Raw genomic sequence first — 105391 nt, forward strand, 5'->3', positions numbered from 1 at the left:
TGCAGTTGCGCCACGGTAGTAGCATTTCCACCACCGCAGGTAGCGATAAGGCAGGTGGAAACGGCGGCAATATGGACATCAATGCCAAATTTATCGTTGCCGTCCCTGAGGAAAATAGCGATATTACTGCGAATGCCTTTGAGGGTCGAGGAGGGAATATCAATATCACCACCTCTGGCATCTTTGGCACCCAGTTTCGTCCTCGCCTCACGCCAGAAAGTGACATCACCGCGAGTTCGGAATTTGGTGTAAATGGCGCAGTCAATATCAATACTTTGGATGTCGATCCCAGTCGCGGGTTAGCGACTTTACCCGCAGAGTTGGTTGATGCGTCTGGATTGGTGGCACAAACTTGTCCGACTGGTGGGGGGCTTGCACAAAGTGAATTAATCTTGACTGGGCGCGGTGGATTGCCGGACAATCCCAGCGAAACCCGAAGCAGCAGCGCCGTTTGGACAGATTGGCGCATTTCTCAAACAAGTCGTCCAAATCGGATCTCGCACGCTGCAAAAGCTTCCCCTCGTTCAACTGCGGTTGCTAAATCTCAGACTCATTCCCCGGCGATACCTTTCGTGGAAGCGACTGGATGGGGGAGAAATCATCAAGGTGAAGTCGTGCTGATGGCTGCTGTTTCTTCTTCCCCTAAGAGTTTAGCGTTAGCGTCCCAGTGTCCTCGCTAATTGCGATCGCGTCTTGATGATTCAGTGTCAGCAAGTTAGTTCAACTTTTATGGAAAAAGGTTAAACGTGAGCATCTAAATGGGTAGGCTGTGTTAGGCTATTGCGTGAATATACGGAAACCTTACCGTCAAGGTAATGCTAGCCAAGCGTGTTAATTCGCAGAGTGCTTCGATCGCTGCATTGCCACCCTTGTTGGATAAGAAGCGCGATCGCGCTGGGTACGATCGCCGCTGGGAGCGATCGCGCGATCGCCCAAAATATCACCCTTGATGGCAGCCTCGGCTCCGCAAAAACCTTAACGGGTCCCAATTACGTTATTCCTCAATCAGCGGGTCAAACCGTCGGCAGTAATCTGTTCCACAGCTTTGGAAAATTTAGCCTCAACGCAGGCGAGGTAGCGGGTTTTAGCAGCGCCGCCAATATCCAGAATATTCTGTCCCGTGTTACAGGGGGTTCTCCCTCCTTGATTAACGGCTCAATTTTTACCGATCAGCCGGTCAACTTCTTCTTGATCAATCCCAGTGGCATTCACTTCGGGCCAAAGGCTCAACTCAATGTCGGTAGTGCCACCAGAGGCTCTTTTGTTGCCACCACGCTGGATGCTTTGGTATGGGCGGATGGTAGTCAGTTTAGCGCCACCAATCCAGGGGGATCGAGTAGCTTACTGACGATGGTTGGCGACCCTAGCGGGTTTATCTCTTCACAACTGCCTAAACCAATCGTGGGTTCTGCTAGCACCCTGAAAGTCTCGGAAAATCAGACTTTGTTGTTATTAGGCGGTGATGTGAGTTGGAAGGGCGGGCTTTTACAAGCGCGGAGTGGTCGAGTCGAGTTGGCAGGAGTCGCAGAACCAGGAACCGTAAAGCTGAATGTCGAAGGCAATCGTTGGCGCTTGAAATTTCTAGATAGCGTCGTCCAAGCAGATATATCCCTCACGAATCAAGCAGCGATTGATGTCAGCAGTCAAGGTAGCGGGGCGATCCAGCTTTCCGGCAGACAGGTGACATTTAGCGATGAGTCAAAAGTTTCTGCAAATACGTTGGGGAATCGAAATGGGCAAGGAATCTTTATCCAAGCTGTGCGGCTAACCATTCAAGGGGGTTCTCAGGTCTCTGCAACAACCACCGGCAAGGGGAAAGGAGGGATTATCGACATCAATGTCTCTGATTCGGTAGAACTGATCGGCACCTCAGCGGATGGTCAAAAACCCAGCAAACTCGCCAGTGATGTTAAAGATGCAGGGGGAGATGCGGGAAACGTGACAATTACGACCCGGCAATTGCTAGTTCGGGATGGGGCGCGGATATCAGCGAGTGGTTCCGGAACGGGGCAGGGAGGAAGTATCAACGTCTATGCCACCGATCGGGTGGAACTGAGTGGCACCGCACCGAGCGATCGCCGTCCCAGTGGATTGTCGGTTCAAACTTCTAGAGGCAATGGGAAAGCTGGAAACTTAACGATTACCACTCGGAAATTGACGATCCGAAATGGGGCAGAAGTCTCTGCGGCCACTTTTGGGGCAGGTTTCGGGGGAAATGTGGAGGTGAATGCCTCTGAGTTGGTAGAACTGATGGGGACTTCAGGAAATGGAAAGCTTCGCAGCAGATTGTTTGCTGGAACCGGCAACCCTGCCGATGTCATCCGAGACGGAGATGGTTCCCCCTCCGATAGCAGTAATCTTCCGGCATTTTCGACCGGAGATGGGGGAACTCTGACCGTTAAAACTCAGTTGTTAACGGTTTGGGATCGGGGACAAATCTCTGTGGGCAGTCAAGGGTTAGGAAAAGCTGGGGAACTCGAAATTGACTCTGGCTCTATCCTGCTAGACAATGGGGCAACCCTCAACGCCCAAACTGTATCCGGTGACGGCGGGAATATTCGATTGCGAGTGCAAGACTTATTGTTGCTGCGCCGCAATAGTAACCTTTCCACTACCGCAGGCACTGCACAAGCAGGTGGAGATGGCGGGAATCTGGACATCAATGCTAAATTCATCGTCGCTGTCCCGGCTGAAAATAGCGATATTACCGCCAATGCCTTCCAAGGTCGAGGAGGGACTATCAACATCACCACTTCTAGTATCTTTGGTAGCCAGTTGCGATCGCGCCCAACCTCCCAAAGTGACATCACGGCAAGTTCGGAATTTGGGATCGATGGCACGGTACAAATTAATACCCTGGATGTCGATCCCAGTCGCGGGTTAGCAACTTTACCAGCAGAGTTAGTTGATGCTTCTGGATTGGTGGCGCAAACTTGTCCGGCGAGTGGCAGCAACGTCGCGAGTTCTTTCACCGTGACGGGAAGTGGAGGGTTGCCAGACAATCCCAGCGAAACCCGAAGCAGCAGCGCCGTTTGGACAGATTGGCGTCAGGTTGCACCAGCTTCCACTCACTCCCGAAAAGATGTTGCCATACAGTCAAACTTGACAAAAGAGCCAGTAGAAGCAAGAGGTTGGGTGAAAAACGATCGAGGCGAAGTCGTTCTCACCGCTGCTGTTCCGTACTCCTCTCTTCATTCCGGGCTAACAACCGCTAAGTGCTATGTGCCGTAATTTTTCTGGGGGCGATCGCTTATTGTTGCTTCGGCTAAGTTTAGCCATACTGAGTATCTGCTTGACGGCGCAAGCAGCGCAATCGCTTCCGGAAACGATTGACTCGGCTCAAGTTCCTCAACTCCCTCCGCCACAAGACATCATTCAACCGCTACCTCCCTCCCCTTCGCCGCTTCCGTCCCCGGAAACGCCTGCGCCACTACCGCCGCCAGAAGACTTACTCCAGTCCCCCACCCAGCCTTCCCCAGACGAGGAGACACCGGGGGAGACGGTTCCTGGCAACATTACGGTGGAAAAGTTTGAATTCATCGGCAATACAGCTTTCAGTTCCGAAAAGCTAGCGGAAATTACCAAGCCGTTTACCAATCGACCAATTTCTTTTGCCGAACTGCTGCAAGCTCGAACTGCTGTCACCGAGTTTTACGTCAACCAAGGGTATATTACGTCAGGTGCCCTGATTCCCGCCAACCAAACGATTCAGGGAGGCGTCGTCACCATTCAGGTCGTCGAAGGCGGCTTAGAAGACATTAAAATTAGCGGCACGCGACGGTTAAATTCCAACTACGTGCGATCGCGTTTGGCTGTCGCCACCTCAAAGCCGCTCAATCGAGAGCGTCTCTTAGAAGCATTACAACTGCTGCAACTCAATCCGCTGATTGCCAATTTATCCGCGGAACTCTCTGCTGGAACCCGTCCGGGATTCAGTTTGCTGGAGGTTCGGATAACAGAGGCGAAGACCTTTAGCACCCAAATCGGCATCGATAACGGTCGTTCTCCTAGCGTGGGCAGCTTCCGACGCCGCTTGCAAGTGAATGAAGCGAATTTATTCGGTTTGGGAGATGGTTTAAGCCTTGCCTACAGCAATACAGATGGTAGCGATAGCTTCGATACTTCCTACACACTGCCGATTAATCCTTACAATGGCACGCTCAGCGTCAGCTACGGCACTACATCCAGCGATGTCATCGAGCCACCCTTCGACCGCCTCGATATTTATGCCGCCTCGCGCTACTATGAATTGACGCTGCGCCAGCCAATTGTTCAAACCCCTACCCAACAATTCACCGTCGGTTTAACAGCATCTCGACGGGAAAGCGAAACTTCTTTGCTAGAGATTCCGTTTCCCCTGTCGGCGGGCGCTGATGACGAGGGACGCACCCGGATATCCGCCTTGCGATTGTTTCAGGAATGGACGCAAACCGGGACTCGCCAAGTCATTGCCTTGCGATCGCAATTTAATATCGGACTCGGTGCCTTTGATGCCACTCTCAACGAATCTGGTCCCGATAGTCGCTTTTATTCATGGCAAGGGCAAGCCCAGTGGGTACGTCTCCTCGCGCCAGAAACGTTGCTATTGGTGCGTGGCAACGTGCAACTAGCAGATAGAACGCTAGTCCCTTTAGAACAATTTGGTTTAGGCGGCTTAGAAAGCATTCGGGGTTATCGTCAGGATGCTCTGCTGACGGATAACGGCGTCTTGCTAAGTGCAGAACTTCAGTACCCGGTGCTGCGCGTCCCCCAAGTGCAGGGTGTTCTCCAAATCATTCCGTTCGTCGATTTTGGCACCGCCTGGAACAGTTCGGGCAGAGAAGATCCTGAACCCAATAGACTTTTATCGGTTGGGTTAGGATTGCAGTGGCGGCAATCACCACGCTTCAGCGCCCGCTTGGACTGGGGAATTCCTTTAGTGAATCTCTCTTCGAGGGAAAGAACATGGCAAGAAAACGGTCTGTACTTTTCCGTGCAGTACAATCTTTTCTAAAATACGGGCTTTTCGGATTAACGTTGACCCTTTTGCTTTTCTGGGGTCAAAAGGTACACTCTCATTCGCTGCTGTTGGATACCTCTCCCCCAACCCCTCTCCTAGTAGGAGAGGGACAAAGAGCGATTCCCCCATCCCTTGTAGGGAAGGGGGTTAGGGGATTAGGTTTCCCCGATTCGAGAAGCATTGCATTAGACGTTACCGAACGAACCAATCCAACTCAAGTACAACAGGGACGAGAATTTTATGAAACTGGGCAGTTTGTTGAGGCGGTAAGGATTTGGCAACAAGCGGCAAAAACTTTTCAAACGCAAGGAGATATCCTCAATCAAGCTTCTACGTTGAGCTTCCTGTCGTTAGCTTACCAACAACTCGGACAGTGGACAGAGGCAACGGAAGCGATCGCAAACAGTCTGAAACTATTAGAAGCGAGAAATCCCAACAAAGACCACTTGCCCGTTCTCGCCCAAGCTTTCAACATCCAAGGGCAGCTGCAATTGGCACTCGGACAAGCGGAACAAGCTTTAACGACTTGGGAACAAGCGGCGGCTATTTATACGCAAGCAGGCGATAAGGCGGGAATTACAGGTAGCTTAATTAACCAAAGCTTAGCGCTGCAATCTTTAGGGCGTTATCGTCAAGCGGCGAAGGCGTTAACTCAGGTAGAGGAGACGCTGGCGAATCAACCCAATCCGATGAAAGCGATCGCTCTGAGTTCTTTCGGTAACACCCTCCGCGTCGTTGGCGATTTAGAGAAGTCCCGGCAGGTTTTGCAGCAAAGTTTGGATGTCGCCCAGCAACTCAAGTCTCCCCCAGATATCAGTGCAGCGTTCCTGGGTTTAGGAAATACCGCGCGATCGCAACAGGATACGGAAGCGGCTTTAAAGTTTTATCAACAAGCTGAATCAACCGCCCCTTCCCCAATGACCCGCAACCAAGCCAAACTCAATCAGTTGAGTTTGTTGGTGGAAACGAAGCAATTGAGCGCTGCCAAGGCTTTAGGTTCCCAAATGCAAGCGGAAATTGCGAGTTTCCCCCCCAGTCGAACAGCAGTTTATGCCAAGATTAATTTTGCCCAAAGTTTGACGCGACTCAAACAAGCTGACACGGCAAATACTTCCTCCTGGACAGAAATCGGTCAGGTGTTGGCAAATGCGGTTCAACAAGCTAAAAGTATCCAAGATATCCGGGCAGAAGCTTATGCCCTAGGACATCTGGGTGGACTATACGAACAAACTCAGCAATTGCAGAATGCCCAAGACTTGACTCGGCAAGCGTTACTTCTTGCCCAATCAATTAACGCCTCAGATATTTCCTATCGCTGGCAATGGCAATTAGGACGCTTATTGAAAGCGCAGGGAAAAACCAAAGATGCGATCGCTGCTTACACGGAAGCGGTGAATATTCTCCAATCTCTCCGCAGCGATTTAGTTACCATTAATCCTGACGTTCAGTTTTCTTTTCGAGAAGAAGTTGAGCCTATCTATCGGCAACTTGTCGAATTGCTATTGCAAACAGAGGAAACTTCAAAGCCGAGTCAAGACAATCTCAAACTAGCCCGTAACACGATTGAATCGCTGCAACTTGCTGAACTCGATAATTTCTTTCGCACCGCTTGTTTGCAAGGCAAAACAGTCCAAATCGACCAAGTCATCGATAAAGACGATCCGACCGCCGCAGTCATCTATCCGATTATTTTGGCAGACCGATTAGAAGTCATTCTCAAGTTACCTCAACAACCGCTACGCCACTACAAAACTGATATCAACCAGAGTGAAGTAGAAAGAATTGTCGGAGACTTGCGAAAGCAACTGACTAAACCTTACACGCTGAAAGAAACTCAAGCTTTATCCAAGCAAGTCTATGATTGGCTGATTTTACCTGCATCCCAGGATCTCGCGAGCAACATTAAAACTTTGGTATTTGTCCTCGATGGTTCCTTGCGAAATATCCCGATGGCTGCACTCTACGACGGTCAACAATACCTGGTCCAAAAGTATGGCGTTGCATTAACTCCAGGCTTGCAGTTACTGGGTTCCAAATCTTTAGAACGGGGAAAAATCAAAGCTTTAACTGCCGGAATCACTGAATCTCGCCAAGGCTTTGCTGCGCTCAACAATGTAACCCTGGAATTAAATCAGATTAAATCTGTAGTGCCCACTACGGTACTGCTCAATCAGGAATTTACCAGTACCGCTTTCCAAAAAGAAATGAATGCGGTTTCCTTTCCAGTCGTACATCTTGCCACTCACGGTCAATTCAGTTCTAAAGCTGAGGAGACATTTATTCTAACTTGGGATAATCGGATTAATGTCACTCAGTTGGATAATTTACTCCGAATTAGAGATACGAACCGACCAACTGCGATCGAATTACTCGTCCTCAGTGCTTGCCAAACCGCTACCGGGGACAAACGGGCGGCTTTAGGACTGGCTGGGGTTGCGGTACGCGCTGGGGCGCGGAGTACCCTCGCGTCTCTATGGTCGCTGGACGATGAGAGTAGCGCCCTTCTGATGAGTCAGTTTTATCAAGAGTTAACCAATACCAAGGAGACGAAAGCGGAAGCACTCCGGTTTGCCCAGATGTCTCTGTTGCAGAATCCGCGATACCAGCATCCCCGTTACTGGGCACCCTACGTGCTAGTGGGGAATTGGCTATAGTGGTGGGAAGATTTCAAATCTATAGCAATATCTCGTTTGAATGCAGTGGGGAACTATCGGTAATTCACCGAAAAGTATTAAATTTCAAACAAGAACGCGCTTTTTAACCGGCGCATCTTCAAGCTGGCAGTAAGGGCGACTGTAGCAGAGGGGCGACTCTAGAGAGTGCTGAACTAAGAAGTCAGGATCGCTCATCACCTGCTCAGTTGCACCATCGTAGACGACCTGACCCTGACTCAAGACTACCGTGCGATCGCATAACTCCAAGGCTAAATCTAAGTCGTGGGTGGCAATCAGTTGCGTCAGCGGCAAGCTTTTTAACAACTCGATCAACTGGCGACGAGAACGGGGATCTAGCTGAGCCGAGGGTTCGTCAAATACCAACACTTGGGGGTTCATTGCCAGCACGCCTGCGATCGCAATCCGCTTCTTTTCGCCTCCAGATAAATTATCTGTATTCCGCTGTCCATAGCGTTCTGGATCGATATCCACCGCTGCCATCGCCTGAAGCACTCGTGCGGTAAGTTCCTTGTCTCGCAAGCCTTGATTCATCGGACCAAAGGCAACATCTTCCCAAACTGTGGGCATAAATAACTGATTATCTGGATTCTGAAATACCAGCCCCACAAAATTCCGAATTTTTTGCAAATTCTCCTTTCTGACAGGCCATTCTCCAATGATGATTTCTCCCGCTTCGGGTAAGAGAATTCCATTCAGATGTAATTGCAAAGTAGATTTCCCCGAACCATTGGCTCCGATTAATGCCACCCGTTCAGTTGCTTTAATCGATAAATTAATTCCCCTGAGTGCATGAGTTCCATCAGGGTAGATATAGCTAAGATTTTCGATAAATATTGGATTATGGTGCATAGCAAAAATTAAAAATTAAAAATTTTTAGAATAAATAAACCACTTGTCCCAGCAGGGCCAAAATTACGGTTAAGGTTAAAGCCACAATGTCGCGGCGTCCGCCCGACGGCACCTTCTCGACAGGCGGTAGTCCTTGATAACCCCGCGACAGCATTGCCTGATAAACCCGCTCCCCCCGCTCATAGGTACGGATAAATAGCGTTCCCATCATGTTGCCAATCACCTGGCGTTGCCAGTGGTTACTGCCCATCAAGTTGCGAGAGGCTGCTGCCCGACGCATGGCGTTAACTTCCCCAATCAGGACGCTAATGTAGCGATACATGGATGCCAGAATCGCCACCAACAGCGGTGGGGTTCGCAAGGCGACTAATCCATTCAGTAGCGCTGCAACTGAAGTAGTTAAAGTCAGCACATTTAGCATCATCAGTGAGAGTAACGCCTTGAGGGTCACGCTACCCAAAACCATCAGCCCGACGGTGGTAATCCGTAGCACTCCCCAAGACCACAGCACCTCGCCGCCATCCCGAAACAAAGTGCCCAGCAGTACAACGCCAATAAAAGCAAACTCAACGGCGATTCGCTTCAGCAGGATGCTCCAAGTGACTCGACTCAGGAGAACAACGCCTAGCACGCCTAACCCATAGATTGCCCAAGTCCACCAGCGTCCGTTTGGCGTCAGGGCGATCGCAAATACAAGCAGTAGCGTACACAGGATTCGAGTCCGGGGTGCTAATGAGTGCCAGGGAGTTTTGCGATCGCTATCGGCATCTAGTTGAACGGCAATAATGTGCAGCAGCATTCGCTTTACGCTTTAGTTCTTATCTATCCAGGGGGCCATCTGGATTATCTGAGGACGAGGGGACTTCATAGTCTGAGGAAGATGAAACAGAATTGCGAACCACCAACTTCCCAATCCCCCAAGCCAAACCAAATGTTGTTAAGGTTCCAATCAAACCGGCTAAGGGTGTGGCGAGTCCTTCTGGTACGCCTCTGAGGGCATATTCTTCAAAAACAGCGTAAAAGGGTAATTTTTGGGCGGGTGCTTCTTCGGCTGCTTTATCCTCAAACTTTAGATCCTGAGAAACTCGGTCTAATCCGTCTGGATCTGAGCTAGCGAATGGAGACAAAAAAATTGCAATCAGCAGGGCAACACCCAATCCAGTGATGACAAAAGCCCGGTTGCGTTCCCGCGAGAGGTTGCTACTCATAAACGTTTAATCCCTTCCCTATATAACTAGATGCACGCAGTGCTTAACGCTGTGACAACGAACGAGATGCAGTGGAAACAGCTCGGCGGGGTGGATCGAACAACAGATCGGGACGCGATCGCCATACATAACTCACTGCTACGACGGTGATCAGTGATTCTCCAATGCCGATTAGGACGTGCCAAAATGCCATTGCCCCTACGGCTACCCCAAAGGGCACTGTTCCGGACAAAGCTAGTTGTACTGCTGTCAAAATTGAGGCAATAAACACGCTTGCCCAAGCTGCAATTGCCGTACCCACTAACATTCCCCGCCAGTTATCCCGTCCTAAGGCAAACCGAATTGTTTTGTAGAGGTAGTAACCCGCAAAGGTGCCAATGAGACCCATATTGGTGATGTTGGCTCCTAGCACAGTCAGTCCACCATCTTGAAACAAGACTGCCTGGACGATGAAGACTGCCACCATGACGAGCGATCCTGCCCACGGGCCAAGTAAAACTCCCGCGAGCGTCCCACCCAGCAGGTGCCCGGAGGTGCCCCCTGGAATCGGGAAATTAATCATTTGGGCGGCAAAAATAAAGGCTCCACACACACCCATCAGCGGGACTGCCCGTTCCTGGTAGTCAGCCTGCACTCGATTGAGGGCGAGTGCAATCAGTCCGATGGCGAGTACCCATGTCACGAGGCTAACGGGCAAGCTCAAGAAGCCATCTGGAATGTGCAAGGCTAACTGCGGCTGTATTATCCAGTGCAGTAAGCCAGAGGAGACAATACTAGGGAGCGGGGCTGTAATTATCATTAAAAATTGTCCTTTACTGCCAGATTATTTAATAAATCCAACCCTCTAATAAAACATAAATTTTTCAAAAAAAGCAATGCGATAGGGGGGCATTGAGGATTTTTAAGTTAATCATTGTATGGTGAAGAAATCTGTTACTTTTGGCATAATTTGAAGGAATACTCCTCCTCTCTAAGACTGAGATTCAGAAAATCTGCGATTGCAAGGTGTATAAGCGATCGCATCTGCGCGTCAGGACATTGCGAAATCAAAAAATGATGTTGCAGGGGCTACCCTACAACATCATTTCCCCAATTAATAACACTTAATTTGCCGAGCCGCTGCTGCTCAAAACGCGAATAAATTCCAGGGGTAAGCCGTCGGTATCGGCAATGAAAGCGACTTCGTAGACGCTTGAGCCGATCATTTGCTGCGTTGGCTCTAAAAGTACCTTCAGGGAAAAAAACTGCTCTGGAGAAGTCTGTGCTGCCTCATCAAAGCGTTCTTTTAAAGAATTTAACCAACTCGGCAAATCAGATGCGGTATCGGTGATATCAAAAGACAAATGGTAGTACCCGACGTAATGCTCATCTCCAAAAGCGTCAGGGGCGGGTTTCGGTTGCGGAATCTGGATTAATTCAATGCGTCCGAGACTACCCTCCATCCAGCAGGCAAGCGTGATCCCGGCGGTGAAGCGTTCGCAGACAGTAAATCCCAGATGTTCGTAGAAAGCGATCGCACGATGAATATTTGCGGTGCGGATCGAAACATGATGCATGATTTTTGTCCTTTGCGATCAGTCTTTAGCCCTTAGTGTTTAGTCCTTCGCGATCGTCTGCCAGTCTTTACCCAATTGACAATAACTAATCACAAATGACCAATGACTAATCACAAATGACTAATCACGAACGAAATTATTCAAACAACCGAAAATAAGGATATCTCACAGGGATACCCGGTTCTTTTTCCAAATCGAAATTAATCACTTCCCAGCAGGGTTCTTCTTCCGGTTCCGGGCTAAATTCTACCGGCAATCCGTACAGCCTGGGTTTCGGCGGATCTGACTGCCCCCGCCACGGGGTGCTGCGTTCCAGATAAGCACTAATTAACTCCCGATAACGACTGGCAATAATGACTCGCGTCGCTCGGTAGCCTTGAGTATACAGCCGGTCTAGGGCTTCGTGAATCTCAAACCGAATCCCATCCGGATGGGTGTGCTGCCGGTACCATTCATCACTCCACCGACGCCAGTGACGCCCAGACTGTAAATGAATCAGTTCACCAGTCTTCGGATCTGCCTCAAAGGCACCATGACGCGGACACAGATAAGTATCCGTCAGCGTCAAGGCCGGAATCGTTTGGCGGCAATGGGGGCAGTGAATCTCCGGCCCAAAGATCGGGTACTGTAAGCCTGGATTCATCATGGAGTGTGTATCGGCATTCTATGTATCTGTCCAACGGTGCCAGTGGCTTTATTATATCTGTGTAGGTGAAGCTTCGCCCTCAGCATAAAGAGTGTGGTTATTTTGTAGAGTCACTGAGCGCATCGTGTGAGTAATTTAAACCCGTCCTTCGGTGCCGATAATTCCTATTGGCCTAGCCCCGATCTCTCCTTAGCTGCCTTTGTCGCTCCGAATGCCGTTGTCATGGGTTGGGTAAAGATTGGTGCGGGGGTCAGCATCTGGTTCGGGGCTGTGGTGCGAGGAGATGTAGAACGCATTGAAATTGGAGAACGGACGAATATTCAGGATGGGGCGATTTTGCACGGCGATCCCGGCAAGCCAACCATTGTGGAAGATCATGTAACCATCGGGCATCGCGCTGTGATTCATTCGGCTCATATTGAACGCGGTTGCCTGATTGGCATTGGCGCAGTGGTGCTAGATGGGGTGCGCGTAGGTGCTGGGAGTCTTATCGGTGCTGGTTGTGTGGTGACGAAGGACGTGCCCCCTTTGTCGCTGATGGTGGGGATGCCTGCCAAGCGGGTGCGCGAACTTTCTGAGGTTGAGACGGCAGAACTGATCGAACACGCAAGGCGCTACGAGAAGCTAGCTTTGGTTCATGCAGGCAAGGGGACGGATCTGGGATTTACGACGCCCCATTGATGTCTGGGAAAGTTAGGGAGTCCGGATAAGTCAAGGGATGTATCAAACTGTCCCCCTATGCCTAAAAATAAAATATGAGAATTGTTCAAAAATCTTTAAGCAATAAGAGAGGAAACTTCAATGGAGTTTGACTGGCGCGTGTTAATCGTTTTGCTGCCAATTATCGCAGCAGCAGGCTGGGCAGGGTTTAATATTCTTCCGTATGCTCTGAAACAAATTCAGGGTTTTCTCAACAGATCCTGAACGAGACGATACAAGTAATTAGCAGTAACCCCCTTGTTCCCCTTAGTCTGAGAGGATCGAGGGGGTTCTTGGTGGAGAAGACTGGACAAGGAGTACGACCTAACCCTACCCCTGCCCCTCCCCGCTCTTCGTGGATGGGTTCAATATTCTATTCTTCCCTCTCCGTGGAGGTCGAGGGGCTGGGGGTTGAGGTTCCGAGGGATTTTAGCTCCGAATGCTCGCGCTGACGCGCCGCTTCGCGAACGGGAGATTGGCAAGCCGAATCGTTGAACGAAGAATATCCGCCCTATCAGTGCGGAGAATGTTATTTCAGAGACAAATCTTCTTGAGCGATCGCGGCACCAGCTGTCCACGGTTTTTTATTGTATTCAAAAGCGCCAATGTCTGGTTGCTTACCGACAAACCCATTGGTGTAAGGAGAAGCGAGCGCACCTTTATCTACAGCCGGAGAAGTAGCAGTGAGTTGATAGTCGTGGTTGCTTCTATTGACAAACTGTACATCGGGAACAGTGATTTGACCCGCCGCATCTTTTTCCATGACAATATTGTTTTCCACTGTCATCCCCCCTGCGGACTGGGTATCTTTAAATTCTTTAGCAATATTATTTTTGAGGATAGTGCCTTTCATATTAGATCGAGACGGTTCCCACCAAATCTCTCCATCTACAGTGTTGTTATACACTTGCCTATTTGTATTTAGACAGGGAGTGCCGTGACTGTTAATCGCAATCCCATGCTTGGGAATATTCCACAGAACATTGTGATGCACTACATAGTTAGAACTGTTGCCGTCTAAATAAATTCCCATGCTGCCAAAATAATGCAAACTGGGGTTGTATTCTGCTTGACTATCGTGAATTTTATTATAGGCAATCTCAGTCCCTTTGCCATCATGTCCCCATGCCTGCACCGTACCTCCGTCGCTATTTTGCCGCCCCATATTAAATGCTTCGTTGTACATCACCTTGCCCTGCGTCAATTCATTGATATTGATCGCGCCCGGAGTTCCTAAATCAAATAAGGTGTTGTACATAATTGCATTGACTGCGCCTTTAATATGGATGGCGCTGCTAGTGCCGGAGTAATTTGTATCGTGGATAATAGAATTAGTAATTTTACTCGAATTGCCTTCAATTCTAATTCCCGCTCCTGCCGCATACCTAATTTCGCTATTTTTTACTTCGTTATTATTTCCTCCCAATAAAATAGCTGGTGCTCCTTGGTCATACCAAAGATGGGGAATCACTGCGAAATTAGAACCATACAAAAGCTTGACTTTATTAATTAAAATATTTGAACTATTATTTGAGTGGATGCCTGCCGCGAAAATATTGATATTTTCTATGCTTATATTAGATTTATTATTAATCTCAAATGCCCATTGCCTTTTTTTGACTTCTACACGGTTGCTTGCAGGATTGCTTCCGTCTATCGTCCATAGATATAAATTTCCCGAAGCATCTCTAAACCATTCTTTTGGTGCATCCAAAGCTTCATATTTACCCCAAATATAGTAGTAATTACCCGCTTTTGGAGCATAGCCTAGAGAGTTTGCATAATATTGATAGTCGCTAAAATTAATAGTTTTAGGGGTGTGACTGGTAATCGTGCTGGTATGGGGTGCCCAATTTGGACCAGGAACGTGATTGACTTTGGCGTTATTCCAAAAACTAGTAGGAAAGTCACTTAAAGCTTCATCTAAAATTGTGCCGCTGACTCGTGAATTGTCAGCAGCATTTGGGTTGCTAATTGAACCACCATCAGCGATCGCTTTGTCTTTACTGGTAATTTGTGCTGGGTTTTTGTTAATATTAGGCCATCTAGCCTCGACCATCATTTCATCATTTACAAAAACCTGGTTATTCCCTTCACCTAAATCCCCGTTCATTGTTGCTTTGTAGACTTTTCCGCTGGGGTGATTGTGCAGAGTCCAATTAGAGATCGGATCTGCACCGCTAATTGTTACTTGTTCGTTTTGATAAGCTTTAAAAATAATGGGTTTTCCCGCAGTTCCAGAATTAGCGGGGATAACAGTTTCTCGATAAATCCCGCCTTGAATCAAACAGGTATATCCAGCCGTCGCTACACTGGCACACTTTTGAATATTTTGAAAGGGTTTAGACAAAGTTCCTGAATTAGAATCTGCGCCAGAGGGCGATACATAGTAAACTTTTGAGTCTTGTGCAGAGACTGAACCAGGTAAGTTTACTTTGCTACTTATCAAAACTAGGCAGAATACTGTAACAAAAATTGAAAATAACTTCCCAGCAATACGAAAGTTTTTATTTAAATAATTCATTGTGGAAATACCATATATGGTTTAATAATTTAAGGTATTTTTAGCCGAAAATTGTATTAATTTTCGGCTAAAAACTTAGGTCAAAAGCCAGAAAAAAGCAAGCTGAACCAATCTCCTTTCTCCCGATAATCGGCTACTAAAAGTGCTTAAATAAACGATTCAGAATAGAGCCTAGTATGCGGTACATCATAGCCCTCTGGAGCTTTACTGAAATCCGTAAAAATTCGGACGATCAAAAAACTTCAGCGTCTCCGGAACGAGAATTTACTGAAGGGTTTTTCTCGCTCATTGAAAGTTGGTGGACGCGGTAGCGAAGCGGTGTTGCTCTTAGAAAACCGCTCTATTGCAATCATTAGCGAATTGTTAGCGTTGAGGGTAAGGGCGGGTGATAACTGCCTGTACAGCACGTCATCTGTCAACAGGGACATTTTCAACCCGCCCACGGAAGTCGGCTCTCCCTAAGCTAAAACCTTACTTAGAGGTTCGTCTCCCTACAAGGTTGCAGCTACCCGTTGAGTTTACTTAAAGGGTTCTAGCTGATCGGCACGTAACCAGACATTTGGTGCTGGCACCTGACCAAATTTGACGAGTGCGTAGTCACCCCGCAATTGTACAACTTCACCCTTGGTTTCAAATATGTAGGAAGGGAAGCGCGAGTCGCTAGCTTGCGCTTCCACACTGTTTTCTAATTTTTCTCGCACAGCACGAACCAAATCGCCACTTTTGACTGCCATATTTTTGTTCTGCCCTTGTGTCTAGTTCATCACTATTTTAGTTTCTATGAGGGCGGGAAAATCATCTGAAAGCAAATTTACTTAGAGGATGCCTGAAAAAGTCCTAATTGAGACACTTAGATGGTGGAGATCCCCCTTGAAAAGAAGGAATTTGAGCTGAATTATCCCCTTTCCAAGGCGAGATAAACAGATAATATCAACTTTTGATACTTTTCAAACATCGTCTAAACGCTCGCTCTTTCAAAGCCAGTTCACGAACGCGGACGTCTATTTGCTCTTTGCGGCTTATGGTTCAATAACACCCCGAAGCTAGTTTCGTAAATCATTGAAAATTTTTGCACTAATCGAAATAAAATGAGCTAACTTAATAAATATACTAATACTAAATATAGAAGTACATGTAGTTTACAAGATTAAAAGTTTTTACAACTAATTATTTTATTTTAAACTGAACCAAGTTATCTTGGATTATCTCAGTAATCAATAACACTCAAACAGGCAATTAGCAGCCAGTCGCCAGGAAAGGAGTAACTCGGTGAATAAGCCATTAAAACTGAAGTCCCGCATTTTGCTAGGATATTCTGTTCCAATTTTATTGGCAATGGGCGTGGCTGGAGTGGTGCATTACAACATTCACAAAGTCGCAAAAGTTGCGGAAGCGGTCAAATCCATACAAAACAATATTATACAAATAGATGAAATGATTCTTGGAATATCCGTAATGGTACGGAATACCAGAGGTCATGTGGTTTTCCCCAAGGAGAAAAGCTATGAGAAAACCTACGAAGAAGGAATTAAGTTATTTCGAGAAGCATCTAGATTTTTAGAGGGAGAGATTCAAGACCCTCAGCAACGAGAAAATTTGACTAAAATTATTGAGGCGGGTCAGGAAATTGATGAGGCGTCTAGAAAGATATTCAACTTGCTCGATAGCGGTAAGATTGCCGAGGCTGTTGAGTTAACGAAGTCTATACGAATGCTGGGAATTAATGACTGGCGTGAGGATATGCTTAAACAAGCAAATTATCAGTTAGCGGCACAAGCTAAACAACAAGATACTGCGATGTACTGGCTCACGATTGTAGTTTGGCTCGGTGCCGGATTATCCGCAATATTTGCTTTGGGAATTGGTTCGTTAATCGCTTCGCGCATCAGCCAGCAGATTAATGAGATCGTCGATGCGATCGCGCACTCTTCCAGAGCGATCGCTAGCACCGTTGAACAGCAAGAACGCATCGCTGTCTCTCAAGCCAGTTCGGTGAATCAAACCACGACAACGATGGATGAGTTGGGGACTTCTTCTCAGCAATCAGCGCAACAAGCCGCAGCAGCCTCTGCGGGGGCGCGTCAGGCTCTGATGTTAGCAGAAGGGGGAACCGAAGCCGTGCAGCAAACTCTGGGAGGGATGGCGACGCTCAGCGAGAAGGTAGAAGCGATCGCAGCTCAAATTCTGCAATTGAACGAACAAACTCATCAAATTAGCAACATTACAAACTTGGTAAGCGATCTCGCGAACCAGACAAATATGCTAGCGCTGAATGCTGCTGTAGAGGCGGTTCGGGCTGGAGAACATGGCAAGGGATTTGCGGTGGTGGCGGGGGAAATTCGGAAACTCGCCGATCAAAGCAAGAAGTCAGCGCAAGAAATCAACACCCTCGTCGTTGACATCCAACGCGCGATTAATTCAACCGTAAAAGTGACAGCGGAGGGCACGAAGACGGTGGAAGCCGGGGTACAGTTCTCTCATCAAACTGCGGATGCCTTCACGGGGATGACGAACGCCATCAACCATGTAGTTACAAACAGCCAACAAATTGCCTTGAGTGCCCAACAACAAGCGATCGCGATTCAACAAGTCGTTGATGCCATGAACGTCCTCAACCAGGGAGCAAAAGAAACAGCGAATGGAATCGGGCAAACCAAAGCGGGCACCCAAAACCTCAACGAAGCAGCCCTAAACCTGAAGTCAATTGTCTAATCGCCAATCGCGAATTGATAACTCCCTCCCCTCGGCACCCCTGCCCATCTGCATTTTATAGGGCTGACATTCTAGCGTTGACACTGGGGGCAAAAATGCGCGGAGCGTCCGGCTAATCTAATGCGCTCAATCGGTGTGCTACAAACTCGACAGGGGACACCCGTGCGGTTATAAACCCAGGCGACCCCGCCATAGTTGCCGTTAACGCCCTGCACGTTGAGAAAGTTACTAAAAGTCGTTCCCCCAGCCTCAATACTGGCTTGCAACACTTGAATAATTGCCCCTCTCAAACGCTCAATTTGCGCTAATTTTAGATCGGCACAAAGGGTTTTGGGTGGTACACCACTGAGAAACAACGCTTCATCAGCATAGATATTGCCGACTCCAGCCACCAGAGATTGATCTAGCAGAGCGGTTTTGATGGGACGGCGGCGATTTTGCAGTGCCAGCGCCAGGTACTCCACGGAAAACGCTGTGGAAAAGGGATCGGGGCCTAAAACCTGTAAACCAGTGATGATGCTTTCTGGCGGTGTTCCTGGCGGTACCCACCACATCTTGCCAAAGGTTCGCTGGTCAACAAAGCGCAACTCCTTCTCACTGGTCTTCTCACTGGTAAAGAACAGCCGCACTCGCGTATGTTTCTGGAGTGATTCCTGCGAGTCAAGCCATAGCAGCTGACCCGTCATTCGCAGGTGAACGCCCAACCAGGCAGATGAGGAGAGTTCTGCCAGCAGGTATTTACCACGCCGGTGCCACTGAGTAATAACTGAACCGGCAAGCCCAGCCAAAAAATCTACAGAGGAAAGGGGGTGGGCAATTGTGCGTTCAAGCAACACATCGCCACCCCATATTTCCTGATTCAGGGTCAATTTATTTAGACCCCGGCGAACTGTTTCAACTTCAGGCAGTTCTGGCACAACTTAACGTGAGTCAGTTCCCTGATTGGGAGAGCCTTGTACAACTGAGCTACCTTCTCCAGACTCTGGTGCAGCGCTGGCCTTCCCATCAAGAACTCGGTTGCCCTGACCTGTTCTGCGAGTCCGCTCGTCGATGGTGGTTTGTTTGCCACCGGAAGCGGCAGTAGTGGGTTTCTTCCCTGCTGCCTTGGGTGCTTCAACCTCTACCACTTCGTTCATGGCAAAGTTGTTGGTATTAACGCCAGCGTAGTTGACATTATTGAAACGGACAATCACTGGGTATTTGATGCCGCTCTGGTCTATGGAAGCAACAGTCCCAGTATCCTGAAACCAGAAAGATTCTTTGCGGAGAATCTGAACTTTTGAACCACGTTGAACCATAAGTGTTTTTTCCCTTACGTCATTAAGGTACAGCGTACTACTCGATCGGGAGCTGCTGAGCCTCCCAGTCTTTAAGTTTTATTACTGTTCGATCCAACGCAGTCGGACGAAGTGAGCGGGACGACCCCAGATGTCAGGCGTTGCCGAAATGTCTTCTATCGCCAAATTAAAGGGAATGGAGGTTGTAATGTATTGTTGGGCAAGACCGCCCAGATCGGGCGTTAATTGGGCAGCAGCGGTGGTAGCGATGCCTAAACCCAAAAGTTGCTCGATGGGGCCACGAGGCAGGACGAGATGGATACCCAAGGCGAGTCCGGCGGTGACAAGCATCCCGACTGACAAATTCGTGCCGCAACGCGGATGCACGGCGAGGTTCCATTCTCCACGGGTAATGCGCCGGAGGGCAGTGCGAACAGCACGATGCAAATCAGCGCTGTTGACTTGACCGTAGAGGTAAAATCCTTGGTCGGTGGAAAGACCTCCTAGAGTGTTGTTATCTAGTTGCCTGGAGGTTGATGCACCCCTGGCGTTCGGGGAGTTACAGGTGTCGCTCAAGACCCAAACCGTGGCGTGTTCTAAGGCATGAACCTGACGCAGCATCAGGATTTCCTTTAGCCCAGGAACAAAGTTCAGGGTTCTGAGGAGATCGGCATCTTGTGTCGGTTGAGGAGCTGGGGAGTCAAAGCTCCAGTCAAAGCTCCAGAAGTTGCCAGTCTGAGAAGAAGCAGAAGCAGTAGTCATAGAGTAGAACTACTCCAAAAGCAGATAGATTAACTGGGATGTTTTTCAACTTTAGCGTTTACGCCTTTGAGCCGTTGCAAATTTTTGTGAGATTGCCACTCGTGCTACTCGCGCTCAAAAGCCGGTCACGTTGGGGTTTCGTCGGTTGAGTTGTTGAAAGGCTACTCCAGCAAGGTAGATTGATGAGCAGGCTGCTGAATGGGAATTTGGATTGCGAATTCTGTTCCTTTTCCTGGCTCTGAGAAGCATTGCAAGCTGCCACCGTGCTTCTCAACGACAATTTGATAGCTGATGGCTAATCCCAGCCCTGTTTCTCTTTCCACATTTTTAGTGGTGAAAAAAGAATTAAAAATGCGTGACTTTACTTCGGAACCGATACCCGGCCCATTATCGATAATCCGAATCGCTACTTTATCAGCAACTAGGGGCACCGTTGTGCCGTGTGCGTCCTGTTGATTATTTTTTTGATTGTCAGTTGTGTGTTCGCTGACCGCCGAACCCTGAGTGCTGACAATTGAGGTTTGGATGACGATCCGGCTGGGATGGTTTCGGATTTCATCAGGCGATCGCTCTTTGTCATAATCATTCAAGGCATCAATCGCATTGCTGAGAATGTTCAAAAACACCTGATTGAGTTGTCCGGCATAACACTCTACCGGGGGTAAATTTCCATACTCTTTGAGGATCTGAATTCCCGAATGTTCTGTCTTGGCTTTCAGTCGATGCTGCAATATTAATAAAGTACTCTCAATTCCTTCATGAATATTGACCGGCTTCATCGCTGATTCATCTAAGCGCGAGAAGTTACGCAAACTCGAAACAATCTGACAAATTCTGTCAGCGCCTACTTTCATGGAAGACAACATTCTGGGCAAGTCTTCAATTAGAAAATTTAGATCGATTTCTTCTGCCTGTTCCTGAATCCTTAAAGACGGCTGAGGATATTCTTGCTGATAAACTACCAACAAATCCAATAAAGCTTGAGTATATTCATCTAAGTAAGTGAGGTTGCCGTAGATGAAATTAACTGGGTTGTTGATGGCGTGAACAACACCGGCAACCAGTTGACCTAAACTCGCCATTTTTTCAGATTGAATGAGCCGAGCTTGAGTATTTTGCAGTTGTGTTAAGGCTTCAGTCAGTTGTCGAGATTTCTCGCTGAGCATTTCGACTTGTGCTTCTACTTGGGCGTGCAACCGAGCCTGTTTGATAAAGTTAATATAAGCTTTGGAGTGATAGCGGATACGAGCGATTAGCTCAATTTTGTCTGGCAGCTTTATCAAGTAGTCATTCACATCCAGAGCAAAGGCTTCCGCTTTGACTGCTGGGTCTTCTTTCGCTGAAAGCACAATAATCGGGACATCTCGCGTTGCGGCATTAGCCCGAAAAAAACGCACCAACAGCAACCCATTAATTTCGGGCATTACTAAATCTTGTAAAATGACTGTTGGAGCAACTTCTGTCGCCATTTGAATTGCTTGAGTCGGCTCACTACAATAGTGAAAAATGATATCTTCTTCAGTGGCAAGCATCCGACGTATTGCTACACCGACCAGAGCTTGATCGTCAACGAGTAAGACGGTTAATGGCTGTTCCAAAGAAGAAGCTGATTCTGTTTCCTTAAGCATTGCGAGCATTCATCAACAAGAACATTTCACTTTTTTAGGAAAAATTTCCCTAGTTACGTTGAAGTTTGGTTTGCGATAATTTATTTAATTAGATTGGTTAAATAAAATTATTTTTATGATAAGTGATTTTTAATCAATATTCCGATTGTAAAAAATCGTCCGCGATCGCGATTGTTTTTTCGGACTTATGCCTAAAGCAATCGTCAGTGTTAAGTTGGAATGTAATCGCCGATACAAGAACTTCTAGAGCATCGGTTTATTTATGACAAACAAAGCGTAAAGTCACCGGGTCAGCCAAATTTAGAAGGGTTGCAGAAGACTCGCGGTTATTCATGTCTCTACAGCAGGTTAACCCCTGCTATTTAACTTTAATTTGGATGCGTCCATCAATTGGGAGCCGCTGGTGTGGGTGAGGCGGGGACTTCAGGGCTGTTTAGAGGTGCCGAACGGCTGGTGGGTAAGGATAATTCGACACCGGGGCCACGATCGTAAATTTCAATGTCCCACTGCCCGGAACGATTGGATTCAAAGGCAATAAATCGACCGTTCCCGCTAATGGTGGGACGGCGGACTTCACCGAGAATATTGTCGGTAATGACCTCAGATTGCAGGCTTTGGCGGTCATAAACGAAAACATCTGGTTTGCCCCGTTCCTCGGAGATGTAGACGATGTAACGACCATCAGCACTGATATCTGGCTGTTCGTGGATGACACCCGCTTGGTTGAGTCCGGGGAGAGGGATAAGGCGACGGCGCTGAACGTCGTAAAGATAGACGCCGCGACGGGCTTGGCGATTTGAGGTAAAGACGAGGTAGCGACCATCGTAAGAAAACCGGGGTTCTTGTTCGGCGGCTAAGCTGTTGAGGGAGGCTCCCAGCAGTTGCGGAGGTGGAGTGAGCAAACCGCGATCGCGACATCCACTCAAGGCGGCAAATAAACCAACTGCTAAAACTGGCAGATAACGTTTGTGTTTAGTCATTTGTCATTAGTTTTTCGGAATAGATATTAAATAACTTCAGTCTGGTCGGGGAAGTACGTCAAAAGGGCGGAGATTCCCCCCGCCCTTTCGATGTGGCGTTTGATGTTACGACCACCCAACCAAAGTACTGAATGTAGCGTTGGGTAACGCGATCGCTTAACCCAATCTACGAGGTGAAGGGATGTAGGTTATTGAATCCGCGACCCTGATTGATTCGTTTGCTAGCGAATTAGCCATTGACAAATTGAAAAGCAATTGACAATTCGCCATGAATTCGCTAATCTCACAATTCACAATAATTGACTGACCAACAACCCATAACCAACAACCCATGACCAATGACTAATGACGATTGTCTTTTTTCGCAGGGTTTCCCGGTTGCTCGCTTAGGAAATCACTTCATCCGCCGGTGTTGGCAAGGTACAGCAGTTGACTTCATTGATACAAACTTTGCCCCATTGCAAAGCCCAGCGTAGCAGCGCCACCCGATTGTCAGTCTTGGTTTTGGTCAATACATTGCTGATGTGGTTATCCACGGTTCGTTTGCTGATTTCCAGCTTTTGGGCGATGTCATGATTCGTTAAGCCAGCAGCAACTAGCTCAATGATTTGCAGTTCTCGCTCGGAGAGTGTCGCGGGGGTATAAGTCTCGCTACCAGCCATAAGTATTTTTTCCTTAGTTATATCTACTTACTATCTCTTTAATTTTAGAAGATCCTTTGGGGGTAAGCCCGTTCGTGACTGGGATTGAGACAATATCTCCCACCTCAAAAAGGCTGGGATCATCTTGAGCTTCTGTGAATATCCGGATCTAGGGGGTAGAGGCTCTGGTAGGCTGAGTTCATGTTGACAAGGAGTGCAGTTGTGACCCATCCCCGCGTTCTCTGCCTCGGAGAGATTTTGTTTGATTGTCTAGCCGATCAACTGGGGCGATCGCTTGAAGATGTCGAATCTTGGACGCCTTATCCGGGCGGCGCACCCGCAAATGTGGCGTGTGCTTTGGTCAAGTTGGGAACCCCTTCTGGATTTATCGGCTGTGTAGGTAAGGATCAGCCGGGAGACCAGTTGGTGCAGTTGTTGCAGGAAGTGGGTGTGGATAGTACGGGCGTGCAGCGCCATGACACCGCACCGACGCGGCAAGTTTATGTAGTGCGATCGCTATCGGGCGAACGGGAATTTGCCGCATTTGGCGTTAGCTCCACTTCCGCAAAAGAAACTCGTGACACGACAGAATTTTCCGATACGCACCTACAAGCGTCTGCATTGCCAGAAGCTTTGTTTGAAAACGCTGATTTTCTCGTCCTGGGAAGTCTGGAGTTAGCTTATCCTGATGCGCGAGCGGCAATTACGAAAGCCCTGGAACTGGCAGATCGGTACAATGTCAAAATTGTGCTAGATGTGAATCGGCGCGATATGTTCTGGCCCGATCCCAGCGATTCCAAGCCGATGATTCAGGAACTGATCAAGCACGTCGATTTCCTCAAAATCACTGACGAAGAAGCTGAATGGTTATTTGAAACCACTGATGCTGGCGCGATCGCTTACCGTCTGGATTCAGTAGAGGGCGTTTTAGTGACCGGCGGTGAAAAAGGCTGTGCTTACTGCTTGGGTGGGAATGAAGACAAGGTGCCAGCTTTTTCCGTCAAGGTGGTAGATACCACAGGCGCGGGGGATGGGTTCCTTGCCGGGTTCATCGATCAGTTGTGCAAGCATGGTATTCAACATCTCGCTGATGCTGAAATGGCAAAGCAGGTGGTAACTTATGCAAATGCAGTGGGTGGGATCACCGCAATGAAGCCGGGAGCGATCGCTGCACAGCCAACGGCGGCTGAAGTGGAAGACTTCCTCAAAACGGTAAAGGTTGAAGGTTGAAAGAATCGTTGATGCACGAGTCTGAATCGCTCTTGAGCTTGATTGGTGAGCGCATTGCCAACAGTCCCAACCAGCGGATTACCTTTGCTCAGTATATGGAGTGGGTGCTGTACGAGCCGGACTACGGCTACTATGCCACAAACGCCGTCAACATTGGGCCGGAAGGTGATTTTTTTACCGCTCCCAATCTGGGTGCCGACTTTGGCGAACTGCTGGCTGAGCAATTTGTCCAAATGTGGGACATTTTGGGACGTCCGGCGCAATTTACGCTTGTGGAAATGGGGGCGGGACAAGGACTCCTAGCAGCAGATATTCTGCTGCATTTACACCAGCATCATCCAGCATTCTTTCATGCCTTAGAGTACCTGATCGTTGAAAAGGCAGCGGGGCTAATTTCCCAACAGCAGCAGGTGTTGCAGAAATTAGCCCCAATATTCGCCCAAATGCAAGGCGCTACACCCGTTAGGTGGTGTTCTCTGGAGGAGATACCTAGCGCTTCGATAACTGGCTGCTTTTTTTCTAATGAGTTGGTGGATGCATTGCCAGTGCATCAGTTTGCGATCGCGCAAGGGAAGCTCAAAGAAATTTATGTCACTACGCCAGATGGAACCCATTTTGAGGAAGTAACTGGCGAACTTTCCACGCCTCAACTGGCTGAGTATTTTGATTTAGTAGGGATTGAGTTGCCCTCTGCTGCCTATGCAGATGGCTATCGCAGCGAGATTAATCTAGCTGCTCAGGATTGGCTGAGTACAGTTGCTGACAAGCTGAAGCGCGGATATTTGTTGACGATTGACTACGGCTACCCAGCAGCTCGATATTACAATCCCCAGCGGAGTCAAGGGACGCTTCAGTGTTATTACCAGCATCGGCACCATAACGATCCTTACGTGCAGATTGGGCAACAGGATATCACCGCTCATGTGGATTTTACCGCTTTGGAGCGTTGGGGCGATCGATGCGGCTTGGCATTGGTGGGTTTTACGAAACAGGCGTTGTTTCTGATGGCGCTGGGATTGGGCGATCGCATTGCGGCTCTTTCCAATAGCGATCGCCCGATTGCCGAGCAGCAAAGCATTATGGATGTACTGCGCCGTCGTGACGCCCTACACCAGCTCATCGATCCAACCGGATTGGGGGGTTTTGGCGTACTGGTGCAGTGCAAAGGGCTAAGCGAGGAAGAGAGAAAGCTAAAGCTCAAAGGTTTGACGATGCCATAAAACAATTAAAAATTTGCTTTTTCATTTTTAATTGTTTCAGCAACTTCAATTAAATTTTCAATTTTCTTGATATTCGGATCGCCTGCTAAATAACCAATCCCGCGATGCAAATGCAGGCGAAATTGAGTCGCCAAAGTCTCTCGATCGGTTCCTAATCTATCGTTGTGGCAGCGCTGTTTTAAGGCAATTAACAGAATATCAGACAATTCTCCTCCAAAGACGCGCCAAGTCATTTCGACATTACTATCTGCTGGAATTGGCACCGGGGAAGGGATTGTTGGCTCTGCCAGAGAGCGACAAAATGCCCAGCGGCAAAGAATATTCCACTGATCGATTTTGGTGTTGCGCTTGAGCTTACTTAGCTGATCTTTGGCTGTTTGAGACAGGCGAATTCGGTCAATCGGTGGTTCCATCAGTCTTTAAATAAAGCCTTAAACGATAAAACGTGAGGCTTACTCACCCGAAAGCGATCGCTTCCAAGGAGTGCTAAGCACGGAGCCTCCTCTAATTCTTTACATTAAACCGCAATTCAGTAAAAATTCTCTAACAAAATATCTTTTAAAGTTAACCTTTGCATACCTTTGGTTTTGGAAATAAAATAGAATTTATTTGCAGGGTGATAAGCCAAATGACGAAAGAACCCTATTTAAATGATGTGCAGGAGCCAATTACAACAGCTCCACCAGAAGTTTATCAAATCATTGAGCGGGTCTTACAGGCTGAAAAAGATAAGCTCTACATGAAACAACCGCGCAATATCAATGATGATATTTTGACAATTGTGAAGGAAGTCGTGCGATGAAGCTAACTTCCATTAAATTATGCAATTTTCGGCAATTTTATGGAAAAACTCCAGAAATTTTGCTTTCCTGTGGAGAGGAAGAAAATACTACGATTATCCACGGCAATAATGGTGCGGGAAAAACAACGCTGTTAAATGCATTTACGTGGGTATTGTACGAGAAATTTAGTGCCGCTTTTGCTTCACAAGAGCAGTTAGTAAATAAGCGATCGCTTGCAGAAGCCAAACCAGGCTTTTCAGTAGAATGCTGGGTGGAAGTTACTTGGGAGCATAACGATAAACGCTACCGAGCAAAACGCGAGTGTCGCGCTTATAAGGGTGCAACCATCGAGAAAGGCGAAAGCAAGCTGTATATGCAAATCGCCGGGGATGATGGAATTTGGAGATTGCCTACCCAGCATCCGGAAGATATTATTGGGCGAATATTACCCGAAAGTTTGCATCAGTATTTCTTTTTTGATGGAGAGCGAATCGAGCAAATTGTCCGCTCCGAAAAAAAAGAGGAAATCGCCGAAGCGACGAAAAAACTTTTGGGAGTCGAAGTTTTAACTCGTGCTATCAATCATCTGGGAAACGCAAGAAAAGCGCTAGAAGCTGAGTTAAAAGCGATTGGCGACTCTCAAACTCAGCAGTTATTAAAGAAGAAAGAGCAGAGAGAAAAAGAAAGCGATCGCTTATCTAATCGTCAAACTGAAATAGGGGAAGAGTTAGCAGCTCAACAGACGTTCAAAAAAGAAATTAGCAACCAGTTGCGGGAACTCGATGCGGCTAAAAGGTTAGAAGAAGAACGAAAATCTCTGGAAGAACAAAAAGCCGTAAATCAACAAAATCTCAAAAGAAGCCAAGAAGCCTTAAAACGGGCTATTTCAACCCAAGGCTACACAGTTTTATTATCCGAGACAACAGCAGCATTCCGAGCAATTATTGATAATTTGCGGCAGCGAGGCGAGTTACCATCGGGCATCGATCGGCAATTTGTCACAAATTTATTATCTCAACAACGCTGTATTTGCGGTACGGAATTGCCTGAGGGAACTGCTGCTTATGGAAGTGTTGAAAGCTGGTTGGATAAAGCGGGAATTGCGGCTGTTGAGGAAACCGCGATTCGCATGAGTGCCCAAGTAGATGAAATTGATAAGCAAGCACCAGCATTTTGGGAAGAGGTGGATACAGAGCAAGGAAATATCAATCAGTTTAGACAAACAATCTCTCAAATAGAGACGCAGCTAGATGAAATTAGAGAGAAGTTAAGGAAAGATCCCAGTGAGGAAATTCGCAACTTCCAAAAGCGATTAGATGAAATTGAAGCAAAAATTCGAGATTTAACCCTAGAAGAAGGGGAAAATCGACAGAAGATTGCTGATATTCAAATTGAAGTTGAAGGCTTAGGGAAGCAAATTGCCAAACATGAGATGAATGAGGCAAAGCAAGCGCTAGCCCAGCGACGAATTGCTGCAACCCAGGATGCAATTGAGCGATTAACCGAAGTGCGATCGCGTCTTGATCAACAGTTTCGCGTGCAGCTAGAAAAGCGAGTACAAGAAATATTTAGCGAAATTTCCTTTACTCCCTATATCCCAAAGCTTAGTGAAAAATACGAGCTAACATTAGTAGAAAATACCGCCGGTTCAGAGTCACCCGTCGCCGCTTCTACGGGAGAAAATCAAATTCTCAGCTTATCGTTTATCGGTAGCATTATCGATAGGGTTCGCGAGTGGAGTCATAAGGAAATGCTGATGGTACCAGATAGCAGCACGTTTCCAATTGTGATGGATTCTCCCTTCGGAAGTTTGGATGAAATTTATCGGCGGCAAATTGCGAAGACGATTCCCAGATTAGCAAATCAGTTAGTGGTTTTAGTCACTAAAACTCAATGGCGCGGTGAAGTAGCCGCAGAAATCGCTACTCGGATTGGTAGGCAATATGTATTGACTTATTACTCTTCTAAGCCGGAATGCGAAAAAGATTCGATTGAATTAAACGGAAACGATTACGATTTAGTTAGGCAAAGTCCTAACGAGTTTGAATATACCGAGATTGTAGAGGTGGATTATGATTTCTAGTTCATCAGCGGCTGTACAACAGAATTTAGTGACAGATACGTGGATAAAAGCACCTTGGGAAGAATTTATTGTACTAGCTGATAATCCTGCTTATGAAAATGGTAGGTTTTATTACGATCGGGGCTACATGAGGATTGAAACAATGCCAATTGTTTCCAGTCACGGGCAGGATAATTCTATCATGTCTAAGGTAGTGAGTCTTTATGCAGCAGCCAGGAATATTCGGATTAAGGAACTAGTTAATACCAGTTTCCGGAAATCAGGGGCAGGCGAATGTCAACCTGATTCTGCTTTCTACGTTGGCTCAAAATTTGTATTTCCACCGCGTTCAAATTCTCCAATTGACTTGAATGAGTTTGAACCCCCAACATTGGTAGTGGAAATTGCGGCAACAACACTTAATGATGATTTAGGGCGAAAACGTTTACTCTACGAACGATTAAGAATATCTGAATATTGGGTTGTTGATGTAGAAACTGGGGATGCGATCGCATTCTCAATTTCCGATGGGCGGAGTGGCGAAATCCAAGAGTCGTTGGTATTACCGGGATTGACACTTTCCCTCGTTGAAGAAGCACTGCAACGCAGCCAATCTGAGGATGATGGGGCAATTACTCGCTGGCTGCTACAATCATTTAGCTAATCAGCTAAAAAGGCTTCTCATACAGAAGAGGCTAAAAATAGCGATCGCTATTTTTAAAATTTATCCGCCAAAGGAGTAGGAATGGAAGTTTCTCCCAACACAGCCCGGATAATTGATTATTGGCTTGGCGGTTCTCATTACTTCCCAATTGATGTGGAAGCAGCCAAAGTTTGTGCCGGAGTATATCCTGATTTCCCAACCGTTTTTCGCAAGTTACGAGACTACATTGGTCAGGTATCCCGCTATATCGAATCTCAGGGAATTAACCAAGTTATTGTTTTTGGTTCCGGATTACCAACTTGTGGGAATGTGCATGAAGTTGTACCGCAAGCAAAGGTTCTTTATACCGATATCGATCGAGCAAATATCAAACTGGGTCAAGAGATTTTAGCCGAGAACTCGAACGCTGGCTACACCTTCTGCGATGCGACAAACCTGGATACCCTGGAGCAATCGGTTGTTGCACAAGTGCTAGGGTCAATTCGGCGTTTAGGTATGGTTTTTGTCGGTGTTGCAGCCTTTATCCCTGATGAAATTATGACCCAGATGCTCGATCAACTTTATGATTGGGCACCGGCGGGTAGTTTCTTGGCGCTGGATTTTGATGGTGAAGCGGGGATCGTGTATCCGGAAATGCTAGAACTATTGGACTCGATGGGGGCGCATGTTTATATGCGTAATCCCGAAACGATCCGAGCGCTGCTGGGACGCTGGCAATTAACTGAGCATGGTATCCTGCCAGTTGAGGCGTGGCAGGCTGACTTATCGGCAAAACCAATTGAGGCTAGCGAGCCAGTTTTTATGTATGGCTGCGTAGTTTATAAATAAATAAAATTGGTCGGTGGAGCACTCCGGCAATGTTACTACAACATTGATTTAGCAATCAAAAACCTAACCCCCCAGTCCTCTTCCCTGCAAGGAAAAGGGGAAAATTACTGCCTTCCTATAGCAGGAAAGAGATTCTCCCTAGGATTACTGAATCAGCCTTGTAGATACAGGGCGATCGCGCATCGCTTCCCACTGGCAACAAATTTGTCTAAAAATACTTCAAAGACTTTCGTTGACATTCAAGCCTTTTAATGGTTAAAACTCTCAAATTTTTGACAAATCCTGCCGTTACTTCCGTTCTTTTTGTGTCTCTGTTGGGTTTATCAACGCCCAGTACTGCCGCTTTTTCTGACATTCAAAGCCATTGGGCGAAAGATTGCATTACTCAGTTAGCCCAAAGAAAGTTAGTGACGGGCTACCCGGATGGCAGCTTTCGCCCAGAAGCAACGGTGACACGCGCTGAGGCGGCGGTGCTGATGTTGAATGCCTTCCCGAATGCGCCAGTAAAGCGCAGCAGCACAGCTTTTAAAGATGTGCCTGCTAGCCACTGGGCGAATAAAGCGATCGCAACCGCTTATCAAAAAGGCTTTTTTTCGGGTTATCCTGGCGGGATTTTTCAACCGAGTCAAGCCATTCCCAGAGTGCAAGCAATCGGCGTTATAGCAGGTGCGGCAAATTATCCCATCCCGGAAAATGTCAGTCAGACGCTGGGGCAGTATTTTAACGATGCGGCACAGATTCCCAGTTATGCCCAAAATGCGATCGCTTCCGCCGCCGTGGGCACCCTTGTCGTCAATTATCCCAACGTCAAACAACTCAACCCCAATCGCAGCGCCACCAGAGGCGAAGTGGCAGCGTCCATGTGTCGGGCGTTAAACATTTATACGATTCCGCCGCAGTATATAGCCGGGGTGGAAGTGCAACCGATGGAGGTGCGGGCTTTACCGGGAAAACTGGATGCAGTTCCCACCTTTAACAGCAACAGTCCCGAACTCGTGACAACTGAAGGCATTCTGCTGTCCACCTTCCCCCCAGCAGGCAAACAGGTGCCGGAAGCGCATTTAAATTTCCCCTTCCAGGGACGATTTGATTTATTTTCTCACCACATCGCCAGGGCAGAAAATTCCTCGCAAACGCGCACCCTTTACCAAGGCGTGATTTTGCACAATCCCGGCGATCAACCTGCCACTGTCGAAGTGCTGCAAGCAGCAAGTTACCTTTCCACTCCCGATGCGCCGTTTATTTCCTTGCCAGATATTCAGGATAATCCTAACGGCACCGTCTACGCTGGCCCTGGCAGCCGGACAATGAATGATGTGCTGCGAGGGATTCGGCAGGAAAAATTCTCCCAAAAGGTGACAATTCCACCGGGGCAAAGCCAAATGCTGATGAATCAGCCAATTCCGGTGAAGGCTCCCTCATCGAATGGTCGCACCACGATGATGCGGTTGTCGAGCGATCGCCCAATTTATGTTGCCAATTTAGCCATGAATGCCCCCCGCAATGGCAATGGCAGTGAGAGGACACCCACCTTGGCTGAATGGCAAAAGCTGCTGAATACAGGCGGTTTGGCGGGGAAGCGCGATCCAATTCCCACACCGTTAGATCCTCCCAGAGAACCTACAGTTTTTAGCCGCGTGGCGGGTGTGTCCCAAGGGGCACAATGGCAAGCACAAATGACCGATGGTTCTAATTCCTCAGATTTAACGATTCCTCAGCCGGGGAAAGCGTTTTCTTATGTATTAGGCACTCTGCATCTCATTACCCTCGGCACAAAGCAAATTCAAAGCGCCCCGATGCTAGTTCGCTATCCCGATACGGCGTATTTTGCCCACAGCAACTATGGGGTGGAATACAATCTCACTTTGCCGCTAAAAAACTCTACTAATCAAACCCAAACTGTTACTGTATCCGTGCAAACACCCCTGAAAGATGAGGGAGGAACCGATAGACTTTTGTTCTTAAATCCTCTCACTAAGCAAGTGTTTTTTCGAGGCACAGTCAGGTTGCGTTACAACGATGATAATGGAGTGGAAAAGACGCGCTACATGCATCTGGTACAGCGACGCGGACAAGCGGGAGAACCATTGGTAACGCTAAAGATGCCGCCAGGTGACAAAAGACTTGTACAGGTAGATTTTCTCTATCCTCCAGATTCCACACCGCCGCAGGTTCTCACCATCAGCACAAATGGGTAACTCACAATGAATTTAAAAACAGAAACAACAATTGAAGCTTTATACCGCATACCGGAGAATGGCAAAGCGGAAATTGTAAATGGAGAATTGGTACTGATGGCGGCGACAGGGTTTCTGCCAGGACGTGCAGGAGGTGAAATATATGTTAGCCTGCGCGATTACGAACGCAGCACCAAAAGTGGTTATGCTTTGCCTGATAATGTTGGCTTTATTGTCAATCTTCCAAACCGCCGCTCTTTCAGCCCTGATGCTGCATTCTACATCGGCAACCCTAGCGGCGGAAAGTTCTTAGAAGGGGCACCCGTTTTTGCTGCTGAAGTGAGAAGCGAGAATGATTACGGTGAGGCAGCAGAAGCGGAAATGGCAGCCAAGCGTCGGGATTACTTTGCGGTGGGTACGCTGGTGGTATGGGATGTAGATGTACTCAAGGCGGAAGTTGTCAAGGTGTATCGTGCTAGCAATCCCTCAAAGCCGCAAGTTTACCGTCGTGGTGAGGTGGCTGAAGCTGAACCCGCGGTGCCGGGATGGTTGATGGCAGTAGACGATTTGTTTGTTTAGACGCCCACTTTTAATAACACTCAATCAAGCTATTTTTACAGCTAAAAATCTATGACTACAACAGGTGTAGGCTTGTGGTCTGTAGATGAGTACCACCGTATGATCGAGGCAGAAATTCTGACAACTGACGAGCAAGTGGAACTCCTAGAAGGACAGATTCTAGAAATGAGTCCTCAACAACCTCCCCATGCTGCTGCAACGCAACGGGCGTTCAACTATCTCAACAGTCTACTGACAAATCAAGCGTTCCTGCGGATGCAGTTACCGATTACGCTGCGCCCCAACTCAGAACCCGAACCCAATATTGCTGTTGTTCGTATCGATCCCCGCATCTTGAGCGTCACCCTACACCCGATGATATCTTCCTGTTAGTTGAAGTGGCAGACTCTACTCTAAATAGAGATTGCCAGATGAAAGCACGCACTTATGCCAAAGCTGGGATTGCTGATTACTGGGTTCTGGATGTGAACACGCGACGAGTTTACGTTTTCCGCGAACCGGGAAAAGCAAATTATCAACAAGAAACTATTTTAGATGGAGATGCCATCTTTTCCCCTCTTGCCTTTCCAGAGATTGAAGTTCCAGTGAATCAACTGTTTCCCTAATCTGAGGATCGCTCTGTATCTGCATCGGTTCGGCAGATAATATAAAGAAAGTTCATTGTGCAAAGTCTTATTTTCTAATCAGACTATGACTCAAAAGCCTAAAGGATTTGACCCAGCGCCTCGTCAGCCCAAGAAAAAGGAAAAAGTGGATTTGCCTCAAGAAACCGAATTCAAAAAGCCGAAAGGTGTTCTTGAGCTTGGGGGAACAATTTTTAGGCTTGGCAAGGAGTTGGTTAGCTTGGGAAAAATATATCTGGAGCAAAGATTGAAACGTTCCCAAGGCAAAAAATGAATATTTTAGCTTAGAAGATGAACAGAGCGATCGCTATTTCAATTCGTTATGAGTATTTAAGCAAAAAATATTAACACAATGGGTGCAAATAGAATCAGAATTGCGAAAGATAAAGCTGATTTGGTGCAAGCCTTAGTCGCATCTGATAGCACAACTGGCCCTTTCCAAACCTACGCTGATGCGATCGCGTTTGCAGCAGCCTTGGGGGCGAAGCGGAAAAAGCGATCGCCTTTAGGGGAAATCTCCAAAAGGGAACCGGGTGCGATCGCGCTAGAGGTTTTTGTATCTAGAGGAACCGACCGGGTAATCCAGTTATTAGCGATCGCTGAAACTAAAGACATAAAAATTCTCTCCCCGACTGATGAAAATTCTGAAGAGCAACGTATCCGGATTTTTGAAGAATATGCCAACGGAGGGTTAGAGATTATACAAGATGAGTTGCGGGGAACAGTAGACTATACAGCCACCCTTTTATTAATCCTTAGTTCTGAACGTAATAAGGAAGAACCAGTAGAAGGGGAATTCGATCTCAGCAGGTTTCTCACTTAAGTTAGCTTTTATTATTACGTCCGACAAGTTTATCTAGCTAATTTACATGAATCATTAAATTTTTTCTCTCCCTCGTGTACTTAGCGAGCATTAACGCGCATAGCTAAGCGCATCCGTGCCGCTACGCAAACGCTAACGTGGTTCGTCGGGAAAATCTTTTACACATCCAACGATACACAAAATAATTTAATCAAGCCAGGAAATGATTGCGATTAAATTTTGCCGAATTTTGAGGTTAGTCACTCAAATTTTGGCTTACGCCTACTCAGGATTTATCGTCTTGTATTTCCTGCTGAGACTAATATTTTGGGATAGTTTCTGGCTTGTTGGCTTTGTTAGCACCTTTATCCCTTTTATTTTTTTACCGATATTAATTTTACCACTATTGGCATTTTCAACTATAAAAAAACGATGGTTCTCAATTATTTCATCGATTGCTTGCATCTTTCTGGTCAGTTGGTTGCATCTGAAATACTTTTCTCCTCACGCTTTACGATCAAACAGTTCCCAGCCTAATATCAGAATTTTATCCTTAAACAGCAGTTGGCATAAAACCAGTTCCCAAAATTTAGTTAAATTAATTCAACAACAACAACCCGATATCATTTGTTTACAAGAAATTGTTCGCAGACATACTGAAAAAGCCTTTCCTCGCTTACAGACATCCTACCCCTACCAAATTTATGCCCAAAGCGTGGCAATCCTCAGCAAATATCCAATTTTATTCTCCGAAAATTTACACTTAGCGGGTCATCGAGAAATTCAGCAACGAGCGATTATCCAAATTAATCAGCAGGAGGTAGTTGTTTACAATATTCAAGTTATATCCCCCTGGATTCGTCCCCAGAAAATTTTGCCTTTCCTCACTATTCCGATTTATGATTACACAAAACGCTCGGCAGAAATTCAGGATTTAGTGCAGCGGCTCCAGAAAGAAACCAAGCCATTTATTGTTGCTGGTGATTTTAATATGACAGACCAGTCGCAAGACTATCATTATTTAAGAACAGTTATGCAAGATTCCTTCCAAACATCAGGGTTAGGTTTTGGCTTGACTTGGCCTCATGGCTGGGAACTAAGCTTCTTGATTAAAAACTCAACTTCAAAATTAAATTATCCCCTCTTCAGAATTGACTATATTGGGTATTCAAAACATTGGGTTTCTCACTCTAGCAAAGTTTTACCGACAACAGGTTCAGATCACTTACCCGTAGAAGCAGAACTCATTTATCTCAAATCTGGTTGAGTCATAAAATCACTATTAGTCTGTCAAGACAATTTTGATAGTTTGTTCCAGGCGCAATTAATCGCGTCTGGAACTTAGGAACTCATTCAGTTACACGAAAGCCGTATCTAGAAGGCAAAGCTCAAGATAAAATTGGCGGTAATCCTACCTGCCTTGGCTCTACAAACTTGCCATTAAATCCCATTGCTTTATCTTCTATTGTTCTTCCTTCAGCTACCGCGCGGCGAATTTCTGCACGTTCCATGTCATCATCAACCCCACCCAGCAAGTAGACAATTAATCTGGCGGCTAAGTCCTTTCCGGCAACTGAAACCCGCTTTTTATTTGGGTCATACAAAACGCCATACCAAAGAGAATCAGGAGACTCCATGCCGCTGAAGCCATCATCCGCATCGTATTTCTGAAGCTTTTCAAAAATAGTTTTTAGCGAAAATCCCTTTTTGAAAACCAAAATTCCTAAAGCTTGAGCTAAGGCAACTTGCCCAACCGGGCGGAAAAGTATATTTCCTTCCCCGCCACCTTTTTCAAAATTGAAGCGGCGCATTTCCGGGGTTTCTGCGCCACTTTCTAGCCTTTTAAAGCTGAGCAGAGTTGTCAAATAGTCGAAAAGTTGATTAAATTCCTCAATTCCCTCCTCCAGTTCTCCATCATCAGGGCGCATGGGAATTAAACCCTTTTTACCAACAGGTTTCCACTTGGGAAATTTGTATTCTAAGTAGCGTTCAGACATTTCTTTGAGCGCTTGCAGGGTAGTTAAAACGGTTGACTTCGCGGCAACTGTTGCGCTATCCCAATTAACGCGAGGATTGCGCCCGTCAATATCTTTTAGTAGAGGATGGGTGACAGCAACTTTTCGGGCAACAATTGAAAATGCATCATCTTCATCTAGCTGTGCCATCTGACCTTTACTTAAAGGTACTGCCATGAGATTTACATGGACAAAGATGGATCTCACTCGTCGTCGTGCCTGTTCCCGCGTCTCTCCAGTCACGACTGCTGAAATAAATTCAATGCCTATCTTTTCTTTGGCTAAGTTTTGCAAATAAGCAGGGTCTATCTGATAGTTCTGTCTGAGATCGTCAATTGTAATAACAGCACCTGAAGGCTTTTTATCTTTTTTATATCGTGGAAGTTTACCTGTTTGAAGTAACTCCATTAAACCCTGCACGCCCATCAGTCGATGTTGACCATCCAAGGCAAAAATCGTGACATCTGGGGAAACGTTCAACAACCCTACTTTGCCGTCTTTATCTAGTGCCATAAAATCAGCAGCAGATTTAATCGCACGTCCGCTTGCATCCCACTCGGCAGCATTAGGATTGTCTACCCAAGGTTGATTGACCACTACTAATACTGGCGGGAATTTGTGAGTCTTTCGAGCTGCTAAATACTGCGTCAAGGGCGCTTGACGCGACCAATCTAGGGGTCGTTGCTGAATTTCTTCAATACTCTCGGCGTCGATTTCCACATTGTCTTTCTCTGGGTCGAATTTTTGCCGGAAAAGCGGTAGGCGAGACGCGAATCGAACGCGACTGGCGAACCATTCTAGAGTTGCCGAACCGATATACGCCTCCGTGCCGCCCATTTCTATCTTCTGAACCAGGAATTGGTCGTTCCGCGCCAGATATCTATCTAAAAGGAGCGCGATCGCTTGTTTTTCTTGGTTTTCCCGTTCCAAAATCTGGCTGGCAAGGTCAGTTGTGGGGTTGGTGGGGCTGTTCATAGGCAGATTTAGTGGGGAATTTAATTAATTTTTAAAAACTATCAGTCAAAAGTTGTTATGTCAAACTAAGTTTTTAAAAACTTTATGTATACTGAGATTGTGTCCAAAACTAAATAAGGCTGGGTATTTATGCTTACCCCCTCCTTTGAGTACGTTTTGCCTGTGATTCGGGGAATTCAGGCAGGGCGAGAATACTACGTTTCGATGTGTCCGGTGCGATTTATCCCGAAGCTGTTCCCGTTGGACGATGGGGAAATGCCGCCGGAAATGAGGACAACGCGATCGCTCAACCGCACCCGCGTGCCAGAAATTGCCCGATATATTTTGAACAATCCGACTAACTACATTTTCTCGGCAATTACGGCATCGATTGACGCGGATATCACTTTTGAACCGATTGGAACAGAGGCAGAAGCGCGGAAGATTGGACGATTGAAAGTGCCTATGGATGCGCGTTTTGCCATCCATGACGGGCAACATCGACGGGCAGCGTTGGAAATGGCGCTGAAAGAAAATCCCGAACTGGGGTATGAAACGATCGCGGTTATCTTCTTTTTAGATATAGGTCTAAAGCGATCGCAGCAGATGTTTATTGATTTAAACCGCTATGCAGTCGATGCCGATCCATCGCTAAACATTCTTTACGATCATCGGGACGCGAAAACAAACTGGGTGCGGTCAGTTGTCAAGCAAGTCCAGGTTTTTAGAAACCTGACGGATACGGAACGCAGTACGCTGCCTACTCGCTCCGGCAAGCTATTTACTCTCAACAGCATCTATAATGCTACTCTTGCCCTGCTAACGGATCGCCAGGAGACTGAACAGCAGATTGAACGAGCAGTCCATTACTGGAATGCAGTTACTCGCTATATCCCAGCATGGGAGCAAGTTCTACACGGGAAGGTCAGCGCAGGCGAAATCCGGCGGGATTACGTGCATAGTCACGCGATCGCGATCGCTAGTTTAGGCGCTGTTGGAGCAAGTTTGCTGTCGCTTTACCCGGAAAACTGGGACTCACATTTAGAAGGTTTGCAACAAATCGACTGGTCGCGCTCTAACCCTGATTGGAAAGGGATAATTATGTCTAGTGGTGGGATTTCTAAATCCCGCACCAGTGTCACTCAGATGAGTGCTTATATTAAAAAGCACCTGAATTTGCCGCTGACACCGGAAGAGGAACGGTTAGAGAATGCCCGTCTTATAAGGAGGGAGAAATGAAAAGACGATAAGAGCGAGCGCTTACATCCATCCCAGATTAGCTTTTGCCATACTAATTGCCATTCTTACAGCGCTGGCACTGGCTGTTATTCTGTAGGATTTACCTGGATTTTTGGGGTCTGGGCTAGATAAAACAATATTCCCTTCCCAAATATGGCTGTCTTTTGACCAATTAAGCTGAGCAATTTTTGAAATCTTCTCAGCTTCAAAATAATCCCTGTTTTTATCATAGGTGCAGTATAGCAAGTGTCCTAAAATTTCTAGACCAACACTTCTGCCTAAAATACATTCTTCCTTAAATGCACCAACTTCCTCAATCGTTAATTCTCCGGCAGTTGTCTCAAATATATGCTTTGTCTGACTGCATTCTGAAAAAAGCTGATTTAGGCAACTGATCAGAGCCTCAGATGATGACTCAACATCATAATCTTTCAGCTCGTTATTGGGATCGTCAGCAAAAGCGCAGCTTACTAGCTTGGCTATGTAATTAGTTGTGTAAATCAATCTCTTTTTAGTTTCGGGACTGCCTTTAATTTTCTCGGTTTTCCCCTCAAACATTGGCACTCTTTCAAGTACAGTTTTAGTAATACCAACTCTACCTTCAAATTCACCAAATGATAAAAGTAAAGATTTGTCCAATTGCCTTGTTTGCGCCATATCTTTGAAATCTATCTGGCACTGGTTAAAATTTTCTTCTAAAACCAGAGTAATAGGGAAGTTATTATCACCAATCAGCTCTCCTTGTGTACTTTCAATTAATTCATGAATAGCCCGCTTACGATGCTGCCCATCAGTAATATCTAACTTAACGCCACGAGGAATGACTACTAGACAAATTCCCCTCCCTAATTCGATAATATTAATCTTGCCCGGAGTTACATTTGCCGTCAGTGTACCTAAAACCCAAGGTTTCCCCTTTTCAACACGTTTTAGAATATATTCTTTTATTTCCTCAGCATGACCCTTCACCTCCGGACGATTTTTTCCAGAATCAGGATCATTACCAATAGATGGTTTTGTTTGGAGAAGAGTTGGCAAGTCGTCAGCAGGGACATTAATTTGTATCATTGTTCGCTTTCCTTGCTGAAAGCTCAGTCCTAAATAGCACTTCTCTCGATAATATTTCTCAAAGTATGGCGCAAGTAAACCCATTAAAGGCTGGTTTACTTCAGGCTGAAGAGGGTTGTTTTCAGGCATATTAATCAATACAATTAATTCTGTCAGGTCAATCTTCTATTTACTGATTATACAAGGTAAGCAATCGAGTCAGAACACGATTTAATATTAAAATTAAAATTCACGTAAATACAAATAATTTCAAAAAAGTAAAATATGAGGTTTAACTAATGACAGATACACAACAAATTCCCCTCTTCCCACCTCGCAATATTGCTGAATTAATAGAGGATATAGAAAAGTTAACTAAAGAAATTCAAGAATTATATTGTCTAGATGAAATACCTTGGGTAATTGGATATAGTGGAGGAAAGGATTCTACCACCGTATTGCAGCTAATCTGGAATGCGATCGCAGCACTTCCATTAGAAAAAAGAACTAAAGAAATTCATGCAATTACAACGGACACACTGGTAGAAAATCCGATAGTTTCTGCTTGGGTTCGTCAATCTGTAGAGCGGATGAAGGTGGCTGCAAAAGAACAAAAAATGCCAATAGAACCTCATTTGCTTAATCCCGCAGTAAAAGACACATTTTGGGTGAACTTAATAGGTAAAGGTTATCCAGCACCTCGAAATGGATTTCGTTGGTGTACTGATCGCATGAAAATTCAGCCTGTTAACCAATTTATTCGCGATATGGTTAGAGTCAGCGGTGAAACTATTGTTATTCTAGGTACTCGAAAGGCTGAAAGCCTCAAACGTGCAGCAACAATGACTAAGCATGAAGCAGGTAGAGTACGCGATCGCCTTAGCCCTAATGCACGCTTACCTAATTCCTTGATTTATAGCCCTATTGAAGACTGGCGTAATGATGAGGTATGGATTTACCTCAATCAGTGGGAAAATCCTTGGGGAAATAGTAATAAGGATCTATTTACAATGTACCGGGGTGCAACAGCAGATAATGAATGTCCATTAGTTGTTGACACCTCCACCCCTAGTTGTGGCGATTCTCGCTTTGGGTGTTGGGTTTGCACAATGGTAAGTAAAGATAAATCAATGGAGGCGATGATCCAGAATGATGAAGAGAAAGAATGGATGCAGCCTTTACTAAGTATCCGTAATGAATTAGATATTGAGAATGATCGCCCCAAAAGAGACTTTCGCCGAATCTATGGTAAGGTCGAACTTTTTGAACGCAATGTAGACGGTGAAACCTCAGTTGAACCAATTCCTGGCCCCTATACAAAATACTGGCGAGAACATTGGTTGAGACGAGTCTTAGAAGCACAAACCCAAACTCGCCGCACTGCACCTCTAGAAATGCGCGACATCACCTTAATTACCCAGGATGAATTAAGCGAAATTCGCCGCATTTGGTTAGAAGAAAAGCACGAATTTGATGACAGCTTGCCGCGTATTTACGAAGAAGTCACAGGCGAATCGTTCCAAGACATTCGTCCTGGTGCTGAGAGGAAACTCCTAGGTACTGACGAGTGGGAAGTGCTACAAGAAATCTGCAATGATGAAATGCACCTAGAACTGATGGCGAAACTGCTAGATACAGAACGCCAGCATCACACAAAATCTCGGCGTGGCGTTTACGAAAAATTGGATAAATGCTTTGAAAGCAGTTCTCGCTCGAAAGAGGATGCAATTCAAAATGCCCATGATAAGCGCGACTTGAAAAATGCTGTTGTCGAAGAAGATATTGACAAAGTGAAACAGCTAACTTGGGCAAGCATGAAATTTCCATCGCCAAAAGTAGATGACGCTAATGAATAAGTGCTGTTTATTCCCGATTACCCATTAGCCGTTACTGATTACCTATTCTCAATAAGCTGTGATATTTCTCGAACTCGTCCTGCAAAATTTCGGCCCTTATCTAGGGCGACAAGTCATCAACCTCCGCCCCGAAACTGATGAAAATACTCGCCCGATTATCTTAATTGGCGGCATGAATGGCGGCGGTAAAACGACCCTGATGGACGCCATTCGCCTTGCCCTATACGGTTCTCGCGCCCAATGTTCTACACGCGGCAACTTAAGCTATAACGACTTTCTTACCCAGTCAGTCAACCGCAATACCCCACCCACAGAAAAAGCCCGAATTGAATTAGCTTTCGAGGTCATTCAAGACGACAAACCAACTATTTTAAGAGTTGTCCGATATTGGGAAAAGGAACCCAAAGACGGAAAAGATACTCTCGGTATTCTAGTAGATGAAGAATGGCCCGATAAAGCCCTTGCCAACACCTGGGATGAATATATCGAGAACCTGCTACCGCTGGGAATTTCTAATCTATTTTTGTTTGACGGCGAACAAGTAAAAGAACTTGCCGAATTGGATACTCCACCCCCTTTAGTTGTTGGAGCAATTCAATCGCTATTAGGCTTAGAACTATCAGAACGTCTATCCGCCGATTTAGATGTCCTCGTTAGCCGTAAGCGCAAAGAAATTGCTAGCGCTAAAGAACTCGCTACGTTAGAAGAAATTGAACAAAAACTTAATGTACAAAAAGATGAATTAGAAGCTGCAACCCAAGAAGTAGGTTCTCTGCAAAATAAGTTAGAGATGGCTGAAAAAAAGCAGCGCGAAGCCTCTGAAAAATTCCTGTACGAAGGTGGAAAACTTGCAAGCGATCGCAACCGTCTAGAAAAACAAAAAGACCATTTCACAACCCAAGCAGAAAAGGCGCGGGAGGCGCTGCGAGAATTAGCTGCTGGTGCCTTTCCTCTCACCTTAATTTCTCCCCTGCTTGAACAAGCTAAATGTCAAGCGGAAAAGGAAAGCCGTCAACAACAGATAAAAATCGCACGGGATGTTTTAGTAGAACGAGACTATCGCCTCTTAAATTATATTTCCGAATTGTCATTAGTTTCCGAGCAACTTGACAAAATCAAATTTTTCCTACAACAAGAAAATCAACAACTTGATCAAGAAATTACCGCTACTGAAAGTCCCTGGTTATTAGCAGAATTAGAAGAAATCAAGGAACTGGATAACTTCTTGAATTTTGGCATCAACACTGCTAAATTTAGAGCCAAAGAAAAACTAGAAGAACTAGAAAACTTAGAAATTGAGATAGATGCTCTTGATAGACAGATAGCCGCCGCAGCTTCCCCAGAAGCGTATCAACAACTACAAGACGCTGTTAGAGAAGCGAATAATGCAGTCGCGAAAGCTCAAGTTGCTCATGAAATGGCTAGCCGCCGTTGCGAAGAATTAAATAGAGCGATCGCTAAAACCAAAAAAGAATTAGCAGATTATAGCGAAGACAATATCAAGCTAAAAAATAATCAGCACATTATCGCCTCCGTCGCCAAAGTCCAAGCGACTCTAAAGCTATTTCGGGAAAAATTAACCCTGAAAAAACTCAATAAATTAGAAATAGAAGTAACCGAGTGTTTCCGCTATCTGCTGCACAAATCTGACTTAGTGCATCGCGTAGCCATTGACACTCAAACCTTCAGCCTTTCTATCTACGATCCACAGGGACAACCCGTACCAAAGCATCGCCTCTCAGCTGGAGAAAAGCAATTACTAGCGATCGCCTTTTTATGGGGATTAGCACGGGTTGCCGGACACCACTTACCTGTAGCAATCGATACACCGCTTGGGCGACTAGATTCTTCCCACCGACAGAATTTAGTTGAGCGATATTTCCCCTCTGCGAGTCATCAGGTGATTCTATTATCCACCGATACTGAGGTAGGCAAAACTGAAGTCGAAAGGTTGCGAGAACTGGATGCGATCGCTCACGAGTATCTGCTAAAGTATGACACAAGCGATCGCCAGACAACCGTAGTAACCGGTTATTTCTGGTGATATATTTCTGGTGATATAGAAAGTTAGGAATACTATAGCGGTTCTCACTTTTAAGCACTACAATTTTGACCTCTCTCCAAACCTCTCTCCTGGGAGGAGAGAGGCTTTGAATTATTTCCCCTCCTCGCTTGCGGAGAGGGGCAGGGGTGGGGTTAAACTGTACTGCATCTAAACGAGAAGCGCTATATATATATTGAGCCGAAGCCTCACATATCCATTAACTCGTAGTTTCTCTGTAAATCCAGTAATTTGACTCTAGCTTCGCCCGCATTATCCGCTAAGTCAGCAAACTCAACAAATCGCCGCAATTCCTTTCTTAACAAATTGCGTTCTATTTCCAAAGTTTCCCGATCTAACTCTGGCGGCACTACAATCATGTCAAATAAAGTAGCGCGTTGCTTGCCTGGGTGAGGGCGCAAAATTCGTCCTCGACGCTGAATAAATTGGCGCGGATTGCTGCTACTAGCTAAAATTACAGCATTCTGAATTGCTGGAATATCGACACCCTCATCTAGACACCGAATCGCCACCAAACCTTGTAAATCTCCCGACTCAAATTGACACCGCAAATTTTCTCTTTCTGATAATGGAGTTTGGGCAGTGTAGGTGTTTATTCTGTATCCCAATTCATCTCCCAAAATTTTAGCAACGGCTTTCAATTGGCGCGTGCTTTCTACAGAACCATCTCCGCAATAAAATAAAGTGTGCGTCGTGTCCAAGCGTTTACTCATTAACTGGCGCAAAGCAGTTAACTTGTTGGTAGCAGCGCCAATTAATCTCGCCCGTTGCATCAACAATGGCTTGAGTTCTTCACGGTCTTCCCAATTGCTTTTGCTAGCACCGTTCTCGCGTTCCTGGAACAACAGCGCCCTGCCAATCCTAGCGGTTAATTTTACATAAGCACGGGCTTCTGCCTCTGTTAGTTCTACCAGGATAGGGTAGTACAAATAATGCACCAACGCCCCCTGTTGAATTGCATCTTTCAGCGTAAATTCCGGCTCTAAAACTCTGCCAAAATAATCAAATAAAGATTGCGTTCCTTCATCATCAAAATACCGTTCCGGTGTTGCCGACAGCGCCAGTCTTAACCCCACCTTAGAAGGCAGACTCTTCTCCAACTGCCTTGCACCGAGATTATGCGCTTCATCTCCTACAATTAGCGTTTTGTCTGGAAAATATTTAAGTTGAGATTGCAATCCTTCACTCATCAAGGTGGCATTTGTTGTAATGAGTGTGAGAAACCGTTGATTGCCAGAACGCAGATTGTAGAGTTGCGTTGATAGCTGACTCTGCCAGTTGCGTACATTCTCAAAAGCTAAAACTGGCTGTAGTCCAAATTTCTCGCATTCTCGCGCCCACTGTGTCACCAGATGTCGATAGGGACACACGACTACCAATACTTGCAAGGCAATTTGTTGATAAAGTGAGGTAGCGATCGCTAGCGCCGTAATCGTCTTTCCACTCCCCGTCGCCATCTTCAGCGTTCCTCTGCCTTGATTGGCAAACCAGCTAGCAACGGCTTCCTGTTGATACTGCCGCACTTGTAAAGACGCTGGCATTCTGGGGCATCCTAGGGGTGTTTGATGCCCTTCTGAGGGATGCAGATGGTAAGTACCCTTAGAAGCAGCAACCGCTAAAAGTCTGTTAATCGGTTGCAGGTCGTACTGTACCGGCGAAGCTACGGGATCAGATTGCTCTTTTGCCTGACTTTCGACTTTATAAACACCCTTTGACGACAACTTCACGCGCCACTACCCCTGCCATTCAAGCTGTTGATTTATTTTATGGGTTTAGGGGAGTAATCGGGTGCGATCGCTATTTATCTAACCAGCTAATTTAAGTATTCACTACACTCAAATAGCTGCAAACTTAACTTAAAAATCAATTTACCTAGGCGCACAGATTCCCATTCTTCAAGTATATGTCAATACGCAGGAAAAATCAAGTGATATTTGATACAGTCTACACTTAATTCCTACGCCAAAAATAAGCACCCACTTCAAACAAAAAGTGAGTGCTTTCCACAAGTCAACCCGGAAAAAGTCTTTCTTTGACTAATTGCCTTTTGCCTGAATCAATAAGCATCCTGCAACTCGTAGAAATCAGGCGAGACATAATCCTTCCGCAACGGATAGCCTACCCAATCTTCCGGCATCAAAAGCCGCTTCAGGTTCGGGTGTCCTTCATAGACGATGCCATACATATCAAAAGCTTCCCGCTCTTGCCAGTCTGCCGTCTTCCAAATCCAATACACCGAAGGAACTCTAGCGTCATCTCGCGGCAAAAACACCTTCAGCCGCAGTTCCTCCGGTCTGTCAGCATTGTCGCTCACTTGGATTAGATGATAGAAGCTAACCAATTCCTCTCCCGGCCCCGCATCATATCCACCTTGACACTGGAGGTAGTTAAATCCGTAAGCGTAGAGAGCTGTAGCAATCGGAATCAAGAAGTCCCGGTCAACTTTGATGATCTCAACATCACTGCGATCGCGTTCTAGTTCCTGATGCTCAAAACCATTTTCCTTCAGCCAAAGGGAAACCTTACCCGCTTCCACAATTTGGGATTCTGCTTGGGGTTCCCCTGAAGATTCTGCTGGAGATTCTGCTTCAGCCACGACGTTCCTCCTGTTTTTCTGCCGTCAACAGAGCTGGTGCTACAGGCATACCCATCGCCGCCGCCAACTCCTGCGGCGGAGTTTGGCGAGTTGCTAACTGTAAATACTTGCCATCGTGGATGGTTTCTACAGCTTGCATCTTGTGAGTGGTGCTGTAATAGCGATGGATTTGCTGAAACTGATCCCGCTCTTGGATAGAATCGTTCCCGATTTTCTTCCGCAGTTTAATGATCGCATCCATGATCGCTTCCGGACGTGGGGGACATCCAGGCAAATAGACATCGACAGGAATCAACTTATCCACACCCCGCACCGCAGTCGGGGAATCAGCGCTGAACATCCCGCCAGTAATCGTGCAGGCTCCCATTGCAATCACGTACTTGGGATCTGGCATCTGCTCATAAAGGCGCACCAGAGCCGGTGCCATCTTCATGTTAATCGTGCCAGCAGTAATAATTAAATCTGCTTGCCGAGGGCTAGAACGGGGAACTAGACCAAATCTGTCAAAGTCAAATCGGGAGCCAATCATCGCCGCCACTTCAATGAAGCAGCAGGCGGTTCCAAACAACAGAGGCCACAGGCTGGAAAGCCGCGACCAGTTGTAAAGGTCGTCAACCGTTGTCAGGATGACATTTTCAGAAAGTTCTTGAGTAACAGAAGGTCGCTCAATCGGGTTAAGGATCTTCTCTTTCTGCTGCGCCTCAAAGGCAGCAATATCACTGTTACCGTTAGATTTCATGACCATTCCAAGGCTCCTTTGCGCCACGCATAAACAAGAGCAACTACAAGAATTGCAATAAAGACCAAAGCTTCAATAAACGCCAGTACACCTAGACGATTGAAGGCAACGGCCCACGGATACAGGAAAACAGTTTCAACATCAAAAATGACGAAAACCAGCGCAAACATGTAATAGCGGATGTTGAACTGAATCCAGGCTCCCCCAATCGGTTCCATGCCAGATTCGTAAGTGGTGCGCCGCTCTGGACTACTACCACTGGGCCGCAGGAGCTTGGAGGCAGTCAGCGCCAAAATCGGCACCAGACTGGAAGCTAGCAAGAAGCCTAAAAAATACTCATACCCACTGAGGACAAACACGATCTTGTACTACCACTCAGATGAAAGGACGGCTGTTATTACTTCTTCACATTTATACATTATAAAGCGCCTGCCTCTGCCAAAGTTGCTAGTGGCGGGGCAGCGAACGTCGATCATCGATACTGTTTTCTGATTGACCCGTTCAGCTTTTCTAGTCAAGGCTCCTACTGAAGCGGACAACGTTACTGCCAGCGAGGGATGACAGCGAAGTCCTCTCCTCAAGGCAGAGGCAAGCTAAACAATATTAAGAAAATCCCCTACTTATGGCATAATTTTTAACATACATTTTAAGATTGGCTTCTCAATTTCATCTTGAGCCATGAGCAATCAAGCCGTCGATGCCCAACCACTAGATCGCTATGAATGTCGCGCCTGTGGCTACATTTATGAGCCGACTAAAGGTGATAGTAAGAGCAACGTTCCCTCAGGGACATCTTTTGAAGAATTGTCAATAGACTGGCGCTGTCCAATTTGTGGGGTGCGAAAAACACAGTTTCAAAACATTGGCGTTGTAGGCTCCCCCTCTGGATTCAAGGAAAATCTGAGCTATGGTCTAGGCGTTAACCGTTTAACCCCAGGACAGAAGAATCTTCTCATTTTTGGGGCATTAGCCTTGGGCTTCTTGTTCTTTATCAGTCTCTATGGTTTGCAATAAAACCAACCTCAGCTTGCAACAGCTGAAGCGAATCCCCGCCGCATTCGCTGGATTAACACTCGTATAGTAGAAGATTTGCACGCACCAGTTCTGGATAGTATGAATTTATTTGTGAGAAAGCTGAAACAAATTGCAATATTGTTGGCAGTTGTCCTCTTTTGCGCCAGTTGCAGTCAAGTTCCTTCCGTGAGCAACAGCCCCTGGCACGCCATTTCTCTACCAACACAGGCAAACTTACAGGATCTCGCTTTTACGGGCGACCCCAATCATGGCTGGGTTGTGGGGAGTGACTCCACACTTTTGGAGACAACCGATGGCGGCAAGACTTGGGAGCCAAGAAACCTAGAACTGGGAGATCGGCAATACCGCTTTACTGGCGTAAGTTTTGCCGATCAAGAAGGCTGGATTACAGGCGAACCCTCTATCTTGCTCCACACCACAGATGGGGGAAAATCTTGGACTCGCATCGCGCTGAGTAACAAGTTACCGGGGGCACCCAATAAAATTGTGGCACTCGGTCCGAACTCCGCTGAGATGAGCACCAACGTTGGAGCAATTTATCGCACTCAAGACGCAGGACAGACTTGGAAAGCAATGGTGCAGGAAGCGGTGGGCGTTGTCCGCAATATGTCTCGCTCTCCCGATGGCAAATATGTTGCGGTGTCTGCCAAAGGTAACTTCTACTCCACTTGGGAGCCTGGTCTAGATGCCTGGGTTCCCCATAATCGGAATAGCTCCCGAAGAGTGGAGAATATGGGGTTTGCACAAGATGGTCGGCTGTGGATGCTGGCGCGGGGCGGTCAGCTACAATTTAGCAGTCCTGAAAAGCCAGACGAGTGGGAAGAAGCACAATATCCAGAGGTATCCACCAGTTGGGGTTTACTCGATTTGGCATACCGGACACCTGAGGAAGTTTGGGTATCAGGAGGCAGTGGAAATTTGCTGCGGAGTCTGGATGGCGGCAAAACTTGGGAAAAAGCTCGCGAGATAGAGGATATCCCTTCCAATCTTTACAGGATTATGTTTCTAACACCCCAGCAAGGATTTATCATAGGTCAGCGAGGTGTTTTGTTGAAATACGAAGGTTCGTCGCAAGCGGCTTGAAGAGGAAAGCAAGATTATTGTCATACAACTAATGCTTTGCTTGTGACTCTCTACCGAGTTTCGTATCATAATTAAGTTAGCTTTTAATTGTTGTCAGAGGAGGAATCTGAATGGCTGGTACAACTGGAGAGCGTCCATTTTCGGACATTATTACAAGCGTTCGTTACTGGGTAATTCACAGCATCACCATCCCTGCATTATTTATTGCAGGCTGGCTATTTGTTAGCACAGGTCTTGCATACGATGCCTTTGGGACACCCCGCCCCAACGAGTATTACACCCAAACTCGGCAGGAAGTGCCGATTGTTCAAGATCGCTTTGAATCCAAGCAACAAATCGAGGATTTTATAAAATAAGCGGGCAGTCTCTAGACATCGCTGGGTGTGAAAATAAAAGCACCTATTTGTGTTAGGCTTGCCGGGGCAATTTTGGCTGGATTTGATGCAAAAAAGGGATTAAAAGTACCGCATCAATTCGGCTCTAAAGAGCGAACGGGAATCCAGTTTGATACATCGGTAGTGAAGTACCGTAGGTATACGGAAGTGTTTGGAAAAAGAATCACCTCTAGCTGGTTGGAGGAGACTTCAAAGGGTCAGTAGGCTCAATATAGGTTTACGAAGCCCTTTTTGCAGGAAAAGCCTTCCCGTTACGGTACGAAAAGTCCCATTTCTATCAAAAGAATTGGGAGTGTCAACAAGTAAGTCGTTTAAAAGAGGTGGCAAAACATGACTACTAATACGCCCAATCAGCCAGTTTCATATCCCATTTTTACCGTTAGATGGCTAGCGGTTCATACGCTGGCTGTCCCAACAATCTTTTTCTTGGGCGCGATCGCTTCTATGCAATTTATTCAACGATAGGAGAAACCTAATTATGCCAGAACGGAGTCCAAATCCCAATAATCAACCAGTTGAGTTAAACCGTACTTCTCTTTACTTGGGCTTGCTACTGGTTTTTGTCCTTGGTATCCTGTTTTCCAGTTATTTCTTTAACTAACTGGGCTTGACTGCATCATTTTTAAGTTTAATTAGGAGGGAAAAGCTGTGTCTGGAAGTGGAAGAATCCCGTTGTGGATTGTAGCTACCGTCGCTGGTCTGGGCGCGATCGCTGTGCTAGGTGTTTTCTTCTATGGTGCCTACGCTGGTCTAGGCTCCTCTTTGTAGAGAAAAGCTGGGTAATCAACTAGATTTGAGAGAACTCTCATCAAATCATCAAAAAAAACCGCCTCTCTGACTAGAACAGGCGGTTTTTTCCATTGCCCAACTAATGCCCAGCTAAAGTTAAATTCCCGTTGGATCTTCGTGTTCAATGTAAAGAAACAAGAAGGCCATCGCGACAGCCGGGAAGATCAAGCCAGTTAGCGGCACTAGGATTGAGGGTAAGAATGAAGCTCCCATCTTTAAATTTCCTATTTTAATGAAACAGCTTTCGTAATTGAATTTACAGTGAATTGGTAGCCAAAAACCGAATCATAAAAATTTTTAACAAGCGCCTAATCCGCAAACTCATCTAGCGACCAGTTGGGCAAATCGGGGGGAATAACTATACGGTCAACAGTTACTTTATGGCTCTCTCGTTGGGTATAAGTATCAACCGCGACAGCTTCAAAACGGATTTCTACGCTCCCAAATGGCACAGTTAGTTGAGTCGTTGCCTCTAGGGATTCTAAACCAGTAGGGATAAAATCGACTAGCCACCGGGGGCCATCCAGCAGCGATCGCGTTTGGCGGTCATGCACCCACAGCTTGACATAGAGCCGGGGGGACTCAGATCGCAACGTCAGGCGGACAGCCAACGGTTGTCCGGCAATCAGTTCGCCTTCGGGTAAAACTAGCTCAGGCTCTGGCACGGGTTCCTCGTCCAGCGACGATGGCTGCGGTTCTGGGGGAACCCCCCGCCCCGCATTGGCAAAACGCGATCGCCCTGGTTGTACCCCCCTTGAGGAAGCTTCTCGCGAGCCATACCCGCCTCGCCCACTGGTGCTGGGAGGGAGTTCAGAAGGATCATCGTCTACCACAATTTCTCGCTCTGTCCAGTTAACCGCAGACTCTGCCATCGATAAAACGTTCTTAGCCATCTCAACTGGGTTCTGCGGAGTTGCTGGCAGTTGACCAGAGGCGGCTCCCACCTCTTGGGAATTGTTCGTTGCATCGCTGGCAATACCGCCATCTTCACCCAATTCTTCCTCCAACTCTGGGAGGGGAGGTTGTTGGTCAAGCAATAGTGCTACAAGTTCCCAGTCTGTCGGCATTTGTGGCAAACGGTCATCCGTTTCCCCCTGCGGCTCGGCGGCAGTTGCTTCGGTGCCATCCGCAACGTCACCATCCGCAACGTCACCATCCGCAACGTCAGTGTCTTCGCTGCCCTCGGTCAGGTCTGCTGAAGGCTCTGCTTCCTCGGTAGATTCCTCCTCCGTTGCAAATACCTCTTCCGGTTGCAGCCATGCTGAAGATTCCTCATCCGTTGCCAGGTCGTTCAACCGGGACAAAAAACGATCTTGCAGCTTCAGGGTCGCAAAAGCCGTATCTAAGGGCGATGCTTGAGAGTCAGCGGAGGGATGCGCTTCTCTTTGTTCGGCGGAGTGTTCAGCGGAGTGTTCTGCTCCCTCGATATCAGAAGCATCTTCAACACCTACGTCCTGCTGACTATGCAAATCTGTATCGGCATCAGCGCTGGCATCTGTTCCATCGGGTTCCTCCGAACGCTGCCAAGTCTGAGCTAAGTGATTCAATAAATTATCAAATAACTGCTCTACATCAGGCGCAGCCCCTTCAGGAGGGGCGGTATCAAGAGGTTGGGAAGGATTTAGGGAAGAAGATTTATCTTCTTCTTTCGCAGCGGATGTGTCGCCATTCTCGATGCGCTCGGTTGCAGGCATCGCATCAGAAATCACCGGAAGTTTAAGCGATCGATTAACTGGATTGGCAGGATCGGGTCGATAAAGTTGCGGGGGAAGGGATACCACCGGCGGAGGTTCAGAAGTCACTGATGTATTGCGATCGCCCAAAGCGAGAATGTCCTCAGGCTCATCGCTATCGGGTGCCTCCCTGTTCCCTATTGCCTCAGTATCGGAAGCAATTGCTGGAAGTTCCGGGGGTTTAAGCGCTGCAATGGCAGGATCGGCTTTAGCAATCTGCTCCGGTAGGGGTTTATTAGGTAAAGGTTCTAAGTGCAGCGGCGGAGTATCTTTTGCCGTTTCCACCAGATCGAGGAAAGATGAATCGATCGGGGGTGTCTCTCCCAAAAGAGAATCTAATGGCGGGTTCAATAAATTTGCGTGCTGTTTATCGTGAGCGATCGCATCGAGCAAGTCTTCCAAATCGGCGGTCACGGTAAATGAGTGAGTCACCAAGACTGTCTCAGCCGCATCGATTAACGTGACTTCTCCTAAAATCAAACGGGTTTGGCAATTTTCGGGCAGCTCTAAATTACAGCTAAAAGAAAAACTCGGCACCTGTTCGGGTATCAGCTGCTGGACATCTACCAAGATTTGTGAGTTTTGCGGATCGCGCATTTCAATTCGCAGTACGTCTGGCGGCAAAAGATGCAAATCCCTAAAACTGTCTAGGATCTCTACTTGTCCGCTGAAGGCAATCAGCTCTCCTCGACGCACGACCAGCGTCTCCCGATCGAGGGTCAGTCGGATCGGTGCTTCATCAATTTCAGGTGGCTCAGTTTCTGCTGAGTAACTTCTTCCGGCGGCAGCAAAGGAAAGCTCCGACGAGTTACTGACAGGGGGAGACGTTAAGGAATCGCGGGAAAACTCACTCTGCGGGATAGCTCCACGAGCCGTAGATGTCGGCTCAAACGCTTGCCAGACGGGATCGACGACTTCCTGTAAGATTTCGTCCACCATTTGTAGCGAGTGTTCTACGAGGCGGCTGACGGGCACTGCCGCCTTTGGAGGGGTGCGGTTGAGTGCCGTCTCCCATCTTTGTGACTCCGATGCCCCGAAAGAGAGGAATAATTCATTGACTGCTTCATCATCGTCTTCTTCCCACCCAGCATTAGTCATCGCCTCTGTCACTGATTCGTCCTCTGGGGAAGGAGGCACTGGATTCGGAAGGTCAACGTCGGCGGTGAGCGTTTCAGTGGTTGTCGGGGCAGGGTTAACGGGGCGGTCAGCGGCAGAACCTGCGGATGATTCTTGGACGGTTTCGGTGGCGACACCTACCTGGGCACTCCAAACGGGTCGCATGTGTCCAACTAAATCGACATCTGCATCTGCCGGGGTGGTTGGAAAAACCTGGAATTGAATTGCCTGCTGCCAAGTGTTGCCGAGGAAATCTGACATAATATCGCCAGAGCAGCGCAACTCCCAGCGCCCCGACTTGAGATAGGTGAAGGGAATGACCACCATCAAGCCTTCGGCGTTGGTGCGGCGCGATCGCTTCTGAAACCGCCGCTTGGGGGGAACTTCCTCAGTGCTGTCATAGGTGATGCGAATTTCCACCTCGATGTTGGGACGGCTGGAGTGAGCAACCACCCGATACCGACCTTCTTGGATTTCCACACTTGGCGTCTCTAGGGAGAGCCAGGAAGAATCACCCTCTTGTTGTATTAGAAATTGCCAGTATTCCATAGGAGGCAAGCAGCAAGCATAAAGGATGAAGTATAAAGGATGAAGTTATTAGAGGCGCGGCTGAAAGACAGTGTGACGTATTATTACACGCCAAACTTCACACTTCATACTTCATATTCTTGTTATCTTTTTACTTTAATCTGCTGCCGCAGTTCCTCGATCGTTCCTAATAATTCACTTTGAGCGATCGCACTCTGCTCTTTCGATGCCATCCACTTCAGCTTGACAGTTTGGTTCTCTGCTTCCTCTTCTCCCAAAACCAAGCAAGCAACTGCACCGCTACGGTCAGCCCTAGCGAACTGCTTTTTAAAAGCACTTCCACTCAGGTCTAGATCCACGCTAAACCCAGCTTGACGTAATTTTTGAGCCAATTGTAAAGCTTGGGATTCTGCTTTCTCGCCTCTGGAAACAACGTAAAAATCCAACGCCGGGACGGGTGCCTCTTGCAGCTGTTGCAGCAGGATGATCAAGCGTTCTAAGCCCATTGCCCAACCCACTGCGGGTGTCTTGGGTCCCCCTAGTTCTGCTACCAGCCCATCGTAGCGTCCGCCACCACAGACAGTTGCTTGCGCTCCCAGGTCGTCCGAGATAATTTCAAAGGCAATGTGGGTGTAGTAATCCAGACCGCGCACCAGACGCGGATTGAGTTGGTAAGCAATCCCCAAATCATCCAGACGTGCTTGGATTTGCTCAAAGTAACGACCAGAATCTGCACTCAGATAATCCAAGATACTGGGAGCATTTTGAACAATTGCTTGCGTCTCCCGATCCTTACTATCGAGTATCCGCAAGGGATTGCGACTCAGCCGTACCTGTGAATCTGGGTCTAACTCTTCTTTGTAGGGAGTCAGGTAATCTACCAATGCTTGCCGGTAACGCTGTCGATCTTCAGGATTTCCGACTGAGTTAATATCCATGCGGAGATTTTTTAGACCCAGGGTTTGCAGAATATCGGTAGCGATCGCAATGACCTCTGCATCTGCCCTCGAATCGGCAGTCCCCAACACCTCTACACCCAGCTGATGAAATTGCCGCTGTCGTCCCTTCTGGGGAGCTTCGTAACGAAACATCGGACCCAAATACCAGAGGCGCTGAATCCCACTTTTGACATCAAGAGCGTGTTCAATATAAGAGCGCACAACCCCAGCCGTTCCCTCCGGTCTCAGGGTCATGGAATAGGGATTTTCCCCCCGACTCTTGAAGGTATACATTTCCTTCCCGACCACGTCTGTGGTTTCGCCAATCCCGCGCTCAAATAGCGTCGTCAGCTCAAAAATCGGGGTGCGAATTTCTTGATAAGCCGCTCTGCTTAGAATATCCCGTGCGATCGATTCTACCCATTGCCAGTAACCGACTTCTTCGGGCAGAATATCCCGCGTTCCCCGTATCGCTTGAATGCTTCCCATTGTTTAGACTTTAGATTTTAGTGAGTGCCATGAGTTTTTCACCCCCAGGATTTTAACTTTACCCCCTTCGGGGATTCGGGGTTAGGTCATTGCAATGGCGAAAACTTCATGACACTGAAGATTTTAAATTCAATCCCATCTAAAATCCAAAAATTATTGGTTTTCCTCCCAAGGACAATAGCGCTGACTATAGTAGTCCAAAATCTGCGTGACCCATTGGCGACTCAATGAATCGGCATCTTCTGCATACTGAATCCACAAGCCGCCAACTTGGCTTTGATAATAGTCGAACGATTGCCCCGAAGGCTGAGGAACCAAACCTGTGTCTACCCCTCCCACCTGACGCAAATGGGCAGCAATTTCCCGATATACCGCTAAGGGTAACCCAGGGAAGCGAATTTCATACCGCAGGTTTTCTCCTCCAGTAGTCTGCACCCTTTCAACTCCTACAACAACTGAATCGTGGTACTTGTTTTAAGCTTGAGGAGAGCCATTGATTCCTGGTTCCTTAGCAGGAGCAACAGCCGTTGGTGTACCGGGTTGATCGGGCGTTGCAACTGGTTTTTCCCCAACCCGTCTGGCAACTTCTCTGCCGTATTGCTCCAGAATCACTACCGGACTGGCACCATTATTGACTTCAATCCGCTTGACTAGCACCTGTCCATTAGATAAACGCTGTCCCACTCCGACGTAGCGACTTGGCTCGTTTGGTACCCTCACAATTGCCTGAGGTTCACCCCCCACCTGAACCACTCCTGTGACTTCTACACTTCTTGCCAAGTTTGGTTCTGGTAGCGGTGGCAGTTTGGGTAGAAGTGGCGCGGGAGCCGGAATCCGAGGAGCCGTAACAATCGGGATTGGAGCTACACGGTTTCTGTTCCCTGGAGGTGTAGTGTTTCTCCCACGCGGAGGCACCCCATTTGGCCTACTGGGAGCGGGAGCGCGTGGTATTGTCCTCCCTCCGCCTGTACTCCCTTGACTGCCATTGCCTCCGCCTCGATTCGGTCTGGGAGGTCTGACATTGGGCAGGGGTGGCGGTACGGGAATGGGACGCCCGCTAGGAGTCAAACCCTGAGGAGGAGCTAAACCCGGACCCGGAAACGGAGGGGGAGGCGAACCCGAACCCGTCTCGTTTGGTGTCACTTCCACAATTGGTTTCAGGGGAACAAGTGCAAACGGATCTTGCCGCCCTTTCTGAATTCCTCGCAGCCGTGCATCAGAGTTAGTGGATGGAATCAAGCCGGAAAGCCCAGGAAGGGGCGGTTTTGGGGTAACTGTCGGATCGGGAAATGACGGGGTTGTTGGTGAAGCAGTTGGTACAGCAGACGGAGCAGTAACTGGAGCAATACTAGGGCTAGGAGCTACAGCCGTATCCTCTCCCTGAGAACAGCCCCCCGCTAACACAGCAAGTATTCCCAAAAACGCAATCCATGAATGTTGACGCATGACCAGTCTCCCAGAGCTTTACCTGCATCCGCCCATAGAAATTCCCTGTTTGCTTTCAACAGTTCTAAATATATGCGGATAATTTATTTTATTAAATGTGTGCAAAAACACCCATCTATATATTCAGTTTACTGGACAGAGATCGATCCATCGCTTTTGTGTTCCTTATCTTCAAAGAATCGGGAATCTCAGTTTCCGGTTGTTGGAAGAATCAATCGTCAATCCCTACCATTGACTTTTTCAGTGCATCCAGTCCCTTTTTGACCCGTCGAGAAACGGTCACAACACTGATATCTAAGCGTTCTGCAACTTCTTTTTGCGTTAAGTCGTGTAAGAAAACAAATTCCAAGATTTCGCGGGTTCGCTTTTCTAGCTGAACTAAAGCTTGTTGTAGGCGAAGCTGGTCTTCTTGCGCTAACTGAAAACTCCGATACTGCGGGTCTGGGACGATTTCACCTAAGCAAGTTTCACCTTCCGAACCATCCCCTAGGGGTACATCTAAACTTACAAGTTCGCGGTTTTGAAAGGCCAACTTGATTTCCTGCCATTCTGCCTGTGAAATTTCTAGCTTTGCTGCCACCTCTGAATCGGTAGGAGGTCGGTTGTACTTCTGCTGGAAATACCGCGTCAAAGAAACTGCCTGATAGTGCAGTGCTTCCCAACGGCGAGGAATGCGGAATGAGCCGCCTTTATCCCGTAAATAGTGCTGAATTTCTCCGCGAATGTAGGGGATAGCAAAGGAACTGAAGGCGTGACCCTTGGACAAGTCAAAGCGCTCAATTGCTCGAATTAAGCCTAAACAGCCGACTTGAAGCAAGTCTTCATAACTTTCTGTACACTGATTAGTCCAGTGATGTGCTTCTTTTCTCACCAATCCAAAATTCAGTTTTACCAGCTGATTGCGAACAGTATCTAAACGATTTTGCTGGTACTCTCGCAACAGCCGTAAGCTTTCATGCTTCAGTTCAGGAGTGGCAGTGCTATACATATACGAAGTTCAGTTGGTAGAGTGGCCCGGTTAAAAACGTTTGTTTCAGTTATATTCTGTTTTTGAAGTGGGTGCTGTGATACTAAACATAGGTTGCGATAACAAAACTTTAAGCCGGAAAGCGAACAAATGCAGTTGGGGAAACGCCCAGGAATGTAGCCTTTTCCCCAAATTGCGATAAGTTGCTTTCTTTTCCTCGCTTCAAAATTCAGTTTATTCTCTGAACCTGGTCAATTACAACAGCATTTTCACCGAGAAACTCTCTTGTGGGAATCACTCACATGATTGCGGAGTGTAGGCAGAAGGATTAAACAGCAGATGCTGACCTTGCTAAAGAAAAGAAAAAAGGGGTTCCAAACCCCTTTTCCTCACCTGCAAGCAAAGCCAAGCCGCGTGGCTCGGTGCTAACGATCAGATTTAAGCCTGGTCTGGTGAAATCCGAGCATAGAAAATGCCGCGAATTTTCACTTCCTTAGCTTCGCCAGCGCCTAGATCGGTATCGGATGGCTGTTCGCTCTCAAATGTACCGGCAATTTCACCTGTGGCGTTATCCACTTTAGCGACTTGGAGAGAAATTTCGCCCTTAAGGGTTTCAGCACGCTTCACATTGGCACGTGTCAGTGCTTCCTGATCGGCTTGACTGGGGAGTGCTACTGCATTGTCATAACCAGTGACAACACCGCGACCCTTGGGATCGAGGAAAGCTGCTCCCCGATAGGAGGGAACGTTAAACTCGCCTTCAAAGTCAGTCGAGGTGTTAATACTGTCCATTCCTGGCTGGCTTTTGGCAACCAGATTTTTGATCGTGAATAGAAAGGGTACTCGCTCACCACCCGGTAGCTGGACGGTAATAGCTTGGAAGTCGAGACCATCCTGTTCAATAAAGGTCAAACGACGATCTTGATCAACTTGCAATTTACCCAGCACCTGGTCGATGCTAGAAGTAAACCGGGTCAACAACTTACCCTGAACGAATTGGGCGGATTGACGTTTGTTTGTAGATTCTTCTTTGACAAAGAAGCTGGTTGGCTGTAGGCACAGATTCGTCAAAGCATACGACTGTCCAGGCTGAATGGGAATGGCACCGCGTGTCGTTTCTGACAGTTGCGGGCAGTTATTCGCAAGCCCGGTACCTCGAATTTGGTCGTAAGTGAGTGGAGTGGGAACACTGGTCGCAGCTGCTGGACCTTCACTACAAGCAGTTAATACTCCCAAGCACAAAGCTAGGAAGGCAACAATGAAAGCGCGATACCTCATGGTCAACCTCAAATATTTAATCTAGGAATCCCTACCAGTAGAATCTGATATTGGGCTTAAGTTACAACAGACAAAAGTGAAATTCTTAATCAGGCTCGGAATGGTTCGGCTCAGAATCTCTACAGTGAATTTTACAAGGCTTTGTGTTGCCTTTATCCTGAAGCTCAGTGTAAATTGACCATTCCAGTCAGTGAAAGACTCGGTTAAAGTTGAGTTTATCAAACGGAGTAAAGGGGATGGCGTGAACAGCGATCAGAATTTAGAATTGGGGCTTTTGAAGCCGGAACTGCAAGCGATCGCTACTTCTGTTCGCGCTTTGGCACAGACTTGCCAGGGGGATACTCTGGCTCTGTTGGCGTTGCTGCGGGCGTTAGAAAGTTGGCATCGTGAGATTCGAGATACTGTGTTTCAAGCGTCTTTACCGGATAATCGTCAGGCTCTATATGCCCTGCTGAAGGATATGGAAGAAGAAGGCGGCTGGCCCTATATTGAGCGCATGAAGGTGCGATCGCTGTTGGAAAAGCTCTCAGCCGCAGAATCGCCCAATTCTTCACACCCTCTACCACTGGAGTCAGAAACTCACCCACCTCAGCCTGGTTGAAGTTACACGGTTGAAGGCAAAACTCTTTCACTGGCGTGGCTCTAGGCGTGTGAACTTGTCAATCTTTATTGGGCTATAGAGTACAACAAATGCTAAGATCCTCCAGTTATTAATGCAATCTCTGAACACTAACCCCCTGCTTAATTTATGCCGGTTGCTGTTAATCCGATTAAGTTTGGTACAGATGGCTGGCGAGGCATCATCGCCGCAGACTTTACGTTTGAGCGGGTGGCTTTGGTAGCACCGTTGGCGGCACAAGTCCTGGCAAATGTCTATGGCGAGACGACGGGTAGCCGCACAATTATTGTGGGTTATGACCGGCGCTTTATGGCGGAAACGTTTGCCCGTAAAGCGGCCCAAGTCGTGCAAGCAGCCGGATTTGAGGTGCTGCTGAGCAGTAGTTATGCCCCCACACCGGCATTCAGCTGGGCGGCTTATCAACGGAGAGCTTTGGGAGCTTTGGTGATAACCGCTAGTCATAATCCCGGATCATATTTAGGGTTAAAAGTCAAGGGTGCATTTGGAGGATCGGTACCTCCGGAAATTACTCAGCAGATTGAAGCGTTGTTAGAGAAGGAACCGTCACCTGACTCGACGATGGCGGGAAGCTTCGAGATGTTCGACCCGTGGCCCAATTACTGCGAAGCACTACGGGCGAAAGTCGATATTGCTTGCATTCAGGATGCGATCGCCCAACATAAGCTTGCTGTCTTTGCTGATGTGATGCACGGTGCTGCTGCGACAGGACTAGAACAACTGCTGCAAACGCCAATCCAGGAAATTAATAGTTCCCGCGATCCTTTATTTGGTGGCAGTGCACCGGAACCTTTGCCGCGTTACCTTTCCCAGATGTTTCGGCAGATGCGGACTCACCGACGCCGCAGCGGTGATGGGTTGGCAGTGGGGTTTGTATTTGATGGAGATAGCGATCGCATTGCGGCTGTCGATGGACAGGGAAATTTCCTCAGTTCCCAAATCCTCATCCCAATTTTGATCGAACACATGGCATCTCGGCGGGGATTGACGGGAGAAGTCGTGAAAACGGTGAGTGGTTCCGACTTGTTTCCCCGCGTAGCCGCCCTGTACAATCTGCCGGTGTATGAGACGCCTATTGGATACAAGTACATCGCCGACCGGATGTTAATGACTCAGGTGTTAGTCGGCGGTGAAGAGTCAGGAGGGATTGGCTACGGCAATCATATTCCAGAACGGGATGGGCTGTTGTCAGCGCTGTATCTGCTAGAAGCGATCGCGCAATCAGGAATGGATCTCAGCGATCTTTACCAGCGCTTGCAGGAGAAAACTGGCTTTCATTCTGCCTACGACCGCATTGACCTACCATTAGCGAGTATGGAAGTGCGATCGCGCCTGCTAGAACAATTACAAAATACACCCTTAACTGAGATTGCCGGTCGGTCGGTAATTGATTGCCTAACGATTGATGGTTATAAGTTCCGGTTAGCCGATGATAGTTGGTTGATGATTCGCTTCAGCGGAACCGAACCCGTTTTGCGGTTGTACTGCGAAGCGCCAACGCTGAAACAAGTTCATCACACCTTAGAGTGGGCGAACAAGTGGGCAAATTCAGTTTAAGCCCTACAAAGTATCTAGCTTGGTACCCAATGCCCGTAGTTTCGCAACAAAAAGGAATCGGCTCAAGCTTGAGCCGATTCCTTTTTGTGAATAAGCAAAAATAAATTTCAATGCTGAGTAAACCAGACACTTTAAACACTCCTTTTGGTTCATGATTAGGAATGCAGAATGCCAAAGAATTGCATCATTTGCTTATATAAGTCTTGGTTTTCCTATTCAATATAAAGACGGATATAAGTTGTATATTTTAGCACTGATATAGAGACTGTCAAAACGGTTGGCTTGCTGCTGACAATATCTCTCCTTACTACTAAACAGATATAAACAGATAAAAACGGACTTAGCCAAATTTGCTCCTTTCTGTGGCAATCTGAGAAACAGAGAGGAAAGCCAAAATTAAACAAAAGGTTATGCAAACCCTGCCCAATCCAAGCACTACCAGTGCATCTTCCAGTCAACCCTCCTTTGAAACCACTATCAAGCGGCGCAAAACTCGTCCCGTCAAGGTGGGAAATGTCACGATTGGCGGCAACTACCCAGTAGTAGTGCAGTCGATGATTAATGAAGACACGCTTGATATTGATGGGTCGGTTGCCGGAATTCGCCGCCTGCACGAGATTGGCTGCGAAATTGTCCGCGTTACCGTGCCAAGTATCGGTCATGCCAAAGCTTTAGCGGAAATCAAGCATAAATTAGCTCAAACCTATCAACCAGTGCCCCTGGTCGCTGATGTGCATCACAACGGCATGAAGATTGCCTTGGAAGTTGCCAAGCACGTTGATAAGGTGCGGATTAATCCAGGGTTGTATGTATTTGAAAAGCCAAAAGCGGATAGAACGGAATATACCCAAGCTGAATTTGATGAAATTGGCGAAAAAATTCGCGAAACTTTAGAACCCCTGGTAGTTTCCTTGCGAGATCAGGGTAAGGCAATGCGAATCGGGGTAAATCACGGTTCTCTTGCTGAAAGAATGCTGTTTTCCTACGGCGACACCCCCGAAGGGATGGTGGAATCTGCCCTAGAATTTATCAAAATTTGTGAATCTCTCGACTTCCGGAACCTGGTAATTTCTCTGAAAGCCTCGCGGGTGCCAGTGATGTTAGCCGCTTATCGTCTGATGGCACAGCGGATGGATGCGCTAGGCATGGATTATCCCTTGCATTTGGGCGTCACTGAAGCGGGTGATGGCGAATACGGACGGATTAAGTCTACCGCAGGCATTGCGCCTCTGCTTGCTGATGGGATTGGCGATACGATTCGAGTCTCAATCACTGAAGCACCGGAAAAGGAGATTCCCGTTTGCTACAGCATTCTGCAAGCTCTGGGATTGCGGAAAACGATGGTGGAATATGTCGCCTGCCCCTCATGTGGGCGGACATTGTTTAATCTAGAAGAAGTGCTGCACGAAGTGCGGGAAGCCACCAAACATCTTACAGGTCTGGACATAGCAGTCATGGGATGTATTGTCAATGGTCCCGGAGAAATGGCGGATGCCGACTATGGTTATGTTGGTAAACAGCCCGGTTACATCTCTCTGTATCGTGGCAGAGAAGAAATCAAAAAAGTGCCAGAGTCTCAAGGAGTTGAAGAGTTGATTAATTTAATTAAGGCAGATGGACGTTGGGTCGATCCTTAAGTAAGTGCTGAGTGGTGAGTGTCGAGACAAAAGTTAATTCAAAACTCACAAAATAATAAGTGTTGAGGAAAGCATTAATTTAAAACTCAATCGCGAGAAATCGCGTTTTTACAGCTCAAAACTCAAAACTCTCTACTTCCGGACTTGCACTTAGTGCAGCTGGATAAATAATTGCGCTCTCCGGCTTCCATATATGGCCTGTGCTAGAGTTAGCGTAATTCCTTGGCAGTAGTTTCCCCCCGGCTCAGAAAGGATCATGGTAATTACAAAACGCGGGCTCGTTCTCGGTGCGACAGCACTGGTTTTATCGACTGTTGCTGTTACGGGCGCTGGTATTCATCTGTCTCAAGGTCAGGCTTTTTTTCGTGAAAGTCCCAAGGAACTTGTAGATGAAGTATGGCAGATTATTGACCGCAGTTACGTAGATGGCACCTTTAATAAAGTCAATTGGCGGTTAGTTCGTAAAGACTACCTGAATCGGTCTTACCCCAGCAAGAAGGAAGCCTATGAGGCGATCCGGGAGATGCTGAAAAAGCTGAACGATCCCTACACCCGCTTCATGGACCCGGAAGAGTTCAAGAGCATGCAGATTGATACTTCTGGGGAATTAACTGGCGTTGGCATTCAACTCGCTCAAGATGAGAAATCGAAAAAGCTAACGGTTATTGCGCCAATTGAAGATACACCAGCGTCTAAGGCTGGTGTTCTGGCAAAGGACACTATCACTAAAATTGATGGCAAGAGTACCGAGGGCATGGATGTCAATGATGCTGTGCGCCTGATCCGAGGACAACCGGGAACGCAAGTAACCTTGACCATTCAGCGGGGCGAAAAGGAATTAGTATTTCCTCTGAAACGAGCGCGGATTGAAATCCATCCGGTGCGCTCTAGCAAGCAGAACAGTCCTACGGGTGAGATAGGCTACATTCGCCTGAATCAGTTTAGCGCCAATGCTGCTAAGGAAATGGCAGATGCGATTAAGGGTTTAGAACGGCAGAAGGTGAATGGCTACATTTTGGATCTGCGTTCTAATCCAGGCGGATTACTCTACGCCAGTATTGAAATTGCCCAGATGTGGTTAAAAGACGGCACAATTGTCTCAACGGTGGATCGGCAGGGCGAAAGGGAGCGAGAGAAAGCGAATAATCGCGCCCTCACAGATAAACCGTTGGTGGTGTTGGTAGATGGCGGCTCGGCGAGTGCTAGTGAAATCCTCTCCGGGGCGTTGCAGGATAACAAGCGGGCTGTTTTGGTAGGAACAAAGACCTTTGGAAAGGGCTTGGTGCAATCGGTGCGGGGACTGGGGGATGGTTCGGGGCTGGCGGTGACGATCGCTAAGTATTACACTCCCCTTGGGCGCGATATTAATCACGCGGGGATTAAGCCGGATGTGGTGCTGGAAATGACGGAAGAGCAACGCAAGGCATTGCAAACCGATCGCAATAAAATCGGCAGTGCAGACGATCCTCAATATGCCAAAGCCCTGGAAGTGCTAAATCAGAAGATTGCCGCCCAGCGAGGAAATCAGGCGCAGAAATAGTTATGAGAGTTGAGTTGAAATTCAAAACTTAACTCTCAACTCTCAAAATTCATCCCTTATTGGGGTTGGCACTTTCCAGCGCGAATTAAGCCGACACGACGAGCGATCGCTTCCGCTTGAGAATCAAATGGCCCCCAGCGTTCCACAAAAGCTGATTTATCCTCTCCTTCGACTTGTTCGCTGGAGAGGATTTCGCATTTCCCTTCTTGGCGCTTGACAATATACCAGATTTGTGTAGCAGTCATTCGGTGAAGATTCGCAAAAAACGCCTTGAAGAGTAGCTTAGTGATGAGTTTTGAATGATGAGCAATTAATTCAGAATTCAAAATTCAAAACTCATAACTTTTCTAGTTAATGTGCGCCGTTGCCGTTTCCAGAAGTTGCGATCGCGCGTTCAACCAGCTTGTCTGGAACTTCTTGGAGATGGTCGTACTTCCAGTGAAAGAAGCCGACGCCCATTGTAAGCGATCGCAATTCCACAATAAAATTGTGCATCTCTGCTTGGGGTAAGTAAGCAGAAATGCAATCCCAACCGGGCCAATCTGACTTCCCTTCGTAGCCGAGAATTTGTCCCCGACGTCCGCTGACTAGCTGGAGAACCTTAGAGGTAAATTCGGCTGGGGCACACGCCTGAATCGCGGTAATCGGTTCTAAGAGCGTTGGTTCGCACTTGGGCATTCCTTCCTGCATCGCAATCCGGGCTGCCTGTTTAAACGCTTGTTCGGAACTATCAACCGAGTGGTAAGAACCATTCGTCAGCGTCACCGCTACATCGACCACGGGGAAGCCCAAGGGGCCATGTACCAAATACTCCCGAACACCCGTCTCAACGCCAGGGATATACTGTCTCGGTACGACGCCACCGACAATTGTTTGACTGAAGTTAACGCCTTCGCCACGCGACAGCGGCTTGATATCCAGATAAACATCACCAAACTGTCCGTGACCGCCACTTTGGTGCTTGTAGCGCCCGTGAATCGAGGATGCGGGTTTGCGGATGGTTTCTTTGTAGGGTACGCGGGGCAGGTGAGTCGTCATTGGCAGGTTGTACTTGCGCCGCAGTCGGTCGAGGGCAACTTGCAGATGAATTTCACCTTGACCCCAAAGGATGACTTCGTGGGTGTCTCCATGTTGTTCCCAAGCTAGGGAGGGGTCTTCTTCTAGCAGCTTTGTGATGGCGCTGCTGAGTTTAACTTCATCGTTGCGTTTTTCGGGCGTAATCGCTAAAGCAAAAACGGGTGCCATTTGCTCGGCTTTGGGGAGTTCGGTCGCCAGTGGGTCGCCGGAAGCGGTCAAGGTATCGCCTGTTTTAATTCCCTCTAAGCGTCCCAAGACAACAATCTCACCGGCTTCGGCTGAAGTCAGCGGCTGTTGTTGCTGACCCATCAGACGATACAAGCCACCAGTCCGAACGCCATTGAGGACAATTCCATCAGTCAACGTGCCCTGCCACACCCGCACCAGGGAGATTTTCCCGCCTTGAGGAGTGTAATAGGTTTTAATCGCTTGTGCGAGGGGGGCATCGGCATGGAGAACGATTCCCCGACGTTCGGCAGTGGTGGATGGATCGGGTGCTTCTCGCAACAACGCTTCCAGCAACGGTCGCACTCCGTAATCTTGCTCGGCAACGCCCAGGAATACAGGCACGATTAAATCTGCCCCTAACTCCATCTTCAAGTCTTGGAGAATTTCTTCTTGGGGCGGGTTAATTTCTTCTAGCAGTTCTTCTAGCAGGTGGTCGTCAAAATTTGCCAATTCCTCCAGCATTTCGGCACGGGCGGCTTGTTCCTGCTCTTTGAGGTTATCTGGCATCGGCACCGGGTCGGCGGCGGCACCAGGATGGTAGTGATAAGCTTGTTCGCTCACCAGGTCGATAAAGCCGCTGAGCTGTTCGCCTTGACCAATGGGATACTGGTGTGGGATCACGGGGCGACTGGAGACCGTTTTTAGGGCGTGCAGCACGTCCATGAAGTTGTTGTTCGCCCGATCCATTTTGTTGATGAAGACTAGGTGCGGAATTTCCCAGTCGTCGAGGAATTTAAATAGCGGCGCGAGAGTCATGACGCGATCGCTCACGGGTTCGCACACGACAATTGCCGCATCGACGCCAATCAGAGCATTGTAGGTTTCTTGAGCAAATTCAACCGATCCGGGACAATCGACAAAGGTGAAGCGGACACTGTCGTAATCGGTGCTGGCAGTTGATACTTCCACGCTCATGTGGCGATCGCGTGCCTCTTGGGAACTATCTCCCACCGTGTTACCGTCTGAAGTGCGACCTTTGCGGGAAATCGCACCCGTGACGAAAAGCAAACTTTCTAGTAACGTAGTTTTGCCACTTAAATAGGGGCCAACAATTGCAACATTGCGTACCCCGGACATGACTTTTTCGTTCATGATTCACCCCCAACAAAATAAAAAAGATGTAGAGATGTGAGCGATCGCATGGGTATACGGGATTGATGCCATTGGCAGCTCCCGGAGAATTTTTGCCCTCCCGTGCCGATGGCGATCGCTGTTAACAGTTAGATGGAATTTTGTATCCCTGAATGTGAGGTTAGCGCGTTCTAGGGGCAATGACTGAGAAATTGCAATTTCTTTTAAAGCAAACCCAGCAAAAACTTAAGTTGAATGAATCAGTATTAATTAGCTATAAATTTTATGAATATATGCAACAAATAACCGCAAATTTGTTAGAAGAAAATCTGAATGGGTGGCGACAAACGTAACAATTGTAAAGAGGTGACACGGAGAATGAGAACGTACCAGCAGATGAGATGGATAGCTGGAGGGTTAATACTGTTACTGGGTGGGAGGATGACGCCAGCGGTGGCTGGGACACCCGTGACGCCGGTACAAATTGCTCAAGCTCAATCGGCAGTGGACTTGATGAATCAGGGACTCCAGCTGATCGGTCAAGCAAAAACACAAGAAGCGATCGCCTCTTTTCGACAAGCCGCCAAACTCGACCCCAAACTGGCACCCGCGCATTACAACTTGGGGCTGGCTTTGCGTCAGGTGGGGCAATTGCAGCCAGCAGCGGATGCCTTTTACCAAGCAGTTCAAGCCGATCCTAACTTTGCTCTCGCCTATGCCAATTTGGGTGCAGCGCTGCTTGAGGGAAACAACTTGCAGCAGGCGGGTGATTATTTGTCACGGGCGCTGGAACTCAACCCACAGTTGGGAGTTGCTCATTACAATCTAGGTTTGGTAAGGGAACAGCAAGGAGATGAGGAACGAGCGATCGCGTCTTTTAAACAAGCGATGCAGTTGAGTCCCAACGCACCAGAACCTGCTTATCATTTGGGACTCGCTTATCTCCAACAGAACAACCTGAACCAAGCAAAAAAAGCATTCCAGCAAGCCATTAAAATCAGCCCTAAATATCCAGAAGCCCACTATAATCTCGGTTCCATCCTGATGAATCAGGGAAATTTAGACGAAGCTCTCGCCGCCTTTCGCAAGGCAGCAGAGGCTAATTCTAACTACCCCAATGCCTACTACGCTGCCGGGTTAGTCTTTCTGCGCCAAGGTCGTTACAGTGATGCCCAGCAAGTTTTGCAATATGCCAAACAGCTTTACACTGCCCAAGGGAATAGCCAGTGGGCTTCTAATGCAGAGGAGTTATTGAAGCGATCGCAAAACCCCTAAACAATTAAAAATTAGTTTTTTAATCTTTAATTGTTTCCCCGATGCACTCTAACCCGCTTATTCAGGTCTTGCTTCTTCACCCAAGACAAAAACTTCTCCATTTGCGGCTCATCCTTCAGCCTATCCAAAGAATTAAGTTCCTGGGCTAATCGCGTATTGTCAAATAAATTATGTATTTGCCGATGACAGGCAGAACATATCTTTGCAGTCGGTCCTGGATCTTCATTTTTCCGTTTCGTTTTCTGCCTTGGAATCAAGTGATGGACGGTCAACCGCTCCACTTCTCTTTCACACAATTCACACTGCATTTTTTGATAAGGCTTATAACTCAAGACTATCTAACATCATTATATGTCGATGAAAAAAGTGAGGCGCTTTTCATGTGCTATTCACTAAAAACATAACGTCAATGAAATTGAGACTATAGCAATCTATTTCCTTTGTGAACCAATCAGTTCCTCTTTGTCTCTTCCTAAGCGCTAGCTCTTTCAGAGCCGCTTCGCTAACGCACAGGCTAAGCACATCCGCGCCGCTACGCGAACGCCAACGTGTTCTTTGTGTCTTTGCGGTTCAATACACTGTTTTTGCCTTCACAAATAATTTCAGATAGCAACAAATACTAATTGGATTTGTTGTAAACAAATTTAAAATTAAGTAAAAATACGATTTAAGGCTAAACTTGCTTGTGCTAGGTATATAAGGAAACTTCCAGTTGCCAAATTATCCCAGCCATCTAGCAAAAAAAGCAATGTTTCAAACCCATAAACAAGATGATGTTATCTCAGGTGCTGCATTTGTTACCGGAGGCGCGGCGGCGGGTGCTGGAGTTTCCGCAGCAGTTGGTGGGATGGGATTAGTCGGAGGATTCGGAGCAGTTGGAATTAGCATGGCACCCGTTACAGCAGCGGGCGCGGTTGCTGGTGCTGCTGCTTATGGAGCATTCAAAGCGGTAGGAGAAGGAGATGCTTTCGCTTTAGGTTCGATGGGAATTGGTGCAGTAGGCGGCGCAGGTTTTTCCTCTGTTTTTGGCGGCATGGGATTAGCTTTCAAGGGAACAGCGGTTGGAATTGGTATGGGTTCTTTTGCGGCAACAGGTGCAGTTTTTGGGCTGGGAGTTTACGGTTTATTGAAGCTGATTGACGGCTCTGGAAGCGGGGAAACCGCATATCAAGCTTTCGAGCGGATGGAAGAGAAAGTATCATGGCAAGAAGCTTATACTAATGCTCTTCTAGAGCTAGAATTAGCAGCGCTAGATAAGAAGCTAGCAGGTGATGTTTTAGAGGAAAAATTTGCCGCTATAGAAATTGAAGACGAGTTGAAGGCGCTAAAAGCAAAAATACCAGCGAAGACTGTTTTAAATCTAAATTATTCTGCACCTTATAAAAATATTTCATCCAAATTTTCTACATTTCACCCAAGTTTAAATCCCTCTGTAACGCCTAAAATTTCTACTCATCAAACACCGTTACCTCAACCGGAATCTTCTCAGCCTAAGATGGCACCAGGATTGACAAAAATTGAGTCTCAGACACCTCAAGGCTGGAAATGCGTACACACCCTAAAAGAGCATTCAGCCGCAGTCAATTCAATTGCCATCAGCTCTGATAATCAGACGATTGCTAGTGGGAGTGATGATAGAATCGTTACCCTGTGGAGCCTGAAGACTGGAAAACAGATTTTTAACTTCTTTGGGCAAGGACAGGAAGTTTCTTCAGTGGCAATTAGCCCAGATGGTCAAACGATTGCCAGTGGCAGTTTTGACCAAAAAATTACTACCTGGAATCTGCCTAAAAAAGAATTTCTCCGCACCTTTTTTTATTTAAACTCCTCTTACAGTCATTCGGGCTTTGTTTACTCAGTTTCCTTCAGCCCTGACGGAAAAATTATTGCGAGTGGAAGCGCTGATAAAACGATTAGGCTTTGGGGTGCCTATACGGGAAAACTAAGAAGCACTCTTAATGGACATTCTGACGCGGTTTTGTCTGTTGCGATTAGTCCTGATAGCCAAATTCTTGCTAGTGGAAGTGCCGATCAAACTATCAGGCTTTGGAATTTGAGCGGTGGACAACAGCATCGCATCCTTATCGGACATTCAGGCTGGGTTACTTCTGTCGCCTTCAGCCCGGATGGAAAGACTCTAGCGAGTGGGAGTGGAGACGCGACAATTAAGTTGTGGAATTTCCAGACTGGAGAATTGCTTCGCACTCTTACAGGACATTCATCTGGGGTTGTTTCTATCGCTATTAACCCTGATGGAAAAACCCTCGCCAGTGGCAGCCGAGACGGTACTATCAAACTTTGGAACCTAGATGGAGAACTGCTGGATACTCTGCCTGGGCGTCATCCTGTTGCTTTCAGTTTCGATGGACAGACGCTGGTGAGTGGCGGTGAGAAGAACACACTGAAAATTTGGCAAAAATGCTTTGGCGTGAGTGAATCTACACTTGACGCAGTGCCATCTGGGGAATGGTGGGAAGTTTTAGGCGTGGAAAGGAACGCTGATGCTGATGATGTTAAGCGTGCTTACCGACGTTTGGGAAGGCAGTATCACCCTGATGTTAATCCTTCTACCAATGCCCAAGCTCAAATGCAGGCAATTAATCAAGCTTATGCCCAGTTTGAGAAACAATGGAGCGATCGCTAACAGCATAAATCCTTTAGAGATTCGCCCTACGAGTCTTGTCTAATCTCTCACTGTTTGAGCTGACCTAGTCGTGAAGGCTGCCATCCGGCATGATGGCTCCACTCAAATTAGCTTCGCTGAGGTCGGCTCCACTCAAATTGGCTCCACTCAAATTGGCTCCACTCAAATTAGCTCCACTCAAATTGGCTCCACTCAAATCTACCCAAACCATATCTGCCTTGCTCAAGTTAGTACCGCTCAAGTTAGCTCCACGCAGATTAACCCCAGGAAGGTTCGCTCTACTCAGGTCTAGCCCTGCCAGCAATACATTCGGGGCAATCAACAATGCTCCTGCTAGTTTTGGATCAAACTCTTCGGGAAACTTAGTTTGTTCGTTGTAGAGCGCTCTACGGAAGTTCGTTCCCTCCAAGTTGGCCTCGCTCAAGTCAGCTTCATAGAGATGGGATGCGCTCAGATTAGCCTCATTCAGATTAGCTCCACTCAGGTCAGCTCCCCGCAGGTCGGCTAAACTCAAGTTAGCTTCACTCAAGTCAGTTCCAATCAAGTCAGCTCCAATCAAGTCGGTTAAACTCAAATTGGCTTTCGTCAAGTCGGTGCCAATCAAGTCGGCTAAACTCAGGTTGGCTGCAATTAAGAAAGCTCCAAACATTTCAGCTCCACTCAAATCGGCTCTACGCAAGTCTGCCTCACACAAGTCGGCTTCCTCCATGTGGGTTGCGGCTAGGGTGCATCGGCTCAGAATCGCTCGACTCAAGGTAGCTTTTTTTAAGTTGGCCCCACTAAAATCCGCCTGACTGAGATTTACCCCACTCAGGTCGGCTCCACTTAGGTCGGCTAGACAAAAATCTCTTTCGCCCTCTACATATTTCCTCAGTAGTTCATCTGCGTCCATCGATTCATACCAATTTGCGGAACAGTTGCATGATTTTCAATCGGGAAAGTCGCTGACTGTCTAAGATTTTCAACCCAAAATCCCAAACCCCAAATCTAAAATTTTAGGACTCCTTCCCGCCTCCAATCAGTAGAGTAACTTTTCCTCATAAAAAAGCCCCCAATTGGGGGCAAGCTTTGTCAAAAAAGCAAAAACAAAGATTCAAATCAGATAGAGGATGGTGAACAAAATAATCCACACAATATCGACGAAGTGCCAATAAATCTCTGCGGCTTCAACGCCAAAGTGGTGTTCGCTGCTGTAGTGACCGGGTTTTAAACTGCGCCACAAAACAGCAATCATCGCCCCTAGTCCTAAAAGAACGTGGAGACCGTGGAAACCAGTCAGAACATAAAACGTGCTGGCAAACAAGTTAGTGCTGAGGCCAAATTCCAAATGGGTATACTCGTAAACCTGACCCCCCAGGAAAATCGCTCCCATTAAGGCAGTTGCGGCAAACCAAGTCCTTAAACCTGCCACATCGTTCTTTTTGATGGCAGTATCCGCATTGTGGATCACGAAACTGCTAGAAATCAGAATCAGTGTGTTGATTCCGGGCAGTAATAGCTCTAACTTTGGCGTTCCTTCCGGGGGCCAACTGGGTGCCACAGCGCGAAAGGCGAGATAGGCGGTAAATAAGCCGACAAAGATCATGCCTTCCGCAATCAGAAACACAATCAGCCCCTGGATGCGGAAATCATGATGTTCTACGCCGTGGGCTTCCACAGCCGCTTCTGAGTTGTGGTGATAGTTGAGGGCAGTTTTCGCTGGGTCAATCGTTGAACCTTGCATGAATCTCCTCTAGAAAGAGTTGGATACGTAATGGGTAGTGGAGAATCGGTAATAGGTCATCGTTTCCCGATTACCGATTACCATTACCGATTGTGACTTTCTCCTTGGCGGTCATCGGGATTCACCGCCACTGCGGGATCGGGATCGGCACGGAGAGCCGAGTCAGGGCCAGCAGCCAAGACTGGATTTCGAGGCTCGTCAAAGGGCACCTCTACTTGAGTGCGGCGATCGCCCATCCCATAGTCATAAGGCCCAGTGGCTAACACTGGGTCTTTTTCAAAGTTTTCCGGTGGCGGGGGCGAGGTTGTCATCCACTCTAGGGTCAGTCCTTGCCAGGGGTTATCAGGTGCCTTGGGACCCGCTATCCAACTCCAGCAGGCATTAACAATGAAAGGAATGGTGGAGACGGCGAGGATGTATGCCCCAATCGTGCAGATCACGTTGAGAGTGGTAAATTTCGGGTCATAGGAAGCAATCCGTCGGTTCATCCCTTCTAGACCTAGCTTGTGCATCGGCAGGAATGCCATATTGAAGCCAACCAACATCAGGACAAAGTGAACTTTGCCCCAAGTTTCGTTCAGCATCCGTCCCGTCATCTTGGGGAACCAGTGATAGAATCCGGCATAAATGCCGAAAACACTGCCGCCAAAGAGGACGTAGTGCAAGTGAGCCACGACAAAGTAGGTGTCGTGAACGTGGATATCAAAGGGCACAGCTGCCACCATGACGCCACTGATGCCGCCGATGACAAACATGGAGATAAAGCCCATTGCGAACAGCATGGCGCTGTTCAGGCGCAGTTTGCCGCCCCAAATGGTTGCCAACCAGCTAAATACTTTGATCCCGGTAGGGACAGCAATCACCATTGTGGTGATCATGAAAAACATCCGCAACCAGGCAGGGGTGCCGCTGGTAAACATGTGGTGCGCCCAGACGATTAGCCCCAAAAAGCTGATTGCCAGACTGGAATAAGCGATCGCTTTATAACCAAAAATCGGCTTGCGGGCGTGAACCGGCAAAATTTCTGAGATCATCCCGAAGAAGGGGAGGATCATGATGTAAACCGCCGGGTGGGAGTAAAACCAGAATAGGTGCTGATACACGATGGGATCGCCCCCCCCAGTCGGGTTAAAGAAGGACGTACCCACCAACAGGTCAAAGGATAGTAGAATCAGTGCCCCTGCTAATACAGGCGTAGCGATGAGAGCCAATGCAGAAGTGGCGAGCATTGCCCAGCAGAACAAGGGCATTTGATTCCACCCCATCCCTGGCGTCCGCATCTTCCAGATGGTGACGAGAAAATTGATCGCTGCCAAAATCGAGGAGGTTCCCAGGATCAGGACGCTGAGAATCCAAATCGCTTCACCGGGTTTGCCACTGACAACGCTCAAGGGGGGATAAGAAGTCCAACCCGCACCGGGTGCCCCGACTAAGAAACTGCTCAACAGCAGCAACCCAGCCGGTGGGATGATCCAGAAGGCGATCGCATTCAGTCTCGGAAACGCCATATCCCTTGCTCCAATCAGCAAGGGCACCAGGTAATTCCCAAAGCCGCCGGTTCCCGCAGGCACGATCCACAAGAAGATCATCACCGTCGCGTGAACCGTAAATAAGCTGTTGTAAACATCTGGGGCGACAAAATCGGACTCTGGGGTTGCCAGTTCCGTGCGAACGGCTGTTGCCAGGACTCCACCAATCAAATAAAAGATAAACGTCGTGACCAGGTATTGAATCCCAATCACTTTGTGGTCGGTACTAAAGCTAAAGTATTCTCGCCAATGCGTTACCTTCGGTTGTTCACCGTGGGCTGGTAGATTTGCTTTTTCTTGAAGCTCTACTTGTGTCATCTCAAATTCAGAAGTTAAGGGGGGTCAAAAGAGTTTTGAGTTTTGAATTTTGAGTTTTGAATTAAATAAAAGATTTTTACGAGAACTTTTTTAACTCACAACTCAACACTCATCACTCATCACTCTCTTACTCAGTGGTGGTGGAGAGGGTGTAGAGTTTCGGCATCGATCCCCATTTCACTGGCGTAGGGAGCCAAAAACTCAGCATCTGAGCGTTCTGCGGGGTTTACTGCCACCGCCCGATCGAGAGCCTCCGAACTGGCAACTTCTTGCTGCTCGGCAAGCCAATTCTGGAAATCTTCGGGGGTCTGAACAATGACCGTTGTCTTCATGACTCCATGATAAGCACCACAGAGTTCCGCACAAATGAGCGGATACTCACCGAGTCTGTTGGGTGTAAACCGCAGCTCAGTTTGGCGTCCTGGAACCGCATCCTGCTTGAGGCGAAACTCAGGCACCCAAAAAGCGTGTATAACATCATTTGCCGAGATGTTCAATTTCACTTCCCGTCCAAGCGGAAGATGCAATTCGCCCGCTGTCACATCGGTTCCGGGGTAGCTAAAAAGCCAAGCAAACTGTAGACCCGTAACATTCACATAAAATTCTGGATCTTGACCTTGCTTGTCAGGTGTGGGACCAATGCGACCGGAAGTTACGCCTACATCGGCTGAATCCCGCAGTTGAGGAAGCTCCTTGCGGACTTTTGCCGTAGCGGGGTCTTCTAAGACTTTATCTTGCAGCTGCTGATTGCGATTTTCAGTGTCCGTGGCGTTTTCAGCCTCTGTTAAGGTAGCTGCAATCGCCGCTCCAGGCATTTTGGCAACCTGCTGATGACTCGGAGCGTGAGCAACCGAATGATCCATCGGATTCAGTCCGCCGATTTGACCATAAACCTCAAAACTGTAGATCGAGATTCCCAGGACGATCACCGCTGGAATCGCCGTCCACAAAATTTCTAAGGGAACGTTGCCATGCACGGGTGGCCCGTCCGTATCATCGCCAGGACGTTGCCGAAATCTAATTGCCGCAATGATAATTATTCCCTGAACCAGCAGGAACAGACCTGTGGAAATGGTCATCATCGCGTTAAACAGCCTGTCGATTAGGGTTGCTTCTTCAGAGGCTGCTATCGGCAAAAGACCGTGGTTTTGACCGTACCACAGGCTGACAAGGGTCAGCACAATGCCAACCAGTAAAGTTAATATCGAGCTTGGGATTTTCACGGGCTTTGTCTTGGATTTGGTGCAATTCTAAACAAAACAGTGTGGGCTGATGCCCAGACCGATTTGGTCTATCTAGACTGCCTCGAAGTGAAGCTGCCTTTGTGTTCGATCTTAGGAAATCAGTAAGAGCCTCATTAACCACGGTAAGGCAGAGATCCCATAAAGGTGAGCCAATCTGAGTTATCTTTTGGAATTTTTTTGGGATCGCCGCCATTTTCAGGAAAGGTACCAGCAGACAAAGCCATTTCCGCTAGGATGAATCCTGGGAGGCGTCTCCCGCCCTGTCAGGGATTCGGGATTTAGAGCTAGAAGATTGCTTCTGGATTCTAGCGGTTTTCTCTTTGAATACCAGTATTCTTTTTTACAATGAAATACCTAATTTAGAAGAAATCTAAAAATTTTAGCTACCAAGATTATTGCATTGCCCTAATTCGCCTCAATTTCCGCAAAATCTCGGCAATTGGAAGAAATTCCTAAAGCGGTGGCTGATGATGCAACGGGGTCATTAGAGTGGTAGCTAGAGCCGGTCATCTTCCTCCATTCAGATGCTAGGTTGGAATTGAGCGGATACTCTGATTTGATTGGTGAAAAATTAGCTTTTTGAACGCTATGACAGAATCCGTCCTTCATCAGGATGTTCGCACTCCGGAGGATTCCCACCCTAGGGACAAGATCCGTCGCTTGGTGTTTCGGTTGGGCGTAGCTACGCTGATTTTGATGGCGATTGGGAGTGCCACGAGGGTGATGAATGCTGGGCTGGCGTGCCCGGATTGGCCTCTATGCTACGGTCAACTGGTGCCTTCTTCGCAGATGAATCTTCAGGTGTTTCTGGAGTGGTTTCACAGGTTGGATGCATCGGCGATCGGCTTAGGCGCGATCGCGCTAGCAGTTCTTTCCTGGTGGCATCGGCGATCGCTCCCCAGGTGGCTGCCTTGGGCGTCCACCTTCGCACTCTTTTTAGTCGTATTTCAGGGCGTCTTGGGAGGGCTGACGGTCACGCAACTGCTGCGTTTTGATATTGTCACCGCTCACCTAGGAACAGCACTGTTGTTTTTTATCACCCTACTGACAATCGGCGCGGCACTCTTGCCTTATCAAGGTACGGGCACGGTTGGAAAATTGCCGTGGGTGAGTTTAACGGCTGCAATTTTGGTCTATCTACAAAGCCTCCTGGGTGGATTAGTGGGTTCTCGCTGGGCGCTCCATCAGTGCTTTGGGGCGCAAGAGTTGTGTACGGTGATGAATAGCCACATTGCGGGTGTCGTTCCCCCAACTTTAGCGATCGTCGCTGTCGTGCTTTTGGCATGGCGCACACCCGCACTGCACCCGATGCTGCGCCGTCTGGCTAATCTGGGTGGTGGTTTACTGGTGTTACAAGTGATTCTCGGTGTAGCAACCTTCCGCTTGCACCTCCAAGTAGAACCCTTGACAGTCGCTCACCAGGCAGTTGGAGCCGCTTTACTCGGAACGCTCGTTGCTTTTACTGTTTTGGCGTTGCGCGATCGCGCCAGTGTCATTCCCAACCCTTCCGTATAGCTCTTCATCAATCCGCACCCCTCAGGGTGGGACTCTACAAACAAAGCCTGCACTCGTTTACCCTTGAGCGATCGCGTTGCGGCAGGCTAAGTAATTTAGGAAAAAATAAATAATGCAGGAAATGATAGTTGGAACCGATGTCTCCCGCAGACACCAAAACTTCCTAGAGGTCATTCAGAGTTACTACCAGCTGACAAAGCCCCGAATTATCCCGCTGCTGTTGATCACAACGGCGGCGAGTATGTGGATGGCATCAGATGGACAGGTAGATCCGCTGTTGTTATTGGTGACGATGGCGGGTGGGACTCTCGCTGCCGCATCTGCTCAAACCCTCAACTGCATCTACGATCGCGATATCGATTATGCAATGGAGCGCACCCGCCACCGCCCGATTCCTTCCGGTCGGGTGCAGTCCCGCGATGCGCTAATTTTTGCAATTGTCCTGGCTTGTCTCTCTTTCACCTTGCTGACCGTCTTCGCCAACCTGCTGTCTGCCCTCTTAGCAATCTCAGGCCTTGTCTTCTACATGGGCATCTACACCCACTTGCTAAAACGCCACACCACGCAAAACATCGTGATTGGCGGTGCCGCAGGAGCGATCCCGGCGCTAGTCGGTTGGGCAGCTGTTACCGGTACCTTAAGCTGGGCAGCTTGGCTGCTTTTTGCCATTGTGTTTGTGTGGACGCCTCCCCATTTCTGGGCGTTAGCTTTAATGATTCGAGATGACTACGCCAAGGTCGGGATTCCGATGCTGCCAGTGGTTGAAGGGGAAGTGGTCACGACTCGGCAAATTTGGCTTTACACGCTGATTATGGTACCGATGACGTTGTTGCTGGTTTATCCTTTGGGCGCGTCTGGTATCGTTTATGGGATTGTTGCCTCAATCCTGGGGAGTCTCTTTATTAAGAAAGCATGGCAGATGTTGCAGTCACCTGGAGATAAACAGGTCGCGCGATCGCTGTTTAAATACTCCATCCTCTACATGATGCTGCTCTGCACCGGCATTGTCGTCGATAGTTTACCAGTAACGCATCAATTCACCGCATTTGTTGGCGAACATCTACAGACATTCATTAGCGCGATCGCAATTTTGCAATGATCCGGCGATTAGAAATCGCGTCTAAACGAAAAAACCCGCCTTGGCGGGTTTTTTGCGTTGAAAGCGATCGCGTTTTGGCAAGGAACTCTCAAGAGGCACTCAAGGCTAAACTAGGAAACATAAAGTAAGGAAGGGTATGAATTATTCCTACATCAGCACAGCTATTGACTTGCTTCATCCTGAGTTCTTGGGCAACGAAGATGTATTTGCCTATTTATATAGTTCGCATAGATGAACCTACAGGAGGAGTATTCTTCCTAGCTGGAGAAGAAACCGAAATTTTGATTTTCCGCAATGGAAGCTGGAGGTATTTATGATAAAACCTAATTTTGAGGCAATGAGTCGCAAAGAACTACTAGCCTACATACAAGAACATCGAGACGACGATGAAGCCTTCCGTATTTACATGGATAGGGTGACGGCTGAACCTGCTACAGAAATATATCCGGCACCGCAATCAATTGACGATCTTAAACATTTTCCTGAGTTGCTAGAAAAACATCGCGCCCGACGAAAAGAGGATTTGTAGTAGTAAAGTTTGAGGGCGATCGCATTCCTATCAACAATTCGCGCGATCGCCTTCATTGAACATAAAAGCGGCAGTATTGAGCCTCAAACCAACAACTCGTCCACCGCTACATTAAATCCCGGCAATACCGTTTGAGTGCTGACTATCCGATGCGTTGTAAACATCAACGCTTGGCTTTGGGTAATCACAATTACCCATCGACTTTCAGGAAATACCAGCCAAACTTCCAAACAACCTGAATCCAAAAACTCGCGTGCTTTGAGAAATATCTCCTCACCCAAATCAGTGGATGAAACGATTTCTGCAACCAGAGGGAAACTCTGCGGTAATACAGCAACATTGCCAAACTGAGCCACTAATTCAGGGGTGAGATAAGCTACATCTGGACGATGCCCTGGCTTGTGGGTACGACAAGGAACATCTGTATAAACTTTGCCTCCCTGTCCACTTGAGATTGTGTAGCTTTTCCAGTAAAAGCCTTTTCGGGGGGATTTCGCATAAAGTCTTCAAGAGAGAAATTTGCTGGGACAACAGCAGCAGTCACCATAGGTATTCACTCTCCTTTGCAGTATTAATCGGCGGTCTGGGTCTGACTGAGCCAATGCTAGCGCGATCGGCGCTGTTCGCTTTTTTGAGATGTCACGGTACGGACTTCTCGCCTTTCAAGTAGAGAAGTCCAGCACGGTGGGAGTATAAATCCTTAGGAGGGATTGAAATACAATAGAAACAAATAGTGTTTAGATTTGTTAATTTGGGACATTTATGGCTCCCGCTGTTTTAATCGAAAAGCTTCAGAAACGCTACGGCTCAGTAGAAGCCGTTAAAAATGTTTCCTTTCAGGTCGAACCTGGTGAAATTTTTGGTCTATTGGGACCCAATGGTGCCGGGAAAACCACAACCCTGCGGGTCTTGTGTACCCTGACCACACCCGATGCTGGCAAAATTGAAGTTTCTGGCATCTCCGTTGTGGATAACCCTAGGGGGGCACGGCAACGCTTAGGCTATGTGGCTCAGGAGGTAGCCTTAGATAAGGTGCTGACGGGGCGGGAACTCTTGCAACTGCAAGCCGCACTGTATCACCTCCCCCGTGCCGTGGCGAAACAGAGAATTGAGGCAGTGCTGAGCGTCTTGGGATTGCAAGAATACGCCGATAAAAAAACTGGCACCTACTCTGGTGGTTTACGCAAGCGCCTCGACTTAGCCGCTGGGTTGCTGCATCAGCCAGATGTCTTAGTTCTGGATGAACCAACAGTGGGGTTGGATATTGAAAGCCGTGTCGTCGTGTGGGATTTCTTGCGCCAGTTGCGAGCATCCGGGACAACGGTGCTGATCACCAGCCACTATTTAGAAGAAATTGATGCTTTAGCCGACCGGGTGGCGATTATCGATCGAGGGGTGGTGATTGCGGCTGGGACGCCTTCTGAGTTGAAGGATCGGGTAGGAGGCGATCGCATCACCCTGCGTATCCGCGAATTTTCTCCCGTTGAGGAAGCAGAGAAAGCGAAAACGATGCTGCAATCTTTGCCTTTTGTCCAAGAAGCGATCATCAATAGCGCACAGGGGAATTCCCTCAATTTAGTCGTAACGCCCCAAAGCGACGCGCTGATGACAATACAGCAATCTCTACAAGCCGCTAATTTACCGATTTTTGGCATTGCCCAAGCTAGACCTAGCTTAGATGATGTTTATCTCGCCGCTACGGGGAGAACCCTGATGGATGCAGAACTTGCGGCGGCGGGTAGCCGCGATCCGAAGGCAGAGAAAAAGCAGAATATGCGGTAGAGCAAGCTTTTACACCACCAAGCGACCAAAATCATACATCCAACATCAACATCTGAAATTAATATGAGCAGTACGATAACGCCTCCTAAACCTGATATCCGGTTGCAGCCAGAGGCAGCGGGTAAATCTAATGCCGGTGCTGCATCCAGCCTCGTCAGCGACTTTATTCAAGAAACTCTGGCTTTAACGAAGCGCTTATTCATTCAATTGCAACGGCGTCCCTCAACGCTCGTGGCAGGAATTATCCAGCCTTTAATGTGGTTGGTTCTCTTCGGGGCGCTATTTCAAAATGCTCCTCAAGGCATTTTTGGGAATAACTTGAGCTACGGACAATTTCTCGGTGCCGGTGTGATTGTTTTTACTGCCTTTGCCGGGGCACTGAATGCTGGATTGCCAGTGATGTTTGACCGGGAATTTGGCTTTCTCAACCGCTTATTAGTCGCTCCTCTGGCATCCCGATTTTCGATTGTGGCTGCCTCAGCTATCTATATTGTGACGCTGAGCTTAATCCAAGCGGCAGTGATTGTGGCAGCCAGTGCTTTTTTAGGAGCCGGTTTACCCAATCTTTTAGGCTTGGGCGCGATCGCATTGATTGTTCTATTGCTGGTTCTAGGTGTCACTGCTTTGAGCTTGGGTTTAGCTTTTGCTTTGCCCGGTCACGTCGAGCTGATTGCTGTAATTTTTGTTACTAACCTGCCTTTACTGTTTGCTAGCACAGCCCTCGCCCCTCTATCTTTCATGCCCAATTGGTTGCAGGTTGTCGCAACACTTAATCCTCTAAGCTATGCAATTGAGCCAATTCGTTATCTGTATCTCCACAGTGATTGGGCACTCAGTAGCGTCGTCATGCAAGCGCCTGGGGGTGCTGTAACTTTTGGGACTGCGATATTAGTGCTTCTCGGTTTTGATGCAGTAATATTATTAGCAATTCAACCACTGCTGCGTCGTCGGTTTGCTTAAGAATCGTCTTGAGTGATGAGTACCAAGTCTTGAGCGAGTTTTGAGTTGTAAAGTTGAACATAGAGGTCAAATTTTTCGTCTTTATTCAAAACTCAAAACTCAAAACTTTCGTAACGTGTTTCGCCCCAAATTGTCATGAATAAAAAAACTAAACTGGTTCTCGGTGTCCTGGCTGGCATGGGATTTGTCTCCTGCTTGCTGCCTCAATTAACTCTGGCTCAATCAACTCTGTCGCAACCAGGAGAGGTCAATCCCGCAGACACTTTCCAAGAGCAAAATACAGATCCATTTTCTCGGACGAATAATGGCGGTGCTTCCGGTGTTTTTGACCTAATGCATCGAGCCACCTTAGGCAACATTCGTAGTATGGACGAGTTTAATAACGACCAGAAGAACAATCTGAATACTGCCGCCGATCAGTTCCGGCGTCAACAACTACAACTTCTTGGTACTCCAAATCAGGCAGCACCTGTAGCACCTGTCACTCCAGCAAACTCAGTTACCCCTGCATCTTCGACGCCATAACTAATCAGTATTCAAATAGTCCTGTGATGGAGAAGCCCGGTTTCCTTAATGGAAATCGGGCTTCTCGGATTATTTCTAAAGACTAAAGTCGTCGGCTCAAGAAGCCAGTGCCGCTAAGATATCCTGAGCATGACTACCCGTGTTAACGCTGGAATCAACGTGAACGATCATGCCAGTACCACCAATCACGTAGGTTACGCGCTGGGCATAACCGCTACTTCCTTCAACGTCATAAGCTTTGATAATGCTACCATCGACATCTGCCAGTAGGGGAAAAGGCAAATTGAACTTCTCGGTGAATTTCTGGTGAGACGCTTCATCATCCTTGCTAACGCCCAAGACTACAATATCTTTGCCTTGATAGTCTGCATAGGCATCTCGAAAGCTACAAGCTTGTTTGGTACAGCCGGGTGTATCATCTTTGGGATAAAAATACAAAATCACAGTTTTTCCTGCCAAATCAGACAACGAGACAGTGTTCCCATTGGTATCTTTGGCGGTGAAAGTGGGTGCCGTTGTACCGACTGCTAGAGCCATAAATTCTATTTCCTGCTCAGTTATGATTGTTTGGTGAAAATCAAATTTTACAATATTTTAAAATTCCGCTTGGGCTAAGCTAAGGTGGATGACGGCAGTCAGTCTCCTAACGAGACGCGCCGGAGAGCGTCTACAGCTAAAACCATAAAGCTTGTGGGTGCGATCGCTAAAAGTCGGTTAATAAATAATCGATATTGACTAGATGGCAATTTTTAATCCTCTGCTGTTTCCTGAAATTAGATGAAGAGATGAATTCTGTTGAGGCAAAAAACTCCCAGTCGATTCAATATTCCCCTGGCAGTGTATCCCGTGCCGAACGAGCGATGCGCTGTTCGCCCTTCCTCCTGCCTTTGTTTGCAGCGATGCGCTCAACCAGCGTTCCCCTGCAAGCGATCGCGGGTGCTTCAGGCGTCCAACACCAGTACACCCGCCATCCTGTGCGGGAACTAGGCGCAGAAAGTTCGCTGTTGTGGCTGATTCAGGTAGGCATTCTGCGGCGAGAGGTGGATGGTCAAGGAATCACCGATAGTTTTCGCCTCACACCCTTGGGACGCCAATTGGTTGAAAAATGGGAACTTCAGGGTGGTTCGTGGCCTACCCCCTCTTTTAGCGATCGCTTCTATAATGCCTTAAATCGTTGGTTCCGGTTGTTTTGAGGACTGAGGACTGAGGACTGAGGACTGAGGACTGAGGACTGAGGACTGAGGACTGAGGACTGAGTAAGAATTTTTCCCTGCCCCCCTGTTTTGTGCCTTTCGCCTGCTTGCCTGCTTGCCTGCTTGCCTGCTCTTCCCTATAACCCCAAACTATTAAAATGAAAGCGATTATGGTCGTGGGAACCACATCCCACGCAGGAAAATCTCTACTAACCGCAGCACTTTGCCGGATTCTATCTCGGCGCGGCTGGCGAGTATCTCCCTTTAAAGCGCAGAATATGGCGCTGAATGCTTACGTAACGCCCACTGGAGGAGAAATTGGTTATGCCCAGGCAGTCCAAGCTTGGGCTGCGGGAGTCACGCCCTGGGTGGAGATGAACCCAATTTTACTTAAGCCCCAAGGGGACATGACTTCCCAGGTGATTATCAAGGGCAGATCCGTCGGGCAAGTGGGTGCTGCGGAGTACTACGAGCAGTATTTTGATATAGGTTGGCAGGCAATTGAAGAATCGCTGCAACGTCTTTCCGAAGAATTTGACTTACTGGTCTGTGAGGGAGCGGGTAGCCCAGCGGAGATTAACCTTAAGCACCGCGACATGGCGAATATGCGGGTCGCGAAGCATTTAAATGCCTCAACCTTGCTGGTCGTGGATATCGACCGGGGGGGCGCTTTTGCCCATGTAGTCGGTACTCTGGAGTTGCTGGAGAAGGAAGAACGGGCGCTGATTAAGGGGATTGTCATTAATAAATTCCGAGGACAGCGATCGCTCTTAGACTCCGGCATCACCTGGCTAGAAGAACGCACCGGCATTCCCGTTGCAGGTGTCATTCCCTGGATCGATCAAGCTTTGCCCGCCGAAGATTCCCTAGATTTGTTTGAGCGTCGCACGACCAAATCTCACAGCGATCTCACCATTGCCATCATCCGCCTTCCCCGGATTTCTAACTTCACCGATTTTGACCCTTTGGAAGCAGAATCCAGCGTTACGGTGAAATACATTAGCCCCAGAGAACCCTTGGGACATCCGGATGCCGTGATTATTCCAGGTTCCAAAACCACCATCGCTGACTTGATGCTGCTGCAAAAAACCGGCATGGCGCAGGCAATTCAAAATTACGCGGCAGCAGGCGGTACTATTCTGGGAATCTGCGGCGGTTTCCAGATGCTAGGCAAATTTTTAGCCGATCCTGAAGGAATTGAAGGTGAAACCGGACGTTACAAAGGTCTGGAATTGTTACCCGTAAAAACCGTAATTACCGCCCAAAAAATTGCCCGCCAACGACTCGTAACTTCTAACTATCCTCAAACTGGTTTACCTGTCGCCGGTTATGAAATCCATCAAGGGCGCACGCGGCTGTTGGATTCAGAGGAAGGAATGGGAGCATCCGGACACGCACCCAAGCAATACTCCTACAAAACCCTATTTGACGACCCGAGTTTAGGGATTGTCGATGCTACTCAATCCGTTGTGGGTACTTATCTCCACGGTCTTTTTGATAATGGCCCTTGGCGAAGAGCTTGGTTAAATCACCTACGGCAGCAACGGGGGCTTCCATCTCTCCCCACAGGCGTTGCCAACTACCGCGAACACCGAGAAACCATTCTGGATTCGCTGGCAGATACGGTGGAAGCTCACCTGGATTTAAACCCTATTTTGTCTTAAGGCATGGGTAATGGGTCATTGCTTTTCACCCATTACCCATTACCAAATACCCATTACCCATTACCAACTACTGATGAGCGTAAGTGTACTTTTTTTACCTGACGAGATTGCGGTTGACGCTGAGGTAGGAGAAGCGTTATTACAGGTAGCAGAACGGGCTGGGGTGTTCATTCCCACCGGGTGCCTGATGGGTTCGTGTCACGCCTGCGAAGTGGAGGTAGCGGACGGACATACCATCTGTGCTTGTATCACAGCAGTACCGGCAGGGTGCGAACAATTAACAATCAATCTCTACGTTGACCCCGCCTGGTAGCAAACTACACACAGGGTTGGGCCGTTAATGGAATATTTGCTTTACGGATTAGCAGTCTATGGGTTGCTAGTAGCGTGCCGCTACTTGATTTTTTTTCAGCGACTTTTAGGCTTGACTCTACAGTACATCGATTACGAAATTCGGAGCGGCGAGGAAATCCCTGCTTATATCAAAGATTTATTTGAGATTCCGTTGCCAGAACTTGAAAAGCTAGGGTTTCAGTTCCATTCCTATTTCAGCTTTAATGACATTTACCTGGATGTCTCGAAAAGCTGGGGGATGGTGCTATACAACGAGGTATTTAAAACATTCGCTAATGTAAACATTCGTAGCCTACCGGAATCGGTGAGGCTGTTTACGATCGAGTTTCTTACGTTTTTTGAGGATGGTCTCCTATTACACACGATGAATGGACAGGCTTTCGGGGTGATTGGAGAAATACCCAATACCATTCTCCAAGATCCTTACGCGGTGGAAACCCAAGAGCAGTGGCAAGTCCATCAAGACAAGCTTGAGCATTTGGCACTTGCAAAAACGCCCGTCGCGATGTCATCAAAAGCGTTTATTGAGAGATTGCGATCGCATCATGTCACCTACATAGACAGCTTGGTGAAATCAGGGCAGCTGTCACCGATTAAAGGAACGGAACTGCTAGAACTTAAGCTCGGTGCTGCGATGAAAACAGCGATTCAGCTGGGACGGGATAGCGGCAAGTATACAACTCTGGTCAAAAAGTGGACGCAAAAGGCAAAAACAGAACCCTATCGGTATGTGGAGATTCCTTCGGCGGTAGAAGTGGAGGGATTCCGCCGGATGGAACGAATCGAACGGGGACGCGCCAGAAAAGGAATAAAGTCGTGGTTGTTGCTTGGCAGCTTGGTAGTGTTTGCCATCTCCTTTACGCCGTTTTTCGACTTGCAGACACTGCTGATTCTCATCGGCGTCCTGTTTTTGCACGAACTAGGACACTTTTTGACGATGAGAGGGTGCGGCTATAAAGATACGTCGATTTTCTTCTTGCCCTTATTTGGTGCTGCGGCTTCCGGACGCAAAGAAAATGCGACGATTCGGGAAAAATTTCTAGTTTTGCTGGCGGGTCCGGTTCCAGGGATAATCTTAGGAGTTGCGATCGCGCTGGCAATTCCTGATTCTCTCCAGCGTTCCTTAGGGTTGCAAGAGGTAATCAGCTTTCTGGTGATTATTAACTACTTCAATCTACTTCCTATCTTGCCTTTAGATGGAGGACGCATCCTAGACTTATTAATATTTTCCCGCCATCCCTACACCGATGTTCTGTTCAAACTTTTCGCAGTTGGGTTGCTAGTTTTTATCGGTATGAGTCCGGGGACTGGTATTTTTCTTTTCCTCGGATTTTTGATTGCGTTTAGCATCCCTGCTAGCTTTCGCAGTGCCAAGATTCTGAAGATACTGCGGCGAGAACTGCCCCAATCAACTGACGATTCTGATAGCGTACTGATGGCTATTTTCCAAACGCTCAAAAAGTCTGGTTACGGTTCCCTACCGTTTGCTCAGAAGTACAGAATGGTCAAAGATATTGCCCAACGCTGTCGGGAATCCCATTCTAGTTGGGGAACTCGGCTGTTGTTGTTAGGCGTGTATTTGATGTGCTTATTTGGCGGATTGGTGATTGCGTTTGTCACGCTGCTACCCCAAAGTTCTTGAACCGCGAAGACGGAAAATGCGATCGCATTTGCGTTTTTTTCTTAATATCTCCCTCTAAAATCTCTCTCAGCTTTTAAGAAGGGGTGATTACTACTAAGTATTCCCTTGGGATTTAATCGCGTATTCTCGAAACCGATCCAAATCAGCTTGAATCGTGGATTCGACAACGCGCCCCAGGAAGAGATTATCCATTAACCTGCCCAACCAGCCTGGAATGGCGTAAGCCACCGTTAGCTTAACAATGCTACTGCCGTGCCGGTCATAAAAGCGAATCGCACCCCGATTGGGTAATCCACCAACAGATTCCCATTGGATAATCTGGTTAGGCACCTTTTTGACGATACGGGCAAGCCAAGTGAATTCTAAGCCACCCGTGGCTAGTTTCCAGCGCGACAAGGTTGGGTCATTATCCAGAACTGTAACCGAGTCGATCCACTTCATCCACCGAGGCATTTGCTCCAGATCGGACCAGAGGTTCCACACCTCGTCAATGGGAACCGGCACCTCTACCTGCACGCTATGCTCTAGCCACTCAGCCATTTACTTCTTTTTTCCTTCGCACTATGCAGCGTTTTTTCGGTTTATTCCCCTAAACTGCCGACAACTGGCTCTTACCCTTTATTTCCTGTACATTTTCTAAAATCGCCTTTGCTGCCTGACGCCCAGACAGGGTTGCCCCTTCCATACTATCTATGTAATCTTGCTGAGTATAGCTACCCGCAAGGAAGAAATTGGCGATCGGCGTCTTCTGAGGAGGACGATAGGGGTCCATGCCAGGGGCTTCGCGGTAGAGAGACTGAGCCAGCTTCACCACACTGTACCAAGTCATGTTCAAATCGCGGGAGGAAGGGAATAGCTCGTGTACTTGCTTGAGGACGTGTTGAGCGATCGCTTCGTTACTTTCTTTGATAAACGGATCTCCCGGCGTCAGCACCAACTGCAACAACGAACCTTGCCCTTCGCGGTAATAATCAGAGGGACTCGTTAACGCTAAATCTGCAAAGCAGGAAAAGTCGGCATCCGCTGTATAAAGCAGATTATCAATTCCGGCAGCATGATCCACTTGGTGTCTTTCTTGGGCATCGTGCAACTCAGTGACCCAGCCATCAAACCGCAGCTGCACTGTCGCCACTGGTACGGTATCTAACTTATAAATATTGTCAAATTCCGACCATTGACGCCATGCTTGCGGCAAAACGCGCTGAATTCCCGGCACGTCGCAGGCGCAGACATAAGCATCAGCGGTAATGGTTTCTTCAGTTTCTCCTTGTGCAACCAGTAAGCCAGTCACTCGCGTCTCGTTGCCTTCGCCAGTATATTGAATTTCTCGTACCCGGCGACGAGTATGAATTTTCGCGCCTCGGGCTTCTATGTATTCAATAATCGGCTTGTGCAGATACTCGGAGGGAGAACCTTCCAGCATTCGCAGCACCGATGCCTCGGTTCTAGCAGCAAACATCTGAAAGATGGTCAGCATACAACGAGCAGAAATATTTTCGCAATCAATAAATCCAAGTGCATAAGCAATCGGGTTCCACATCCGCTTGATGCTGCCATTACTGCCACCGTGACTGCGAAACCAATCGGCAAAGCTAATTTTATCGAGAGAGCGAATTGTTTTCATCGAACCCTCGAAGTCTACCAAGCCGCGCACGATGGTACTGCTGCCCAGGGCGATCGCATTCTGTACTTTATCCTGCAATGACAGCTGCGATGTTGTAAAAAATGCTTTTAATCCGTTGAAAGGCGCACCCGTGATGAAGCGAAAATCCAAGGCACCTGTGACGCCGCCTTGATTGATAAAGGTGTGGATATGTTCTTTCAGGCGCAAATTGTTATCTGCCCCTACCTTTTTCATCAATTCAAATAGCTGGTAGTAGTTCCCAAAAAAGACGTGCAACCCCATCTCAACGTGATTGCCGTCGGCATCTACCCAGCTGGCGACTTTACCCCCCACAAACGGACGAGACTCAAAGATTTCGACTTCGCAACCGGCATCGACTAAATCAACTGCCGCCGCCATTCCAGCCAATCCTGCCCCGACGATTGCAACCCGCATGCCATCTGTCCTTCTCAATTTCTTTACAAAGTTTAACAGGTGACAGCAGAAGATTACCGATTTTCATCGCCTGGATTGAGGAATTGGATATTGGCGATCGCTCACGGCGTCCCCATCTCCTCTAGCCCTTTGCCGCTTCACTCGAATTCAAACTGAGGCATCAGCTGGAGCAACCCCAATCCTAAATCTTTACTAGAGAGCGATCGCGCTTCAAATAAAGCCATCATGTCGCCTAGCTGAGGATTTCCCCTAGATGCGCCTTTTAGTCCCCTAGCCACAATCAAGCCGCAGTAGCCTTTAGTTTTCTTACAACGCTGATCCCATTTGCGACGAGCTTCGCGATGAATCGGATCGTCTTCTTGAAATTCACCAAACAGGTACATATTGCCATTTTCAGTTTGGAGAATTCCCAAGTCATAGCGATCGCCTTCAAAAGGATCTTCTCCCGGATTAAAGCAAATTCCCTTCAACCCTCCCGCGCCTTGGATTTGCTCAATCAATTCTTTTGCCTTGGGACGAGAAGTTTGAATCAAAATCACTGGCATTCCCTCTCCCGCCGCGATCGCCTCCTTCGCTTGATAGAAATCAGCGGTTTTACGCAGCAACTCTACTTTCTCCCAAGTCATCATCCCCAAGCTGAGGAAAGAATCTTTGGGAACCAAGTCATCCCGCAGGGGTAACGTCATCTCTTCGAGATCGCTGTCTTCCTCCTCTGCCAACCCTGCCACCTCTGCCATCTCAAACAGTTCCGTCGCCACATCGGGAACCGTTGCCACCTTAACGGGAATCGATTTTTGCAGATCCGCCTCTAGCGGTGCAGCGATGCGGTAGCGTTTGCTCAAGGTAGGGAATTTCTCTGCTGCCAGCTGGCGATTGGATGCTCGGAAAAAGCGATGAAGGGCTTCGAGTGCCACGTAAACTGCAATCGCTTCTTCCTCATATAAAAAAGGTCGCATCCCCTCTAACGGATGCACATTTCCGAAATTGGGTTGAATTTCTGAAAGCGGCAAGTCAGCTAAATCAATGTCTTCGTCCTCTTCATCTTCGTCTAAGGAATCTTCAGCCTGCTCGAAGGTGACAAACAAGCAATCTTGCCCTAAAAATGCTTCTTCTAGCTCCTCAAAAGACTCCTTTGCCAAAACCGACGACCGAAACCGTTTCAGAGAGTCCAGAGAGCGATACAACAAAATGCCGTACTCCATGCCCAGCATTCCCATCACCGAGGCGTACAGCGTCTCTACATCCCACTGGTTTAGCTCAATTGAGATAATCTGGTGGTCGGCAAGCAGTTCCCAAGGTGCATCGTCCCAAATCTCATATGCTTTTTGTACCAGCAACTCGGCATATTCAGGCGGTAGTTTGGGGGGACGGGTGCTGGTGATTTCTTGGAACCCGCGAAATAGTTCGTCAATCAGGGGCAGTTCTGGTACATAATCAACAGCAATGTCTAGATCCTGAAGAACACCCCGTAGGTAGAACTGAAGTTCTCTGTGTCGGACTACAATTTTCTGAGGACGGGATGGCTTGGCAGGGCTGTGGGGATGTTCCATTGCTCGCAGCAGGGCGCGAACAACGGCTTCCGGCCCAGTCTCGGAAGTCACGACATCCATCGCTCGAACCATTCCTTCGACGCCATCCACCCAAACAATGCATTCGCTGTCTGTCTGAGTATCCGACTCTAAGCTTTGCGCCATCCCAGCAGATAATCGACGGCGATCGCCTTCCCAGACGCTAGGAATTTGTTGTAAAGTTTGCAGCCGACGAGACGTGGAGCGAGTGAGAACAGACATAGACTATGCCAACTGGGGGAACAACACACCGTGCGCTTTGTAGATCCTCATTTTAAATACTAATCGCCTCTCTGCCGTCCTCCTCTAAACGAATGCTTGGCAGTGATGAAAGCACCACAATACAATCCTTGCGCGATCGCTCTATCTAACCCCAACGCCTAATCGTTAACATAAATAATAAAAAGCTTTTCGCTTCGCCGGTCTGCGGTTAAGTTAAGAATCTTCGATAAAATTGACCTAGTGGACTGGCTTCCTCAAGTCGTCTAGATAAAACACCAAATTAGGAGTCGAGAGCGCCATGACACAAGCTACTCAATCGCAAAAACGCGGCATCCAGTTAAGCGAATCTGCCCTCAAACACGTTCTCTCTCTGCGGGAGAAACAAGGCAAGGATCTATGCCTGCGAGTTGGCGTCCGCCAAGGTGGCTGCTCTGGAATGTCGTACATGATGGATTTTGAAGAGCCTAGTCAAATTCGGGAAAACGATGAAGTCTACGACTACGATGGCTTCAAAATTGTCTGCGATCCCAAGAGTATGCTATACCTCTATGGTCTGATGCTGGACTATAGCGATGCCATGATTGGCGGTGGCTTCCAATTTACAAACCCCAATGCTGCTCAAAGCTGTGGCTGCGGTAAGTCATTTGGAGTCTAAGTCATTTGCATTTGGTGTCTAAGTTCAAGCTTGGCGTACAGTTTGTAAAAACTTCTGATTGGAAAGCAGGTATCCCGCCTGCTTTCCAGATAAGGGTGGATTCAACCTCCCATTGCCCCGTAAAATAACGCATCCGGCGAAGAGAGCGTCGCTATCTAGCCCGCCATCCGCTACGCGATCGCTAACATCTTTCATCTTTCAGAAATGACCGAGCCAATTAACGACCTTTTTGACAATGGCCTAGAACGCTATAAAGCGGGAGAAGGCCCGGATACTTTGCTTCCTGTTTTCAAGGATATTTGCGATCGCGCCCCCAAACTCACTGCTGCCTGGATTTGCCTGTCGTGGCTGTATCTGTTGGACGATCAAGCCACTCTGGCCTACAAAGCCGCTCAAAAAGCTGTTAAGTTAAATCCCCAAGATCCCCAGGCTCACATTAACCTAGTTCTGGCAATGCTTGAAGAAGGGAAAACCGGCGTCCGGCAACACATTGAAGAAGCTCAGCGCTCTCTGGCGATTAATCCAGAATTACGCCCCGATATCCAAGAAAGTATTGAGGATGGATTAGCGAGAAAACCCGACTGGAAGGGTTTAAATCGGGTAAAAAACTGGTTGTTTACCTAATTGGAAATTGTCCTCAGAATCCCTAACTTTGAAAGTAAGATATTGAAGAAGTTAGGGCTTTTCAGGATATAATTATTTAATTAAATATGAATAATATGTTTTAAATAATGGAATATTAGCAGTTATAAAAAAAGCAAAACCGTTCCATTATAAAAGTATACCAGTTGTGGACGAAGAGGAAGATAAAATAGGTACAATGTTTTGTAAATCGCATTAATAAAACATAGTTAGGTGCGCCGTTTAGAAACAAAAACAAAGCGCCCTCGCTATACTAATTTGGGATATCTAATCTCACGATCGGCCTGAGATTAGCACCGCATCAATCAATTTTTTTGTCTTAGTTCTTTTTTTTGAGATTTCCTCCATGTTGCCTTCAAGGACACCCTTAATTGGTCTCTCGGCAGATAAATTTCGCCATCCCTTAGATTTAGAAGCGACTAACGCCTTAAAACAACTGCCGGGAATGGATATCCTGGTCAGAAATCTGCTTGGTCCCCTCGCAGAACAGTTTTTTTATTTGGAAAATATAGCGGCGGGCGTCCTCGTAGGCGAACAACAACTGCCTCATCTGCATCAACTGCTGTTAGAAGCGTGCCAAATATTAGATTTGGAACCCCCGCAACTGTATGTCCGTTCCTCACCCACGCCAAACGCCTACACCTTTGCCATGCGAGGAAAGCAGCCATTTATTGTGTTGCACACCTCTTTAATCGATTTGCTGACACCCGAAGAGATTCAGGCAGTCATCGCCCACGAACTGGGACACCTAAAATGCGAGCATGGAGTGTACCTAACACCCGTCAATATTATGGTGTTAGCAGCAGGATTAATTCCGACTTGGGGTGCAGCGATCGCTGAAACTTTGAGGGGACAGATGCTACAGTGGCTGCGATGTGCAGAATTTACTTGCGATCGCGCTGCACTTCTCGCCACTCAAGACTCTAAAGTCGTCAGTTCCGTCTTAATGAAACTGGCTGGAGGTTCACCCATTCTTGCGCCGCAGCTGAATCTGGAAGCCTTTTTAGATCAAGCCAGAGCTTACGACGATATCAGTAAAAATCAGCTGGGTGAAATGCTCAAACAAGCGCAGACAGCCCAACTCAGCCACCCAGTACCCGTCCTGCGGGCGCGGGAAATTGACCGTTGGGCTAGCAGTCAAGAATATCAAGCCTTGCTACAACAGCATTCGATAGGCTATAATAGTGAAGCTAAACCCAAGGGCGGGTGGCGAAATTGGTAGACGCATCAGACTCAAAATCTGACGATCGTGAGATCGTGAGAGTTCGATTCTCTCCCTGCCCACTCTTTACACAAGAGAACGACCATGACTCAACGACTCAAGCGGTGGGAATCTCCCCGCCGAGAGGGACGAAACGACAAAGGGAAAGGTGGCTCCGCCAGGGCAAGACAGATTAGAAAGCAACAGAAGATGTTGCGGAAGAAGCTAAAAGACCAGGGCGCATCTGAAAATCGTCAAGATTCGAGGAGAGGGAAGTTAATCTTCCCTCTCTTTTTTTATGCATAATTCCAGTTAAGTTAGACCTTGAGAAATGGGAATCTCAATCCAAAACTCCGCTCCTTGTCCTGGTTTGGAGACACATTTTAAAGTGCCACCGTGCTTTTCCACCACAATTTGATAACTGATGGATAATCCCAGACCTGTACCTTTCCCTACAGGTTTAGTCGTAAAGAAGGGATCAAATAGGCGAGCTTTTACTGGCTCGGTCATCCCTGGGCCGTTATCAGCAATCCGAATCAAAACATAAGGGTCAGGAAGGGATTTCCCACGTCCCACTTCAGTCCGAATGGTAATGATTCTCGGTTCGGGCTGCGTTTCTAGGGCATCAATCCCATTGTTGAGCAGGTTCATAAACACTTGATTGAGCTGTCCCGCGTAGCATTCCACCAGCGGTAGATTGCCATACTCTTTAACAATTTCAATGCTGGGATAGTTGGGGGCGGCTCTCAGTCGATTTTGCAAGATCAGGAGGGTGCTATCAATCCCTTCATGAATATCCACTGCCTTCATGGCGGCTTCATCCAAGCGCGAGAAATTCCGCAGCGATAGAACAATCTGACGGATGCGGTCAGTCCCCATCTTCATCGAACCCAGGATTTTCGGGAGGTCTTCTACCACAAAATCAAGGTCAATCGCCTCGATTTCATCTTGAATTTCCGGAACTGGATTGGGATAGTGCTGCTTGTAAAGCTGGAGGAGATTCAGTAAATCTTGGCTGTATTGATTTGCGTGGGTGAGGTTGCCGTGGATGAAGTTGACAGGATTGTTGATTTCGTGAGCAACACCAGCAACCATCTGACCGAGGCTGGACATTTTTTCACTTTGAATCAGATGACTTTGAGTTTGTTGCAACTGGTGCAAAGTTTGCTGTAGCTGGTGAGCTTTTTCTTGAGCTTGCTGTGCAGAGTCTTGAGCTTGCGTGTAGAGTTCGGCTTGGAAAAGCGCGATCGCGAGTTGGTCAGTTACCGCTTGCAGCAGTTCCACCTCCGAGCCACTCCAAGACCGAGAACCACGATGATGGATGCAACTGACCACACCAATCTCACCAGAAGGAGCTTGAATTGGCAGCGATAGGATAGCATTGTAGCCCGAAGCACTATAGAGTTCCTGTTCGGCTGGATCGCTGGCGTTTGCAAGATCGTCAACTTGGAGGATTTCCAAGTTGGTGAACTTCTGAGTTAGCGAACTTGCTGGGGCTGGGTATTGACCCAGCAAGCTAGGCAGGGTAGGTATCTTCGCTTCTTTTACCACTTCCCAGACTGGTTGTTCTGCTGATGGTCGATACCAAAGAAACAGGCATCGGTCAATCTGCAACAAATTGCGGATCTCCTGCACAGCCGTTCCTAATATGGTACTGACATCAAGGGAGTTCCTGATATCGCTGGACAAACGGTTGAGCAGTGCCTCGCGTTGAGCGAGTTGTCTAAATCGTGCTTCCGAGTGTCGCAACGCCTCCTCTGCCTGTAGGCGCTTAACACCTAATGCAATCTCGTCCGCTGCAAATTCTAGCGCCCCCAGCGTAGCTTCGGTAAGCGGTTTCCGGGCAAACATGGCGATAACCCCTAATATCTGGTTTTCGATAATCAGGGGATAACCAGCGAAGGAGATCAAGCCCTCTCTTTTTGCCCAATCTTTATCAGCAACACGAGGATCGTCAATCACAGAGTTGGTCAGGTGGGGCTGGCACTCTTGGGCAATTAGGCCGATCTTGAATTGACCAACGGGTACGCGGCTATGAGAGCCATTAAGGTGGGTATACATCCCCGCACTCGCTTGCAACTCCAATACATTCTCCTCTCTGTTAAGCGTCCATAGCCTTGCAAACGCGGCATCGAGATGTTGGACTACAGCCTCGGTGCAGCGTTGCAGTATCACCTGCAAGCGATCGCCCTGAGTCAGCGCAGTGTCTACATCCGCACGAAACGCGGCTAAGCAAGCTTTCTCTGCTAGAGCTTCTTCAGCGGCTTTGCGTTCGGTTACGTCCACACCAATGCCCCAAGTGGTCCAGCCGGGAATGGGGAATCCCTCGGAGATATTCGACCATGCTACTGTTTTGACACTTCCATCTTTAGCTGTGATTTCCCATTCCCAGTTACGGTAGTTATTGCCAAGTTCAGCCCAGATGGTCAGCATTGATGTGCGATAGGCGGGATCTGGATACACCCACTCCAGTGCTTTGGGATTGCCAACAATTTCCGCAGCACTGTAGCCTGCAACCCTTTCGCACTCGCGGTTCCAGACAGTGATGTTTCCGTCTGCATCGAAGGCAGTCATCATAACTGGCATATTCTGAAGAATCTGGCGCAATTGTTCTTCCCGCTGCCGCAACGCCTCCTCTGCCTGTTTGCGATCGCTGATATTTTGCGTCAACGTCATCCCCGCAAAGATTTCTCCCTGCTGGTTGGTGACGGGCAGAATTTGCAACAGATAGGTGCGATCGCCATAGGGGATTTCAGAAACCGTCATGGCACCAGCTAATGCTGCTTGATACATCGGTTCCACAGTTTCGCAGGTGTCTGGAGGAAAAACCTCCCATAGGGTTTTTCCTTCCATAAGTTCTTTGGAAAGCCCGATGGCGGCTAATTCGCTTCCATCTGCCAGCAGGTAGCGCAAGTCCTTATCAAATAAAGCCACCGAACCGTCGGGGAAATTTCGGGCAAGGGCGCGGTATAGTTCTTCGCTTTGTCGTAGGGCTTCTTCTTGTTGCTTGCGCTGGGTGATGTCTAGTCCTGTTCCAAATAGCTTGATGACCCGACCCTCAGAGTTGATAATCGGTTGCCCTTTGGAGAACATATATCCAATCGAACCATCAGGGCGCAAAGTGCGATTGTCGAATTCGTAGGGCTTGCCTTCAGTAATTGCTAGCTCAACTGCTTTTACAAAAACTTCCCGGTCATCCGGATAAATTTTTTGCACCAACTCTTCGTAAGTCGGTACGGGTTGGTTCGGCTCCATACCCCACACGCGGAATAGTTCCTCCGACCAAGCGATTTCTCCAGTCGCCAGATCGAATTCCCAACTGCCGATATGGGCAATTTTTTGAGCTTCTGCAAGTCTAGTTTCGCTTTGGCGGATGGCTTCCTCTGCCCGCTTAGCAGGAGTGATATCGCGGGCGATCGTAGAGAAAAATTCAACCTCCCCATTTTCTAATTTATGGCTCATCCATACCTGGGAGATAGGAACCTCTCTGCCATCCCGGTGCTGCAACGCTGATTCGCCACTCCAAATACCTTCTCTGACAACAGCCTGCCACCCTTCGTTCAGAATCCCGTCGATGACTGAAGCTGCCATAAAATCGGGGATATACATCGTTGTAATATCCTCATTCTCGCCAATTCCTATCATTTGGCGACCGGCCTTGTTGACGTATAAGGCGCGTCCTTCTGCATTGGCGATGCCTACGAAGTCAGGTGTTGCTTCTAAGATTGCGGTCAGTCTTGCCTGAGCTTTTTCTGCCTGTTTGCGCTCGGTAATGTCAGAAGATAAACCATCTATACGAATAGCTTTCCCGGTTTCATCGTAAATCACCCGGCTCTTGTCACGAACCCAACGAACTTCGCCATCGGGTCGGAGAATTCGGTACTCTATGTCACCGCTGCCCTCGACTATAACCTGACGGTTGTATTCAAAGGCGCGATCGCGATCTTCGGGGTGAATGCTATCAAACCACACTTGGGGGTTGTCAAAGAAATCTTGTCTTGGGCGTTGATAAACACTCTCGGTAGCTGGGTTGAGGTAAAGCACTTCAAAGGTGCTGGCTGAAACAGACCACACCACGTCTTTCAGCGAATTTAGAATGCTGTTGAGCCGCGACTCGCTTTCGCTCAGAGCTGCCTCGGCTTGCTTGCGATCTGTGATATCGGTGGACAGACCATCCATGCGGGTAGCAGTACCGTGCTCGTCATAAATCATCCAGGCTCGACTGTAAACCCATCGCACTTCGCCATCGGGTCGGATAATTCGGTACTCCAGTTCACCATTGCCCTCTTGCATAACCCTGTGGTTATAGGCAAGGGCGAGTTCGCGATCTTCTGGATGAATAACCTCCAGCCAGAGGTTGGAGTTGTTGAAGAACTCCGAGTAAGACCGCCCATAAAACTTCTCAGCCACTGGGTTCATAAACAGCGTTTTATAGGTGGTGGCTGAAATAGACCACACCAAATCTTTAAGGCAATTTAGAATACTGTTGAGTCGTAACTCACTCTGTTGTAAAGCCGCTTCTACTTCCTTGCGCTCGGTGATGTCGTGCATCGCCACGACTGCACCTAGTTTTTTTCCTTGAGCATCAACGATCGCTTGTCCGCTAGCTAGTAAGGTGCGGATTTTTCCTTGCTTCGGGGCGATGATCATTTCTACTTCCCGAACCGTCTCTCCCCGAAACGCTCTAAACAACGGAATATCTTCCGTTTTCATCAGTGTTTTCCCATCAGGCAGATATAAATCGAAATGTTCAGCCCATTGCTCGGCAGGAAGAGCTTGTTCCGGCAACCCATGAAACTCTTGTGTCGCTCGATTAAATAGCGTTAAAACTCCATTGGCGTCACAAGCGACAATGCCGTCTGCCAAGTTATTCAGCAATGCATTTAAGAATTCTCTTTCTTTGTATAAAGCTTTCTCTGCCCGCTGGCGCTCAGTTATTTCGTCTTCTAGCTGCTGGAGGGTATGCCTTAATTGGGCGGTGCGTTCCTCGACTCGGATTTCGAGGGCTTCATTCGCCTGTTTGAGTGCTGACTCTGCTAACTTGCGATCGCTGATATCAACGAAGGTGACAACAGCCCCTTTGATTTCCTCACCCTCAAAAATCGGATAAGCCGAATATTCGGCAGCAAAAGCAGCTCCATCCCGCCGCCATAGAACTTCGTTGTCAATCCGGCAACTGTTCCTGTTGCGAACAGCACAAACAATCGGAGACTCAACACTGGGATAGAAGGAGCCATCGGGGCGACTGTGATGGATTAACTCGTGCATATCCTTGCCCATCACTTCATCCGGCTGGTATCCCAGCATCTGAGCCGCCGCTTTGTTGATGAAGGTACAACGTCCCTGTAAATCTATGCCGTAGATGCCTTCCCCGGTCGATTGCAGCAGCAATTGGATGTGATTAGCTAATTGCGATCGCTCTTGTTCGGTTCGGTGACGTTCGGTGATGTCTTTCATAAAACAGTGATGACCGATAAATCGCTGCTCTTGGTCGTAATCGCAGATCATCACCACTTGCTTATAAAAAATAGAGCCATCTTTACGGATGCCTCTCGTTTCAGCTTCTACCTTGCCATCCACCAACATTTTGTGGTAGGCAGCGATCAGCTTGTCGATCTCTTCCGGATGAACCGTTCGCTGCCATTCCATGCCAATCATTTCTTCAGGTTCGTAACCCGCTGCATTGGCGTAGGCTTTATTAACGGTAACGTAGCGCCCTTGAGTGTCTAGCCGGGAAATTCCTTCGACGGCATTCTCCAAGACAGCTCTTAAATTGAGGAGTTTTTCTTCAGCCGCTTTGCGATCGCTAATGTCACGAGCCACTGCATACAGCAAACCTTCTTCAGTGGAGATAGCAGAAGTCCATAATAGCCATTTATAGGAGCCGTCTTTGCATCGGTAGCGGTTCTCAAAAGAGATTGTTTCCGCGCCTGTAGCAAGCTTCTGCGCTTCGGTGATGGTTGCTTCCCAATCTTCCGGGTGAACCAACTCCATAAACGATTGGCTTAAGAGTTCTTCCTTCGTAAAACCCAGAGTTTTTTCCCAGGCAGGGTTCAGGTGCTTGAAGTAGCCATCAAGTCCGGCGATACAAAGCAGATCCAGCGAGAGATTGAAGAAACCCGCCTCTGCCCACTCGTATCCGTTTAGGCTCTTTCCTTTGTCGCGATTGTGAGTCAACACTTTGGTTTACTTCCTTCGTCTCAGATGGAACTGAACTTAGTTTTCCCATAAACCGAACTAAAAGTTGCCGCGATCGCACACTTAATGAATGTTTAGGGAACAGAGCCGACTTGCCAAATTTTAATGGTTCTGTCAAACCCCCCACTCGCCAGAGTTCGCCCATCAGGACTAAAGGCAACCGATTTCACCCAATCGGAATGTCCGACCAGCAAAGCAATCAGTTCGCCCGTTCTCAAGTTCCACAAGCGGACGCCATCCTGACTCGCGGTAGCCATAACTTGTCCAGAAGGAGCGATCGCGATCGCCCGAATCCAACCTGTATGCCCTGAAAGGGTGTAAAGCAATCGTCCGCTATTAAAATCCCAAACTTTGATGGTGCGATCGTAGCTGCCACTGATCAGCGTACTTCCATCCGGCGTGAACGCTAAAGTACTGATTGCACCGCTATGTCCCGACAATGAGTCAAGAAATCTTCCATTCTGGAGATCCCAGACCTTAATCGCAGTATCTTTGCCGCCGCTTGCTAGAATCTCCCCATTGGGATTTGGGGCAACTGCATAAGTTTGGTTATCGAAACGCACCAGGTTGTAAATCGGGCGCTGCGTTCTCAAATTCCAGACTCGAATCCCATCCAAAGCACCCGTCACCAGCATTTCACTATCCGAGGTAATCGCCGCTGACAGAATATTACTCGTATGATCCAGAAAAGTCCGGGTATATTTTCCAGTCTTCCAATTCCATAAATTCAGCGAGGAGTCATTGCTGCAACTCGCCAGAATTTCTGAATTAGGACTCATCGCAAGGGTCATCACTGCCTGACTATGCGCCCTGAGGCTACCCACTTCTTTCCAACTTCTCACCCACCAAAATTTTATTCTGCCGTCATTGTCGCTCCCCCCGCTGATGAGAAATTTTCCATCAGGGGTGAAGGTCAAGGAATCAATTGTCGCGTTGTGACCCTTGAGGGTGCGGAGGAGTTGAACGTTTCTCCAAGCTTCAGGAGGCAGGTTTTGGGCTGGGGCAGACGGAACAGCTTCAGCTTCCTGGATTATTGTTTTGGCGGCGGCTGGGAGAGGCTGACTGGCAAGGGCGAAACAATAAAAGCTAAAAGGTAAAAATGCAAAACTCAGAATTTTTTCTTTGTATAAATGCCTTTTGACTTTTGCCTTCCGAGCCGGAGGTTTCATGGTGCTGATTGAATATTGGGGCAGATAGTATGATCGATGTGGTGAGCGGGCGGTCGGTCTTGCCAACCAGAGATTAACCCTTCTAGTTCGCTCTTGAGGATTTCTAACGATTCAATTTGTTCTGCGATCGCCTCTACTTTCGCGTGCAGAAGCTGCTTCAAGGCACCGCAGGGTAACTGCCCCCGATCGTGAACTGTTAAAATTTCTTGAATCTCGCTGAGAGTGAGTCCGAGTGCTTGCGATCGCTTGATGAATGCCAGTCGATTAACAATCTCACGATTAAAAAGACGATAGCCGGAAGGTGTCCGCTTCACCGTCGGTGCTAACAGACCAATATCTTCGTAATAGCGAATGGTTTTGACAGGCAGACCACTCCGAGCGGCAACTTCACCGATTTTAAGCCATTCAATTGAAACAGAAGTGCCAATCATGGTTTTCGGAAGCTCCCACCCAAAGGGTTACGGTTTTGGATGGTGTTTGGAGTTACTCAGCATGGGCAGGACAGGACGAGAGGTTGGGGGGGGAAGAAAGTGTTTTGCCGTTTGGGGGATTGGTTCGACTTCTTTACCCTGGGTTTGCCACCAACGCAGAGCGATCGCTGCCCCTACTGTCAACACTCCGAAACTAAACAAACCCCAGCTTTCATCTACGCCGCCAATCACTGCATCTACAGCACCAACGATTACCACAAAGCTGGAAATTGGCTCTTTACGATAGGCTGACTTTAAAAATCTAGGCCACAAAGCATTCATCACGACTTGCTCTATTCCGTTATTCTTTAATCTAATTTCAGGTTATCTCATTCAAGAGTCAGGAGTCAGGCGGCAGAAGTCAGAATCATTTTTGGATTCTAAACTTCATCCTTCATCCCACCCTTCGGCAAGGGCAGAACCCTACATCCTGTATCCTGAGACAAATTCTTGTACTTGTTGTGCTAGACCGAGGAAAGCCTGTACGGGTTGCCGATTCCGAAGGACTAGACAAAAGAAGAGCGCTTTTTTATTGCAAGCCCAGCCAAGATAGCACTCCTTGACCCGTGACATATTCAATGAGCACCATTAGCAAAAAGCCGATCATTGCGGCTCGACCATTCAATCGCTCTGCGTAATCATTGAAGCCTAACTTGGGTTCTTCCAGCTTAGGAGTGGTCGTAGGTTGAAGTTGTGTCATGGCTTTGGCAATCCTTGCCCCTTCAGAGGTTTACAATTCGTTATAGATTGTCTTCTATTGTAGAGGTGCTAAGCCTTGAGTCAAGAGCAAAGCAAACACAGTTGCTAATCAACCTCTTTGATCACCATGACTTCGGTCGCCTTGATCAGGGCACTCACTTCATCGCCAACTGAAATTTGCAGATTTTCTGCCGAACGACGAGTAATCACCGCATCAATTAAGTTATCTCCCACCTGAATTGTCACCTCGGCGAGGATATCACCCAGTTGAATCGCAGTCACTTTACCCCTGAGTTGATTCCGTCCGCTAATTTGCATCGTCATATTGGTGTTTCCAAATCCTTTGGATAAGGTAGCCGTCTTGATTGTTGCAGCATTTTTGTGAAGTAATCCGAAAATTTTTGGGACTCCTAAATAAATAAGTAATGATGGGGATCAGGGGCGAGAGAGAGTTTCAGGAATAAAGAGACTTCAGGAGTAAAGGGAGAGGGGAGCGATCGATACCTCATTCGATACCTCATTCCCGATCGGCTGCCCCTCCCGATCGATGCGCGAATTACCCAAACCAAAAACCGTTTTACTTGAGAAGTTGTCAGTCCAATTTCTCACTCGCTCCTTCAGGGAGGTAACTCCCAATGCAACAAGTCACCAGGTGTGGCACCTATAGTCAATTCAATAGATAGCCGAGCAATTTGAGGTATATAAATGGAAATTGGCGTTCCCAAGGAAACCAAAGATCGTGAATTTCGGGTAGGGTTAAGTCCTAGTAGCGTCCGGGTACTCAGTGAAAACGGTCACGCGATTTTTGTAGAATCCGCGGCTGGTAATGGTGCTGGCTTCTCTGATGAAGATTATATTCTTGCCGGGGCAAAAATTGTCCTAGAAGCGAAGGACGCTTGGAACCGAGAACTGGTGGTTAAGGTGAAAGAACCGCTCAAGCCTGAGTACCAGTTTCTCCAGAAAGGGCAGATGCTGTTTACTTATTTACACTTGGCAGCCGATCGGGGGTTGACTGAGCATCTAATTGATTGTGGCGTCAGCGCGATCGCTTACGAAACGGTAGAACTCCCCGATAGAAAATTGCCCCTGCTCACCCCCATGAGCATTATCGCCGGTCGCCTCTCCGTACAGTTCGGGGCACAGTTTTTGGAGCGCCATCAAGGAGGTCGGGGGATTCTTCTGGGCGGTATTCCCGGTGTCAGACCGGGTAACGTGGTGATTTTAGGCGGCGGTGTCGTTGGCACCGAAGCGGCTCGAATGGCGGTAGGACTGGGTGCCCGCGTCCAGATTTTGGATGTGAATGTCGAGCGTTTGGCGTATCTGGAAACCCTCTTTGGCTCCAGAGTTGAGCTGCTCTACAGTAACTCCCTGCAAGTAGAAGCGGTCGTTTCGGAAGCCGATTTACTTGTGGGGGCGGTTTTAGTTCCAGGGCGTCGCGCCCCTATCTTAGTCCCTCGAAAGTTGGTACAAAAAATGCATCCCGGTTCGGTAATTGTCGATGTGGCAGTCGATCAAGGCGGTTGTGTCGAGACGGTGCGACCAACGACCCACACCAATCCTATCTACATCGAGGAAGGCGTCGTCCACTACGGCGTCCCGAATATGCCGGGAGCCGTTCCCTGGACAGCTACTCAGGGACTGAACAACAGCACTTTACCCTACGTCCTGAAGCTGGCGAACCAGGGGATGAAAGCTCTAGAACTCGACCCGGCTTTAGCAAGGGGCATCAATGTACAGAATCACCGCCTGGTTCATCCTGCCGTCCGCGAAGTGTTTCCCGATTTAGCTGATTAACTGTGACATTACGGGTAAGGAAATAGGCCAGAGGCTAGTAGTGGGGCGATCGCGATCTGTGGCGTTCATGGTACAGCGATCGCCCCCAGCGTCCTCACGGCGTAGGCTGAGATTCACTCACCAAAATTGATTGCTCACTGGCAGGTTCGCCCTTGCTTGGGGGTTCGACTGGCTCACCAAAGGCGCTCCGCAGAAACGGTGGAGCCAGAAATGTGGTCAGAATCACCATGATAATAATGGATACCTCTAACGGCTTATCCAGAACCCCACTCGCAGAACCGATTCCGGCAAACACTAGCCCGACTTCACCCCGTGGAATCATGCCAACTCCGATCGCGAGTCGATTAATTCCGGGCTGACCAAACACCGCCCAACCCGTCACTACCTTGCCGAGAATGGCAACTACCATCAAAAATGCGGCAATCAAAATTCCGGCACGATTCTCAGGCACCGTCGGATTCAACACGCCTAGATCGGCTCGCGCTCCCACCGTCACAAAGAAGATGGGTACCAGTAGATCGGCGATCGGTTTTACTAGTTCATCTAACTCATTACGGGCATCAGTTTCATCCAGAACCAAGCCAGCGGCAAAAGCACCCAAAATCGCTTCTAGATGAATCGCGCTGCCCAGAAATGCCATGAAAAAGGCAAAGATAAATGCTGGCATAACCACATTGCCACGGGTTTTGAATTTCTCCACAATCACATTGAAGGTTTGGTTGAAGATGCCACCCAACAAAATGGAACCGAGCAGAAACGCTGTTGCACTCACAATCAGGTAAATGACATTAGCAACATCAATCTCACCCGTTTTGGCTAAACTGGCGACAACAGCCAAGACAATGATTCCCAGGACATCATCAATCACCGCCGCACCAACAATGATTTGACCTTCTTTGGATTTAAGCTGTCCTAACTCAGACAACACTTTGGACGTAATTCCGATGCTGGTTGCCGTCAAAGCAGCGCCTGCAAAAATTGCTGGAATTGCAGGTGTGTGAAAGAACATCATCAAGCCAGCGGTACCAGCGGCAAACGGAACTGCCACCCCCACGCAGGCGACTATCGCAGCTTGAGAACCCACTTCTTTGAGTTGTTTGAGATCCGATTCCAGACCAATTTCAAATAGCAGAATAATCACGCCCAATTCAGCTAGCACTGAAATGACTTCACTCTGGGACTCATATACGCTCGTGAGGGCTGCGGGAGACAGATGATTAATCCATTGCAGCACGGTCATCACCGCTGAATCTGAGGCTGACAGTCCACTTTCGGGAAAGACGATCAGGTGTAAAGCAGATACCCCGACAATCACCCCTGCCACCAGTTCACCCAGAACGGGTGGAAAATCAAATTGTTTAGCGAGTTCCGCGCCGAGTTTACTGGCGATATAAATCACGACTAAACTCAGCAGAACTCCAGCCAGAACAATCGGTGAATTTTCTGCCTCTACCGTTGCTAACAAGGGCATGGGAGCAATCAGAGATGCCATCCCAGAACTTAAAGCTGTCATTGTATGGTTCAAAAACATGGGTTAGGTTTTGGTGGTAAAAATGAATCAAACCTTATTTGAATGAGAGGCAATTGATTGCCAGCTAGTTTTCTGACGCATTAGATCGCCTCGATTCATCAAACCTCCAAACAGGTGAATTAGGCAACTATCTCTTTGCGGTAAACCAGATCAACCGCTTGACGCAGGGCTTCAGTGCGATCGCTTAAGATATGCTCTCGGGTCACTAGATCGAACAGTCCTAACTTTTGCAAGCGGCGCTGAATTTTCTCGCTGGCACCGACTATGTAAACCTGTAACCCCTTATCGTGGGCATCGCGAATCGCGTTTTCAATCGCCAGCGAAGCCGTTACCCCTAGCAAGGGCACATCGCTAAGATCCATCACCAACGCATCGGCTTCCTTCATGGCATTGTGTTCCCGTGCGATCGCTTTCGACAAGCCAAAAATCATTGGACCAGTCAGGTAAAACAGCAAGACACGTCCGTTGCCTTTATCCAGCAGTTGCTTCTGTTCATTGGTCAACCGCGCATCGTCATCCGTATCGGTAATCAACTTGACTTCCTTGGATTGCAAATTGCTCAACCGTTCAATAGTGAGGATATTGGCAATAAATACACCAACACCCACTGCCACGATCAGATCCACAAACACTGTCAAGAACAACACCCCGTACATGATCGGGGAACCCTTGAGGGATCGCTGGTGCGATCGCTTCAGGGAAACTCCAGTCGAGAATATCAATCCCGACCCTAAGGGCAATCCCCGTTAACACTGCCATCGAAATCGGTTCGGTAAGTCTGGCAGCCCCCAAAACTACAACCAGCAGCACCAACGCCCGTGTTAAACCTGATAACGCTGAGGTGGCAACGAAAGGATTTTAGGTCAACCTACTTCAAAGGCGATCGCTCCTCAAATCATTAGACCTCCTGCATGAATGGTCAAGTAGTGTGCCAGTTCATAATCGAGATTGCACAATAAGGGAGTAGATCAGCATCAAGACACTGGGGAGTTGGTATGCCGTATACGGAGCT

100 protein-coding genes, 1 tRNA gene and 1 pseudogene (1 of these 102 only partly in view) are annotated in these 105391 nt (G+C 47.8%); 51 read left to right on the forward strand and 51 right to left on the reverse strand.

The window, feature by feature from the left end; all coding sequences use genetic code 11:
- The 4 genes from NDA03_RS07610 to NDA03_RS07625 form a co-directional block, all read left to right on the forward strand.
- Nucleotides 1-680, forward strand: partial view of an S-layer family protein gene (locus NDA03_RS07610; protein ID WP_348237729.1) — the final stretch only. It extends 1948 nt beyond the left edge of the window; only the last 680 of its 2628 coding nucleotides appear in the window; its start codon lies off the left edge, out of view; its stop codon occupies nt 678-680.
- Between the two features lie 148 nt (nt 681-828).
- Entirely contained in the window at nt 829-3231 is a 2403-nt protein-coding gene (locus tag NDA03_RS07615) for a filamentous hemagglutinin N-terminal domain-containing protein (RefSeq protein ID WP_348237730.1), read from the forward strand.
- On the forward strand, nt 3221-4993 hold the full coding sequence (locus NDA03_RS07620; RefSeq protein ID WP_348237731.1) for a ShlB/FhaC/HecB family hemolysin secretion/activation protein: 1773 nt from the start codon (nt 3221-3223) through the stop codon (nt 4991-4993). Before NDA03_RS07615 ends, NDA03_RS07620 begins: the two co-directional genes overlap by 11 nt.
- Nucleotides 4945-7653 carry a CHAT domain-containing protein gene (locus tag NDA03_RS07625; protein ID WP_348237732.1) on the forward strand — a complete coding sequence of 903 codons (2709 nt, stop codon included), beginning with the start codon at nt 4945-4947 and terminating at the stop codon, nt 7651-7653. Before NDA03_RS07620 ends, NDA03_RS07625 begins: the two co-directional genes overlap by 49 nt.
- Nucleotides 7654-7737: 84 nt before the next feature.
- On the opposite strand, the gene NDA03_RS07630 is transcribed toward NDA03_RS07625, so the two are convergent.
- From NDA03_RS07630 to NDA03_RS07655, 6 genes are all read right to left on the reverse strand, one after another.
- Nucleotides 7738-8523: an ATP-binding cassette domain-containing protein gene (locus tag NDA03_RS07630; protein ID WP_190434952.1), complete on the reverse strand. Its 786-nt coding sequence runs from the start codon at nt 8521-8523 to the stop codon at nt 7738-7740.
- 25 nt (nt 8524-8548) lie between these two features.
- A complete protein-coding gene (gene cbiQ / locus NDA03_RS07635) occupies nt 8549-9322 on the reverse strand; it encodes a cobalt ECF transporter T component CbiQ (protein ID WP_190529765.1) in 774 nt (257 codons plus the stop codon).
- A 19-nt stretch (nt 9323-9341) separates the two neighbouring features.
- Entirely contained in the window at nt 9342-9731 is a 390-nt protein-coding gene (locus NDA03_RS07640) for a PDGLE domain-containing protein (protein ID WP_190529767.1), read from the reverse strand.
- Nucleotides 9732-9774: 43 nt separating this feature from the next.
- Nucleotides 9775-10530 carry an energy-coupling factor ABC transporter permease gene (locus NDA03_RS07645; protein WP_190434947.1) on the reverse strand — a complete coding sequence of 252 codons (756 nt, stop codon included), beginning with the start codon at nt 10528-10530 and terminating at the stop codon, nt 9775-9777.
- Nucleotides 10531-10834: 304 nt separating this feature from the next.
- Complete coding sequence (locus NDA03_RS07650; protein ID WP_348237733.1) at nt 10835-11287, reverse strand: VOC family protein; 453 nt, start codon at nt 11285-11287, stop codon at nt 10835-10837.
- A gap of 136 nt (nt 11288-11423) precedes the next feature.
- Entirely contained in the window at nt 11424-11933 is a 510-nt protein-coding gene (locus tag NDA03_RS07655; RefSeq protein ID WP_190411032.1) for a TIGR02652 family protein, read from the reverse strand.
- Nucleotides 11934-12059: 126 nt separating this feature from the next.
- Between NDA03_RS07655 and NDA03_RS07660 the strand changes: the two genes are divergently transcribed.
- Nucleotides 12060-12614 (forward strand): gamma carbonic anhydrase family protein, encoded by a 555-nt coding sequence (locus NDA03_RS07660; RefSeq protein WP_348237734.1) that lies wholly within the window; start codon nt 12060-12062, stop codon nt 12612-12614.
- 120 nt (nt 12615-12734) lie between these two features.
- Entirely contained in the window at nt 12735-12857 is a 123-nt protein-coding gene (locus tag NDA03_RS07665; RefSeq protein WP_190411030.1) for a photosystem II protein Y, read from the forward strand.
- Nucleotides 12858-13161: 304 nt separating this feature from the next.
- On the opposite strand, the gene NDA03_RS07670 is transcribed toward NDA03_RS07665, so the two are convergent.
- Both NDA03_RS07670 and NDA03_RS07675 read right to left on the reverse strand, forming a co-directional pair.
- Nucleotides 13162-14982, reverse strand: coding sequence for a right-handed parallel beta-helix repeat-containing protein (locus NDA03_RS07670; RefSeq protein ID WP_348237735.1), 1821 nt, complete (start codon nt 14980-14982; stop codon nt 13162-13164).
- Nucleotides 14983-15674: 692 nt separating this feature from the next.
- The gene (locus tag NDA03_RS07675) at nt 15675-15890 is read right to left on the reverse strand and encodes an NAD(P)H-quinone oxidoreductase subunit O (protein ID WP_190411028.1); all 216 of its coding nucleotides are present in this window, start codon (nt 15888-15890) and stop codon (nt 15675-15677) included.
- A 535-nt stretch (nt 15891-16425) separates the two neighbouring features.
- Between NDA03_RS07675 and NDA03_RS07680 the strand changes: the two genes are divergently transcribed.
- On the forward strand, nt 16426-17868 hold the full coding sequence (locus NDA03_RS07680; protein WP_348237736.1) for a methyl-accepting chemotaxis protein: 1443 nt from the start codon (nt 16426-16428) through the stop codon (nt 17866-17868).
- Between the two features lie 71 nt (nt 17869-17939).
- Here the strand turns inward: NDA03_RS07680 and NDA03_RS07685 are convergent, their stop codons facing one another.
- The 6 genes from NDA03_RS07685 to NDA03_RS07710 form a co-directional block, all read right to left on the reverse strand.
- Nucleotides 17940-18785, reverse strand: a complete 846-nt coding sequence (locus NDA03_RS07685; RefSeq protein WP_190428651.1) for a DNA-formamidopyrimidine glycosylase — start codon at nt 18783-18785, stop codon at nt 17940-17942.
- A 3-nt stretch (nt 18786-18788) separates the two neighbouring features.
- A complete protein-coding gene (locus NDA03_RS07690; protein ID WP_190411026.1) occupies nt 18789-19166 on the reverse strand; it encodes a photosystem I reaction center subunit IV in 378 nt (125 codons plus the stop codon).
- 81 nt (nt 19167-19247) lie between these two features.
- Nucleotides 19248-19907 (reverse strand): DUF6391 domain-containing protein, encoded by a 660-nt coding sequence (locus NDA03_RS07695; RefSeq protein ID WP_190534507.1) that lies wholly within the window; start codon nt 19905-19907, stop codon nt 19248-19250.
- A 161-nt stretch (nt 19908-20068) separates the two neighbouring features.
- The gene (locus tag NDA03_RS07700; RefSeq protein WP_348237737.1) at nt 20069-21535 is read right to left on the reverse strand and encodes an ATP-binding protein; all 1467 of its coding nucleotides are present in this window, start codon (nt 21533-21535) and stop codon (nt 20069-20071) included.
- Between the two features lie 386 nt (nt 21536-21921).
- Complete coding sequence (locus NDA03_RS07705; RefSeq protein ID WP_348237738.1) at nt 21922-22515, reverse strand: biopolymer transporter; 594 nt, start codon at nt 22513-22515, stop codon at nt 21922-21924.
- A gap of 386 nt (nt 22516-22901) precedes the next feature.
- A complete protein-coding gene (locus NDA03_RS07710) occupies nt 22902-23177 on the reverse strand; it encodes a LuxR C-terminal-related transcriptional regulator (protein WP_190411022.1) in 276 nt (91 codons plus the stop codon).
- Nucleotides 23178-23378: 201 nt separating this feature from the next.
- On the opposite strand from NDA03_RS07710, the gene NDA03_RS07715 reads away from it, so the two are divergent.
- Both NDA03_RS07715 and NDA03_RS07720 read left to right on the forward strand, forming a co-directional pair.
- Nucleotides 23379-24386, forward strand: a complete 1008-nt coding sequence (locus NDA03_RS07715; protein ID WP_348237739.1) for a carbohydrate kinase — start codon at nt 23379-23381, stop codon at nt 24384-24386.
- Nucleotides 24387-24397: 11 nt separating this feature from the next.
- Nucleotides 24398-25606, forward strand: coding sequence for a class I SAM-dependent methyltransferase (locus NDA03_RS07720; RefSeq protein ID WP_348237740.1), 1209 nt, complete (start codon nt 24398-24400; stop codon nt 25604-25606).
- A gap of 5 nt (nt 25607-25611) precedes the next feature.
- On the opposite strand, the gene dndE is transcribed toward NDA03_RS07720, so the two are convergent.
- Nucleotides 25612-26019, reverse strand: coding sequence for a DNA sulfur modification protein DndE (gene dndE, locus NDA03_RS07725; protein WP_190428657.1), 408 nt, complete (start codon nt 26017-26019; stop codon nt 25612-25614).
- A gap of 215 nt (nt 26020-26234) precedes the next feature.
- On the opposite strand from dndE, the gene NDA03_RS07730 reads away from it, so the two are divergent.
- The 11 genes from NDA03_RS07730 (at nt 26235) to NDA03_RS07780 (ending at nt 35390) form a co-directional block, all read left to right on the forward strand.
- Nucleotides 26235-26408, forward strand: a complete 174-nt coding sequence (locus NDA03_RS07730; RefSeq protein WP_190986465.1) for a hypothetical protein — start codon at nt 26235-26237, stop codon at nt 26406-26408.
- Complete coding sequence (locus tag NDA03_RS07735) at nt 26405-28471, forward strand: AAA family ATPase (protein ID WP_348237741.1); 2067 nt, start codon at nt 26405-26407, stop codon at nt 28469-28471. Before NDA03_RS07730 ends, NDA03_RS07735 begins: the two co-directional genes overlap by 4 nt.
- Nucleotides 28461-29114 carry a Uma2 family endonuclease gene (locus NDA03_RS07740; protein WP_348237742.1) on the forward strand — a complete coding sequence of 218 codons (654 nt, stop codon included), beginning with the start codon at nt 28461-28463 and terminating at the stop codon, nt 29112-29114. Before NDA03_RS07735 ends, NDA03_RS07740 begins: the two co-directional genes overlap by 11 nt.
- An 81-nt stretch (nt 29115-29195) precedes the next feature.
- Nucleotides 29196-29942: an SAM-dependent methyltransferase gene (locus tag NDA03_RS07745; protein WP_190529791.1), complete on the forward strand. Its 747-nt coding sequence runs from the start codon at nt 29196-29198 to the stop codon at nt 29940-29942.
- 251 nt (nt 29943-30193) lie between these two features.
- Complete coding sequence (locus tag NDA03_RS07750) at nt 30194-32140, forward strand: DUF3370 family protein (RefSeq protein ID WP_348237743.1); 1947 nt, start codon at nt 30194-30196, stop codon at nt 32138-32140.
- A gap of 6 nt (nt 32141-32146) precedes the next feature.
- Nucleotides 32147-32698, forward strand: a complete 552-nt coding sequence (locus NDA03_RS07755) for a Uma2 family endonuclease (protein WP_190529795.1) — start codon at nt 32147-32149, stop codon at nt 32696-32698.
- Between the two features lie 51 nt (nt 32699-32749).
- Nucleotides 32750-33070, forward strand: coding sequence for a Uma2 family endonuclease (locus tag NDA03_RS07760; protein WP_277881824.1), 321 nt, complete (start codon nt 32750-32752; stop codon nt 33068-33070).
- Nucleotides 33071-33075: 5 nt separating this feature from the next.
- Entirely contained in the window at nt 33076-33303 is a 228-nt protein-coding gene (locus NDA03_RS07765; protein WP_347276160.1) for a Uma2 family endonuclease, read from the forward strand.
- An 85-nt stretch (nt 33304-33388) separates the two neighbouring features.
- Nucleotides 33389-33595, forward strand: coding sequence for a hypothetical protein (locus NDA03_RS07770; protein WP_190411011.1), 207 nt, complete (start codon nt 33389-33391; stop codon nt 33593-33595).
- A gap of 78 nt (nt 33596-33673) precedes the next feature.
- A complete protein-coding gene (locus tag NDA03_RS07775; protein ID WP_190529799.1) occupies nt 33674-34144 on the forward strand; it encodes a DNA phosphorothioation-associated protein 4 in 471 nt (156 codons plus the stop codon).
- Nucleotides 34145-34604: 460 nt separating this feature from the next.
- Nucleotides 34605-35390: an endonuclease/exonuclease/phosphatase family protein gene (locus tag NDA03_RS07780; RefSeq protein WP_348237744.1), complete on the forward strand. Its 786-nt coding sequence runs from the start codon at nt 34605-34607 to the stop codon at nt 35388-35390.
- 121 nt (nt 35391-35511) lie between these two features.
- On the opposite strand, the gene NDA03_RS07785 is transcribed toward NDA03_RS07780, so the two are convergent.
- Nucleotides 35512-37113, reverse strand: coding sequence for a DGQHR domain-containing protein (locus tag NDA03_RS07785; RefSeq protein ID WP_348237745.1), 1602 nt, complete (start codon nt 37111-37113; stop codon nt 35512-35514).
- A gap of 129 nt (nt 37114-37242) precedes the next feature.
- Between NDA03_RS07785 and dndB the strand changes: the two genes are divergently transcribed.
- On the forward strand, nt 37243-38331 hold the full coding sequence (gene dndB / locus NDA03_RS07790) for a DNA sulfur modification protein DndB (RefSeq protein ID WP_348237746.1): 1089 nt from the start codon (nt 37243-37245) through the stop codon (nt 38329-38331).
- Between the two features lie 21 nt (nt 38332-38352).
- Here the strand turns inward: dndB and NDA03_RS07795 are convergent, their stop codons facing one another.
- Nucleotides 38353-39528, reverse strand: a complete 1176-nt coding sequence (locus NDA03_RS07795) for a DNA sulfur modification protein DndB (protein WP_190435024.1) — start codon at nt 39526-39528, stop codon at nt 38353-38355.
- A gap of 149 nt (nt 39529-39677) precedes the next feature.
- Here NDA03_RS07795 and dndC point away from each other — a divergent pair, with 149 nt between their 5' ends.
- Together dndC and dndD are read left to right on the forward strand one after the other, a co-directional pair.
- A complete protein-coding gene (dndC, locus tag NDA03_RS07800; protein ID WP_190534463.1) occupies nt 39678-41234 on the forward strand; it encodes a DNA phosphorothioation system sulfurtransferase DndC in 1557 nt (518 codons plus the stop codon).
- Between the two features lie 58 nt (nt 41235-41292).
- A complete protein-coding gene (dndD, locus tag NDA03_RS07805) occupies nt 41293-43278 on the forward strand; it encodes a DNA sulfur modification protein DndD (protein WP_348237747.1) in 1986 nt (661 codons plus the stop codon).
- A 206-nt stretch (nt 43279-43484) separates the two neighbouring features.
- On the opposite strand, the gene NDA03_RS07810 is transcribed toward dndD, so the two are convergent.
- The 4 genes from NDA03_RS07810 to ndhC all read right to left on the reverse strand — a co-directional run bounded on the left by NDA03_RS07810 (nt 43485) and on the right by ndhC (nt 46990).
- Entirely contained in the window at nt 43485-44882 is a 1398-nt protein-coding gene (locus NDA03_RS07810; protein WP_348237772.1) for a DNA phosphorothioation system restriction enzyme, read from the reverse strand.
- Nucleotides 44883-45352: 470 nt separating this feature from the next.
- Entirely contained in the window at nt 45353-45892 is a 540-nt protein-coding gene (locus NDA03_RS07815; RefSeq protein WP_190411002.1) for an NAD(P)H-quinone oxidoreductase subunit J, read from the reverse strand.
- Nucleotides 45885-46631 (reverse strand): photosynthetic/respiratory NAD(P)H-quinone oxidoreductase subunit K, encoded by a 747-nt coding sequence (gene ndhK, locus NDA03_RS07820; RefSeq protein ID WP_348237773.1) that lies wholly within the window; start codon nt 46629-46631, stop codon nt 45885-45887. Before ndhK ends, NDA03_RS07815 begins: the two co-directional genes overlap by 8 nt.
- Complete coding sequence (gene ndhC, locus NDA03_RS07825) at nt 46628-46990, reverse strand: photosynthetic/respiratory NAD(P)H-quinone oxidoreductase subunit C (protein WP_190411000.1); 363 nt, start codon at nt 46988-46990, stop codon at nt 46628-46630. Before ndhC ends, ndhK begins: the two co-directional genes overlap by 4 nt.
- A gap of 319 nt (nt 46991-47309) precedes the next feature.
- On the opposite strand from ndhC, the gene NDA03_RS07830 reads away from it, so the two are divergent.
- The 6 genes from NDA03_RS07830 (at nt 47310) to NDA03_RS07855 (ending at nt 49912) form a co-directional block, all read left to right on the forward strand.
- Entirely contained in the window at nt 47310-47645 is a 336-nt protein-coding gene (locus tag NDA03_RS07830; RefSeq protein WP_190684032.1) for a rubredoxin, read from the forward strand.
- Nucleotides 47646-47744: 99 nt separating this feature from the next.
- Nucleotides 47745-48749: a photosynthesis system II assembly factor Ycf48 gene (locus NDA03_RS07835; protein WP_190410998.1), complete on the forward strand. Its 1005-nt coding sequence runs from the start codon at nt 47745-47747 to the stop codon at nt 48747-48749.
- Between the two features lie 110 nt (nt 48750-48859).
- Nucleotides 48860-49105: a cytochrome b559 subunit alpha gene (psbE, locus tag NDA03_RS07840; RefSeq protein WP_190410997.1), complete on the forward strand. Its 246-nt coding sequence runs from the start codon at nt 48860-48862 to the stop codon at nt 49103-49105.
- 369 nt (nt 49106-49474) lie between these two features.
- Nucleotides 49475-49609 carry a cytochrome b559 subunit beta gene (psbF, locus tag NDA03_RS07845; RefSeq protein WP_190410996.1) on the forward strand — a complete coding sequence of 45 codons (135 nt, stop codon included), beginning with the start codon at nt 49475-49477 and terminating at the stop codon, nt 49607-49609.
- 13 nt (nt 49610-49622) lie between these two features.
- On the forward strand, nt 49623-49745 hold the full coding sequence (locus tag NDA03_RS07850) for a photosystem II reaction center protein L (protein ID WP_190410995.1): 123 nt from the start codon (nt 49623-49625) through the stop codon (nt 49743-49745).
- Nucleotides 49746-49792: 47 nt separating this feature from the next.
- Nucleotides 49793-49912 (forward strand): photosystem II reaction center protein J, encoded by a 120-nt coding sequence (locus NDA03_RS07855; RefSeq protein ID WP_190410994.1) that lies wholly within the window; start codon nt 49793-49795, stop codon nt 49910-49912.
- A 117-nt stretch (nt 49913-50029) separates the two neighbouring features.
- Here the strand turns inward: NDA03_RS07855 and psaI are convergent, their stop codons facing one another.
- The 7 genes from psaI to NDA03_RS07890 all read right to left on the reverse strand — a co-directional run bounded on the left by psaI (nt 50030) and on the right by NDA03_RS07890 (nt 58428).
- Complete coding sequence (gene psaI / locus NDA03_RS07860; protein WP_190410993.1) at nt 50030-50146, reverse strand: photosystem I reaction center subunit VIII; 117 nt, start codon at nt 50144-50146, stop codon at nt 50030-50032.
- A 95-nt stretch (nt 50147-50241) separates the two neighbouring features.
- A complete protein-coding gene (locus NDA03_RS07865) occupies nt 50242-53331 on the reverse strand; it encodes a hypothetical protein (protein ID WP_348237748.1) in 3090 nt (1029 codons plus the stop codon).
- A gap of 122 nt (nt 53332-53453) precedes the next feature.
- A complete protein-coding gene (hisS, locus tag NDA03_RS07870) occupies nt 53454-54737 on the reverse strand; it encodes a histidine--tRNA ligase (RefSeq protein WP_348237749.1) in 1284 nt (427 codons plus the stop codon).
- Between the two features lie 153 nt (nt 54738-54890).
- Complete coding sequence (locus tag NDA03_RS07875) at nt 54891-55172, reverse strand: hypothetical protein (protein WP_348237750.1); 282 nt, start codon at nt 55170-55172, stop codon at nt 54891-54893.
- 39 nt (nt 55173-55211) lie between these two features.
- On the reverse strand, nt 55212-56183 hold the full coding sequence (locus NDA03_RS07880; protein WP_348237751.1) for a hypothetical protein: 972 nt from the start codon (nt 56181-56183) through the stop codon (nt 55212-55214).
- A gap of 211 nt (nt 56184-56394) precedes the next feature.
- The gene (locus NDA03_RS07885; protein ID WP_190410989.1) at nt 56395-57171 is read right to left on the reverse strand and encodes an RNA polymerase sigma factor SigF; all 777 of its coding nucleotides are present in this window, start codon (nt 57169-57171) and stop codon (nt 56395-56397) included.
- Between the two features lie 417 nt (nt 57172-57588).
- Nucleotides 57589-58428 (reverse strand): photosystem II manganese-stabilizing polypeptide, encoded by an 840-nt coding sequence (locus tag NDA03_RS07890; protein WP_190410988.1) that lies wholly within the window; start codon nt 58426-58428, stop codon nt 57589-57591.
- Nucleotides 58429-58669: 241 nt separating this feature from the next.
- Between NDA03_RS07890 and NDA03_RS07895 the strand changes: the two genes are divergently transcribed.
- The 4 genes from NDA03_RS07895 to ctpC all read left to right on the forward strand — a co-directional run bounded on the left by NDA03_RS07895 (nt 58670) and on the right by ctpC (nt 63799).
- The gene (locus tag NDA03_RS07895) at nt 58670-59029 is read left to right on the forward strand and encodes a hypothetical protein (RefSeq protein WP_190411053.1); all 360 of its coding nucleotides are present in this window, start codon (nt 58670-58672) and stop codon (nt 59027-59029) included.
- Nucleotides 59030-59176: 147 nt separating this feature from the next.
- A complete protein-coding gene (locus tag NDA03_RS07900) occupies nt 59177-60622 on the forward strand; it encodes a phosphoglucomutase/phosphomannomutase family protein (RefSeq protein WP_348237752.1) in 1446 nt (481 codons plus the stop codon).
- A 410-nt stretch (nt 60623-61032) separates the two neighbouring features.
- The gene (ispG, locus tag NDA03_RS07905) at nt 61033-62259 is read left to right on the forward strand and encodes a (E)-4-hydroxy-3-methylbut-2-enyl-diphosphate synthase (RefSeq protein WP_190410986.1); all 1227 of its coding nucleotides are present in this window, start codon (nt 61033-61035) and stop codon (nt 62257-62259) included.
- Nucleotides 62260-62515: 256 nt separating this feature from the next.
- Nucleotides 62516-63799 (forward strand): carboxyl-terminal processing protease CtpC, encoded by a 1284-nt coding sequence (ctpC, locus tag NDA03_RS07910; protein WP_348237753.1) that lies wholly within the window; start codon nt 62516-62518, stop codon nt 63797-63799.
- 56 nt (nt 63800-63855) lie between these two features.
- Here the strand turns inward: ctpC and NDA03_RS07915 are convergent, their stop codons facing one another.
- A complete protein-coding gene (locus tag NDA03_RS07915; RefSeq protein ID WP_190430219.1) occupies nt 63856-64044 on the reverse strand; it encodes a DDE transposase family protein in 189 nt (62 codons plus the stop codon).
- Between the two features lie 106 nt (nt 64045-64150).
- Nucleotides 64151-66196 (reverse strand): elongation factor G, encoded by a 2046-nt coding sequence (locus tag NDA03_RS07920; RefSeq protein WP_190435056.1) that lies wholly within the window; start codon nt 66194-66196, stop codon nt 64151-64153.
- Between the two features lie 420 nt (nt 66197-66616).
- Here NDA03_RS07920 and NDA03_RS07925 point away from each other — a divergent pair, with 420 nt between their 5' ends.
- Entirely contained in the window at nt 66617-67450 is an 834-nt protein-coding gene (locus tag NDA03_RS07925; RefSeq protein ID WP_348237774.1) for a tetratricopeptide repeat protein, read from the forward strand.
- Between the two features lie 26 nt (nt 67451-67476).
- On the opposite strand, the gene NDA03_RS07930 is transcribed toward NDA03_RS07925, so the two are convergent.
- Nucleotides 67477-67758, reverse strand: coding sequence for an HNH endonuclease (locus NDA03_RS07930; protein WP_190684011.1), 282 nt, complete (start codon nt 67756-67758; stop codon nt 67477-67479).
- Nucleotides 67759-68198: 440 nt separating this feature from the next.
- Here NDA03_RS07930 and NDA03_RS07935 point away from each other — a divergent pair, with 440 nt between their 5' ends.
- Nucleotides 68199-70094, forward strand: coding sequence for a DnaJ domain-containing protein (locus tag NDA03_RS07935; RefSeq protein WP_348237754.1), 1896 nt, complete (start codon nt 68199-68201; stop codon nt 70092-70094).
- A 64-nt stretch (nt 70095-70158) separates the two neighbouring features.
- Here the strand turns inward: NDA03_RS07935 and NDA03_RS07940 are convergent, their stop codons facing one another.
- The 4 genes from NDA03_RS07940 to NDA03_RS07955 all read right to left on the reverse strand — a co-directional run bounded on the left by NDA03_RS07940 (nt 70159) and on the right by NDA03_RS07955 (nt 74887).
- A complete protein-coding gene (locus NDA03_RS07940) occupies nt 70159-70986 on the reverse strand; it encodes a pentapeptide repeat-containing protein (RefSeq protein WP_190410979.1) in 828 nt (275 codons plus the stop codon).
- A gap of 201 nt (nt 70987-71187) precedes the next feature.
- Nucleotides 71188-71817: a heme-copper oxidase subunit III gene (locus NDA03_RS07945; RefSeq protein ID WP_348237755.1), complete on the reverse strand. Its 630-nt coding sequence runs from the start codon at nt 71815-71817 to the stop codon at nt 71188-71190.
- An 83-nt stretch (nt 71818-71900) separates the two neighbouring features.
- Nucleotides 71901-73664 carry a cytochrome c oxidase subunit I gene (gene ctaD, locus NDA03_RS07950; RefSeq protein ID WP_190410977.1) on the reverse strand — a complete coding sequence of 588 codons (1764 nt, stop codon included), beginning with the start codon at nt 73662-73664 and terminating at the stop codon, nt 71901-71903.
- Between the two features lie 131 nt (nt 73665-73795).
- A complete protein-coding gene (locus NDA03_RS07955; protein WP_190430223.1) occupies nt 73796-74887 on the reverse strand; it encodes a cytochrome c oxidase subunit II in 1092 nt (363 codons plus the stop codon).
- Between the two features lie 609 nt (nt 74888-75496).
- On the opposite strand from NDA03_RS07955, the gene NDA03_RS07960 reads away from it, so the two are divergent.
- The 3 genes from NDA03_RS07960 to NDA03_RS07970 all read left to right on the forward strand — a co-directional run bounded on the left by NDA03_RS07960 (nt 75497) and on the right by NDA03_RS07970 (nt 78051).
- A complete protein-coding gene (locus NDA03_RS07960) occupies nt 75497-76423 on the forward strand; it encodes a heme A synthase (protein ID WP_348237756.1) in 927 nt (308 codons plus the stop codon).
- 112 nt (nt 76424-76535) lie between these two features.
- Nucleotides 76536-77522 (forward strand): heme o synthase, encoded by a 987-nt coding sequence (locus NDA03_RS07965; RefSeq protein WP_348237757.1) that lies wholly within the window; start codon nt 76536-76538, stop codon nt 77520-77522.
- Nucleotides 77523-77835: 313 nt separating this feature from the next.
- The gene (locus NDA03_RS07970; RefSeq protein WP_190410974.1) at nt 77836-78051 is read left to right on the forward strand and encodes a hypothetical protein; all 216 of its coding nucleotides are present in this window, start codon (nt 77836-77838) and stop codon (nt 78049-78051) included.
- Nucleotides 78052-78134: 83 nt separating this feature from the next.
- On the opposite strand, the gene NDA03_RS07975 is transcribed toward NDA03_RS07970, so the two are convergent.
- Together NDA03_RS07975 and NDA03_RS07980 are read right to left on the reverse strand one after the other, a co-directional pair.
- A complete protein-coding gene (locus NDA03_RS07975; protein WP_348237775.1) occupies nt 78135-78506 on the reverse strand; it encodes a Uma2 family endonuclease in 372 nt (123 codons plus the stop codon).
- Nucleotides 78428-78598: a hypothetical protein gene (locus tag NDA03_RS07980; protein WP_348237758.1), complete on the reverse strand. Its 171-nt coding sequence runs from the start codon at nt 78596-78598 to the stop codon at nt 78428-78430. Before NDA03_RS07980 ends, NDA03_RS07975 begins: the two co-directional genes overlap by 79 nt.
- A gap of 215 nt (nt 78599-78813) precedes the next feature.
- Here NDA03_RS07980 and NDA03_RS07985 point away from each other — a divergent pair, with 215 nt between their 5' ends.
- The 3 genes from NDA03_RS07985 to NDA03_RS07995 all read left to right on the forward strand — a co-directional run bounded on the left by NDA03_RS07985 (nt 78814) and on the right by NDA03_RS07995 (nt 81318).
- Nucleotides 78814-79833, forward strand: a complete 1020-nt coding sequence (locus NDA03_RS07985) for an ATP-binding cassette domain-containing protein (RefSeq protein ID WP_348237759.1) — start codon at nt 78814-78816, stop codon at nt 79831-79833.
- A gap of 63 nt (nt 79834-79896) precedes the next feature.
- Entirely contained in the window at nt 79897-80793 is an 897-nt protein-coding gene (locus tag NDA03_RS07990) for an ABC transporter permease (protein ID WP_348237760.1), read from the forward strand.
- Nucleotides 80794-80928: 135 nt separating this feature from the next.
- On the forward strand, nt 80929-81318 hold the full coding sequence (locus NDA03_RS07995) for a hypothetical protein (RefSeq protein ID WP_348237761.1): 390 nt from the start codon (nt 80929-80931) through the stop codon (nt 81316-81318).
- 96 nt (nt 81319-81414) lie between these two features.
- Here the strand turns inward: NDA03_RS07995 and NDA03_RS08000 are convergent, their stop codons facing one another.
- Nucleotides 81415-81855: a peroxiredoxin gene (locus NDA03_RS08000; protein ID WP_348237762.1), complete on the reverse strand. Its 441-nt coding sequence runs from the start codon at nt 81853-81855 to the stop codon at nt 81415-81417.
- Between the two features lie 248 nt (nt 81856-82103).
- Between NDA03_RS08000 and NDA03_RS08005 the strand changes: the two genes are divergently transcribed.
- The 4 genes from NDA03_RS08005 (at nt 82104) to NDA03_RS08020 (ending at nt 86171) form a co-directional block, all read left to right on the forward strand.
- Entirely contained in the window at nt 82104-82511 is a 408-nt protein-coding gene (locus NDA03_RS08005; protein WP_348237763.1) for an Npun_F0494 family protein, read from the forward strand.
- 158 nt (nt 82512-82669) lie between these two features.
- Nucleotides 82670-84175 carry a cobyric acid synthase CobQ gene (cobQ, locus tag NDA03_RS08010; protein ID WP_190410966.1) on the forward strand — a complete coding sequence of 502 codons (1506 nt, stop codon included), beginning with the start codon at nt 82670-82672 and terminating at the stop codon, nt 84173-84175.
- Between the two features lie 73 nt (nt 84176-84248).
- Nucleotides 84249-84488: a 2Fe-2S iron-sulfur cluster-binding protein gene (locus NDA03_RS08015; RefSeq protein ID WP_190410965.1), complete on the forward strand. Its 240-nt coding sequence runs from the start codon at nt 84249-84251 to the stop codon at nt 84486-84488.
- A 27-nt stretch (nt 84489-84515) separates the two neighbouring features.
- The gene (locus NDA03_RS08020; protein WP_348237764.1) at nt 84516-86171 is read left to right on the forward strand and encodes a site-2 protease family protein; all 1656 of its coding nucleotides are present in this window, start codon (nt 84516-84518) and stop codon (nt 86169-86171) included.
- 93 nt (nt 86172-86264) lie between these two features.
- On the opposite strand, the gene NDA03_RS08025 is transcribed toward NDA03_RS08020, so the two are convergent.
- The 3 genes from NDA03_RS08025 to NDA03_RS08035 all read right to left on the reverse strand — a co-directional run bounded on the left by NDA03_RS08025 (nt 86265) and on the right by NDA03_RS08035 (nt 90020).
- Nucleotides 86265-86711: an SRPBCC family protein gene (locus tag NDA03_RS08025; protein ID WP_190410963.1), complete on the reverse strand. Its 447-nt coding sequence runs from the start codon at nt 86709-86711 to the stop codon at nt 86265-86267.
- A 49-nt stretch (nt 86712-86760) separates the two neighbouring features.
- On the reverse strand, nt 86761-88230 hold the full coding sequence (gene zds, locus NDA03_RS08030; RefSeq protein WP_348237765.1) for a 9,9'-di-cis-zeta-carotene desaturase: 1470 nt from the start codon (nt 88228-88230) through the stop codon (nt 86761-86763).
- A gap of 137 nt (nt 88231-88367) precedes the next feature.
- A complete protein-coding gene (locus NDA03_RS08035) occupies nt 88368-90020 on the reverse strand; it encodes a hypothetical protein (RefSeq protein WP_348237766.1) in 1653 nt (550 codons plus the stop codon).
- 298 nt (nt 90021-90318) lie between these two features.
- On the opposite strand from NDA03_RS08035, the gene NDA03_RS08040 reads away from it, so the two are divergent.
- Complete coding sequence (locus NDA03_RS08040) at nt 90319-90675, forward strand: iron-sulfur cluster assembly accessory protein (RefSeq protein ID WP_190426631.1); 357 nt, start codon at nt 90319-90321, stop codon at nt 90673-90675.
- Between the two features lie 24 nt (nt 90676-90699).
- On the opposite strand, the gene NDA03_RS08045 is transcribed toward NDA03_RS08040, so the two are convergent.
- The gene (locus tag NDA03_RS08045) at nt 90700-90870 is read right to left on the reverse strand and encodes a hypothetical protein (RefSeq protein ID WP_190426628.1); all 171 of its coding nucleotides are present in this window, start codon (nt 90868-90870) and stop codon (nt 90700-90702) included.
- A gap of 9 nt (nt 90871-90879) precedes the next feature.
- Here NDA03_RS08045 and NDA03_RS08050 point away from each other — a divergent pair, with 9 nt between their 5' ends.
- The 4 genes from NDA03_RS08050 to NDA03_RS08065 all read left to right on the forward strand — a co-directional run bounded on the left by NDA03_RS08050 (nt 90880) and on the right by NDA03_RS08065 (nt 92824).
- The gene (locus tag NDA03_RS08050; protein WP_190410958.1) at nt 90880-91299 is read left to right on the forward strand and encodes a hypothetical protein; all 420 of its coding nucleotides are present in this window, start codon (nt 90880-90882) and stop codon (nt 91297-91299) included.
- 364 nt (nt 91300-91663) lie between these two features.
- A complete protein-coding gene (locus NDA03_RS08055; RefSeq protein WP_348237767.1) occupies nt 91664-92539 on the forward strand; it encodes a M48 family metallopeptidase in 876 nt (291 codons plus the stop codon).
- Nucleotides 92518-92601 (forward strand) — tRNA-Leu (locus NDA03_RS08060). Before NDA03_RS08055 ends, NDA03_RS08060 begins: the two co-directional genes overlap by 22 nt.
- A 22-nt stretch (nt 92602-92623) precedes the next feature.
- Complete coding sequence (locus NDA03_RS08065; RefSeq protein ID WP_190410956.1) at nt 92624-92824, forward strand: hypothetical protein; 201 nt, start codon at nt 92624-92626, stop codon at nt 92822-92824.
- A 6-nt stretch (nt 92825-92830) separates the two neighbouring features.
- On the opposite strand, the gene NDA03_RS08070 is transcribed toward NDA03_RS08065, so the two are convergent.
- The 6 genes from NDA03_RS08070 to NDA03_RS08095 form a co-directional block, all read right to left on the reverse strand.
- Entirely contained in the window at nt 92831-98698 is a 5868-nt protein-coding gene (locus tag NDA03_RS08070) for a PAS domain S-box protein (RefSeq protein WP_348237768.1), read from the reverse strand.
- 92 nt (nt 98699-98790) lie between these two features.
- The gene (locus NDA03_RS08075; RefSeq protein WP_190410954.1) at nt 98791-99885 is read right to left on the reverse strand and encodes a WD40 repeat domain-containing protein; all 1095 of its coding nucleotides are present in this window, start codon (nt 99883-99885) and stop codon (nt 98791-98793) included.
- Nucleotides 99882-100316 carry a heavy metal-responsive transcriptional regulator gene (locus tag NDA03_RS08080; protein WP_190410953.1) on the reverse strand — a complete coding sequence of 145 codons (435 nt, stop codon included), beginning with the start codon at nt 100314-100316 and terminating at the stop codon, nt 99882-99884. The genes NDA03_RS08075 and NDA03_RS08080 overlap by 4 nt, the downstream gene beginning before the upstream one ends.
- A 27-nt stretch (nt 100317-100343) precedes the next feature.
- Complete coding sequence (locus NDA03_RS08085; RefSeq protein ID WP_190410952.1) at nt 100344-100637, reverse strand: hypothetical protein; 294 nt, start codon at nt 100635-100637, stop codon at nt 100344-100346.
- A 247-nt stretch (nt 100638-100884) separates the two neighbouring features.
- A complete protein-coding gene (locus NDA03_RS08090) occupies nt 100885-101055 on the reverse strand; it encodes a hypothetical protein (RefSeq protein ID WP_190410951.1) in 171 nt (56 codons plus the stop codon).
- A 104-nt stretch (nt 101056-101159) separates the two neighbouring features.
- Nucleotides 101160-101378 carry a TOBE domain-containing protein gene (locus tag NDA03_RS08095; protein WP_190410950.1) on the reverse strand — a complete coding sequence of 73 codons (219 nt, stop codon included), beginning with the start codon at nt 101376-101378 and terminating at the stop codon, nt 101160-101162.
- 381 nt (nt 101379-101759) lie between these two features.
- Here NDA03_RS08095 and ald point away from each other — a divergent pair, with 381 nt between their 5' ends.
- Nucleotides 101760-102848: an alanine dehydrogenase gene (gene ald / locus NDA03_RS08100; protein ID WP_190689918.1), complete on the forward strand. Its 1089-nt coding sequence runs from the start codon at nt 101760-101762 to the stop codon at nt 102846-102848.
- On the opposite strand, the gene NDA03_RS08105 is transcribed toward ald, so the two are convergent.
- The 3 genes and pseudogenes from NDA03_RS08105 to NDA03_RS08115 all read right to left on the reverse strand — a co-directional run.
- Nucleotides 102837-102965: a hypothetical protein gene (locus NDA03_RS08105; RefSeq protein WP_277877502.1), complete on the reverse strand. Its 129-nt coding sequence runs from the start codon at nt 102963-102965 to the stop codon at nt 102837-102839. The two genes, ald and NDA03_RS08105, sit on opposite strands and share 12 nt — an antisense overlap.
- Nucleotides 102943-104379 carry a cation:proton antiporter gene (locus NDA03_RS08110; RefSeq protein ID WP_348237769.1) on the reverse strand — a complete coding sequence of 479 codons (1437 nt, stop codon included), beginning with the start codon at nt 104377-104379 and terminating at the stop codon, nt 102943-102945. The genes NDA03_RS08105 and NDA03_RS08110 overlap by 23 nt, the downstream gene beginning before the upstream one ends.
- A 119-nt stretch (nt 104380-104498) precedes the next feature.
- Nucleotides 104499-105225: pseudogene (locus tag NDA03_RS08115) on the reverse strand (STAS domain-containing protein); the annotation flags it as partial.
- Between the last annotated feature and the right edge of the window lie 166 nt (nt 105226-105391).

Origin of the sequence: Trichocoleus sp. Lan, assembly GCF_039961855.1 — a bacterium.
Taxonomy (GTDB): Bacteria; Cyanobacteriota; Cyanobacteriia; order Cyanobacteriales; family FACHB-T130; genus FACHB-T130.

What these genes read in the sequence shown, in the direction of transcription:
- ndhK (WP_348237773.1), bottom strand. Translation starts at nt 46,631, where the DNA reads ATGAAATCTAACGGTAACAGTGATATTGCTGCCTTTGAGGCGCAGCAG.
- NDA03_RS07865 (WP_348237748.1), bottom strand. Translation starts at nt 53,331, where the DNA reads ATGGAATACTGGCAATTTCTAATACAACAAGAGGGTGATTCTTCCTGG.
- NDA03_RS07770 (WP_190411011.1), top strand. Translation starts at nt 33,389, where the DNA reads ATGACTCAAAAGCCTAAAGGATTTGACCCAGCGCCTCGTCAGCCCAAG.
- NDA03_RS08005 (WP_348237763.1), top strand. Translation starts at nt 82,104, where the DNA reads ATGAATTCTGTTGAGGCAAAAAACTCCCAGTCGATTCAATATTCCCCT.
- NDA03_RS07620 (WP_348237731.1), top strand. Translation starts at nt 3,221, where the DNA reads ATGTGCCGTAATTTTTCTGGGGGCGATCGCTTATTGTTGCTTCGGCTA.
- NDA03_RS07720 (WP_348237740.1), top strand. Translation starts at nt 24,398, where the DNA reads ATGCACGAGTCTGAATCGCTCTTGAGCTTGATTGGTGAGCGCATTGCC.
- ctaD (WP_190410977.1), bottom strand. Translation starts at nt 73,664, where the DNA reads ATGACACAAGTAGAGCTTCAAGAAAAAGCAAATCTACCAGCCCACGGT.
- NDA03_RS07675 (WP_190411028.1), bottom strand. Translation starts at nt 15,890, where the DNA reads ATGGCAGTCAAAAGTGGCGATTTGGTTCGTGCTGTGCGAGAAAAATTA.
- NDA03_RS08110 (WP_348237769.1), bottom strand. Translation starts at nt 104,379, where the DNA reads ATGTTTTTGAACCATACAATGACAGCTTTAAGTTCTGGGATGGCATCT.
- NDA03_RS07980 (WP_348237758.1), bottom strand. Translation starts at nt 78,598, where the DNA reads ATGGTGACTGCTGCTGTTGTCCCAGCAAATTTCTCTCTTGAAGACTTT.
- NDA03_RS07985 (WP_348237759.1), top strand. Translation starts at nt 78,814, where the DNA reads ATGGCTCCCGCTGTTTTAATCGAAAAGCTTCAGAAACGCTACGGCTCA.
- NDA03_RS07740 (WP_348237742.1), top strand. Translation starts at nt 28,461, where the DNA reads ATGATTTCTAGTTCATCAGCGGCTGTACAACAGAATTTAGTGACAGAT.
- NDA03_RS07775 (WP_190529799.1), top strand. Translation starts at nt 33,674, where the DNA reads ATGGGTGCAAATAGAATCAGAATTGCGAAAGATAAAGCTGATTTGGTG.
- NDA03_RS08020 (WP_348237764.1), top strand. Translation starts at nt 84,516, where the DNA reads ATGGAATATTTGCTTTACGGATTAGCAGTCTATGGGTTGCTAGTAGCG.
- NDA03_RS07665 (WP_190411030.1), top strand. Translation starts at nt 12,735, where the DNA reads ATGGAGTTTGACTGGCGCGTGTTAATCGTTTTGCTGCCAATTATCGCA.
- NDA03_RS07920 (WP_190435056.1), bottom strand. Translation starts at nt 66,196, where the DNA reads ATGAACGAAAAAGTCATGTCCGGGGTACGCAATGTTGCAATTGTTGGC.
- NDA03_RS07930 (WP_190684011.1), bottom strand. Translation starts at nt 67,758, where the DNA reads ATGCAGTGTGAATTGTGTGAAAGAGAAGTGGAGCGGTTGACCGTCCAT.
- NDA03_RS07690 (WP_190411026.1), bottom strand. Translation starts at nt 19,166, where the DNA reads ATGGTTCAACGTGGTTCAAAAGTTCAGATTCTCCGCAAAGAATCTTTC.
- NDA03_RS07735 (WP_348237741.1), top strand. Translation starts at nt 26,405, where the DNA reads ATGAAGCTAACTTCCATTAAATTATGCAATTTTCGGCAATTTTATGGA.
- NDA03_RS07645 (WP_190434947.1), bottom strand. Translation starts at nt 10,530, where the DNA reads ATGATAATTACAGCCCCGCTCCCTAGTATTGTCTCCTCTGGCTTACTG.
- psbF (WP_190410996.1), top strand. Translation starts at nt 49,475, where the DNA reads ATGACTACTAATACGCCCAATCAGCCAGTTTCATATCCCATTTTTACC.
- NDA03_RS08025 (WP_190410963.1), bottom strand. Translation starts at nt 86,711, where the DNA reads ATGGCTGAGTGGCTAGAGCATAGCGTGCAGGTAGAGGTGCCGGTTCCC.
- NDA03_RS07880 (WP_348237751.1), bottom strand. Translation starts at nt 56,183, where the DNA reads ATGCGTCAACATTCATGGATTGCGTTTTTGGGAATACTTGCTGTGTTA.
- dndE (WP_190428657.1), bottom strand. Translation starts at nt 26,019, where the DNA reads ATGGAACCACCGATTGACCGAATTCGCCTGTCTCAAACAGCCAAAGAT.
- zds (WP_348237765.1), bottom strand. Translation starts at nt 88,230, where the DNA reads ATGCGGGTTGCAATCGTCGGGGCAGGATTGGCTGGAATGGCGGCGGCA.
- dndB (WP_348237746.1), top strand. Translation starts at nt 37,243, where the DNA reads ATGCTTACCCCCTCCTTTGAGTACGTTTTGCCTGTGATTCGGGGAATT.
- NDA03_RS07655 (WP_190411032.1), bottom strand. Translation starts at nt 11,933, where the DNA reads ATGATGAATCCAGGCTTACAGTACCCGATCTTTGGGCCGGAGATTCAC.
- NDA03_RS07830 (WP_190684032.1), top strand. Translation starts at nt 47,310, where the DNA reads ATGAGCAATCAAGCCGTCGATGCCCAACCACTAGATCGCTATGAATGT.
- NDA03_RS07835 (WP_190410998.1), top strand. Translation starts at nt 47,745, where the DNA reads ATGAATTTATTTGTGAGAAAGCTGAAACAAATTGCAATATTGTTGGCA.
- NDA03_RS07705 (WP_348237738.1), bottom strand. Translation starts at nt 22,515, where the DNA reads ATGACTAAACACAAACGTTATCTGCCAGTTTTAGCAGTTGGTTTATTT.
- NDA03_RS07700 (WP_348237737.1), bottom strand. Translation starts at nt 21,535, where the DNA reads ATGCTTAAGGAAACAGAATCAGCTTCTTCTTTGGAACAGCCATTAACC.
- NDA03_RS08075 (WP_190410954.1), bottom strand. Translation starts at nt 99,885, where the DNA reads ATGAAACCTCCGGCTCGGAAGGCAAAAGTCAAAAGGCATTTATACAAA.
- NDA03_RS08085 (WP_190410952.1), bottom strand. Translation starts at nt 100,637, where the DNA reads ATGAATGCTTTGTGGCCTAGATTTTTAAAGTCAGCCTATCGTAAAGAG.
- NDA03_RS08080 (WP_190410953.1), bottom strand. Translation starts at nt 100,316, where the DNA reads ATGATTGGCACTTCTGTTTCAATTGAATGGCTTAAAATCGGTGAAGTT.
- NDA03_RS07925 (WP_348237774.1), top strand. Translation starts at nt 66,617, where the DNA reads ATGACGCCAGCGGTGGCTGGGACACCCGTGACGCCGGTACAAATTGCT.
- NDA03_RS07960 (WP_348237756.1), top strand. Translation starts at nt 75,497, where the DNA reads ATGACAGAATCCGTCCTTCATCAGGATGTTCGCACTCCGGAGGATTCC.
- NDA03_RS07710 (WP_190411022.1), bottom strand. Translation starts at nt 23,177, where the DNA reads ATGGCTGGTAGCGAGACTTATACCCCCGCGACACTCTCCGAGCGAGAA.
- NDA03_RS07785 (WP_348237745.1), bottom strand. Translation starts at nt 37,113, where the DNA reads ATGAACAGCCCCACCAACCCCACAACTGACCTTGCCAGCCAGATTTTG.
- NDA03_RS07915 (WP_190430219.1), bottom strand. Translation starts at nt 64,044, where the DNA reads ATGACTGCTACACAAATCTGGTATATTGTCAAGCGCCAAGAAGGGAAA.
- NDA03_RS07795 (WP_190435024.1), bottom strand. Translation starts at nt 39,528, where the DNA reads ATGCCTGAAAACAACCCTCTTCAGCCTGAAGTAAACCAGCCTTTAATG.
- NDA03_RS07640 (WP_190529767.1), bottom strand. Translation starts at nt 9,731, where the DNA reads ATGAGTAGCAACCTCTCGCGGGAACGCAACCGGGCTTTTGTCATCACT.
- NDA03_RS08055 (WP_348237767.1), top strand. Translation starts at nt 91,664, where the DNA reads ATGTTGCCTTCAAGGACACCCTTAATTGGTCTCTCGGCAGATAAATTT.
- NDA03_RS07695 (WP_190534507.1), bottom strand. Translation starts at nt 19,907, where the DNA reads ATGACTACTGCTTCTGCTTCTTCTCAGACTGGCAACTTCTGGAGCTTT.
- psaI (WP_190410993.1), bottom strand. Translation starts at nt 50,146, where the DNA reads ATGGGAGCTTCATTCTTACCCTCAATCCTAGTGCCGCTAACTGGCTTG.
- NDA03_RS08045 (WP_190426628.1), bottom strand. Translation starts at nt 90,870, where the DNA reads ATGAAAGATGTTAGCGATCGCGTAGCGGATGGCGGGCTAGATAGCGAC.
- NDA03_RS07625 (WP_348237732.1), top strand. Translation starts at nt 4,945, where the DNA reads ATGGCAAGAAAACGGTCTGTACTTTTCCGTGCAGTACAATCTTTTCTA.
- NDA03_RS08015 (WP_190410965.1), top strand. Translation starts at nt 84,249, where the DNA reads ATGAGCGTAAGTGTACTTTTTTTACCTGACGAGATTGCGGTTGACGCT.
- NDA03_RS07650 (WP_348237733.1), bottom strand. Translation starts at nt 11,287, where the DNA reads ATGCATCATGTTTCGATCCGCACCGCAAATATTCATCGTGCGATCGCT.
- NDA03_RS07745 (WP_190529791.1), top strand. Translation starts at nt 29,196, where the DNA reads ATGGAAGTTTCTCCCAACACAGCCCGGATAATTGATTATTGGCTTGGC.
- hisS (WP_348237749.1), bottom strand. Translation starts at nt 54,737, where the DNA reads ATGGGAAGCATTCAAGCGATACGGGGAACGCGGGATATTCTGCCCGAA.
- ald (WP_190689918.1), top strand. Translation starts at nt 101,760, where the DNA reads ATGGAAATTGGCGTTCCCAAGGAAACCAAAGATCGTGAATTTCGGGTA.
- dndC (WP_190534463.1), top strand. Translation starts at nt 39,678, where the DNA reads ATGACAGATACACAACAAATTCCCCTCTTCCCACCTCGCAATATTGCT.
- cobQ (WP_190410966.1), top strand. Translation starts at nt 82,670, where the DNA reads ATGAAAGCGATTATGGTCGTGGGAACCACATCCCACGCAGGAAAATCT.
- NDA03_RS08090 (WP_190410951.1), bottom strand. Translation starts at nt 101,055, where the DNA reads ATGACACAACTTCAACCTACGACCACTCCTAAGCTGGAAGAACCCAAG.
- NDA03_RS07945 (WP_348237755.1), bottom strand. Translation starts at nt 71,817, where the DNA reads ATGCAAGGTTCAACGATTGACCCAGCGAAAACTGCCCTCAACTATCAC.
- NDA03_RS08050 (WP_190410958.1), top strand. Translation starts at nt 90,880, where the DNA reads ATGACCGAGCCAATTAACGACCTTTTTGACAATGGCCTAGAACGCTAT.
- NDA03_RS07890 (WP_190410988.1), bottom strand. Translation starts at nt 58,428, where the DNA reads ATGAGGTATCGCGCTTTCATTGTTGCCTTCCTAGCTTTGTGCTTGGGA.
- NDA03_RS08040 (WP_190426631.1), top strand. Translation starts at nt 90,319, where the DNA reads ATGACACAAGCTACTCAATCGCAAAAACGCGGCATCCAGTTAAGCGAA.
- NDA03_RS07940 (WP_190410979.1), bottom strand. Translation starts at nt 70,986, where the DNA reads ATGGACGCAGATGAACTACTGAGGAAATATGTAGAGGGCGAAAGAGAT.
- ctpC (WP_348237753.1), top strand. Translation starts at nt 62,516, where the DNA reads ATGGTAATTACAAAACGCGGGCTCGTTCTCGGTGCGACAGCACTGGTT.
- NDA03_RS08065 (WP_190410956.1), top strand. Translation starts at nt 92,624, where the DNA reads ATGACTCAACGACTCAAGCGGTGGGAATCTCCCCGCCGAGAGGGACGA.
- NDA03_RS07935 (WP_348237754.1), top strand. Translation starts at nt 68,199, where the DNA reads ATGTTTCAAACCCATAAACAAGATGATGTTATCTCAGGTGCTGCATTT.
- NDA03_RS08035 (WP_348237766.1), bottom strand. Translation starts at nt 90,020, where the DNA reads ATGTCTGTTCTCACTCGCTCCACGTCTCGTCGGCTGCAAACTTTACAA.
- NDA03_RS08000 (WP_348237762.1), bottom strand. Translation starts at nt 81,855, where the DNA reads ATGGCTCTAGCAGTCGGTACAACGGCACCCACTTTCACCGCCAAAGAT.
- NDA03_RS07970 (WP_190410974.1), top strand. Translation starts at nt 77,836, where the DNA reads ATGATAAAACCTAATTTTGAGGCAATGAGTCGCAAAGAACTACTAGCC.
- NDA03_RS07990 (WP_348237760.1), top strand. Translation starts at nt 79,897, where the DNA reads ATGAGCAGTACGATAACGCCTCCTAAACCTGATATCCGGTTGCAGCCA.
- NDA03_RS07995 (WP_348237761.1), top strand. Translation starts at nt 80,929, where the DNA reads ATGAATAAAAAAACTAAACTGGTTCTCGGTGTCCTGGCTGGCATGGGA.
- psbE (WP_190410997.1), top strand. Translation starts at nt 48,860, where the DNA reads ATGGCTGGTACAACTGGAGAGCGTCCATTTTCGGACATTATTACAAGC.
- NDA03_RS07750 (WP_348237743.1), top strand. Translation starts at nt 30,194, where the DNA reads ATGGTTAAAACTCTCAAATTTTTGACAAATCCTGCCGTTACTTCCGTT.
- ispG (WP_190410986.1), top strand. Translation starts at nt 61,033, where the DNA reads ATGCAAACCCTGCCCAATCCAAGCACTACCAGTGCATCTTCCAGTCAA.
- NDA03_RS08095 (WP_190410950.1), bottom strand. Translation starts at nt 101,378, where the DNA reads ATGACGATGCAAATTAGCGGACGGAATCAACTCAGGGGTAAAGTGACT.
- NDA03_RS07630 (WP_190434952.1), bottom strand. Translation starts at nt 8,523, where the DNA reads ATGCACCATAATCCAATATTTATCGAAAATCTTAGCTATATCTACCCT.
- NDA03_RS07965 (WP_348237757.1), top strand. Translation starts at nt 76,536, where the DNA reads ATGCAGGAAATGATAGTTGGAACCGATGTCTCCCGCAGACACCAAAAC.
- NDA03_RS07760 (WP_277881824.1), top strand. Translation starts at nt 32,750, where the DNA reads ATGACTACAACAGGTGTAGGCTTGTGGTCTGTAGATGAGTACCACCGT.
- NDA03_RS07730 (WP_190986465.1), top strand. Translation starts at nt 26,235, where the DNA reads ATGACGAAAGAACCCTATTTAAATGATGTGCAGGAGCCAATTACAACA.
- NDA03_RS07900 (WP_348237752.1), top strand. Translation starts at nt 59,177, where the DNA reads ATGCCGGTTGCTGTTAATCCGATTAAGTTTGGTACAGATGGCTGGCGA.
- NDA03_RS07885 (WP_190410989.1), bottom strand. Translation starts at nt 57,171, where the DNA reads ATGTATAGCACTGCCACTCCTGAACTGAAGCATGAAAGCTTACGGCTG.
- NDA03_RS07850 (WP_190410995.1), top strand. Translation starts at nt 49,623, where the DNA reads ATGCCAGAACGGAGTCCAAATCCCAATAATCAACCAGTTGAGTTAAAC.
- NDA03_RS07755 (WP_190529795.1), top strand. Translation starts at nt 32,147, where the DNA reads ATGAATTTAAAAACAGAAACAACAATTGAAGCTTTATACCGCATACCG.
- cbiQ (WP_190529765.1), bottom strand. Translation starts at nt 9,322, where the DNA reads ATGCTGCTGCACATTATTGCCGTTCAACTAGATGCCGATAGCGATCGC.